We start from the raw sequence: 115,343 nt of genomic DNA on the forward strand, positions 1-115,343 counted from the left end.
GAGTCAATCTGGAAAACGCCAGGCTCCTGCAGGAGTGGCAGGATCGCCAGGACTCCGGATCCTCGGCGGCGCCCACGCAGGATGGAATAATTGTTGAAGATATCAGCGAAGAAGATCTGCAGGAATTTACTCCCGTTTCGGCACAACCAATTGTGATTACCGACGAGATGCTCGAGCAGCTTGGCCGGGACCGAATCCAGGAAGTACGTGATTTTCTTTTAGAGTACCAGGATGTTTCTCCTGAAAATATCGATATCAGCGATGATGTCACCCTGGCCGATACGGCGGAAGTACCATCTGTAGACATTTCCTTGTCTCATATTAATTGATGGTCTCTAAAAGGGTCGACCTCGGTCTTTTTTTTAGCCGCACAAGAGCTTCGTTGAACTTTTCACGATATTATCGTATTGATTACTCACCAAACTCAACCGAAGTCCAGGTTTTATGACGGTAGAACGGACTCCTGCAATAGGCTTCAAGCTTCGCAGCCTGAGTTTTGCTGAGTTCACTGGTAAACTGGTATGGACTGAACCTCAAAAAACCAACGGAGACTTGATCATGAAGAACATTATCGAAAAAACCAGGACCTTCCGTAAATTTGATGCAACAGCGGTTATCGATGCCTCAACAGTGGAAAAACTGATCGAGCTGGGCCGACTCGGCGGTTCAGCCAGGAACTGTCAACCTTGGCAGTACCGTATTGTCACAGATGCAGGTGAGTGCGCCTCCGTCTTCCCACACCTTGGCTGGGCAGGCTATCTGACCGACTGGAAAGGACCGGAGGAGCGACAGCGACCCACCGCCTATATTCTCTGCTACCTCAACAGAGAATGGTTGAAGGGCTCATTGCAGGAAGCCCATTTCGATCTGGGCATTGCCTCTCAAAACATGCTGCTGGGAGCAACGGAGGCCGGCTTGGGCGGATGTCGCATCCTCGCCTTCTCCAAAAAGCTGGCAGCAGAATTCCCTCAACCGGAGCATCTGGAACTCCAGCTTGTTATCGCCCTGGGCGTACCTGCCGAAAAGGTGGTGATTGAAGAATGCAGTGATTACAATATCAAATATTGGAGAGACGGCAATCAAACCCACCATGTTCCCAAAAGACGGCTCCAGGACATTCTTCTGCAACCATAACGCCTCCAACTGCGGGGATTCGTTGCTTTAGATCCATTACTTAAATAATGAAACAGCAGATTATAGATTATCTAATGCCTTACCTTGAATTTTTGACGATCCTGTCGATCTCCACCTTCAGTCTAAGCCTTTTTTTTATCCCTTTTTTTATAGCCAGGCTTCCCCGTGAATATTTTCTGAAATACCAGACCCACCCTCATTATGAGGGTAAACGGCTCCATATTGTCCTGCTGGTGCTGAGAAATATAGCCGGGATAGTACTGGTTGCTGCGGGTATTCTGATGCTCTTCCTGCCGGGCCAGGGTCTTTTAACCATTCTCATCGGTATATTGTGCATGAGTTTCAAAGGAAAGCGCAACATGATACTCTCTCTTATATCCAAATCGACAATCCAAAAAAGTCTCAACTGGACCCGCAACAAGATGAAAAAGCCGCCTTTTCACTGGCATGAAAAGGTTTAAGCTGTTCCTTTACCACTTCGCTCTTTTAGGATGGATCAAAATAAGATTCATGCCAGCGTGATTGCCGAATACCGCAAACTCTCGTTGTGCCGTCATTCCGGACTCGACCCTGAGCTCGTATTCCATTACACCTTTTTTATGAGTAGGTTGGCGTGAGCATAGCGAACCCCAACAATCAAAAAAGCCACCAAGCAAGACGGTTTTCCCACCTCCTCTTCTCACAAAAATCCCCTGCTTCTGACTAAGCGACACCTGTGAACAGGAAATATTTTTATAGTGAAGAATCTTTTTTTCGTATTTCTGGAAAAAGCCCTCTTCATTTTTTTGCTATTTAGGCAGTTTACTCCTATACTGAAAATCATCCGGAAAAAATGATTATTTATCTGATACCCCGCTGTGTCTCAGAGTACATCAACAGTCTGTTTTTTATTTATTCATCAACAATACCGGAACCATAAGGGGAATATTATTCCTACAAAATTTTTTTGGAAAATTACAATGCGGCACTATTAGTTCGCCAGGCTCTCTTTATGGCTACGAAATTGTTCATCCAAGTCGCATGTTAAAATCCGGAAATCTGAATTATTTGCCCGGGAGAACTCCTTTTATAATGAACATTCCTGTAACCCAGACCGAAGTAGAAAGACTGATTTACAACCAGCGCGGCATGCTCGACGCCATTACCGATCCGGTGATGATTATCAATGGCACAAAGTCTATCGAATTTTCAAATAAAAGCGCAGCAGACTTTTTTGATGCCTTCGATATCGATCCCAACGGCGATTCAGAAGCCGCCGCCGATTTTTCCCGCAAACTTCTCTCTTCCCTTTCAAAATCGGCTACCGGTACATCTCGACATATTCATCGCACCCTGTTCAGGGACTGCCACCTGGAATATGTATTTGCTCCTTTCCACGGCTACAATGGAGAAACTCTCCAATGGCTGATATTACGAGATATCACCGAGCAGACAAAGCATGAGGAAGAGCTCTCACTCTTTCACAATAATATAGAGGCAATCCTCTCCCAAAAAATCAGAAAGCTCAAAGAAAGCGAAAAGATACGTGTGAAACTTTCTGAGCAGCTCATCAACTTGAAATCACAGCTGGCCAACCTCTCGGGCGACAATGCCATGATCGGATCCAGCAGACCGATGCGAGACCTGCGAGATATGGTGACACAGGTGGCCAAATCGGATGCCACCATTCTTATTACCGGCGAATCAGGCACAGGAAAAGAGCTGGTCGCCAACCTCATTCGGGAAACCAGCAACCGCAACAAAAAACCGTTTCTCAAAATCAACTGCAATGCCATTAATGATTCACTGCTGGAAAGTGACCTCTTCGGCTATGAAAAAGGTGCATTCACCGGAGCTCATGCCAAGACCAAGGGAAAGTTTGAAGTTGTCGATGACGGCACAATCTTTCTTGATGAAATCGGTGACATCTCACCGCGAATGCAGGCAGCCCTCCTCAGGGTTCTTCAGAACGGAGAAATTATCCGTGTAGGCGGAAATCGACCAATCAATATCGATGTGCGAATTATCGCGGCAACCAACAGGGATCTGGCCCTGGCCGTCCAGGACGGCAGCTTTCGTCTCGACCTCTTCTACCGTCTCAACATAATAAATATTTCGATCCCTCCATTGCGGGAGAGAAAGGAGGACATCGAGGATCTGGTCTCTCATTTTATCCGCAGATATCGTCTTGCCTTTAAAAAAGATGTGAATTTCGTACCACGGCCTATCATCGACAAACTCTGCCGTCATGATTGGCCGGGCAATATTCGCGAATTGGAAAATGTTATTCAACGTGCTGTTTTAATGTCAAAAAGCAATATCATAACCGAACAGGAAATATTCTTTGATGTTCCCCCCGGCGGACATCCACAGGAAGACCACCTCTCCATCGGCCAAAAATATTCCAATATGCCGCTAAAAAATATGCTTACAGAAGTAGAAAAAGAAATCATCACCGATACTCTGAAAAAATATCACGGCAATGTCGCCAAGGCGGCAAAGGATTTAAGAATCGGTAAGACTGCTTTTTACGATAAACTCAAGCGCTTTGGGATAACCTCAAAAAAGTATCGTTAACTCTTTCAGGAATATATTTTGCAAGGCCATTCGTAAGCCGTTCACACTATCCACTCCGTTCAATGAAGAACCGGATAAGCGATTATGATGCATTGTAAAGTTCTTGAACCCTCAGATCTTCATTCCGGTCCGGGATCAGTGTCCGGGATGACGAATCAGGAATCCATTCCCCGCATATGTCCCCAGGGAGCTAAACCTCAACTCCAGGCGGACAGTTAACGACGTCAAAAACCTCCGTTATCATGACGAAACAAAACCATTCTCTACATCGATGTCCATTTTGGTCTGAATTATCGAGAAAATGCTCCATCAGCCGAAAGGGGCTGTTTGTTCCTCTTTATGATCAGATTTCAAACTACTGTACATCGGAAAACCACAGGAATTGCAGCCAGTATAAGGAAGAGCTGCTCTCGCTGCAGGTGGAGACCGAAGCTGTGCCCATCAACCGGCGCAACCATCCCCGTACTACCTCCGAACATCCTCTTAACCTGAATTTTATCAATGAAGCAGGATGTTTGATTCAACAGACGGCGGGGATAGCCAGGACTATAAATCTTAGCGTCGGCGGTATGCAGATTAGAACCCGAGGACCACTTTTTCATGACTGCATCGTCCGTTTTTCCTATGAAAAATCGGGAATTTCACCGCCACGGCATGGTCTTGCAAAAGTTAAATGGTGCAATTATCACCTCAAAATCATGAGATATACGGCAGGGCTCAGTTTTTACAGGCTTACAGCATTGCCCGCCGACCTCTCAAACCGGTTGGATCTTACCTGAATGATATGTAGCACTCTATCCTGCATCACTTCCTTCCTTCAAAGCAATTACTGATTTTTTCCTGATAAACCAGATCAGAACCAGCACCGGTATTCCCATCAACGTAGTCAGCAGAAAAAAGTTATTGTAGCCGAAGGTGTCGACCAGGCTGCCGGAATATCCTCCAAACAGTTTGGGAAACAGCGTCATAAGCGAGGAAAAAAGTGCATACTGAACCGCGGTAAACGAGATATTGGTCAGGCTGGAGAGAAAAGCCACAAAAGCTGTGGCCGCCAGGCCGGCGCTGAGATTGTCAATGGCAATGACCACGGTGAGCATGGTCACATCGGGACCTGCAGAAGCAAGGACCATGAAGAGCAGATTTGTGATTGCCGACAGCAGCGCACCAAGAAACAGTATGGAATAGATACCGTATCGCAAGGTGAGCATACCCCCGAGGAACCCGCCAAGGATGGTCATCCCCACTCCATACAGTTTGGTTATTCCGGCGATCACGTTTTTGCTGAACCCCATATCGACATAAAATACATTGGAAACGACTCCCAGAACAATATCGGAAACGCGATAGAAACCGATAAGAGAGAGGATAAGAATGGCTGTTTTCACTCCGTATCGACCAAAAAACTCCTGTATCGGATCGATGTAGGTTTCCACAACCATTTCCCTCTCCAGGGCCCCTGCTTTTACCAGAAGCGCCACAGAACCTGCGGCTGCCAGTATCGCTAGGGCCAATCTGCAGGCTTCGACCAAAAATCCCGTGAAGGTGGTGTCATTCCAGAGAAGTGAGGAGAGGAATGACTGGACGTGCTCCGCCGTTGTCCCGGTGAGAAAAAAGGTAAGGGAAAAAACCAGGCATGCCGCCAGAAAAACAAGAAAGAGTCTGAAGTATTGCCGGGACGAATATTTATAGACGGAAGGATCCAGGTTACTTTCCGGTTCGGAGATTATCAGGGTGGTAACGATTCCGACCAACATGGTCGCCGCGGCAAAATAATAGGTGTTCTTCCAGGCTGAATATAAATAAATCTCCGTGGTCGTCCCCAGATAGGAGGCCAGAAAAAGTGAACCCGCTCCGGCAACAACCATACCGATACGATAACCTGCTATATATGTGGATGAGAGCAGCGCCTGATACGTTGCATCAATGCATTCTATGCGGTAGGCGTCTATGACGATATCCTGAGTGGCCGAGGAAAAACCGAGCAGGACCGCCGCCATTGCCATAATGGTAAGGGCTTCTTCGCCTGCTGCCGGATCGATACTGGCCATACAGACAATCGCCGTTACAATGGCGAATTGCGAGACAAGCATCCATGACCTCCTTCTGCCAAGCAGTCGGGTCAGCAGCGGAAAAGGCATTTTGTCGATAAGGGGCGCCCAGACGAATTTAAAGGAATAGCCAAGAGCCGCCCAGCTGAAGAAAGTTACGGCAGAACGGGCTACTCCGGCTTCGCGTAGCCATACGGAAAGCGTACTGAAAATAAGTAAAATCGGAATTCCTGCCGAAAAACCGAGAAACAACATGGTTAGAACCCGGGGATGGATCCATGTTTTCAATGTTTGCCGCCAGGATCGTTCTCCGGCATGGGGGCCGCTCATTCTTGTCTTTTCTCCGATTATAATTATGTTGTCAACTTCAATGGGAAAATGTTACGTTTTCAGTTCGTTGATTCAAGAATTGACGAAATTTGCATGTGCATTCCACTCTAGTATACATACAACCACGAAAAAATTTCCCATAAGGGGATAGTATCTACACCATGTCTATTACAATTTACAATACCCTGACCCGGAAAAAAGAAGTATTTTCCCCGCTGGAGCCTGGCCATGTAAAAATCTATGTCTGTGGAATAACGTCCTATGACTATTGCCACATAGGCCATGCCCGCTCAGCCCTTGTTTTCGACATGATCGTGGCATACTTTAAATACAAAGGATATGCGGTAACGTATATTCGTAATTTTACAGATATAGATGATAAAATCATCAACCGGGCTGCGGAGCAGAACACCACCCCGGAGGAATTGGCCAACCGCTTTATTGATGAGTTCTACATCGATATGGACAACCTGGGGATCGCCCGGCCCACCCTTGAACCGAAGGCTACTGAAAACATAGAGGAGATGGTGGGATTCATCTCCGAGCTGATCGAAAAGAACATGGCCTACCAGTCCGGCAATGATGTCTATTACTCGGTATCCAGCTTTGATGAATACGGCAAGCTTTCCGGAAGAAGGCTCGAAGACATGCAGGCAGGGGCACGCATCTCCGTCAACGAACAAAAAACCAACCCCATGGATTTTGTTCTCTGGAAAGGCTCAAAACCAGGAGAACCGCAATGGGACAGTCCCTGGGGCCCGGGTAGACCGGGGTGGCATATCGAATGTTCAGCCATGAGCAAGAAGTATCTCGGAGAAACTTTTGATATACACGGCGGCGGTCAGGATCTCATCTTTCCACATCATGAAAATGAACTGGCCCAAAGCGAAGGGGCCAACGAAAAACCCTTTGTCACCACCTGGATCCACCATGGCTTCGTCACCATCAAGGACGAGAAGATGTCGAAATCGCTGGGCAACTTTCTCACCATTCGCGACATTACCGCCAAATACCATCGGGAAGAACTTCGTTTCTTCGTTTTTTCCACCCACTATAGAAACCCGCTCGATTTCTCTGAAAATGCCATGCAGGATGCTATCACCGGTCTCGACAGGCTTTATGAATGCATCGCCGCCATCGAGGATCTTGAGGACGGTCCAACCGATGCTGCTGAGGTGATATCCGCAAAAGACAAGGCCAAGCTTGCCGGTCTGGAAAAGAGATTCTGCCAGGCCATGGATAACGACTTTAATACCGCTCAGGCACAGGGAGTGCTGTTCGATACGGTCAAGGTGCTCAACAAGATTCGAAGAATGCTTCCTTCTCGCCCCTCCGCTCAGGATATCTCACTATTGCGCGAAACTGTTGCAACTTTCAAAAAACTGGCGGGCATTATGGGCCTGCTCCGCGAAGATGCCGCATCTTACCTGGCAACAAAAAGAGCAAAAATGCTTGCCGATCTGGACATTGATGAAAATACTATAAACAAATTGATTGAAGAAAGATTTGCTGCCAGAACCGCCAAAGACTGGAAGAGAAGCGATGAGATCCGCGATCTACTGCTCCGCAAGAATATTGAACTCAAGGACAGCGCGGACGGCACGGCCTGGACGATAAAACGTTCTTCCTGACCGGCTGAAATTTCACTTGGGAGGTTGTCCGGGGAATATTTATTCTCAGATCAGGCAAGCGACCTTGCGAGACTCCGAGGCATATCAGAAACACAGCCATACAATTGATATCGGAATCAACCACTACAGTCATTCCGGACCTGACTGGGTATATCAGAAGTGAACCACTACCGTCATTGCGCTCTCCCGGATCAGCGTCGGGGATGACGGATCCGAAAACTACCAGGCACCCGGACTTGATTGGAAAACCAGAAGTATACTACTACCGTCATTCCGGACCCCGATCCGGAGTCTACTATCGTCCGATCTCTAGTCGGCGACCAGGTGATGAAGCTGGAATTCACTAGCATAGCGGCAGGATAAAAATATGACGGAGTAACTATTCAGCAATACCCAACCGGAGTTCGTGCAGCGATAAAAATTTCCGTTAAAATTTTCTCACTCCGGCTGACCAAGTTATCCATAGGAGGGCATATATGAGTCGATCACCCGCTGTTGCCGGCCGCTTCTATCCTGGAGAACCGGATGTGCTCAAAGATACCGCCACGGAACTGCTGGAGAATTACAATCCACCCAAAATAGAAAACTGTATCGCCGTCGTCTCTCCACATGCCGGATATGTCTATTCAGGTACAGTCTGCGCCCAAACCCTGAAAAGTATCACCATTCCCGAAACAGTTGTAATATTAGGACCAAACCACCAGGGCAGAGGCGCTTCCATTGCCCTTTCCACGCAAGATTGGGATATGCCGACAGGCAAGGTTCCGGTGAACAGCTATTTTTCGGAGCAGCTTCTTCAGGCTAATCCGGAAGTAATCGCTGATGAAAGCGCCCATCAATATGAACATTCACTGGAAGTCCAGGTTCCATTTCTCCAGGTACTGCAGGACAATCTGTCCATAGTTCCACTGGCTCTTTCCCAGCTTTCCTACCTGGAGTGTGAAAACCTGGCCAATTCACTTGCCGATACAATTTCTCAGTATGGAAAACCTGTACTGATGCTGGCCTCAAGCGATATGAGCCACTTTGAATCCAGGGAAAATACAGTTAAAAAGGACACCCTTGCACTCGAACAGTTAACAGCGCTCAACCCTAAAGGTCTTTTTCAAACCGTACGTGATAACAGGATATCCATGTGCGGCGTTATTCCCGTCACCGTTGTCCTGCTGGCCGCCCTGCGACTGGGTGCAAACAAAGCGGAAGTTATACGCTATATCGATTCAGGCGAAGTTTCCGGAGATACTGAACAAGTGGTCGGCTATGCCGGCGCGGTCATTTCCAGAGGGTAAATATTCAACCTGTTTTTTCTTGACAGCATTAAAGATTTTTTCTATATAATTGTCCTCATCTCATAACTTGCTGGGGGATGGTCTAACGGCAAGACAGCGGACTCTGACTCCGCTTATCGGGGTTCGAATCCCTGTCCCCCAGCCATTTCATTTCATTACCTTTCCATAGATCTCCGAAACACAAAAATAAAGCAAAAGCAAGTTGTTCCACTTCGCTCTATCCCACCCTCAAGAAATTCATAAAAATACAAAAAGTTATTTCAATGCTGCAGTGAAGCCTTAAACTGTTCTGATTACCCATTACTTAGCGAAAGAAACTTTTTATGGGTAAATCATCAAGAATATTGGCGGAATGTCAGTTTCGTCATTCCGGCCCCAGATAAGAGTCCTGGATGACGGTAAAAATTGGCTTTTGTAAATCTCCAAGGCAGGCAGCATGAAACCAGCTCAGTTTCATTGGTATTGATAAATTATTGTGGACAAAAAACGGAAGTGAATTAGATTCATCCGTGATGGTGAGCATGATATTTTTCACCTTTTGAAGAGCCATGTTCTGCCATAGCTTTACCCGTATCTTTTCTTCACAGACTTGAACAGTTAAGATCAACCACCGGCACACGCGCCTGCCGCTTGTTAACCGACACCTGTTCCTGAGCAGGCTTGATCAGCACATAGCGGATGCTCTTATCGTCCTGGCTCAGAGCCTTGATAGTTTCCTCCTGGTTTCCCACCCGGATTATATGATTGCACTTGACTCCCATCGTTTCAGCTTTTAAGTGCATCGTTTCAGCATTTTGCTGTGCGCGTTGACTAAAACGGTTGATTTCTCGCTCCCTGCGTGCTCCAGAGTGAAGTAAGGGTTCTTCCGAGACGTCAAGAGCGACGATTTCACAATCGAGTTTCTGCGCCATTTTTACTACATAATTAACGAGTGCAGTGGAATGCTCGCCATCCTGGACAGCAAGAATTTTTGTTGCCATATTCTGCTGTTCCAGCATACGCGCGATATCGTTGGCGGCAGCAGTCAGGTTGCCTGCCGCCATTTCACCCACGGCCACAGGTTTCTGTTTGTTGAGCTTGGCGAGCTGAAATTCTTGTGCATGTTTTTTTCTACCGAAACTAAACAGCTTTTTGATATCCATGGCAATCCTCCTTTAAGATTTGCATTCATTCTTTGCCGTAGGTATTGCACAGTCCGTACCATTCTGTAATTTGTTTATATTACAATACATTAAAAGAATATCGTGAGGATGAGGCAGACCAATTGGGACTGATTTATTGGATTATGGAAAGGAAATTATTACAGATTGCAACGATATCAAGCCCTATTCATCTCATCACCACCAGGAATAATATAAATTTTAATAAAAAAAACATTACTTTAAGGTGTTTTACAGGTGTTATGCAATACGCAACACGCGCGTTGGCCTCTATTGCATTGTGAAACCCATATAGGCTGTAAGTGGTGATCAAAAGGATGTCAGGTGGTCACTGGCAGGATGAAGTACATACTCAACGGCTTCATCTATCTGATCGATAGGCACAATCTTGACCTGTCGCTGGATTTCCTGCGGCAGGAATTCCACATCTACCTTGTTCTTTTCCGGAACGAGGAGTGTCGTCACTCCTGCACGAGCGGCAGCAAGAAGTTTCTCTCTGATACCGCCGACAGGAAGTATTTGTCCGGTGAGTGAGAGTTCTCCGGTAATAGCGACGGTTTTTCTCGCCAGCCTGCCGGTTAGAATGGAAATGAGGGCAAGACAGATTGCCGACCCTGCCGATGGACCATCTTTCGAGACAGCACCCGCAGGGAGATGGATATGAAGATCAATTTTGCCGAAAAAAGTACTCTCTATACGAAGTTTTTCAGTATTACTCCTGATATAACTCAGCGCAGTCTGGGCTGATTCCTGAAGAACTTCACCCATCAACCCGGTAAGAATTAACTGAGATGAGCCGGGCATCATTCTGGTTTCGACAAACATGATTTCGCCCCCGTACTTTGTCCACACCACCGCCGTCACCACACCAACCGTAGATGCACCTTCAGCCGCATCTTTTCTGAATCGTGGTGGTCCCAGCATACCGACAATATCCTGTTTGGCAATGGTCATCGTTTCTGATTTGGATTTACCGCTCTGCTGAAGAGCAACCCTTGCTAATTTCCGGCAAATCTTGCCTAGTTCCCTGTTCAGGCCGCGGACTCCTGCTTCCTGCGTATAATTGGTAATGACAGTATCGAGAACACCTTCCGCAAATTGCGGGTCAACATCCACTAGTCCATTTTCACTGAGTTGCTCTGGAATGAGATGATGCTTCGCTATGCTTTTTTTCTCACTCACTGAATACCCCGAAAACTCGACTATCTCCATACGGTCCAATAATGGTTGGGGGAGTATTTCCGGTTCGTTTGCGGTGGTGATAAAAATAACCTTGGACAGATCAAATGGGATTTCCAGGTAGTGATCAATAAAACCGGAATTCTGTTCCGGATCCAACACCTCAAGAAGTACCGAAGCCGGGTCTCCTCGAAAATCCTGGCCGATCTTATCTACTTCATCTAGCATGATGCAGGGATTCATGGTTCCGCATCTTTTGATTTCGGAAACGATACGACCCGGCATAGCTCCCATATATGTTCGACGATGACCGCGCAGTTCCGCTTCATCTTTCAGCCCTCCCATGGAAATCCTGACAAATTTTCTACCTAGCACCGTGGCGATATTCCGACCGATGGAGGTCTTGCCGGTACCAGGCGGACCGGTAAAACAGAGAACAGGTCCATGAGCAAGGTCCAGCCTTCTGCCCTGCTGGAGGATATTGTTTACCATGGTTTTCAATTCATTGAGATCCACCGGTTTGGCGAGGTAATGGGTTGCTCCCCGATGGATCGCATCAACAGCACTGGGAACCGTCGCATAACCCGTAATCATGATGACACTGGTATCCGGAGCTATGGTTTTGAGATGATCCAACAGCTCCAGACCATCCATTTGGTCCATCTTTAAGTCGGTGAGGATAATATCAAAAGATTTCTGAGCTGAAATGATATTGAGCGCCTCCCGACCATTATTCGCCACTTCAACCGACATTCCCTGTTTTTCGAAAAAGTAGCTAATATTGGTTAGTGCGACGATCTCATCGTCGACGATCAGCATCCTTGGTTTGGCAAGGCTGCAAAGTGTCTTAGCGGCGAGGAAGTCGAGAATTCTATTTTTTATTTCATCCAGACCAAAATGTTGCTGAGCAAAAATTGCTTCTGCCCGTTCAATATCGAGATTATCTGTGGAAAGTGTGAACCATGGCAGGGTAGTCAATAGCTGGATATAATTCAGCCCGATATTGTATTCAGCAGAAATGGTGTCAATTTTTTCAAGTTTTTTTAGCTCACTCTCAGCCTGGTTGGCCACATATTCCGGTAAATCAGTTTTGAGTACCTTTTGCCGGAGTACACTTAGCTGCCCAAGATCCTCAGTTTCCGGCGGACTCATTGGGACTGGCTCCTCCGGATTTTTCGGCTTAATGGATCGTTTCCAGAAAATCATGATATATTCCTCAATTATACGCTCCCCAACCTCATCATCCGGCGCATCTCCTTTCATCTTTTTGTAGACAATTCAGGAACAGCTGCCGCTTTTATCCAGAAACACCATAAAACACATACACCGCTGCCATCATGACAATGAGATAGAGGACGGTCATGCCTGTTCCTGCCTTGAAATAATCAATTGTCCGGTATCCGCCAGGCCGCATGACAAGTGCGTTTACCTGGTGAGTTGGGAGTATGAAAGTATTCGAGCAGGCCACCGCCACAACCAGAGCTGCTATTCGTGGATCCGCCCCGGCAGTGCCGGCCATGTTCATGGCCAGGGGGACCATGAGTACCGTGGCGCCAACGTTAGACACCACTAGCGTAAAAAAGGATGTCAGCAGACCAACAACTGTCAGCAGGATCAGCGGACTGACGCTCCCCATCATGGACATGATAGACTCGGCAATCAATTTTGCTGCCCCAGTTTTCTCAAAAGCTATGCCGAGCGGAATCAAACCGCCAAGGAGAAAAACCGTCATCCAGTCTACAGATTGATATGCCTCGTCAATGGAGAGCACCCTGGTGAGCACCATACCCAACGCCCCGGTTAACAGGGCTATGGAGAGCTGGACATGGAAAATAAGAATAAGGGTCAGCGAAAGAAGCAGGCTGCCGACTGCAAATTTGATTTTTTCCGTCCTGAGAATCTCGCCCTGCACATCCTCTGTAAAAATCAGGTCATGCTGTTGCTTGAGGAAGTGAAATTTTTCCCATCTCCCCTGCAGAAGAAGCGCGTCCCCAGTCTCCAGTATGAGCGTGGAGATGCCGGCAACATAGGTTTTATTTCCTCGAAAAAGTGCCAGCGGGTTAACACCGTATTTGCGCCTGAATTCAGAAGATCGCAGGGTTCTCTGAGTCAAATCCGATCTTGGCGAAATAATCACTTCCATTATTCCGGCATTATTGGGTGAGAGATGTTCAGCAAATATTTCAAGATCTTCTTTAATCTCCCAACCATTAGCGCCGGCAAGTTTTCTGATCATATCCGGGGCGCCGTTTACCGCAAGGACATCACCAGGTCCAATGGTATCATCGGGCATAGGGGTAAAGTTGGTGCCTCCGCCTGCTTTTGCTATGCCAACAACTGTCACGAAAAAGTGCGGACGAATCTCCAATTCAGCGAGCGTGTTGGTTTTCTTCACAGACTCAGGGACGTTTATTTCTGCCAGCGAGCCTATATCCTGATATGTCCGCATGAGACTGGAAGACATTGGCCCGCTTGCCTCCTCGCCCTGCCCGGAAGGAAGGACCAGTCGGCCCAACAGGAGAAAATAAACAAGTCCGGCAAGCACCAGAGCCAAACCGACGGGAGTAACGGCAAATAATCCAAATGGAGCCGCATCGGGATTGGAAATCCTCATAACATCGTTGAGCAGTATGAGCGGGCTTGAGCCTATGAGAGTGAGACAGCCCCCGATAATTGCAAGAAACCCCATCGGCATAAGGATACGAGATACCGGAATATTGGTTTGCCGGCATATTCGTTTTGTCGCCGGCATAAAAAGTGCTGCTGCACCGATATTCTGCATAAAGCTGGAAATAAATGAAACCGTACCGGAAATCAATAACATGATCCGGCTTTCGCTTTTCCCGGCGAAACGGAGGAGAATTCTGGCCAGCACATTCATGGCTCCGGTCTTATCGAGCCCTGCTCCGATGATGATCACCGCAATTATTGAGACCACGGCATTAGAAGACAGTCCACTGATGGCTTCCTTCGGTGTGACAAGCCCTAAAAGCGGCAGGCAGACCATCATTATTATGCCTACAACATCGACTCTTACCCATTCAAATATGAACAGTAAAATAGCCATAACTAAAACGATCATCACCAAAATCACTGGAAGATCCATGACTTTCCATCCTTTTTCAGTTTATATAAATCTCAACGTTTTCCCTCGAACAGCAGCGGTTACCATTCCGGTCACTGTCCTCTGCAGTTAATAAAGAAAACGTAATTCAGCAATGAACCAAAAATCAGCAGTTTACTGTATAGCAGTGCTTCATATGTGCGCAAGCAGCCTGGGAAACTATAGTATTACGTTTCTCGGGCTGATCGCGTGCAGATAGGGTGCTGCTGAATATTACAAAAGAAAACAATCACTCCGTATTGCAATAGCAACGATTATGCCAGCTTAGTAAATCACATCCAATGCGATGACTTTGACTATTCTGTCGGCTGAGTGCAATCGCCACCGGAGTTCGTCATCTCTGAGCGTATTGCACCTTGCAACGGAAAGAGTAAGGCGAAGCGGAATCACAATTATTCCTGTTAACATCTCCATATCTCTCATAATGGAATAATCGTGCGTCAAAGAGATTGCACTTTGCAACGTTTCACAGTGCAATGAATGTTGCGTTTTGCAACGTTATTTGTTTATCTGCGGATATGATCTTCCTTAGTTTTGTCTGCACCGGAGCAACAGTGAGACATCCTGTAGGGGAAGCTCGTGCAGAGGAGCAGGTTCATGCTCGTAATTCTTTCAAATCCTGTGGAATTTTTTCGGCCTGAAAATTGCTAGATACTAACTTGAACGGAAAAACAGCTATGAAAACCTAACAGTTGCGTTTCAGTATCTTACTGATTGTTTACTTGTTTTTTTTGCAAGAAAATAATCTGTCTGTTCTAATACCCTCAAGGGGGTGCTAGCTCAGCTGGGTTAGCTTATTCTGCCGCTATTCCTTTTTTTACCGACCAGGTATGGGCATAGGTATGTATAACGTCAACCACATTTTTAATCTTCGCACCAAGCTGATAATCGGATTTACGGCATTTTTGGTAGTTGCGACCTGGATTAATCTTATTTTTCTTAAGGATTTTGATTCGTTTCAAAAAAACGTGCGAATGTTTGAGCAAGCCAGCAACATCAGCAACCTGATTCTGGAGATTCGGCGTTATGAGAAAAATTTTATCATTGGCAATGCCCGGGATGACTATGATACCGCCGCCATTTTTGTTAATCGCGTCATCGACTACATTGAAGATATAAAACAGGACATCGATAGCGAATACCGCAAAACTCTTGGTATACTGGAGCAAAAGATTCAGCAGTACATGATCCATTTCCGCGACCTCAGAGATAATTGCACCGACCCTTCGTCCTCAGCCGACTGTATTTACAGAGAAGCACTCCAGAACCTGGGGGCGGATATGGTAACTCTTGCCGAAAGACTTGCTAAAGATTCACAGGCGGCGGTAGAAAAGTTCGCCAGGGAATCCAAGATCAAACTTACACTCTATTTCTCCTTTCTTATCGTATTCAGCTTGATCGGCATGATTGTCTTTTTCATCACCATAGCCAGGCGCTTAAAGACCCTTGAAAGTGCGGCAAATGCCATTGCCACCGGTGATTATAAAAGCTTACCTGAAAGCAAGTTAAACGATGAGGTCCAAATAGTATTTAAGGCGTTTGACCGGATGGTTGAAGTATTGGAGGAGCGGCAGGAACTCTTGTTTCAAGCTGAGAAGCTGTCCTCACTCGGCACCCTGACATCAGGCGTAGCGCATCAACTCAACAATCCCCTCAACAATATTACCACGAGCTGCCAGCTTGCCCTGGACGAAATGAAAGAACAGCAGGATACTGCCTTCGTGCTTAAGAAGTTGAATACCATCGAGGAGGAAACCCAGAGAGCTGCCGAAATTGTCAGGGGATTACTGGAGTTTTCAAGACGCGATATGTTCACCCAACGACCGGCTTCGCTGAAGAAGCTCATCGGCACCGCTGTCAGTCTCGTCATCAGCGATGTCCCAACCGGCATCAGGATTATTCAGGATATACCCGATGACCTCACAGCCAATATCGACGAGCAAAAAATGAAAGAGGTAATTATCAACCTTATCATCAACAGTATCCAGGCGATAAAAGAAGAGACGGGTACCATCGTTATTACCGCTGAACATGACAGTGATAATAATGATATCGTCATAAATATTTCCGATACAGGGATTGGCGTTGAGGAAGAATCCATACAGCAGATTTTCGATCCATTCTACACCACTAAAGAGGTCGGCAAGGGGACCGGCCTTGGTCTCGCAGTAGTTTACGGCATTATCAAAAAGCATCAGGGTACCATTTCGGTGCGCAATAATGAAGAAAAAGGTACGACATTTACCATTACGCTTCCGCATGCGTAGCCTATTGGAACGCATCAGTTATTCAGAAAGATAAGCGGTGATTTCATGACAAAAGAACAGATAAAAATACTTCTCGTTGATGACGAAATCATTAATCTTGAGAATATACGTCACTACCTCATCAAACAGGGCTATTCACTGCAAATTGCCGAAAACGGTTACACCGCGATTGAACTCATCGATAATCACCTCTTTGATCTGATAATAACCGACCTGAAAATGGAAGGCGTGGATGGCTGCCAGGTAATGGAATATTGCAAACAGAAGTTACCGGAATCAGAGGTAATCATCATGACAGGATACGCAACGGTGAACTCGGCAGTTGACGCAATGGCACGCGGTGCCTACTACTACTTACCCAAACCTATTAAGCTGCAGGAACTCAAAACACTGGTCGAAAAGGCATTGGAGAAGAAGATGCTCCGCCGTGAAGTTTCCGAACTCAAGCAGCAAATTATGGCTAAGAAAGGAGTAACCCAGTTCGTCGGCCACCATGACAAGATACTGAAGTTGAAAGATGACATTACGACATTTTCACAGCTTGACTGTAATATCTTGATCATAGGTGAAACCGGCACCGGCAAGGAGCTGGTCGCCAGGACTATCCATGAGTTGAGTACACGATCCGATAAACGGTTCATGCCGATTAATTGCGCCGCACTCAGCGAGGAACTGGTACTTAATGAACTTTTTGGTCACGAAAAAGACGCTTTTACAGGAGCATCGCAAGTCCACCATGGCCTCTTTGAAACCACGAATGGTGGAGTCATCCTGCTCGACGAGATCGGAGAAATGCCCATGATCATGCAGGCGAAGGTTTTGCGGGTCCTGCAGGAAAAAAAACTCTATCGGATTGGCGGCACCAAAGAGATACCTGTCGACTTCAGGATCCTGGCCGCTACCAACAAGAACCTTGAGAATGAGGTAGCTGAAAAGCGTTTCAGGCAGGATCTCTATTACCGCCTTAATGTCGCCACCATCCATATTCCGCCTCTGCGTGAAAGAAAAGAAGACATCCAGCTGCTTGTCTATCATTTCCTAGGTAAATATCCAACCGCGGACAACCAGGTGAAGACCATATCCGCTGAAGCATTGGAAATACTCTATAGATACGACTACCCGGGGAACGTCAGGGAACTCGAGAACACCATCGAACGAGCTCTGGCCATCTGCCGGGGACCAACGATTGAACCCTGCCATTTGCCGGCAAGATTCAACAATACCGGTGATCCCCCACGCCCTTATACACCTGAAAAGGTTGAACACGTGACCAAGAGTCTTCACGAAAATGAACGCGATTATATTCTCAGAATCTTGAAAAGTGTCAATGGCAACAAGACCCAAGCCGCGAAACTGATGGGTATCGATCGGGTGTCACTCTGGCGCAAACTCAATAAATATAAAGAAGAAGGCCTCGATATCGATTGCCTTTTCAAGGAATAACCATCTAACCCTGCTTAGCTGGACTCTTTACAGTAGTACCCCCTGGAGGGTATAAAAACCTTTAGACAGATAATAGCAAAAACCTCTTAATCTTTTCGGCCGGTGCGGCCGGCAACACCTGCCTGATCCGATGCTCCGATACGTCCACGAATCCATTTCTCCAGCTCGATGACCGGCATGATAATAATGGCTACGCCTGCGGCCAGAAGCAACTCATTGCCCTCCAGCGGACGGCTGGCGAACACGGCGTGCATGAATGGTGCGTAAATGAAGGTGGCCTGTAATGCCAGAACTATGGTGATACCTGCATATAGCACCCAGTTGGAAAAGACGCCGATGCGGAAAACAGATCCGGTAAGTGAGCGGCAGTTGAGGAGATAGAAGATCTGCGAAAAAACAACCGTGGTAACTGCCAGGGTCTGGGACTCCCGCAGCGCTGATATCGAATCTATTCCTGCGGCAAGCTGCCTGTTGTAGTGGAAGGAGAAAAGTACCAGGGCGAAAGCGCTGATAAGCCCGGCTGCGAGTATGGTTCGTATGATTAGAAATCCACTGAAAAAGTGAGAGTCCGGGTCGCGGGGCGGCCTTGCCATGAGGTTCGGTTCCTTGGCCTCGAAGGCAAGAGGCAGAGCCAGGGCCACGGCGGCCACCAGATTGATCCAGAGCAGCTGGGTGGGTTTCATCGGCAACAGCAGTTCCTGCCGACTCGCTTCGAAGGGAAAGAACAGCACGGCATATACAAGTATCAAGGCCAGGGCGAGGTTTGTGGGGATGACGAAAGCGATTGATTTCACAAGGTTATCGTAGACACGGCGGCCTTCCTCGATGGCCGCCGCAATGGTGGCGAAGTTGTCGTCCATCAGTACCAGATCGGATGCTTCCTGAGTGGCCGATGTGCCGGTGATCCCCATGGCGATGCCGATATTGGCCTGTTTCAGCGCCGGAGCATCATTGACGCCGTCGCCGGTCATCGCCACCACTTCCTTGCGACCCGATCCGTTTTCACGCTGAAGCGCCCGGACAAGCTTGAGTTTACTTTCCGGAGAAACCCGCGCAAAAACATTGCTGCGGCGGGCCGCCTGCCATATTTCCTCATCGCTCATTGCCGCCAGCTCGTTGCCTTCGATCGCGGCATCAGCACCATGATGGAGGCCGAGTTCCTGCCCTATGGCCTCCGCTGTTGCTGCATGATCGCCGGTGATCATCTTCACGGTAAGACCCGCCTGATGGCATTGCCTGATGGATTCAATGACCTCCTGGCGTGGTGGATCGATGATGCCGAACAGGGCGAGCAGGCTGAAGCCGCCCCCGTCCACATCCTCTTCGCTGATCTGATCCGGCACTGCAATTCCTTTGGCGTCGCGCCGTGCCACGGCGAGCACGCGCATGCCTTCAGCGGCCAGGCGATTCACCTGTTTGTGAATATCATTGTGGCTCACGGAATCGTCCGTGGTGCAGCGCTCCAGAACCATTTCCGGAGCGCCCTTGAGCACGATGAAACTGGTGTTTGCACCTTCCTGGTGCAGAGTGGCCATATATTTGCGATCCGAATCAAAGGGGACCGCATCCACTCTGGGATGTTCCCGATAGACTTCCGCCGGCTCAAGCCCGGCCTTCTCACCCGCCACAATGAGCGCGCCCTCGGTGGGATCACCCTGCACCTTGCGCCGGCTCTCCTCCTCGACCAGCCGCGCATCGCTGCAGAGTATGGCGCCGCGAAGCGCTGCCATGAGCTCCTCCCCCGGTGCCTCCCCGGATGAAGCAAGCACGCTGCCCGTTTTGCTGTAGCCGACTCCTTCGACCTTGTAACTGTTTTTCGTAGTCCATATACTGCGAACAGTCATTTCGTTTTTGGTAAGGGTGCCTGTCTTGTCGCTGCAGATTATCGTGGTGCTTCCCAGTGTCTCAACGGACGGAAGCTTGCGGATGATGGCATTTCGGGCCGCCATGCGGCGTACGCCGATGGCCAGCGCGATTGTAACGATGGCGGGCAGACCTTCGGGAATCGCACCCACAGCAAGGGCTATGGCAAACATCATCGAATCCCGGAAAGCGTTCATGAATGCCACCCCACTGCCCATGTCGCGCCAGACGCCGATGCCCAGGATAACCACGGCCAGCAGCAGGATGGCAACGGTAATTTGCTTGCCGAGCGTAGCGAGTGCTTTGGTAAGCGGAGTCTCGAGTTCTGTAGTCTCCTGCAGCATCTCGGATATTCGGCCCAGCTCGGTATGGCTGCCGGTTCGAACGACAATACCTTCTGCCATACCGTAGGTGGCAAGGGTGCCTTTAAAGGCAAGGCAGGTCTGGTCGCCCACCTGTGCATCCTTCGCCACCGCCTCGGTGCGCTTTTGCGCCGGTACCGATTCACCGGTGAGAATGGCCTCGTCCACCGCCAGACTCTTCACCAGCGTCAGACGCAGATCCGCAGGCACCTTATCGCCTGCCTTTATACGTACCCTGTCGCCGGGCACCAGTCCGCCGGCGTTCAAATCCGTCCATGAACCGTTTCTTTTGGCCTCGGCCTGCTGTGGAACGAGTGATGCAAGTGCCTCGATAGCCCTGCTTGCCCGATATTCCTGAATAAAGCCGATTATGGTGTTGATGATCACCACTGCAAGGACAACGGCGCCGTCGGTAAATTTTCCCAGAGCAACAGCCACCAGACCAGAGCCGATGAGCACCATGAGCAGGGGATCCTTAAGCTGCCGCCAGAGCATTTCCAGCGGAGTTGTCTGGCGGCCCCGCTCGATGACATTTTCCCCGTACCGCTCTATACGTTGCCGCACCTCCTCATCGGACAAACCTTCGGAGGGGCTGTCAAGTACTTCCACGGCATCTTCGAGAGGCTCGGCATGCCAGGCTTTCGGTTCAGTCGTTTCATTGTCAGCTGTAACGTTCGGCATATTTTCGTCGCTCATTTTCAGGTTAGGGATGATCGTTTCAATGGGCCGTATGGCGTTGCAGGCCTTTCCCGGGCAGTGCAGGATCGCGCTTGTGTTGTCGAATGTTCCTATCAACCGGATAATGCATACAGGAGAAGATAGTTATGGAGCGAGGCAAAGACAAATCTCTCGGGCGTAATAAAGAATCAAGCAAAGATAAATCCGGCACTGGAAAAAACATCCTTTTCCCGCAGGAAAAATATTGGTAAATATGAATGAAGAATTTGCGGGGATGGCCTGACGGTTATTTCTGTATTCATCGCCTCTGCTGTTCATGTGACGAATTGGCCTTCTTCCAGCAGCAGAGGCGCTTCTTTTATATCCAAGGCAAAAGACAATGACCACTGAAAAGCGGGCTGACTCCGGGAGAAGTATCGAAATAGGCGAGGAAGCGATCCTTAAGATCTCTAAAGAGGTCGCTATCAAGTTCATTGAGATGGGCAGGATAACCCCTGCGACCTTCGATGAATCGTTTAAAAACATCCATAACACTATAAGAAACACGGTCGGGAAGGAATAATCAGATGTTGAATCCTGCAAGAAACTCTATCCCTCAAAAGATTGAGACGATCCATATCATGGGGATTTGCGGTACCGGCATGGCCGCATTGGCGGGGATGCTCAAGCAATCCGGCTATACCATTACCGGTTCGGACAGCCATATCTATCCGCCAATGTCTGATTTTCTTAAACAGATTGATATACTTCCCTTCGAAGGATATCGCGCAGAAAATCTGGAGCATAAACCCGATCTGGTCATTGTCGGCAATGTCATCACCAGAAAAAATCCGGAAGCGCAGGCTTTAGCCGCATCAGATCTTGCCTATCTCTCCTTCCCCCAGGCTCTCGCTGAGTTTTTCATACAATCCCGCAAGTCCATCGTGATCAGCGGCACCCACGGCAAGACGACAACCTGCTCGATTCTGGCCTCGGCACTCTTTCATGCCGGGCTTGATCCAAGCTTTATGATCGGTGGGATAGTTGCCGGTTTTAACAGCAATAATCGAGTCGGAAACGGACCTTTCTTCGTCGCCGAAGGCGATGAGTATGACACCGCCTTCTTCGATAAGGAGTCCAAGTTTCTTCATTATCGTCCCCACATAGCCGTCATTACTTCCATAGAATTTGACCATGCTGATATTTTTGACGATATCGAACAAATCAAGGCATCTTTCAGGAAGTTTATCAAACTGTTGCCTGCCGACGGTCTGATCATTGCCCATCTTGATGATCCAAACGTAGCCGAGGTTGTGGCCGATGCTTCCTGCAAGGTTGAAGGATACGGCTTTGCCCCGCAAAATGACTGGATCCTGGATTATCCGGTAACGCTCGGGAACCGCACCGAATTTGGTTTCACCTACAATAGAGATGCATTCAACCTGGCCATACCGCTCACAGGGAGACATAACTGTCTCAACAGCATGGCGGTGACTGCGGTTCTTCATCATGCAGGGCTGCCGGTCGATACCATTCAGCAGTGTCTGGATAAATTCGGTGGGGTGAAAAGAAGGCAGGAAATACGGGGAAAGGCCCGAGGCGTAACCGTAATTGATGATTTCGCCCATCACCCGACCGCAGTTAAGCTAACGCTTGAAGGATTAAAAATGGCATATCCAGGCAACCGGCTGGTGGCCGTTTTTGAGCCTCGAACCAATTCGTCCCGTCGATCGATCTTTCAGACCAGCTACATAGAGGCATTTGCCGATGCCGATGCCGTGGTGCTGCGCGAGCCTGTCCCGCTGGAGAATATAGCGGTGGAGGATCACTTCTCGTCGAGCAGGCTTGCAGAAGATATTCGTGTGAAAAACCGCCATGTCTGGTCTTTTCAGACCACGGATGAGATACTGGAGCACCTCGCCGGGCTTCTTGAGGAGGGGGATATTGTAGCGATCCTCTCGAATGGTGGTTTTGATAATATACACGAGAGGCTATTGCAGTTACTAGGGGCGTAGCGGAGAGTACTGATGGACCAGGAAGGGGGCCGGGTGGAGACGCCCGGATGAAGATTAACGATCATTGACTATATCATCGACAATATGACGCATACGGTCTATCAGCGCTGCATAATCTACAGTGGTATCATTGTCGGCAGCTCCGTATTCTATTTTCTTTGCCAGTTCCGCGCATTCTTGCAGACCGAGGTTGAGGAAGGCGCCTTTGATAGTGTGAGCCGCTTTTTGCAAATCAATTAAACTGTCCTGCCTATAAATTCTTTCAAGGTTTTCCATATGGCTGGACAGAGTTTTTTTGAACTCCGGCAACATTAATTCGATCTGTTCTTCCGGTAGCTTGAAATGGTGAGCAAGATACGTTTTTATTCGACTGCTGAACTTGAGATAGCCCATGTCTTCTCCAGTAATACTTCTTCACTTGCCCTATAAAGTAAGGCAAAAAACAGAAGGTTAGTCTCTCTATAATGGAAAAGTGGATTCTACTCAATTAAAAACCATACTTACCGGCCAAAACCTGGTGCGGGAGAATGATACGGTTATCGTCGGCTGCTCCGCCGGACCTGATTCAACTGCCCTGCTCTCCCTTTTTTGTGAATGTGATCTGGGCATAAAAGCTATTGCCGTCTATGTCGACCATGGCCTGCGACCGCCGCAGGAGATCGGCAAAGAGGTAGAGCTCGTCCAAAATATTGCAGAGCGCTTGGGGATCCCGCATGAAATAGTTTCCGTGGATGTCAAAGGGCACAAGCGAAGAACCGCCTCCTCGCTTGAAGAAAGTGCGCGTGTTCTGAGATACGAAGCTCTGCAGCAGTGCCGTCGCCGGCATAACGCCCAGGTGATCGCTGTTGCTCATACCGCCGATGATCAGGCCGAAGAAGTTCTGCTCAGATTATTTCGTGGCACCGGGCTCAAAGGATTGTCCGGGATGCGTCCCAAAAACGAAACCATAATCAGACCGCTGCTGCAAATTTCCAAAAATGAGCTGCTGGAATATCTCAATTCCAGCGGAATTCCTTATTGTACTGACAGCTCCAACACCGACAAATCATTCCTCCGCAACCGGCTGCGTCTGGATCTTCTCCCAAGGATAAAAAAACAGTTCAATCCGGCCATCCGCTCAACGCTTTTACAGACAGCGGCAATACTCAAGGAAGATGACGATCTTCTCGAAAGTATGACAATAACCGAATTGGCGGAATGCACACGCTTCAGTTGTGCAAAAAACGCCTGCAGGTCTGCTTCTCTTGATACCGGTACTTTTCTGCAAAAACATACGGCCATCAGGAGGCGGATCATCGAAAAGGTGTGCTGGAAATTCGGCTCGAGGCCGCAATTTCACCATATTGAAAAACTGATCCATTTAGCTGAATCCGGGAGAAACGGTGCAGAACTGCACCTGCCGCAGGGGCTGCGTGTCTATAAAAGCAGAGGCCGGCTGACCTTTCAGCAGCAGGAACACGGCAAGAAATTCAGGGGACAAATCAAACCCGCATCCATCCCTCACCTGCGGATTACAGCACCGGCTGAGTATGGGATAGAGGTACTGAACAGAAGGTTAAAACTGGAGGCGCTGCAAGATCCTCCGCCGCATTTAACGACGGGAGAACTGCTGGTCGATGGGGGTAAGGTTGATTTTCCGCTTACTCTGCGGCCAGCCGAACAGGGGGAGAGGTTCACTCCGCCAGGCATGAATGGCAGAAAGAAAATTTCCAGATTTCTTGCCGATCTGAAAATACCACGGCAGCAGAGATTCAAGTTCCCCGTGTTGGCCTCTGAAGATAGGGTAGTTGCCGTTGTCGGCCTGCAGATTGACGATAAATTTGCAATCGACAGCATTACCACCAGGTTTTTAAAAATTACCTGGCGCCCTCTTGAAGAGAAAATGGATGATTCCTCAACTGCAGGGCCATGATTTCCTGAATAAAGTATTCTAATCCTGCCTTCAGGAAGCTTTCTTACGAAGAATACGTTTATCCTCGATACGATAGGTCAGTTTGATTCGATCGAAATATTCCAGGATCGGAATGGAAAACTTTCGAGTCAAACCGGACATTTCCTTAAATCGCGGGGCATCTATCTCTCCCTCTTTCTCCATAAAGGCAACGACCTTGTCCTTCAGCTCCTCCATAGCCTCTTTTTCGTAATAAAGAGATTCACTGACCTTGACCAGCTTTTCCTCGCGGAGAAGGAGACCCATGACTTCTTTCAGCAAGGGGGCGGGATAATCGCTGAACTGTTCGGAGGTTTCCTTGATAGTGGCCGGGGCCAGTCCTTTATCCCTGTACCACTTTAGCAGATCGCGCTGCAGCTTTTCTTCATCGGCCTTAAGGGCTACCTCATGTGTTGCCAGCCTGATCAGCGATTCCTCCTGAACAATGGTTCCGCTCCGGATCAGTTCATTCAAACAGTATGAAAAAACCTTCTGATCGAGACGGCGTCCTGTTTCACTGCGCAAGCCTTCTTTTGATAATCCTTCCTGGATCGGGTTGTTCTTATGAAACACTGTAAGAATATCCACTATCGAATCGCTGACGCGTTCGGCAACACTTAGGGCCAGATAACGCTGAGCCGAAGAATCGACCACGACAATCTTTTTCGAGGACAGCGGTTCATTGAGTATTTTCTTCAACTGTTTACCGAAAACGCCAAGCCGTATGGCCAATTCATCCAGGACAAGACCCTTGGTGCCGCTCTCTTCCAGAAAGAGAAGGATATGATCTTCGGGTGAACCTTCTTTCAGTATCTGAATAACTTCACTATTCCTCTTGCGGTCTTTTTCCGTCAGCCTTTTCCGCTTCCGCAGTGAAACATTGCCAAGGACTTCTCCGCCGCCGATTGTGATAACGGGAGAGTAACTGCGAATGACATACCTGTCGTGGGGCCAGACCGCAACCGGTTCTTCCAGGAGCAACTGAACTCCCGCCTCCTCCCCAGGCCGCAATTCGTCACAATCCAATAATGACACCCTGCCCATCACCTCAGCTGTGCCGAGATGCACCCGTACCCTTGCCCTATGCTTGAGGGGCTTGTTGTTGGAGGAGAGATAGGTAAGTGAGCAGTCCAGCATAAAATTAGGCTGCAGGGCGCCGGGCGTTGCCGCAACCATCCCTCTGGATATTTCCAAGGTCTCTATGCCCTGCAGATTGATGGCGGTGCGATGACCTGCTTCGACTACATCCACCGTTTGGGAATGCAGCTGTATTCCTCTTACCTTGGCGGTTTTCCCGGAGGGATAAATCCGCAGTTCCTCACCCAGAGCGACTCTGCCGGAAATAGAAGTACCGGTTATCACCGCACCGAACCCTTTCATGGCAAAGACCCGATCCACCGGTAGCCTGAAGGGCCCAAAGGCGTCTTCAAAATGATGTTTGGAGACAATGTCGTCAAGAAGATTCTTAACCTTATCGATCCCCTCGCCGGTGATGGAAGAGACGTGAACAATAGGTGCCTCCTCCAGAAAACTGCCCTGGCAGAATTCACGGACCTCTTCTTCAACCATCTCCAGCCACTCTTCCTCGACCATATCCTTTTTGGTTATGATGACGATTCCCTGTGAAACACCAAGGAGACTGCAGATTTCGAAATGTTCGCGGGTCTGCGGCATTATTCCTTCATCGGCGGCAATGATGAAGGCGAGAATATCCATGCCGGTAACCCCGGCAACCATATTTTTAACAAACTTCTCATGGCCCGGAACATCGACGATGCCAAGACGGTGGCCGCAGGGAAGATCAAGATGGGCAAAACCGAGTTCGATGGTTATGCCTCTTTTTTTCTCTTCTTTGAGCCTGTCGGTATCTATGTTGGTGAGGGCCTTGACGAAACTGGTTTTACCGTGATCAACATGGCCGGCCGTTCCTAATACTATTTCGCGCATCTTTGAAATTACCGCAAGAAGGGATTGCTGCGTTTTTCTTCGCCGATGGTGGACTGTGATCCGCCATAGCCATGACCCGGCCAGATTATGGTCTCTTCCGGCAAGGTCAGGACCTTGTTTTTCAAGGACTCCATTAAGCCGTCATAGGATCCACCGGGGAAATCGGTACGACCAACCCCGCCGACAAAAAGGGTGTCGCCGGTAAAGAGGTTTGGAGCACTATAGAGACATATGCCGCCCGGGGTGTGACCTGGTGTATGGATGACACGGAGCTTTACGTTGCCCACTTCAATCAAGTCTCCGTCTTTAACCCTTTTTTGAGCCGGCGGGGAGGGTTCCAGGCCGAGCATGCTGAAGTAGTTCTGGGTCTCGGGCTTTTCAAAATAATCAGCATCCGCCTCATGCATGACGATGATGCCACCGGTTGCCTCCATGATAATCCTGTTGCCGCAGACATGATCGGGATGACCATGAGTGGCAATGATATATTCTATTTGCAGCCCCAGCTTTTCAACTTCAGCCAGGATGCGTCTTTCATCTCCGCCGGGATCAACGATCGCTCCTTTTTTGGTCTCTTCACACCCGATTAAATAGCAGCAGACACCCATACTGCCAACCAAGAGTTGCTCTAATATCATATCGCCTCAATAGTGATGTTTATCTGTAACTGAAAATTTGAACCGGCATGAAAGCCGGTTCTCTTTTTGATGCACTCTGCGAATAAGCACCCGTACGGACCTAAACTCCGATTTCGAAAGTTCAATATGCCAGGCGCAGTATCAGAAGTCGTCGCTTAAGATCTACAACAACTTTAGATCGTGAATTTACGAATCCATTAGCCTTTGCAGCCGCAGCCGCAGCCCGAATTACTCATCTTTAAGGTAACAGGCGGCGCCACAGGTGGATTTCTGGTCTCAATTGCAGTGACAACTGCCATGAAGGCCTCGGTCGCAGGACTTTTTTCATCGGAGGAGAGATATGGCTTACCATCATCTCCTGCAACTACGACGCGGGGATCCATCGGTATTCTACCGAGAAAAGGCAGGTCGAACTCCCTGGCCATCTCTTCTCCACCACCGCTTTTGAAAATATCCACTTTCTCATTGCAGTTGGGGCAGACAAAGCCGGACATATTTTCCACAACTCCGACAATATCAATTTTAACAGTTTTACAGAAGCTTATGGATTTTCGTACATCGGCCAGCGCAACCTTCTGCGGGGTGGTCACTACCACTGCCTTGACATTAGGGATGGTCTGGGCCACCGACAGCGGCTCGTCGCCTGTTCCCGGAGGAGCATCGATTATAAGATAGTCAAGCTCTCCCCAGTCCATGTCGGAGACAAACTGCCTGATTGCCTGAATTTTCAGGGGACCTCTCCAGATAATCGCTTCATCCCTGTCCTGCATCATATATTCAAGCGAGACAACCTTGAGATTCTCGTTATAGACGAGCGGCGGAATAAGATCATCCTTCTTTTCCGGTGGTTGAACCACACCTTTAAGATCCAGCATTCTTACCACATCGGGACCATGCAGATCAACATCCATAAGACCGACCTTATGCCCTTTTTTAGCAAGACCTAAGGCAAGATTGACGGAAACCGTTGATTTACCGACACCACCCTTTCCGCTCATAACCAGAATTTTGTTTTTAATTTTGCCCAGAGATCGGGTAATGGCATTTTCCTGCTGCGCCATCGCGGCCTGTTGAGCTTCGTTTGTTGCGCCGCCGCCACATGATTGAGACATACTATATCCTCCTGGATACGTGAATTATAACGTGAGAAAAAAATAAAATATCGTCCTTTCGCTTTTTCAGGCTGGAGATTTCTCCCGGCCTTGCCGGCGGAAAGAAATTTCGGGGATGACAACACCCCCTCCACAGGTTGCCATAAAGACCTCCCGTGTTATAAAAACAACATTCCCTACAGTAATTACACTGTCATCAATTGCAATCAAATTAATCCGAATCTAAAATAAAAATTATCATAAGAACGTGTTGTTATACCACATAGTATTGGCTTTTTGGAGATGTGATATTCGCTCGGATTCAAATTTTATCCTGGGCAGACTCTTTTTGTTGATTTCTTTCAGATTGATACGTACTATGGTATGTTCTTTTAATAAGGTATAAATTGGATAGCTAAAACCGCAGATTTTCCATACTTCGGGAATACTGATTTTACCCTCTGCTTCCTGGTAAAAACACGAAACCAAATACCGGAGCAGGAAAAAGCCGTTAAAATACCCTCATCTTTTTGAGATTTCTCTCCCGGCAATGAGTGCAACTGCGTGAATGCAGATTTACAGCTGATCTGTAATAGCTTTATAACAGATGTTTGCGGTTCAATTTTTTCTTTTTTCTTTCCACATGGATATTTTTTTATCCATTACTGATAGAGGACGATAATGCTAGGCTGGTTCAAGAAAAAGAAGGTAAAAACAGAAGAACTCCCGAGTCCAATCGAAGAAACCGTTAAGAAGCAAGAAGTTGAGGATGATTCTCCACCACGGGGCACCGGTATTTTCGGCGAGCCCGAAGAAATCCGGCCGGAGCCGGTTCCGGAGGTCGAAACTCATCATCCAGCTGAAATAACGGAAGATGCTGAAACAGCAGATGCGGCTACGGACACTTCTGCCGCTGAAGAAGAAGCGTCTTCACTCTTCAGGCGCATGACCGAAAAGCTCTCCCGCACCAGGGATTCCTTTGTTTTTCAAATGGATTCGCTGTTTCTCGGCAAGAAAGAAATTGACGCCGAACTGCTCGATGATCTGGAGGAGCTGCTTATAACCGCCGATATTGGTTTTGAAACTTCTTCGGAACTTCTCGATTACGCAAGAAAAAAAGTTAAACGCAAAGAGCTTTCCGATCCGGAATCTCTGAAGAAATTTATAAAAGAGAAGTTGCATAGTTATATTGTCGATTCCACCAAACCCGCCGAGCTGGTGATGCCCGAATCGGGCCCTTTCGTCATTATGGTGATAGGAGTCAATGGAGTCGGTAAAACCACCACGATCGGCAAAATCGCCCATAAATTTATCAATTCCGGTCAGTCCGTCCTGCTCGCCGCTGCGGATACCTTTCGAGCAGCAGCCGTCTCTCAGCTTAAAATCTGGGGGACAAGAAACGGCATCGAAGTGGTGGCTAAAGGGGAAAATGCCGATCCATCATCTGTTGCTTTCGATGCAGTCCATAAAGCTGTTGAAGAAAATTATGATGTTGTTATGGTTGATACCGCCGGCAGGCTGCACACCCAGACCAACCTGATGGAAGAGCTGAAGAAAATCAAGCGGGTCATAGGCAAAAAACTGGAAGGCGCGCCCCACGAAATACTTCTGGTCATCGATGCCACAACAGGGCAAAACGGCATATCCCAGGCGAAACTGTTTAACGAGGCTGTAGGCGTCACCGGACTTGCCCTGACCAAACTTGACGGCACCGCCAAAGGTGGTATTGTCGCCAATATCAGCCGTTATATGAATATCCCTATCCGTTTTATCGGCATAGGTGAAAATATCGAGGATCTGCGTGATTTCGATCCGGATGAATTTATAGAGGCCCTTTTTCAAGGAAAATCTTAGGATGATGGCGTCGTAAAAACTCTTCATCTGCGTCGTTGCTACAAAATTTTTATCATTACGACGTACCCTAGTACGCCGAAATAATAAAAATTTTGTGCGCCTAGCATATGAAGTTTTTTACTTAGCCATCCGAAAATTCAGGTTTTTACGAGTTTATCAAAATTCCAAATTTAAAAATATTCCATGCAATATCAACGGCACCAACAGCCCGGATGCGGCGGCTGTCTTCTCATTCTTCTTCTTATCGTCTTCGTCACCGGTGGTGCGCCCGCGCTTATAAATTTCCTCGGTGCTCTGATTTTCTCCGGTCTGGCAGGCATTGTTATCTTCGTGGCCATCTTTTTTGGTTTCACCTACTGGGTGCAGAAAAAAGTTGCCAATTACGAGGCCTCGCAGTCGGAGAGCCATAACCGCTTTGTCTGGCTGCTTGTCAATATTCTCGTCAATATCTCCAAAATCGACGGCCAGGTGACCAGGGAAGAAATTGCCACCATTCATAGATTTTTTCATTATAATCTAGGCTATACCCAAACAAAAATGGCCTGGGTCAAGGAGATTACCAAGGAAGCTATTTCATCGACAGCTACATTGGAATCACTTCTCGAGGAATTTCGTTCCACCTTCGCCTATGAACCGCGACTGATACTGCTGGAGTTGGTCTATCAGGTTCTCTATACCAAAAAAGATGTTCCGGAAGAAGAACTGCAGATAGCCCGGAATATCGCGGCCTTTCTTGAAATTTCAGTTTATGACCAGCGTACAATTGAGGCCAAATATAAATATCACAGGCAACAGCGCCGCGAAACCGCACAGGAATCCGCGGATCACTACTATGAGGTTCTGGGCCTGGAACCCGGTGCTTCCATGGAGGAGATCAAGAAAGCCTACAGAAAACTGAGTATGAAATATCATCCGGATAAAGTCCGTCAGCTCGGCGATGAGTTCCGCACGATAGCCGAGGAGAAAATGAAAGAATTCAATGCAGCATACGAATATTTTAAAAAAATGAATCGCTGAGTCCACATCAGCCGAATCCCTACTACTAACAGGTGAGGACAACAATGGCAGTATCTGAAAAAATGCGGCAGTTTGCGGAAAAATCATCCTGGATCAGAAAGATGTTTGAGGAAGGTGCGAAACTGAAAGCAAAGCATGGGGCCGACAATGTTTTCGACTTCAGCCTGGGCAATCCCGATCTTCCACCGCCTCCTGAATTTGACGAAATTCTGCAGAGAATAGCCGGTGAGAACATCCCGGGCGGTCATGCCTATATGCCTAATGGCGGCTATCCGTGGGTACGTGAAGCTGTCGCTGTCAGAATCTCAAGCGAGCAGGGTGTGGCCGTCAGCGGCGCGGAAATGCTGATGACATGCGGTGCTGCGGGCGCACTCAATGTTGTCTTGAAAACGCTGCTTGATCCGGGAGAGGAAGTGATTTTGCTTTCCCCGTATTTCGTGGAATATAACTTCTATGTCGACAACCATGGCGGCATTTCCCGTGTGGTGACAACAGACGATCAGTTTAATCTTGATTTCAACGCCATTGAAGCTGCCCTGAATGAGAAGACCAAGGCCATCATCGTCAATTCCCCCAATAATCCCACGGGACAGATCTATCCGCAAAAAGATCTTGATACTTTGGGAAGACTGCTGGAAGAAGCGGGAAATCGTTTCGGTACGACCATATACCTTATCGCCGACGAACCCTATCGCAAGATCGTCTTCAAAGGAAATACCGTACCCTCAATTTTTCAGGCGTACACAAACAGTATCGTCCTCTCTTCCTATTCCAAAGATCTTTCTCTCCCCGGGGAACGCATCGGTTACCTGGCGGTGCATCCCCAGATACTCGAGAAGCAACCGTTGCTCAACGCCATGACCCTGGCCAACAGGATACTGGGTTTTGTCAATGCGCCGGCACTGATGCAGAAAGTCGTGGCGGAATTACAAGATGTTACTATTGATTGCACCATCTATGAAAAGAGAAGAGACATATTCTGCGACATTCTCGAAAAAGCCGGTTATGACTTTCTTCATCCCAAGGGAGCGCTCTACCTCTTCCCCCGCTCTCCCATTGCCGATGATGTGGCATTTTGTGCTATCCTGCAGGAAAATATGATCCTTGCCGTTCCCGGTCGCGGCTTTGGTGCACCGGGATATTTTCGTCTGGCCTTCTGTACGGAGACCAAGGTGATAGAGGGTTCCGCGCCCGGTTTTGCAAAAGCAATAGCCCAGGCGCGTGCATGATTATTTCTGGCGCTGTTCTCTTTTGTCCTTGAAAAAGAGCTTCACAGGGACCTTATCCAAACCCAGCCCCTCACGAAATCGGTTGGTGAGATAGCGCTGGTAGGAAAAATGCACTCCCTTATAGCTGTTGGTCATCACGACAAACCGCGGTGGGCGTGTGCCGATCTGCGAAGTATAGTAAAACTTCAGCCGCTTGTTTTTATATATCGGCGGGGAGTGGTCGGCAACGGCATCCTGCAGCAGCCGGTTAAGGGCCGCTGTCGGAAATTTCTGGCTGAACTGACGATAGACCGAACCGATGGCGGGAAACAATCGCTTAATGCCGTAACCGCTGAGCGCCGAGACCTTGAGCAGGGGAGCAAAGCCGACGAAGGGCACACTGCGGCCGATCTCTTCCAGAATCTGTTTCTGTTTTTTGGGATCATCCTGGACCAGATCCCATTTATTGACGAGCAGAATCAGCCCCCTGCCCTGTTCCTGCGTATAGCCTATAATCTTGGTGTCCTGTTCCGTCAGCCCATCCTCCGCATCGAGGAGAACCATGGCGATATCACATCTCTCAAGGGCATGCAGTGCCTTGAGAATACTAAACTTCTCAAGCTTCTCCTTGGTCTTTCCCTTGCGCCTGATTCCTGCGGTATCAATGAGAAGATAGGTGTATTTGCCGTGCTCCAGCAGGGTATCGACCGAGTCCCGGGTCGTTCCCGATATCTCGGATACCACCATCCTCTCTTCACCCATAATTCTATTAATCATCGACGATTTTCCGACATTGGGCCTGCCGAAAAAGGCTACCTTGACGGTGTCTTCCGGAAGGTTCTGATCAACCGTGCTTTCCTTGAGGGAATCGACAAGATCATCCATCAGGGTATAAAAACCGTAGGTATGTTCGGCTGAGAGCGCCCAGAGCTTCTCAACTCCCAATTCGTAAAATTGGGAAAGTATTTCGATCTCCTGTTCCGGTCCATCGATTTTATTAACGACGTGAAACACGTTTTTCTCGGAGCGGCGCAATATTTCCGCCACTTCCATATCGGCTGGGGTTAAACCCTCACGACCATCCATAAGGAAGAGTATGGTATCCGCCTCTTCGATGGCGAGGAAAGCCTGTTGACGGATATGGTTCACCATGACGTCATCGACGCTGTCGTCAATGCCCCCGGTATCAACCAGGATAAAGGACTTTTCATTCCAGATCACTCTGTCGTAGTGCCTGTCGCGGGTCACTCCCGGGGTAGGATCGACAATGGCCTTTCTGGATTTGGTAATTCTGTTGAAAAGTGTCGACTTGCCGACATTCGGTCTGCCGACCAGCGCAATAATTGAATGTGTTTCTGAAACCATAGTGTATCCGGAGTGAAAATATGGGTCTGGAAATAAATTAAATGTAAATGTAACTGTTTTGCAGAAAACTAAAAACCACCAGTTTAACCGCAATAAACGGAAGCATCTACTTACAAGAGTTTACCCGCTTTTACAAGCATTGATGGCATCGCGATAAACACCCGTGCGGTATTAACTCCAACTTCGAGGTTGTTTCACGCATTGGCTTGTCATGCTACTATTGCGATGCTGCTCAAAAAGTGTTTGCGGTTAAAGCGATTGAAATAAATCTTGAGCTTTGTGCACTATCCCTCGAAGCTGACTGTAAGGGCGCAGCTCTTTCTCTTCCAGGAGCCGGCAAAGATTGCCTAAAGCCGGTTGAATATACTCCTTGAAAAATGGCTTCCCCCGTTTTTGGGAGAGAAAAGAAAAGGCTCCCAGTATCTGCAGGTTGCGCTGCAGCGCAAGATAGGCATACTGTCTGAGGAAAACTTTTTCATCATATCCGAAGAATGAACGAAGTTCAGAGAGATAAGCTGACATCAGTTCAAACTGCATCTCTTCAGGCATTTCACTATAAGGATCAATCAACAGTGAGGCAAGATCGTAGGCCGGAGGACCGAGCCGGCCACCCTGAAAATCAATTATTTTCAGCTGAGAATTGATCAGCATGACATTCCTGGATTGAAAATCACGGTGCAGAAAAAATCCGCTCAATCCTGTACCGGCTTGGATGGCAATGTCGGCAAATTCTTCTTCAATGCCCGGACAAGGCTCCCCCTGAAGCAGATTATGCCAGAATTCATTTAAAAAATAGTGTGATTCCCTGCCAACCATGACCGAGGTGTCATATTCCGGCGTGTCATAGCACCACTGACGATTGAAACTCTCGGCGCCCCTAACCTGCATACGGGCCAGTATGGCAACAAGCCGCCGGTAGATCTCCAGCATGCTGCTATGGTCTACGGATACTTCCGTATTTTCCTGTCGCAGTACATCGTGCAGGCGGAGATCGCCGCAATCCTCAAAGAGAATTACGCCCGTCAATTCATCGCTGCCGAGTATTTCCGGAATGGGAATATTTTTTGACAGGAGGTGTCGGCCGATTGCCATGACCGAATGAGCCTCTGCCATATTTTGTGTTGAAGTATCCTGGGGCGCAACCCCGACACAGAGACTCTCTCCAGAGCGTTCCACTCTGAAAAACCGTCGTGCAGAGCCATCCGCGGAAATGGGAGTCAGAGCATATCTGCTGAAAAATTCACTCCTTTCCCGATTATTTAATACTCCGGTATCGTAGAGCATTTGCCTGACATTCTCTGCCAAACCTGCATTTTTCATTTTTCTCTCTCACTCCTTGGGAGATCGGGCTTTCTCGAATTCGGAGTTTATGCCCGTAAGGGTGCTTATCGGCGCCAATGGTTTGTTTTTGCACATCAAATCCTGATTACCCCTAATCCTCAGCTCAAGGCCAGAAAATGTTGAGTTTCACGGGTAGTCAGAAATCAAATTACTATGGCGTCGCTGATAGAACTGCCGTCTGCCACCACGGCATCATCCCAGATTACCGAACGGCTGATTGTGACATTATCACCGATTTGCGCCCTGCCGATGCAGCACCACTCCTTCATCGTCACTTTCTTACCGATCACGGCCTTATCGTCTATGCAAAAAGGTGTGGTAATGCGGGACTGCAATTCCATCCAGCAGGGTATCTTATTACCAAGCAGAGCTCCATGCAGATCGAGGTAATCTTGCTCCGTTCCCATATCGGTCCAATGATTATGATCGACACGGAGTGCAGCGATCTCGCCCTTTTCCGCCAATATCCGCCTGTATCTTTCTATGATGCAGCTCTGCGCATTAAGGGGAATAGGCTCCAGTATCTTTGGATCGATTACCTGAATGCCGGTGAAAGCGAGAGCGGAGGGATTGCCGGCACCTTCAAAACTACACAATTGGCCGTTGTTTACGAGCAGGCTGTTAAATCGGGGACAGTCATGCACGGCGAGTGTCAACGGAAAATCACCGTCTACATGCCGGTGATAGAGATTTTTCAAGTCAACGGTATGATAGATATCGCCATTGGTCACCAGCAGCGGTTCATCATCAATGACATCAAGCGCGCGACGAAGTCCGCCACCGGTTCCCAGGATGACTTCTTCCTCCTGGAGGGTGACACCTGAACATTTCCCAAGCACCTCCTTAACCTGCTCGCATAAGTGATGGCAGTTCACAACTATATGATTGAAACCGGCGGCCTGCATCCGGTCAATGGTGAGCAGCAGGAGGGGGGAATTAAGAAGGGGAAAAAGCGGCTTCGGCCTGTAGGTTGAATATGGCAGGAGCCGGGTGCCGAAACCGGCGGCCAGAATCATCGCTTGCATAAATCTTATCCCGGGTATCCTCAGCCCTCTGCGGGAAGAGGATACCCTCATTCAAAAACAGCAGGGTCTCTTTACAATAAATAAGCTATCATTCAGCGGTGCGGCGCACAACTCCCCGTTCTGATTCCTCAAAGAATTTGACCATATCATCGACTTCACTGCAGTCGGTAATTTCCCTTTTGGCAATTTCAAGTGCATCTTTCAACAATAAGTCGGGTGATCTGAAAATGATGCGAAAAGCGGTATCGATTTTTGCTATGGTTTCCCTGCTGAATCCCCGCCTCTTCAGACCGACTTTGTTGATGCCTGAAATTCGCGAACGGTTACGGGTTCCGGTAATAATCACAAAGGGTGGAATATCAAGATTTATGCCGGAGAGGCCGCCGATATAGGAATATTTACCTACCCTGGCAAACTGGTGAATGGCGACAAGGCCGCCGATCGTGGCACAATCGCCCACCTCGACATGACCGGCAATTGTGGCGACATTCGACATAATCACCCCATTGCCGACCTTACAGTCATGGGCAATATGAATGTAGGACATCAGCAGATTATCGTTGCCTACTACTGTTTTTCCTCCACCGGTAACGGTGCCTCTATGCAGTGAGGCATATTCACGTATTCTATTGTTATCCCCTATTATCAGTTCGGTGGGCTCGCCGGCATATTTTAGATCCTGTGGATCACCGCCGACGGTTGCAAATGACGAGATCGAATTATTTTTGCCGATATATGTAGGACCGGTTATTACAGCATGGCCTGCTATGCGACTGCCGGCATCAATGCGGACCTTGCCTTCAATAATGGCATATGGCCCGACGCTCACTGATGAATCAAGTTCTGCTTTTTTATCAATTACTGCGGTTGGGTGAATAGTCATAATCCTTACTTTTCATCTTTTTATTGCTGTTTTGCCGGCTTTCGGAATTCTCCTCGGCCTGTAATTTTCGTTTATGCAGAATGACGTCGTAAAAACTCCCATCTTCGATCAGCACCCTTGCGGGCATAACTCCGATTACGAGAAAGTTCGATATACTCAGGCGCATCAACTCATACTTCCCCATTACACTCTTTCTCAAGTTCGGTGCCGTGAAGTTAAGATTGCATTAGCCGAATGAAGCCATTAATTCGGCCTCGGCGACAAGGCGGCCGTCGACATGGGCGGTGCCCTCCATGACCATGATCCCACGCTTGATTTTCAACAGGTTCAAATCAAATACAAGCTGATCGCCAGGCATCACCGGCTTGCGAAACCTGGCATTGTCGATGCCGGCGAAATAAAGCAGTTTATTACCCATCATCTCCGGCAGCGTATGGTATCCAAGAACACCACCGACCTGTGCCATTCCCTCCAAAATCATCACGCCCGGCATGACCGGATGTTCGGGGAAATGCCCCTGAAAAAAGGGTTCGTTTATGGTGACATTCTTGATACCGCTGATTTTTTCTCCCGGCACGATTTGGGTGATCCTGTCCACCATGACAAATGGATACCTATGAGGCAGCATTCTTAAAATCGCTAAAATATCCATATTTTCCGGTATTTTTTCCGTCATCACTTCTCTCCTCACAAATCATTCTCTTTACTGGTAAGCAATTGCTGTAGTTCATCCATTTCTTTGCGGAGTCGTCGAACTTCCGTACGCATCTCCGGGAGTTTCTCATAAATTTTTGCCGCTTTTATCCATTTTTGTATGGGAATTGCGGGAACGCCCCCTAATATCGCACCGGCCGGCTGATTTTTGTTTACCGCACCTTTACCCGCCACCATAACACCGTCACCAAGATGAACATGTCCTTTGGTGGATGCCTTACCGCCCAGAACGACATTCCTGCCCAGGGTCGTGGAACCGGCTAAAGCAGAGTGAGCGACCAGCAGACAATTCTCTCCAACAACAACATTGTGGGCTATCTGTACCATATTATCGATTTTTGTACCTGATTTAATCCATGTCAGTCCATAAGCTGCTCTATCCACGCAGCAGTTTGCCCCTATTTCGACATCGTCGTCAATACGTACAGTACCGATCTGAGGGCGCTTTATGTGACAGCCCCGCTCATCTGCTGCATATCCATAGCCGTCACTGCCGATCACGGTTCCCGGATGAATGACGACCCGGCAGCCAATCCTGGTAGCATATTCTATGGAAACATTGGGCCGGATTACAGTATCTTCTCCAATCTCCGCGTCATCACCGATATATACTCCAGAACCGATATATACCCGTTCACCAATTTTGACATTGTCGCCCAGGACCGTAAAAGGTTCAATGGTTACCTCGGCTGGTATTTCACAGCCATCGCCGATATGAACGGAGGGGTGAACTCCCTTGGCCTTAAAAGGTTTTTTGAGCAGATGATTATGAATTATGGCGGAGGCAAGATAGGGATCCCTGACACGGATAATGGTTTTCGAACTCTGTTCTATCTCCAAAGGAACCAGAACGGCGGAGGCGCTTGTCTTGTCAAGCAGTTCGGTTTTGGTGGCTTTTGCCAGAAAGGTTATCTGTCCCTGTTTGGCCGCCTCAATTGAGTCCAGGCCTCCTATGGTGATAGAGCCATCGCCGACCACTTCTCCATTTACCAGTTCCGCCAGAGTATCAACTCGCTCCTGTTTGCTTTTCACGTCCACTTTTTCTCCTGCTTTTTTTGGTATTCGCCGAAAATATGCCGCATTGTACCTTTCTCGGAAGTAAATTCATGCTCATTGAGCATAAAGAAAATATTCTCTGCGCAGTTGATCAAATTCCTGCAGTTCTTGATGCCAGCGCTCCTCCATGCTCTCTACAGCCATTCCCTGTTCGAGCTGCTCCCGAACTTCCCTGGAGCCCAGGATAAGATCCATAGGCAATTTGGAATATTCATATTCATATGGTGGATCCTTATACACAAAGTGTTGCGGATAAAGGTGCAGAAGGGCCTGCAGCAGGGCCAGACTGGTCCTGTAAGGCAGATAGGCATGCGGGTCCGTGACATGAAGCTGAAAACCGGTGCATACCATCTCCGCCCATTTCCCGGAGGTCGGCTGGAAAAGCAGCGGTCGCAGATAACAACCCGGGAGTTCAGTCTTTTCTAAAAATGACATTACCTCGGTGTGGTCGAGGAACGGACTGCCGAAGAGCTCAAAGGGCAGCGTGGTTCCCCGTCCTTCGGAAATATTGGTGCCTTCCCAGATAACCTGACCGGGATAGACAAGAGCCGTTTCCGGAGTGGGCATGTTGGGAGAAGGAAAGACCCAGGGAAGGCCTGTTTCCCTGAAGAGCATCTCTCTGCGCCAGCCCTGCATGGGGATTACTTCAAGGTCGGCACCGATTTTATATTCGTTGTTGATCAGCAGTGCCAGCTCACCGAAGGTGAGGCCATGACGCATGGGAAGAGAATAGAGCCCGACGAAGGAGCGCCATTCTTCTTTTAATAGATTGCCTTCCACTGCTACGCCGCCGACAGGGTTAGGGCGGTCGAGAACGACAACCTGTTTACCGTATTCCCTGGCTGCCTCCAGACAGTAGGCCATGGTATAGAGAAAGGTGTACACCCGGGTGCCGACATCCATGAGATCGATGAGAAGGACATCGACGTTCTCCAGCATTTCCCGGCTCGGTTTGCGTAATTCACCGTAAAGACTATAGATCGGCAGACCGGTGAACATATCTGTACTGTGTCCCGATTCTATCATGTTGTCTTGTTTCTCCGAGTAAAAACCATGCTGCGGAGAGAAGAGGGTGGTGAGTCTTTCGCCGAACCTGCGCTGCAGCAGGATCCTGTTGTGGATGAGATGACTATTGACCGAGGCTTGATTCGTCAATAGCCCAAGACGCTTTCCTGAAAATGACCGTGGTTGCGATTCAAGGACATCAAGACCAACTGCTATCATGTGTTTCTTCTCCAGCTTTGCCGTTATCCCTGACTATTCAACCGTAACGCTTTTGGCAAGATTTCTCGGCTGGTCGACATCGCAGCCGCGACGTGCTGCTATTTCATAGGCCAGCAACTGTGCTGGAATTGTATAGAGGATCGGGTTCATCTCTTCGTGTATTTCGGGGAGATATATAACATCATCGGTCAGTGTTCTCAACTGCGTATCTCCCCTGCTGCCCAGCAGGACGAGTCTGCCCTGGCGGGCCTTTATCTCTTCCACATTGGAGATTACCTTGCTGTATACTCCGTCCCGGGGCACGATGGCAAGAATAGGCATCTCTTTATCAATAAGAGCGATTGGACCATGCTTGAGTTCACCTGCGGCATAGCCTTCCGCATGAATGTAGGAAATTTCCTTGAGTTTCAGGGCACCTTCAAGGGCGATGGGAAAATTCATGCCGCGTCCGATAAAAAGAAAATCCCTGCAATCATAGAAACTGTCGATCAGGGTACCAATCTGTTCCTGAATCAGGGGAAGCTCTTTTTCTACAACAGGTCCGATACCTACCAGCGCCTTGGCAAGTTCCTGTCTTTTTTCCAGGTCGATAGTCCCTTTTTTCTCGGCGAGAAAAAGTGCCAGGAGAAAAAGAGCGGCAAGCTGTGCGGTAAATGCCTTGGTTGAGGCTACACCTATTTCAGGTCCCGCATGTGTATAAATGGTGCCGTCGGCCTCCCTGGTCATTGTGGAGCCGACCACATTGCAGATAGTCACCACCCGTGAGCCGAGTTTTCCTGCCAGCCTTATACCGGCCAGGGTATCCGCTGTTTCCCCCGACTGGGAAATGGCAACGGTGAGTACGCTTTCATCAACAATCAAGGTGCGATAGCGATATTCCGAGGCGATATCAACCTCCACGGGAATTCTGGCCCATTTCTCTATCCAGTATTTAGCCACCAGGGCGGCATGCCAGGATGTACCGCAGGCAACCAGAAAAATTCGTTTGATTTTGCCTAAAGCCTGATCATCAAGGCCGATCTCCGGCAATGTCACCTCTCCGGTTTCCAGGTTGACCCTGCCGCTGATAGTATTGGCTATGGCCTGCGGCTGCTCGAAAATTTCTTTGAGCATAAAGTGTCGGAACCCTGCTTTTTCGGCCATCGAGGCACTCCAGTCGATGACGACCTCGCCCCGTTCTTTCTTTTCTCCGGTGGCAATGGAGAACAGAGTGTGACCTTTTTCCGTGAGTACTGCCAGTTCACCATCTTCCAGAAAAACCACGCGATTGGTATATGGCAAGAGCGCCGGAATATCGGAGGCCATAAACGATCCAGCCTCATCATGCACTCCGAGGACAAGAGGACTGTGGTTTCTGGCAGCGATCAGGGTATGCGGCTCTTCCGTCCAGATTACGCCAAGGGCATACGATCCCTCAACCCGGTCAAGCGCCAGGCGGACAGCCTTTACCAGATCATCCTCGAGGTATTCTTCAATGAGATGGGCCAGTACCTCCGTATCCGTCTCCGAGGTAAATTTATGTCCCCTTTCCCTGAGTTCCTCGCGCAGCGAATGATAGTTTTCGATTATTCCGTTATGAACGATCGCAAGCTTTCCACTGCAATCGCTGTGAGGGTGAGCATTATCGGTGGTCGGAGCACCGTGAGTAGCCCAGCGTGTATGCCCGATGCCGACGCACGAAGAACTCAGATAAGCTTCGCCTACATGGTTTTCCAGATTGATCAGTTTGCCCTCGCAGCGAAACTTGACCAGCGCCTCATTTTCGAGATAAACTATTCCGGCTGAATCGTACCCTCTGTACTCCAACCGCTTCAGTCCTTCGAATATCACCGGCACGACACGTTTTGAGCCTACATAACCAACAATGCCACACATATTCTTATCCTTTTTTCAATTTTGAATTATGATCAGAGATGATGGAAATATCTTTTGGTTCTCCGGGTTTTCATAAGATTCTGTCGGCTAAACACCAAAGATTTTTTAAGAATGTGATCTCAAAGAGTAACATTTCTTTTTTCATGAAAGCGAGTTTTTTCTTTGCACCGATTAAAAAAGAAGGTACGATCTGCGGCGATAATAACCAACCAACTCATACCCTCAGAGAGCTTATTTATGAACGACCGACAACGATTGAAAGCAATCCTTCTCGAAAAATCATACAGAAAAGGTACTTTTCAACTTACCTCGGGAAAGACTTCCGACTTCTATATAGATGGTAAACAAACCACCCTTTCAGCCGAAGGTGCATTTTTGTGCGGCAAGCTGATTTTTGATCTTATCAAAAAAGAAGGGAAAGGTATAGGGGCCGTGGGCGGCATGACCCTCGGCGCCGATCCCATAGTCACAGCGGTATCCATCGCCAGTTTTCTCGATCACAATCCAATTCCCGCCTTTATTGTCAGAAAAGAAGCAAAAGGCCATGGCACCGGTAATTATATTGAAGGACTCGGCAATATGGAGAAGGGTTGCAGTGTCGCCCTGGTCGAAGACGTAGTCACCACCGGCGGCACCCTTATCAAGGTTATCGAGCGCGTTGAAGCTGCCGGATTCACCGTAGGTCTTGTTATCACCATCGTTGAGAGACAGGAAGGAGGTACGGCTGCGCTCGAAGAGGCGGGCTACCCCTTGAAATCGCTCTATACCAGAGAAGAACTGCTGGGTGAGGACTCATGAAGTGTAGAAAATGCTCAGCAAAACTTGAAGTGCACAGAGCCTGCAAAAAGGTGCGGATGAAGTGCACCGGCTGTCGTCATGAATATCACATCCATGAAGTTGCTGCAGATATGGATTATGAGACCGAAAAAATACTGGAAAAGTACACCGCTATCATCTATGACTGAAAATCGTATCTCAGCGATACGGACTGGCAAGCTCAGCCTCTGAGAACCCTCAGAGGCGACTTGGATTCGGGAATTCCTCCCGGGTCGTTTTTTCTCCGCCAAAACCCCTTCTTCTCCATCAACCTCCGCGAACATCTTCCTGACAATTTTTTACCATTGAAAATACCCGGAAAAAGATGTAATAATGCTGTCTAAGTTTTCGTATATGGATCATAAACCTGATTCTTCGATGAATATCCATCTTCGAAGTTACAGGTTATAAATACACAGGTCCTCTCCTAAATGGCAGCGACATTCTCTTAATAAAGGCTTACCTTGGCGAGTCTGTCGTAAATTTTAAAAATACGGAAATACATACCTACCAATAGCTTAAATATACCACCAGGGCACTTATCCGGCTCCGCCGGATTGGGGGATTACAGTAATGAAATCTTTCGTCACTTCCGAAAACACGGCAACCATCACCTGTCCCAAATGTAATAAATCGAGAAACCTCCAGGCAGATGAATACCGCAATAAGAAACATACCTTAAAGGTTCGCTGCAGCTGCAACCATGGTTTTGCAGTCATGCTGGACTTCCGTAAGCACTTCAGGAAAGAGACCAATCTCGAGGGCACTTATGTGATGCAACCGCCTGCCGTTGGCAAAGGAAAACTCAATATCCACAATATTTCCCAAAACGGCATCGGCTTCACCATTGGATTCTCGTTATACGGCTCACATGCCCCGAAGCCGGGTCAGAAGGCACAAGTCGTCTTTCAGCTGGACAACAAGAAGAGAACCAGAATTGAAAAATTAGTGCTCATTCGAAATGTCAGCGACAATTCCGTGGGTGGCGAATTCGATCTTTCCGGGGGCTTTGACAAGGATCTTGGTTTTTATCTGCGCTCGTGAGAAAGTTTACAGATCAGTATCCCAACCCATGGATTTACCCATGATGCGCTGGGCTTCTTCAAGAAACGGTTTCAGAGAGGAGCGATCGAGGGCACTTATGATGACGCCTTCCTTTTCCAGATCTTTGACTAAATGTTCCGGATTGTCTACACGATCGATTTTATTAAATACCTTCAGACAGGGAATATCATCGAGTCCCAGGTCTCGAAGAAGTGATTCGACCACCTTTATATGGTCGCGATAGGAAGGATTTGAAACATCTATGACGTGGACCAGCAGATCGGCTTCCTCCAGCTCTTCCAGGGTCGCCTTAAAAGCCTGAAGCAATTCTTCCGGAAGATGACTGATGAAGCCAACCGTATCGGTTATGATTACCTCTAAATCCTCAGGAAAACGCAGCCGCCTGCTGGTGGGATCCAGGGTTGCAAACAGTTTGTTCTCGGCAACGATATCGCTGCCTGTCAGGGTATTGAGCAGAGTCGATTTACCGGCGTTGGTATACCCCACCAGCGAGAGTACCGGAAGATCGTTCTTGCGCCGCTGCGAACGTCTTCTATACCTCTCTCTGCCCACGCCCTTCAGCTCTTTAGCCAGACGCGCCAACCGATCGTTAATTCTTCTTCTATCTATCTCAAGCTTGGTTTCGCCGGGTCCTCTCGCTCCTATCCCACCAGTGAGGCGGGATAGGGCATCGTCCCGCGAGGAAAGCCTGGGCAGCATGTATTTGAGCTGGGCCATCTCTATCTGCAGCTTTCCTTCCCGGCTCATGGCCCGATTTGCGAAGATATCAAGAATCAGCTGAGTTCTGTCGATTACCCGCAGATCGGTGAAATCGGTGATCGAGCGAATCTGCGAAGGGTTCAGCTCCTGATTGAAAATCAACAGGTTGGCATCGAGCTGCAGTGCCCTGATCATGATTTCAGCAAGTTTTCCTTTACCCAGGATCAAACGTGGATTAATTTTTCTGCGCCGCTGCAGGACCGTTTCCAGTACCCGGATATTATCAGATCTCGCCAGTTCGACCAGTTCGGCCATTTCTTCCTCAGCCGTCATTTTGGTCTCGGTGCTGACACTGATGAGAATGGCGCGATCCTCCCCCTCTTTTACTTCTTCAGCACTGCTGATCCGCGAAAATTCATTCTCTATCGAAGTGATCAAATCTTCAAAAGATTCCTTCTGCCTGGCAGGATGAACAGGTTCCAGAAAGGCCCAGTTGCTTTCTTCCTGCCTGCCGGGAAGCAGGTGCACGCTGTGCAGGTTCCCCGGCAAGCCCTCCCTGTCGACATGAAGAACGGCCAGCAAATCCAGGCGCAGGAAAAGAAGATCCATCAGGTCTTCTTCTGTGATTTTCTCACCTGCAAGATGAGTATGAACGAGACGGAGTCCGCGCAGTCTGCCGCCTGAGGTGATATGACCTATGGGAGGGATGAGTATTCCGGAATGTGTGCCTACTATCAGTGTCTCGATTTTACCTGATCGATGAATAAGCAGGCCAATCTGGCGATTCAGCTCAAATGAGAGCCTGCACAAGGTGCGGGCGACCTCCGGGCTGATTATCTCTCCTCGGGGAATGCGTTTTCCGGCGAGCCGGTTGAGGAGCTTGAGCTGGTTTTTCTTTAATCCTTCGGTGTTTCCGCTGAGTATACTTATGGTTTTCTCCTTAGATGGACTCGTAAAAAACTCGATCTAGGTCGTTGTAGATCTTAAACGGCGATTGCCGTACCACATGTACTGTCAAATCGTTGTTTCAGATACTACGCCTAGTATAACGAGCCTTGTCCAGAGTCCATCTCATTAACTTCAATGATTTTGAATTAATTTTCTTCCTGAAAATTTTGCACATTAGGATATCTCCTGCCATATCCGAAGGCCTTGCTGGTTACCTTCAGACCAAGAGGCGCCTGTTTCCTTTTGTATTCGTTGATTCGAACCCGGCGTAAAATATCGCGGACCAGCTGTTTTTCAAAACCCTCGGCAACAATCTGCATGGCATCAAGCCCTTTCTCTAGATGAAGCTCCAGAACCTGATCGAGAATCTCATAAGGAGGCAGGTCGTCCTGATCGCGCTGATCCGGTTTAAGTTCGGCCGTCGGAGGCCTGGTAATGGTGCGCTCTGGAATTATCTCCTGCTCCCGGTTGACATAGCGCGAGAGTTCATAGACAAGATGCTTGGGAACGTCGGCAATAACCGCCAGGCCGCCGCTCATGTCACCATAAAGCGTGCAGTAGCCCACCGACATTTCACTTTTGTTACCTGTTGCCAACAGCAGCGAACCGAATTTATTTGACAGCGCCATCAGGAGATTGCCGCGGATTCTTGCCTGGATATTCTGTTCCGTCAAATCTTCCTCTAATCCTGTAAACAGCGGCGAGAGAGATTTCCGATAGGAGGTGAATAATCCACTGATCGGGAGAACCTCGAAGCGGCAGCCGAGGGCTCCGGCTAAATGCATTGCGTCTTCCTTTGACTCGGGTGCGCTGTATTCGGAAGGAAGGGCCACAGTCAGCACGTTCTCCGGCCCCAGAGCATCCACGGCAATTGCCGCGGTGAGGGCCGAATCGATCCCGCCCGAGACCCCGATGACCACGGCGGCAAAACCGCTTTTGCGCACATAATCGCGTACACCCATGACCAGGCTTTGATATACGGCGCCGACTTCATCGCCGATCTTGTCGTCGTGCATTTCCCCATGCCAGTCGCCGCTATCCACCACCACCATGTCTTCCTTAAATCCGACAGCTCTGGTGGTAATTTCACCGTTACTCTTCATGACCAGACTCCTGCCGTCAAAAAGCAGGGAATCCTGCCCTCCCACCTGGTTTACATAGATCAACGGAATATTCTGTCGTCGGCAAAGCTCGGTAAACATCGCCTTTTTCTGAGCCTCCTTATTTTTCTGAAAGGGTGATGCCGATATGTTAATGATGCCGTCCAGCACGATATTCTGTGACGCTGCCGACTGTTGCAGCAGAGCTACCGGATCGCGCTGATAATCTGCAATAACGCCGTGCCAGATATCCTCACACACGGTAACTCCGAAATGAAGACCATCTATGACATATGGTGCCGGGATACCTCCCGGTTCGAAATACCGGGTCTCATCGAAGACATCGTAGGTTGGCAAAAGCTGCTTATGAGCTCTGAAAACAATCTCGTTGTGGCGCACAACCACAGCTGAATTGTAGAGTTTTTTCCCTCTGTCACCATTCCGTTCTTCAAAACATCCGAAAAGAACATCGATATCAGGGAGCTGTGCCTGTAAAAATTTAATCGCTTCCCGCTGTTGAGCTATGAACGCCGAACGCTCCAGAAGATCCTGCGGTGGATAGCCGGAAACGGCCATTTCAGGGAAGATTGCCAGACCGCAGCCCTCCTGCTCGGCCCTTTTGGCCCAGCTGAGTATCTTATCGCAGTTATACCTGAAATCACCAATGATTGGGTTAATCTGAACAAGTGCTATTTTCACAGCCGAATCCACCTTATTTTACTTGCCTTGATCATGAAGGCCATGGATTGATAAATTTGTTTTCTTCCTGCTCTTTAGCCTATCACCATTCAGAAATCAATCAGTTTTCGGGAGCTTCCATCACTCTCGGAAACCCGCGAGCATGCTCTCACTCTGCTGGAATTGACGAGAACTTTATAGGAGTGTTTGTATTCTTGCAAAAAAAAGGAAAACACGGCGCCAGATACTAAAGAAATATATGCATCACGAGAGAATGAGGCTGTATGGCTATTTTTTCTTTTTTCTCTGATATTCAAAGACAGCTCGATTATGCTCTTTAAGGGTCTTGGAAAAAAAGTGAGTGCCGTCATTTTTAGAGACGAAATAAAAATAGTTCTCTTGCGCAGGATGCAATACCGCTTGCAGTGCAGCTTTTCCCGGACTGCAGATTGGTCCAGCCGGCAGACCGGAGATTACATAGGTATTGTAAGGAGTCGGGCTTCTCAGATCTTTTTTGGTTATATCGCCGGAAAAATTTTCGATGCCGTAGATAACGGTTGGATCGGACTGCAGCCTCATCCCTTCGCTCAGTCTGTTTTTGAATACCGAGGCTATCTTTGCCCTTTCTCCGGAACTGCCCGTCTCTTTTTCGACAATAGAGGCGAGAATCACAACTTCATGGCGTCCGGCCTCGTCGGCCCCCAGTTCCTCCCAGACCTGGAAGAATCTGTTGACCATCATTCTCACGATCTTTTCGGCGTCGAAGGCGGGGTAGCGCGTCAGATAATAAGTATCGGGGTAGAGATATCCTTCCAGACTTGATTGTTCCAATCCTAAAGAGGAAATAAAATCGGCATCATGAACGAGTTCGAGGATTTTCTCCCGGGTACTCCAGTTTCCTTCCTCAAAAATCGCGGCTATTTCCCTGGCCCGCAGGCCTTCGGGGATGGTGACGGGATGTTGCCTTGCCTTAGCTCTGGTGAGCTCTTCCAGAAGCTCCATAGGCAATCTGCCGGTCGGCAAAACGAACTCGCCTGCATGTATTTTACCGGCCAGTTTTTTCCATCTGGCGAGAATCCGGAAACGAACATCTGCGGTGATTAGGCCTGATTCAGCCAATATCTGTGAGATTTGATCAAAGGAGGATCCCTTCGGGATGATGACGACCACCTCCTGCGCTCCAGGCGGTCCGGGAGTGTTGCTGTATCGTGCAAGCCAGGTGATGAAAATCACGCTCAGGACAACCATCAGCAAGACCGCCGCCAGGGCGATCTTGCTAAGTTGTCGATATATAAAACTTTTTACCATATCTGCACGTAAGCCACAGTACGGATTTAACTGGTTTGTGGCTGTGCTTTAGCCGGCGTCTTCCGGGGTGTTTTAACCGGTGTTTTTTTCACAGGTTGGGGGAATACCAGCTTGACGATCTCATCCATGCTCTTGACTGGGAAAAACTGCATCTTCTTCCTGATCACCTCCGGTATTTCCGCCAGATCTTTCTTATTCTGTTCCGGAATAATCACCTTATGAAGATCGGCGCGAAGCGCGGCAAGAGCTTTCTCCTTGAGACCGCCGATGGGCAACACCCTGCCTCTCAGGGTAATCTCTCCGGTCATGGCCAGTTTTTTGTTAACTTTCTTGCCGAGAATCGCAGAATAGAGTGCGGTTGCCAGGGTAATACCGGCGGATGGTCCATCCTTGGGTATAGCGCCTGCCGGTACATGAATATGGATGTCTATAGTATCGAAATAGGCAGGTTCGACCTTGAGCTCCTTGAACCGGCTACGGCAATAGGTCAAGGCAGCCTGCGCGGATTCCTTCATAACATCGCCAAGCTGGCCGGTAAGGATCAGCTTGCCCTTGCCGGGCATTATGTTGGCCTCGATCTGGAGAATTTCTCCGCCCACCTCTGTCCAGGCCAACCCCGTGGCCAGGCCCGGTTGATCCAGTGAATCCAGATCGGTTTCGGGGATCGTTTTCGGAGGTCCCAGGTATTTATCTATGGTGCGAACCGAAATCCGGTATGGACCTTTACCGCCTTCGGCGATCTTCCGGGCAATCTTTCTGCAGACCTTCCCTATCTCCCTCTCCAGATTCCGCAGGCCGGCCTCATAGGTGTAATGGGAAATCATATGCTTGAGTGTCTCATCATCAATGAGGATATGCTTCGGCTTGATTCCGTTTTCGGTGATCTGCCGCGGCAGCAGGTAGCGATTGGCAATGACAAGCTTTTCCTCAAGCGTATAGCCGGAGAGCCGGATCACCTCCATGCGGTCATAGAGCGGTCCGGGAATGGTATCGCTCATATTGGCCGTGGTAATAAACATCACCTTGGACAAATCAAAGGGCAGGTTGAGATAATGATCGGAAAACTCAAAATTCTGCTCCGGATCAAGCACCTCGAGCAGCGCCGAGGAGGGATCGCCCCGGTAATCGGAGCCGATCTTATCAATCTCATCCATCATGAAAATAGGATTGTTGGTGTTTGTGGTTTTCAATCCCTGGATGATTCTACCGGGCATTGCGCCTATATACGTGCGTCGATGCCCGCGGATTTCAGCCTCATCGCGCATGCCGCCCAATGAAATTCGATGAAATTTTCTTCCCATCGCCCTGGCGATTGACTGCCCCAGAGAGGTCTTACCTACACCAGGAGGTCCGACAAAACAGAGGATCGGCCCCTTGGTGGATTTGTTCAGTTTTCTCACGGCCAGATATTCGAGAATCCTCTCTTTGACGCGCTCCAGGCCATAATGATCTTCATCGAGAATCTCCTTGGCGGCTTTGAGGTCAAGGACGTCCTTGGATGATTTCTTCCAGGGAACATCAAGAATCCAGTCGATGTATGTGCGGATAATGGTGGCTTCGGACGAATCGGGATGCATCATTTCCATCCTGGAGATCTGCTTCTTCGCCTCCTTCCTGACCGACTTGGGCATCTTGGTCTTTTTCAACTTGCGTTCCAGTTCTTCGATCTCCTGCAGCCTTTCATCGGTGTCGCCGAGTTCTTTCTGCAGGGCGTGGAGCTGTTCGCGGAGGAAATATTCCCGCTGGGATTTGCTCATCTCCTCCTTGGCACTGTTTTGGATCTTGGCCTGAACGGTAGAGACTTCCAGTTCTTTACCGAGAAGTTCACTGACCAGCTTGAGCCTTTTGATCGGATCAATTTCCTCGAGAATGGACTGCGACTCAACCACTTTCAGGCGCAGATTGGAACCCACCAGATCGGCCAGACGACCCGGGTCCTCGATATTGTTGATGATCATCATCAAATCGGCGGAGAGAATGCCCCTTAAAGACATTATCTTTTCCGTCTGTTCCCTGACGGTCCGCATAAGCGCCTCGATTTCGATGGTGACAGGACCCGCTTCAGGTTCCTCAATTTCTTCGATTTTTACCTGATAGGAGGGTTCCGTCCGCACAAACTCGGTAATACGGGCCTTGGACATGGCCTGCACCAGAACCTTGAGCCTGCCGTCAGGCAGTTTAAGGGTTCTCATGACCATGCAGACCATACCGACGTCGTAGATGTCCTCGATTTCAGGATCGTCTTTGGTGGCATCCTTCTGAGTAACCAGCATCAGGAGTTTATTCGCACCGAGGGCCTCGTTGACAGCTTCCACGGAACCGGGACGACCAACGAATAACGGTATTATCATATAGTTGAAGATGACAACATCGCGTACCGCCATCATGGGGAGAACTTCAGGAATCTGCACATCCTCGTTACTGGAGAAATCGTCCATTCCTATGCTTAAAGAATCATTAAATTCCACTAAAACCTCCAAAAAGGTATTCTATCTTCAGGCTGCCTGCCATTCAGTTTTTCACTTTTCTTATCAGGACCAGGGGTTTCCGTTCCCGATAAATATAATTCGTTTTTGATAATCCAATTCATGTCTGCGCCAAGTTCGATTGGCTCATTTAATATAATGCCCTTTGAGTCCTTCGCGGCAACTTTTTACGAGATTATCTTAATATTATTCATTCTTATAACATTAATCAAAAAGTTGGCTTAACCTAAACACTGAAACGATGTTCGTCAAGATGACATAGTCCGGCCGATTACCGAAAATATTCTTTTTTCTTGATCTCTTGCTGCTTTTCCTCCATATTTAATGCAAATTCATACTGTGTGAAGAATGACACCATCCTCGGGAGATCCGCCATGCTCAGCAACAAATCCTTTTTCGATCTAACTGAATATCCACATCCACAGCTTATAGCCGGGGATAAGCCTGTATGGGAAGGGCTCAATAACCTCAAGGAATACCTGCTCGACTATTCCTTTCAACCCCTCTTCTCCCCGGTTTTCAAAAACAATATACCGCTGGACCGCACCCTCATTCTCCACAACGGCGATATCATTGACGGCGAGGAGGCTTCTCTGGTTTTCGGCAATACCACCGCCGGAGAACTGAAGGTGTACCTCAAGGAGGAACTGCTTGACGGAGCTTCCGTACTTATGGCAGGCTCGTGTTTCTGCGGCGACAAGATCGAGATCGGCAAAGGCGTACTTATTGAACCCGGAGCCATGCTCAAATCACCGATCATCATCGGCGACTGCAACGAAGTAAGACAGGGTGCTTATCTCCGTGGCCATATCATTTCCGGAAACGGATGTGTTTTAGGCCACGCCACCGAAGTCAAGCATGCCATTTTTCTCAACGATGCCAAGGCCGGTCACTTCAATTATATTGGGGATTCCATACTAGGCAACAATACCAACCTGGGAGCCGGCACCAAACTTGCCAATCTCAGGTTTTTAAAGGGCAACATCTTCCTGGATCACAATGGAGAGTTTGTCGACACCGGCAGAAAGAAGTTTGGGGCCGTGCTCGGTGACAACTCCCAGACAGGCTGCAATTCGGTAACCAATCCCGGAACTCTGCTGGGAAGAGAGTCCTTCATCATGCCCAACGTCACGGCTCGCTCAGGTTTTCATCCCCCGGGGAGCATGATTCGCGCTTAACGCACTGAATGTTGATGACCTCATCAATTTTCAACTTGATTCCCCCTGCAACTCAGCATTTTCCGGTTCAGGCCGGGACTGCTCTTTTCATCTGGACGCCATAAACCCCATCCATGGTGGCTTCGCTGCAGCCGTCCGGGCTGCAGAGACCCGAGAAAAGAGCAGCCCCGACTGGGGATTCGGGTTGTCAGAGCTTTTTAAAGCGGACCGTTCCCCCTGCCCTGCTCCGGTTTTTTTCTGCGCAAGATGCCATGCACTTCACACTCCGATAATGGTGGCACAGTAGTAAGATAAACACTATTGCCCGGGTTGGCGGCAGCAATGGATTCTCTTCCTTCTGTCTCCATGGCCTGGATGGTCACGGCCTGCAGCGCCATGCCCCTCCCCATATATTCGAGATGCTCACCGGTTTCCACACGATTCCTGATTTCCACCAGGGTCTTCTCCCCCGCCTTGCGGACCACGGCCACCGGCTCGACGAGCTGTTCCGCCCGTGAAGTTTCATAGAGCATATCCTCCATGTTCGGTTTATGTTTGAAGAAATTTTCACTTATTCCCCGTGTTCCTGTTTTGCGGATCTCTTCAGCAAATATATCGGGCAGCTTAATTTCAGCGAGATTCTGCCAGGCAGAATCCGGCAGAGCGGCCAGATAATCAAGAGCGGCGCGGTAAATACGGACAACACCGCCCACATAAAAAATAGATTTCATCCGACCTTCAATCTTTAAAGAATCAACTCCTGCGGCAACAAGCTCGGGCAGTCGCAGAAGCAGGCAGAGATCCTTGGAATTGAATATATAGGTGCCCCGCTCATCCTCCTCCACGGGAAAGTATTGACCCGGTCTTTTTTCCTCGCTGAGGCTGTAACTGAATCTGCAGGGATGGGAGCACTTGCCTTGATTGGCATCTCGCGAAGTCAGATAACTGGAGAGCATACATCTGCCGGAATAAGAAATACAGAGGGCGCCATGGACGAAGACCTCGAGCTCGCCATGCACCTTTTGCCGTATCTCCTTTATTTCGTTCAGAGAAAGCTCCCTGGCCAGATTCAGTCTGTCCGCACCCTGATTCAGCCAGAACTGGGCAGCGGCATGATTAGTGACATTGGCCTGGGTTGATAGATGAATGGGGAGTTCCGGAACACAGTTGCGGGCAATGCCGAGGATGCCCGGATCAGCAATGATAATTCCATCCACTTGATATTGCCGGAGAGAACGGAGATAGTCATCAAGCCCTTCAAGATCGCTATTGTGAGCCAGGACGTTAACGGTTACATAGACTTTTCTGTCGCGGTCATGGGCGAATTCGATTCCCTTGACCATATCTTCGGATGAAAAGTTACCTGCTTTGGCGCGAAGGCTTAATTCTTTTCCGCCGAGATACACGGCATCGGCACCATAATGGATTGCCGTTATCAGTTTTTCCAGATTCCCGGCAGGTGCCAGCAATTCCGGGATATACGGGCCGGTCCCATTGTGCCTTTTATTTTTCGTCATACTTGAGTAGAATATAAACTTTGAGTTTGTGACAATCGTTAATCAATAACAGTACAGCAAGGAGTTATGTGAATAGAAAAAAGGTTGGAGTTGCTTTGAGTGGAGGTGTTGATTCGACCTCTACCGCCCTCTTGCTGAAGGACCACTATAATGTGACCGGCTTCTTTATGCAATTGGCACAACCCGACATCGAAAAACAAATCGAACGTGTTACTGAAGTTGCCGAGCGAATAGCTGTCCCGCTGCATATAATAAACCTCTCAGAGCCATTTGAAAAAAGAGTCCTTGACTACTTCTGCTCAAGTTATCTCAGAGGTTTAACTCCGAATCCCTGTGTTATCTGCAATGAAGGGATCAAATTCGGACTCTTTCTGGAGACGGTACTGGGAACGGGCATGGATATGATGGCGACGGGCCATTATGCCAGAATAATGGAGACAGATGGAGTATTTCATCTGTATAAGGGCGTGGATAAGCGCAAAGATCAGTCCTACTTTCTCTCGCGCCTCAACCAGGTGCAGCTTTCCAGGATTCTTTTTCCCTTGGGAGAGAAGACCAAGGATGACATTTATGACTTTGTCGAGGGACACGGCTTTCACAGCTTTCGCGGCAGGGAAAGCCAGGATGTCTGCTTCCTGGAACACACCAGTGTCGCCGACTTCCTGCAACAAAAATCGGCGGCAGTGCAGCCTGGTTACATTCAGGATGAAGCTGGTACTATTTTAGGAAGACACCAGGGAATCTCCTGCTATACAGTGGGCCAGCGCAGAGGACTCGGTATCTCCGATTCCCGCCCTTTCTACGTCACCAGGATCGATGCCGCCTCGAATACAGTGGTGGTCGGCAAAAGCGAAGACCTGCTCCAAAAAGACATAACCCTCCACAACCTTCACTGGATAGCGGGCAACGCTCCATCGCTGGAAAAAAAATATCAGGTCAAGATTCGCTATACACACCCCGGATGCGATGCATCGCTGACTGAATTGGCAAATGGACGACTTCAACTCCATTTTTCCCAGGCGCAGCGGGCTCTGACTCCCGGCCAGTTTGCCGTAATCTACAGCAATGACGAAGTAGTGGGGTCAGGTGAAATCACCTGATTAATTCAGCATATTCTCAACAAATGAAAAGAATTCGGATACATACTTTCGGCTGTAAAGTCAATCAATTTGAATCAGCCTCCTTCCATTCAGGATTTGAATCCCTGGGTCATGACATTGTCTCCTCAGATATGGAGACGGATGTTGTTGTCATCAATACCTGCTCGGTCACCGCCAAGGCCGGAGTGCAATCGCGCCAGGCTGTCCGCAAGGCGCTGCGGAACAATCCTCATGCGAAGATCGTGATAACAGGATGTTATTCACAGATGGCAGCCGAGGAACTCGCCGCCATGGATGAGCTGCAAAACAGGGCCGTTGCCATTATCGGCAACAGCGATAAACATCTGCTCGTCGAGACGGCCCTGCAGGACAACTCCGAACTCACTCTCCTGCACACCCCCATCGACTCGGTAAAGGAAATATCCCACCTGCCGATTCGGCATTTCAGCAACCGTACCCGTGCCTATCTGCGCATCCAGGACGGCTGCAATGCCTTCTGTACCTACTGCATCGTGCCCTTCACCAGGGGCAGAAGCCGAAGTCTGGCCGTGGCCGATGTTCTCCAACAAGCCAAAATATTTGCAGAGGAAGGCTATAAAGAGATCGTCATCACCGGAATCCATGTGGGCTATTATGGCGCAGATCTTGACGGTAATGAAGATATCAGCACAATTATGGAAAAACTCTGCCGGATGACACCTTCCATACGCTACCGCCTCAGTTCAATCGAGCCCCTGGAAATATCGGGTAAACTCCTTGAAGTTATGGCACAAAACAACAATTTTATGCCGCACTTACATATTCCTTTACAGAGCGGGGCCGATGATATACTCTTGCGCATGAACAGGCGGTATACTACCGGCCGCTTTGCAGAAATTCTTGATGCCTGCCGGAGCAAAATAGAGGACATAGCCATTGGTATAGATATACTGGCGGGCTTTCCGGGAGAAACGGAAGATCTCTTCTCCCAGACCTACTCGTTTCTCAAGGAGCTCGATTTCACCTATCTTCATGTCTTTCCCTATTCCAGACGCCCAGGTACCCCGGCAGCTGATTTCAGTAATCAGATTGCCAAGGATATCAAAGACGCACGTGTAGCAAAACTACGTCGACTGAGCGATGACAAGAAAAATAGCTATTACCGCCGCTTCCTCGGCAGCAGCCGTCCACTGCTCGTGGAGAACTCCAGGGATAACACGGGACGGCTCAAGGGTTTCACCGATAACTATATTCCGGTAGTATTTGAGGGCGAAGACATCTTGAAGAACAGTCTTCTCCAGGTAAAACTGGAAACAGCAGAACACACCGCTCTACACGGTACAATCATTCCGGATACCTATGAAAGGTGAAATTATTGCCATAGGCGATGAGTTGACCTCTGGTCGTATTTTAAACACCACCAGTGGTTTTGCCGCACGCCATCTCTTCGATGCCGGATATGAAATCTACGCCATGCATACCATTGGCGATACCCCTGTTCTGATCGGAGAAGCCCTGAAACGTGCCCTTGACAGAGTCGATTTTGTTATTGTAACCGGTGGACTTGGTATTACCGACGATGACCTCACCAACGAGGCCGTATCCATCGCCCTGAATATACCGACTATGCCGAATCTGGAAATCTTATATCAGATTCGCTCGCATCTCGACGGTATCTCGGGAAACCCGCTCAGCCCTCTGGAAAAACTGGCGTGGCTGCCAAAAGGTGCCGAAGCATTGAACCCAAAGGCACGGATGGCCGGCTACCAGCTGGTCCATGACGGCAAACCCATCTTTTTTCTTCCCGGCATACCAAGCCAGATGGAACAACTGCTGCTGGAACAGGTCCTTCCCAGGCTGACCACCTGGTATGCCGACCCCCGGAAAGGGATGCGTCAGAAAATGCTGCGGGTCTTCAATATGAATGAGGTTGAGGTCAATGGGAAAATAGCTTCGCTCAAGCTCGACAAAACCGTCAGCATCGGCTATTACCCGGTTTTTCCGGAACTGCACATTTCACTGACCATTCGAAACACCGAGTGCAGTGAATGCACCGCCGTTCTCTCACATGCCGCCGATTCCATCTGCGATTTACTGGGCTCCGTAGTTTATGGCAAGAACCAGGAGACCATGGAGGCAGTTGTCGGCAAATTGCTCAAGAAAAAGAAGCTTAAATTGGCCGTCGCCGAATCATGTACCGGAGGACTGCTCTCTCATAAAATTACCAAAGTACCCGGTAGTTCCTCATATTATCTGGGCGGCATTACCACTTACGCCAACAGCATGAAAACTAAATTTCTTCATGTGCCCAAGAAAATGCTGAATCAGCATGGTGCTGTAAGCAGGGAGGTAGCCGAAACCATGGCGGCTTCGGTACGAAAAATAACCGGAGCGGACCTTTCTCTCTCGATCACCGGCATAGCGGGCCCGGAAGGCGGTTCTGAGGAAAAACCGGTAGGGACCGTCTATATAGGCATGGCGGGGTCCTCATATTGCTCCGCCTCTCGTTTTCAGTTTGAGGGAAGCCGTGAACAGATACAGGAAATTACCGCAGTGATGGGTCTGGACCAGGTACGTCGATATTTATTGAATCAGCTTTGATGGACTCGTTGACGAAACTCCAGGTAGCTGGCTAATAAGTTCGATCTCCGACTTCCGCCCCCAAAGAGAGCCGGTGTCTTCCGTTCCCCTAGGGATAAACACTTTCACGGGATTCTTTCTCAACAGCAGAAAAGTTCAATCACTATTCAATTTTCATCCATCCTCATTTCAGGAGTAGACAATGGCAGCATCAAGCGGCGATAAAGCAGGCAGCGTTGAAAACGCGATAAACCAGATCCACCGTCAGTTCGGCAAAGGCTCAATCATGCGTTTGGGAACCTACGAACTCGAGAATATCCCCGTCATCCCCACCGGCGCCCTGAGCATGGATATCGCTCTTGGTGTCGGCGGACTTCCCAAAGGAAGGATAACGGAGATTTACGGACCGGAATCTTCCGGTAAAACAACACTGGCTCTCCATGCCGTTGCCGAGGCTCAAAAAAGAGGTGGCACGGCTGCATTTATCGATGCCGAGCACGCACTCGACACCAATTATGCCGAACGTCTTGGTGTTGATGTGGACAACCTCCTGGTTTCCCAACCCGATTTTGGCGAACAGGCTCTGGAAATTGCCGAAATCCTGATTCGTTCCGGAGGAGTTGATATAATTGTCATTGATTCCGTGGCCGCCCTGGTTCCCAAAGCCGAAATAGACGGCAATGTCGGGGATTCCCACGTCGGTCTGCAGGCGAGGCTGATGTCGCAGGCCATGCGTAAATTTACGGGCGTTCTCAACCGCAGCCACACCGTTCTTATCTTTATCAACCAGATCAGGATGAAAATCGGGGTAATGTTCGGCAATCCCGAAACGACCACCGGCGGAAACGCCTTGAAATTTTACTCTTCCCTGCGCCTCGATATCCGAAAAATCGGACAGATAAAAGATGGCCAGGAGATAGTCGGCAACAGGACCAAAGTTAAAGTCGTCAAGAATAAGGTTGCCCCTCCATTCAAGCTCGCCGAATTCGATATTATCTATGGCGAAGGTATTTCAAAGATCGGCGATACGCTGGATCTCGCCTCCGAAAATGACATCGTTGACAAGAGCGGCGCCTGGTATTCCTATAACGGTGAAAGAATCGGACAGGGCCGTGAAAACGCCAAGCGGTTCCTTGCCGATCAGCCTGAAATGATTGCTGAGATAGAAGCCAAGGTGCGCGCGGCCTATGGGCTCCCCCAGGAAGAACCATACAAGAAGGAACCGGTAGCCGCCAAGAAAGAGAAAGAGAAAGAGAAAGAGAAGTAAATTCTTGATGTTGAAGGACTAGCAAAGTTGCCGGTTGCCACGAAAGTTTCGGATGGCCGGATAAAGACAAGGCGCAGTGTTTTTTGACAGGTCTTCGACTATACAGGTCGATGGCCGGCCAAAACCTTAAAGCCTGTGATCTGGATTTCTCGAAGTCCGGGTTTCGCGACGCCATCATCCATATACATAATATCACTCAGCGAATTCAGTGCAAAATAATGCGTACTCTTCACGAACATGAACATTACGACGTGATTATTGTCGGCGGAGGCCCTGCAGGACTCTTCGCCGCCTACTATCTCGGTGAACACTCCAACCTCAAAGTCCTTCTTCTGGAAAAAGGCAAGGCTCCTTTAGAGAGGATCTGCCCTATCGGTGATAAAGGCTGCATTAAATGCCGTCCCTGCAATATACTCTGCGGCGTCGGCGGGGCCGGTCTTTTTTCCGACGGCAAACTCAACTTTATCCATAAACTCGGCAAAACCAACCTCCTCCAGTTCATGCCACTTTCCGAGGCAAAAGCGCTGATCGATGAGACGGAGGCAATTTATAATCGTTTCGGCATGGATGGCCCCGTTTTCCCAACAGATATGGGTAAAGCCGAGGATATACGGAAGGCTGCACGCAAACACGGCATTGAACTCCTGCTGATAAAGCAAAAGCATCTCGGCAGTGACAATCTGCCGGGTCATATCGCCAAGATGGCTGATTATGTCGAGCGTAGCGGCATTACCTTTCATCACTCAGAGGAAGTTATCGACATACTTGAAGAGAACCAGAGAGTAAAGGGTGTGGTAACCCGTAAGAGCACCTATTCCGCCGATAACGTCATCCTCGCTCCCGGCAGAGTTGGCGCCGAATGGATCGGCAGTATCGCACGTAAATTTGGTCTTAGCCTTTCTCAACGGGGAATTGAGGTCGGCGTACGCGTGGAAGTACATAATGAGATTATGCAGGATCTCTGTTCCGTAATTTACGATCCCACCTTTTTCATTCGTACCAATCGATATGACGACCAGACCAGGACCTTCTGCACGAATCCTGGAGGGTTTGTCGCCTTGGAGAACTATCAGGATTTTGTCTGCGTCAATGGCCATGCCTTCGGCGATAAAAAATCGGCTAACACGAATTTTGCCTTTCTCTCCAAAGTCGTCCTGACCGATCCCGTTGAGGATAATCAGGCCTACGGTGAATCAATAGGCAAACTTGCCTCCATTATCGGCGGCGGAAAACCGATTCTGCAGCGTTACGGTGATTTGAAGCGAGGACGCCGCTCAACCTGGGGGCGAGTCAAGAACAGCTACATCGAACCGACCTTGAAAAATGTAACCTGCGGTGATATCGCCATGGCACTGCCGGAACGTATTCTTACCAACCTGATGGATGGCCTCACTCAATTAAACCATATTGTCCCCGGGGTTTCTAACGATGAAACTTTACTCTATGCCCCGGAAATCAAATTCTTTGCCACTCAAGTCGAAACCGACAACAGGCTGGAGACAAAAATCAAAGGTCTCTATGTCGCCGGGGACGGACCGGGTGTTGCGGGTAATATCGTCTCAGCGACAGCAACTGCTCTGATTCCGGCTAAAGAGATTATCCGCCTGTATTCTCAAGTTGAGGTAAGTGAAAGTTGATGGACGCTTATCGCAGAGTTTATCTCTCCCTGCAGGTTTTTGGCAGGCCTTTGACCCTACTACCCGTATCGTTAGGAGCCTACCAAAAACACTGCTCTTTTGATGTTTCTATGTTCCTGTTATCCTGATTCGTTTAAATTCTTAACAAAATGTCGGCGGGATAAGGCCGCAGCCAATTCCTTGTGAACCCGCCAGAACCTTGAATTATCCATGCCGCTGGGTCAAAAAAAGATCAGCAGCGTTGACAGGCTGCTTAGCGGTATTATAATCGAATTTTGGCAATGATTATTATTGCTAAAGCGATACCAAGAATATTCCATATCAACCTACAAGAACTCGAGGTCATGATGATGGTAACCAAGGAAGCACCAGGATTCACAGCTACTGCAGTACTTGCTGATAATAGCTTTAAGGAAGATTTTTCACTTAAGGATTTTCGTGGTAAGTATGTCATTCTCTTCTTCTATCCGCTCGATTTTACCTTTGTCTGCCCTTCTGAAATTCTGGCATTCAATACAGCGTTTGAGGAATTTGAAAAACATAATTGTCAATTGATAGGCATATCCGTTGACTCACATTATTCTCATCTCGCCTGGAAAAAAACCGCTGTCAAGGACGGAGGTATCGGCAATATACAATATCCATTGGTAGCCGACCTCGACAAATCGATCTCACTCAACTACGGCGTTCTTCTTAAGGAAGGAGTAGCTCTGAGAGGACTTTTCCTCATTGATCGCGAGGGCATTATCCGCCATCAGGTCATTAACGATTTGCCGCTGGGAAGGAGTGTCAATGAAGCTCTGCGGCTGTTGCATGCACTTCAGTTCACCGAACAACATGGTGAGGTGTGCCCGGCTAACTGGCAGAAAGGTGAAGAGGCTATCACACCTTCAGCAGAAGGAATCGCCGAATATCTGACCAAACATTCCTGATTGCTTCGGCAAAGCATTTCCAATCATTGCAGGTGGTAAAGACAAAAGAAAGAGCAAATGGAGGTAACGGCTCACGGCTGTGAGCTGAATAATGGTCCCATTGCTCTTTCTGTTGACCTGAGATGGCAGATAAGATTATTTCTATTATGCTTCTTCTTCTGTGAATGTTCTTTTCGCCATTTCCATATCCAGGGCAAAAAGACCTGCGGAATCATCTCCTATCAAGGCAAGCCTGTCAACGACGTTACCTACATTGGCTTCCTCTTCCACCTGTTCGGCAATAAACCATTGCAGGAAATTGTTAGAGGCATGATCTTTCTCTTTGATGGCTAAGTCTACAAGATCATTTATCATTCCTGATATCATCTCCTCATGCTTCAAGGCTTCCCTGAAAATATGAAGAGGAGAGTCCCATTCGGATTCAGGTTTGTCAATTGCCTCAAGAATTACCCTTCCACCTCGTTCATGGACGTAGGTGTAAATTTTTTCGGCATGAAAGGTTTCCTCTTTTGCCTGTGCCCGCATCCAGATGGCAAACCCAGTAAGACCTTTCGATTCCAACCACCCGCTCATGGAAAGATAGAGATAGGAAGAAAACATTTCTGCATTGATCTGGCGATTCAATTCAACATCCATTTTTTCACTTAACATATAGTTGCGCTCCTTTAAGTTTAAGTAGCTATTCAGCAGCACTACATCTGCACAGTTCAGACTACTGCTGGTTTTAAGCTCTTTGCCGAAAGTTAATTTATTTTCCCAATGGGACTTTTTCGGTTTATTTATACTATGCTGCCAAGACAGATAATCATCATCGTAAAAAGAAGAGAAAAGTTCAGGTAGATGAACAATAATCTGTAGTTGGGGCTTTTTGCGCAGAGCATGGGATAATAAAAAATTCCCAGCAGCAGCACAGCATTGACAACTATCAGAGTTCTTGCGCCATCGTTGAATGAAGACGGTAATATCGTAAATGTAAGCATTATTGTTGCAAGTGCCGTTATCCACGGCAAAGATATACGTCTTAAGGCTTCCTCCGACAACATCTTCAGAATATTGGGTGAAATACCACCGCTGTAGTCAGATTTATGGTTGAGGACAATCAGGAAAACATGAGGCACCTGCCAGAAAAACAGAAGAAGGATCGGCAAAGCCGCATGGAAGGAAAAACCTACTCCCCCTGCTGCCAGCCAGCCGATATATGGAGGAATAGCCCCGCAGACCGCACCTGGAATAATAGCATAAAGAGACCAGGATTTCATTCTGGTATATATTCCATTATAGATAAGAATACCGGCCAGGGCTGCACTGAAAACCTTGACGTTGAAAAACAGGAGAATACTTATGAGTCCTGTGGTAATGAGCAAAAATGACTGCAAAAGAGCATGCCCATTGGACAGCTGGCTCTGAACAAGCGGGCGTTTTTCCGTTCTTGCCATCAGACGATCATGATGACGCTCCTGATAGGAGTTCAGAGATGCACCGCCGCATGCCAAGAGAAACACTGCAAAGAAAACGGACAATGCCTCAAGGGAGATTGCCTGAGATGCAAATATATACCCGAACAGCGAAGAGAAAGCGACCAACAGGCAAAGCACGACCTTAGAGATTTCAACACTCAGTATGACTTTCCGGAAAACTCCCTCACGACTAAGCACTGCCATTATTCACCTCCGTCTTCAGGCACTACAAAGACATAGATCGAGCTTTTCACGGGTCCACCATATAAAAAATCAGTGTTGCCATCATTATTGCAATAATAATCGCAGGGACAGCCAACCAGATGACTTCAAGAATCAGGTTGCAGCCGATATCTTCAGATTCGTAATCCTTGCCGCATCTTCTGGAAATTGCAAGGACAATCATTGTCGCTGTTATTCCTGCCAAAAGGAGTACCGATATTCCAAGACAACCCCAGAAGGCAATATTTTCTCCATTTAAGGAAGTCATGTTTTCTGCACACGTCTCCTGATGATATTGGAACTTGTTTCCAGTTCCATCATGTTTTAAGGAACTTTTCAGTAAAAATATGACCTATTAAGTTCACATGTAATAAAAAATTAATCATCGGCGCGGATGGCGCCCCGGTATGCTGCGGCGAGGAAATGAAAGTCCTGAGAGAGAACACCGTTGATGCGGCTTTAGAAAAGCATGTCCCTGTCGTTACCCGGTCGGAAGAAGGCATAGTCGTCACGGTCGGTTCCGTAGATCATCCGATGACGCCTGATCACTTATATTGAATGGATTGAAATCATTTCTGCAACATTGATTCTCTTTCTCAGGCCTAGTGATCAACCGAAAGCATATTTTTCTGAACTTAAGGGTGATTAATAACAGCCAGAGTCTATTGCAACCTGCACGGCGTATGGAAAGAGCAGTAGTAGACTTTCCCAAACTGGCCCAAGCAGCGCTTTCGGCACTGCTTGGAGTAAATCAGCACGTTCCTCTTCAGCTCATTCCTATTCACTGCATCTTCTGAACGGAAGAGCCCCCGCTACAGACACTTTCTACGACCTTCATTTGTAATAAGTATATCTCTTTTGTAAACTATAAAGATATCAAATCACCGTTGTCGTCACTCCTGACTTGATCCAGGACTGCAGATACGCTTGGTCAAAAAAAGAATTACCGGCTTCCCACCTTATAGGCCAAAAAACAGATCGGCGGATTTGAGGTTCCGGCAAGAATTATTTCCAGAAAATGTTGTGTGAAATCCTGAGAGTAGCTGTATAATCATTTCAGAAACAGTTTTTTATCTTTTCGGGGAGCAACGACTCCCACCTTGTATACTTTCAAATATCAAATGGAGATAGATATGGCAAAGATTAAAGACATTCACGCGCGTGAAGTAATCGACTCAAGAGGCAATCCAACAGTCGAGGTTGAGGTTACCCTTTCATCCGGAGCTATGGCAAGGGCAATCGTTCCTTCAGGTGCCTCAACAGGGGAACACGAGGCACTGGAACTGCGGGATGGAGGGGATCGATATCTGGGTAAAGGGGTCAGAAAGGCCGTTGCCAATGTGAACGACAAGCTTAAACCGGAATTGATCGGCAAGAGCTGTGATTACAAGGATATCGATAAAATCATGCTCGAGCTGGATGGGACGCCGAATAAAAACAAATACGGCGCTAATGCGATCCTGGGAATTTCACTGGCAGTCGCCAGAGCCGCCGCGAACGACAAAGGCCAATCGTTTTTTTCTTATCTCGGCGGCAATGCCGCCAACCTGCTCCCTGTTCCAATGATGAATATCGTCAATGGCGGTGAGCATGCCGACAACAATGTCGATATTCAGGAATTCATGATCATGCCTCATGCTTTTTCCTCATTTTCACGAGCACTCCAGGCAGCGTGTGAGATTTTCCATACACTCAAGGGTCTGCTCAAAGAGAATGGCATGAGCACTTCGGTTGGCGACGAGGGCGGCTTTGCACCTAATCTTGACAGTAATGAAGAGGCCCTCAAATATATTATGAAGTCTATTGCCAAAGCCGGCTACGATGGGAAAATTTCCATAGCCCTTGATGTGGCCGCAAGTTCATTCTATAACAAAGAGAATGGACTTTATACATTTGAGAATGCTGAAGTCGATACCAGTTTCCTCATTGAGTATTATGGACGGCTGGTGAAAAACTACCCCATTGTTTCCATCGAAGACGGTCTCGACGAAAATGACTGGGATGGCTGGCAACAATTGACATCAGAACTCGGCGATAAGATACAGCTGGTTGGAGATGACCTTTTCGTCACCAATGTTGCTAGATTGAGCCAAGGTATAGAAAAGTCCATTGCCAACTCAATTCTAATCAAGGTCAATCAAATAGGTACCCTCAGTGAAACTCTTTCCGCCGTCGACCTCGCCTCAAAGAACGGCTATAGTTCGGTTATTTCCCACCGTTCCGGAGAAACTGAAGATACAACCATAGCACATCTTGCTGTGGCTACGAATTGCGGGCAGATCAAGACGGGATCGCTTTCACGTTCAGACAGGATTGCAAAATATAACGAATTACTGCGGATAGAAGAAGAATTGGGAGTCAGAGCGGTGTATGCAGGAACCAAATTCGAGGAAATCCTGCCCAACTAAGATCGCCTACCTTTTTTAATGATCAGGGCGTCGAAGGCAAACAGTATAAGAAACAACGCCCTGATCCATTCTCTACGCACCCGGGGCGTTGGCACAACAACATCAGCAGAGCCCTCTATGTCAATTCTTTTCGGGTTAAAATGCGATAATGCGTTTTAAAACTTGTAGAATAATTGAAGGCAGGTGTAAAGCACCAATTGAGCAGGGAAAGAAGGCGGGTGCTGACCAAAGGAAGCCCAACGCTTTTGCTAAAACTTAAAAAACCTTTTGAACCCTCTTCCGGTCAGGGCTTTTTTCAACTCCGGAATAAGAATATCACAATTAAGTTTTACCATGGCAGTCGAGACATTCAGGCTCATGCTGATAAGAAGAAATCCACTCCCTGTTTTTATCATATAAAAGCGTCCCTCGGCAAACACAAGATCCATCTCATTAAACTCTTCCAGAGAATCGATGATCATCTTCCAGCTAAGGGTGCTTTTTTCCGGCAGGAAACGCTTATTATCCAAAGATTCGAATAGCACCTTGCCTGCTTCGGACAACAATACAAGTCCATGGACACCATCCATGTTAAGAATATCTTCAAATAATTTGTCCATTTCCCTCGAGTCGGCTGACTTTCCAAACCTGCCTGGTCTAAAATCCGGTAAAGCCGGATAAGTACCTTTAAGAAATTCTCCCTTAAAAAACAAGAAAAGAATTTCACTGATACCAGAAAAGGACAGGCAGAAATTATCCTTGTAGTGAAACCGGAGCTATTAAGACTGCAAGCTGATGAAGACCTGAAAATTACCACCGGCCATCATTGCCAACCTGACCCTGAATTTCTTACCTCATGATCAGATTCCGCGTATCCTCAGCAAGCATTACCAACAACTTTCATTCCAGCATCATGTCTTAATTCACAGTATTTCAGAAATATTTATTGATACTGCACCAAAACATTGATTATTTTGTCCTGGGGACATTTCCGGCTTAACTGGAGAACTGTGGTAGGCTTTCCCGGAAGGACAATTTTGTTAAATTCACCGCCGCTATCAATATAGCCTACCCTGAGTCTGCCGAAATTGAACATTGAGCCAAGCTCAGTTAAAAACTCAACAATATTTCCCATGCTCTCGTCATGATAAATATCTTTCAAACCGGTTTTATCTCCAACTTCCCGGTAAAGCGTTTCTCTGATTTCTCGCAGTCGAGAATTATTCGGTTTTTCGGAAACAGAAGGTTTGGCCCCTGCACGAAATATCGGAACCGAAGGAGAACTGATTTCGGTCTGCCCGGAAGGCGCTGGTATGGATTCCCCAAGTTCTTCAGAATCGAAAAACTCTTCAGGGAGATCCAGACTGCCAAGCTCATCGGCGAAGCTGACTGGTTGTTCTGACTCCGAAGCAATGGTTTCACTTGTAGAGGATGGTTGCTCTGCTATAGACTTAAAACTTTCGCCTTGATCACTTGAGGTCAGCAGATCTTCTTGTTCCTCTTCTTCATCTTTCATGCCCACTGCCTTCATTATGATAGGCTGCAGTTCACTATTGATGGTATTATTGCGGGCTGCACATTCATTCTGAATAAATAATGTGACTTCTTCCCAGGTGAATACTCTGTAGGCAGCTTCGAGGCCGAGAATGTCGCCGACCCTTGCATCCAGCAGGTTTCCTTCACTAAAATACAGAATACCGCCTTTTTCAGTTTTTTTATCCAGGATGCGAATTGTGCAGGTCTTCGCCTCCATCTCCATAAGCTGCAAAAAAACGGTCGGTGAGACGTTATGCATAATACCGCCATTCGCTTCTTTCTGCAGGGTACTCATTATGATCTTCCCCAGGTCATCAACCTGGAAGGGTTTGCTGATATAGGCAATGACACCTTTTGCCTTGGCGAGTTTGTACATCTCTGCCGTTCTATAGCCTGAAACTATTATTACAGGAATGTCAGGATATTTTTCCCGGGTATGGGAGAGCAGGCTCATGCCGTCCATTCTCGGCATTTTTAAATCCAGAACAATCAGGGAAATAGATGTTTCTTTGAGCTTCTGTACAGCCTCGAAGCCATCATTTGCCATGAGCATAGAGAAATACTCGGAATATGCGGCAAATCGTTTTTCCACGGCCAGCAGCATAATCTGATCATCATCAACAAAAAGAACCTTTCTTAACATCCCTCACTCCGCTGCTATTGCAGTTGATTATTGTTGATATGCCATGGCTGATAGTCTCGCAGGAAATTGCCACGATGTCAGATGGCTAGATAAAAAGTTCAATGTATTTTTTTGCCAGGCCTTCTTCGACAATACAGGTAGTATTCGAAGGTCCCGGAATCTGCAACGCGGGCCCGATCGGGCTTTCTCGAAGTGTGCGCTTATCGCGATGCCATCATGGCTTAAAAGGCCCGCCGTAACCTCCGCGGCAGGCCCTTAAAACACATATTCTTCACTAACCTGTTATTGCCGATACAACCAGCCGGGACTATCTCCTTTTACGGGTCAGCCTGGAGATGGAGAGGCGAATACTATCCTGCATTCGCATAATTGCAGCAGCAAGATCTCCAATCTCATCCTTGGAAGAAGTAGATATTTCGACATCGAGATCACCGATGCTAATTCTGTTTGCCGCATCGGTAAGCTTCCTGATAGGCGTTACGATTGCCCTGCTGGCAAAATAGGAAATGATCAGGATGGCAAATACTGTGCCGGCGAGCAGCGAAAAGGCAAATATACGTGCTTTTTCAAGAGGCTCAAATGCCTCCTCCTTTTCCTGTTGAATGGCTAAAGTCCATCCTAATTTTGTTCGCTCGGCAAAGCCTATGGTGTCCTTTCCGTTAGCATCAACAAATTCAACACGTCCCGCACCTCCACTACGGCCGGCGACCTTGACCAGAGGATGGCTGCTCATATTCTCCTGCTGAGTTACAAAAGCATTATTCCTATGAGCGACGGCTTTCCCTGTTTCGTCAACCAGGAAGCTACTGCCGGTTCGGCCCTGGGAAAATGTAGTAATAAGTTCTGATATTGTATCACGCGTCATTGCAGCGGCGAGAACCCCTACAATTGTGTCACCATTCTTGATGGGCACTCCTATAATAAGCGCCGGCTTTTTGGAAGTTTTACCTATCGCATTCTGCCAGGCTAATTCCGCTCCGCCGACAACGTCTTTCACATATTGCCTGTTGGAATAATCTGTAAGTGGATTGCCATCGTTACGGGCTATATTCATCCCTTGCTCATCAGTGGTAAAAACAAGATACATCCAGGGATATTCGGCCTGCAGCGCCTTGAGCAGAATTTCCTGTTCATATCCGTTCATGGATTTTATAGCGGGAATATTGGCAAAAGCCTGGAGGACCCTGACGTTCTTATCGATCCATTCATCAACCTCTGAAGCCAGAAGTCCCGAGACAAGCTCGCCTGTTTTATTGGTTTCTGCAATGATCCTGGTGCTTGTCTGGTTGAGGGATAGTGCAAAATAAATAGCTCCGGGAATCAGGCTTACCAGCAGCATCATCAAAATTACTTTTGCAGTGAGACCGAATCCAGAGCGTTTTTTCTTCTCAGCAGGAGCAGAGGTCATCGCTGCCGCCGGTTCGGCTCTTCCCACGGAAGCAGCATGCGCACCACCATCAGCTTCCATGGCAGCGTTTCCTGTCTTTCTTGAACTCTCCCTGGAAGTATCTTTATCCAGTTCGCTCATTAATAAGGCATCCTCCAGGGATGTCATATCATCGTCTTCCGTCATATACTCGGTTTTATCAACAATAATGCTGGAGGAACATCCTTTGCACTTAAACCGGGCTTTATCTCCTACAATTTTGGAAGGATCAATCTGATATTTAAGACCACATTCCTCGCATATAACTACCATTATCCTTCTCCTTGTTCACAAAAAATAAAATATTTTTCTAAATTATTGTGGTGTTTTAACTACACCTTATTCAGAGATACTCAACTCAGCTTATTGAAATCGCATATTAGTTTGACACGGCTACCCTCAGCAAGCTTAGTATCCTTTTTCCTTGATTTTTTTTAGCATAACCTGCTTAAATTGTATTCGTTTATCTTCCCTCTGGATTTCCCGGGAGAGCAGGTTGACCAGTTCCGCGGTACGATGTGTGGGAAAATTGGTTTTAAGAAACCCCAGATCCTCCAGACCATCTTCAACGACTATTCCTCCCAGAGGACCGATGGCAACCGAAAGCTGTGACACCAGATACGCCATGAACTCCTGGTCGACAGCATCCACCACCGCTTCAATTCGTTCAATCAATCTGTATTTGATGAGCCGTGCTGTAATAGGTCTGATAGCAGCGAGATCAAGACCCAGATCATCAGCAACTCGACCCAGTGTCTTATCTCCGTCAAAACTCATTAACACGCTGAGCATCTGTCCATCCAGGGATAACTTGCCCAGATCACCACGAATAGCTTGTTTAAAAACAAGGCCTGAAACACCTCCCGAAGACAATTCCATCGTAACTCCTTAAGTAAAATCGCAACTATTCAGAACAAAAGATAAAAACCCAAATCGGCTGTGCCGGCCAATGACCGGTCTGCAACTGTTTATCATCAAATTCCATCGGGTTAGCAGCGCATAGCCTATCAGATACAGGATACTGCTGAATTGTCACGAAAAATCTTCCGCTGTTTCATTACGGCACAGCTAAATGCGAACCAGTTCACAAAACAGTTCACAAAAATTTTGACAGCATCTATTGTCTGCCCCGGTTAACTGGATTCAACCCTTCAAAAGGCAAAATTCCCATTAAAAATTTTTCCAAATTCAAATATTCCTAAGGTACTAACCGGCTCAACCGGATAACCCCTCTCGAAATTTCTCTTGCAGAAACAAGATTAAAAACCCGAAAAAGGTTCTGAAGAAGGTATGGTGGGTATGGTATTCTAATGAAACTGACTACCAAAAACACAGCCGTATATTACCTTGCTTTTAAAATACAGCTCAAAAGGCACCTTTGTTCACTTCATCTCCTAACCTGTTCACATAACAAATAGTTGACGAAAACTCAAGCGGGATTTAATCTTTTTTTCTGTCTTTCCAATGGTCTCTGAACAAAAGGATCAACAAACTTAACCATTTACTTAAACTGAAAGTTTTCCATTACTTAAAAGATTTCCGTCTCCTTTCTTATCGGTATTCTACGCGCTGAATGAAAGGTATTTTTTTGATAAAAAAATAATATCGCATTTCTCATTCCGATGCTGCAATCAAGCTTTAGGCTCTTTGCTCAGCAAAGTAATCCCGATCGTCGAACAGTATCTACAAGACCGGATAGGCAGCTGCAGCATGACCAAAGATTTCTGAGGAATACTTGGCTTTTCCTTGCCTTCTTGCCCTTTTTCAACTTGTTGCATTTTTTTAATAGAACATAGTATTACTGCCATTACCTACAAAATTCATCAAATATCTGCTCGTCAATATTCTTCACACGTTCCTACACTATTCTCTATTACGCACGTTTTGCTGTATTTTTGTCTGCACTTGAGATTTTTTGATGAATTTTTAACTGGACATTCGTCATTATTCTGAATATATTTTCACGAAAGGAGAAAATAATATGCTGGACAAGAAAAGCCTTAGGATCCTGAAAATTCTTCAGGAAAAAGCGAGAATACCAAATACCGAGGTATCAAGACTTGTTGGCCTGGCACCCTCTGCCGTTCTTGAGCGCATCCGCAAGATGGAACTTCAGGGTATAATAGACGGGTATGAAGTGCGTCTCAACCCTGAGAGGTTTTTAAGAAACCAGGTGGCTTTTATCAATGTGGAATATGATGGAGGCTTTGATGGCGACGGCGCCATTGGTCAAGCACTTGCCGCAATTGAAGAGATCCAGGAAGTCCATTATATAGCAGGAAAAGATTCCTATCTTGTTAAATTGCGTGTTGCCGATACCAGAGAACTCGGGAATGTCCTGCGCGACAAGATCATCACCATTGAGGGAGTTCTTTCCACAAATACATCGACCGTACTGCAGACCTACAAAGAAACAGCCAGAATATCTATTCGATAATCTATAACATCAGGATTACACATGCCTATTTCAGAATCATTCAAATCCGCTCTCTATCCTGAACTCACCAGGATTACCGCTCATTTTGGGACTCCTTTTCATATTTACGATGAAGCGGGAATTCGCCGGACATGCCGGCAGCTCAAGGAGGCATTTGCGGGCATCGATTCTTTCCGGGAGTATTATGCCGTCAAGGCGCTTCCCAACCCCAGCATCCTCAGAATCATGCAGGACGAAGGTTTCGGTTTTGACTGCAGTTCGGTAACGGAGCTTCTGCTCAGCCGAAATATCGGAGCTACGGGCGAGGATATCATGTTCACTTCCAACAATACCAGCAAGCGGGAATTCCTTCTTGCCGAGAAAGACGGGGGCTGTATTCTCAATCTCGATGATATCTCCCTTCTTGACAAGGTCCCCAACCTTCCCGAACTCATCTCTTTCCGATACAATCCCGGAAACCTGCGCAAAGGCAACGACATCATCGGCGATCCGCTTGAGGCCAAATACGGGGTAAGCCAGGAACAGATACTTGCCGCCTATCGCCTGGCTAAACAGCGAGGAGTCAAGCGGTTCGGCATTCACTCAATGCTCGCCTCCAATGAATTAAACCATACCTATATGGTCCAAACTTCGCAAATGCTCCTGGATTTGGTCGAGGAAATCGAGAAAGAGCTGGATATCCGCTTTGAATTTATTAATATCGGAGGCGGGCTGGGCATACCCTACAGACCGGAGGAAGCTCCCTTCAACCTGGAAGCTATGGCCTCGGCTATCACCTCCCAATTCCGTCGCTTTAAAGAGAAATTTGGCTATATGCCCGCCCTCTACATGGAAAGCGGCAGGTTTATGACCGGCCCCCATGGAGTTCTGGTGGTCAAGGCCATAAACAGAAAATCGACCTATAGAACGTATATCGGCGTCGACGGCTGCATGACGGCGCTTATGCGTCCAGCCATGTACGGGGCCTACCATCATATCGATGTTCTAGGAAAAAATGAAGCGTCGCAGTCGGAAGTTGTTGACGTAGTCGGCTCTCTCTGTGAGAATAACGACAAATTCGCCATCCAGAGAGAATTGCCGCCGATCAAAGACGGCGACCTTCTCATCATTCAGGATACCGGGGCGCACGGGCATGCCATGGGTTTCAACTACAACGGCAAATTGCGGCCCAAGGAACTGCTTCTCCGCGAAAACGGAGCAGTGGACCTGATTCGCCGCGCGGAAACAGAGGAAGATTACTTCAGAACCTTACATTTTGAAGAAGACAGCATCACATTATAAGTGGCGTCGCCGATAGGAAAAAATTCCCGCGGATTACCATGACCATCAATATCAACAAATTCCTTGGTGCCGTCGGTGAAGCGGTAGCCGAGAAAAAAGTCCCGATTGTAGATCTCATTGCGGTACAAAGCAGAGATCCCTACAAGGTCCTGACGGCTACCATTCTCTCGGCGCGCACAAAGGATGAAACAACTACCCAGGCCGCGGCCAGACTCTTTAAAAAGGCTTCGTCAATTTCCGAACTGGCACTGCTTGGCGAAGAGGAAATCGAAAAACTGATTTATCCCGTCGGTTTCTACAAAAATAAAGCAAAATTTCTCAAAAAGCTTCCCGAGGCGCTGGAAAAGTTTGGAAATCGGGTGCCCGATACCATTGATGAGCTTCTCACTCTTCCGGGGGTCGGCAGGAAAACCGCCAATCTGGTTGTCTGTGCCGCCTTTCAAAAACCGGCCATCTGCGTTGACACCCATGTTCACCGGATCATGAATATCTGGCGCTATGTCGAAACTTCAACTCCGGAACAGACCGAAAATTGTTTACGGCAAAAGCTCCCCAGCGAGTACTGGATGACCGTCAACTCGCTGCTGGTTGCTTTCGGCCAGTCTATCTGTCGTCCCATGAGGCCGCATTGCGACATCTGCCCTTTGGCACAGGAGTGCCCGCGGCATGGAGTTATTCCACGGAAAGTGATACTCGGACCGGAGAAGTCCAACGGCATACAGCGATTCATTTCCTGGAACGTCAATGGTATCCGAGCCGCCGAGAAAAAAGGATTCATCAATATAGTCAATGAGCTTTCTCCCGATATATTCGCCATCCAGGAGACCAAGGCGCAGCCGCACCAGCTCTCGGAGGATCTTGTCAATATTCCGGGTTTCCATTCCTACTGGCACAGCGCACACCGCAAAGGCTATTCGGGGGTTGCCGTCTATGCAAAAGACAAGGCGGTTAATGTTATCGAAGGAATCGGCATAGAGGAATTCGACTGCGAAGGCAGGGTGCTCACTCTTGAGTATCAGCAATTCTTCTTCGTCAACATCTATTTTCCCAACAGCGGTCCCGGTTTAAAAAGACTGGACTATAAGCTTGCCTTCAACTCCGCTCTTCATGATTTCCTCGAACGGCTGGCCGAAAAAAAAGGAGTCGTCGTCTGTGGTGATTATAACGTCGCCCACAAGGAAATTGATATCAAAAACCCTAAGGCAAACGTCCAAAACGCCGGTTTCACGCCTGAAGAACGGACCTGGATGGATAGGTTTACAGCTTCAGGATTTATCGACACCTTCCGGCTCTTCAATCAGGATGGTGGAAATTACACATGGTGGAGCTATCGCTTTAATGCCAGGGCAAGAAATATCGGCTGGCGGATCGATTATTTCTGCGTTGACCAAGAGAGTAGAAAACGCGTCAAGAATGCGGTGATACTTCCTGACATCATGGGTTCTGATCATTGCCCGGTCCTGCTCCATTATGATGCCGGGGCATAAAATTTGCCCGTCGCGGCGTGCGCTTCTTTTGATAAAGTCGTGGAAAGTCACACGAAGGTTCAATTCTCCGATAAAAAAAACGAAATTCTGGAGATCTGGCTTTTACGCCGCCTTCTTTTTATACTCCCACACTTTTCAGGATCAGCAGGGCAGCTGTATAGGTCACCGCCGAAAGTAATGTCGTCAGCATTATTAAAGACCCCGCCAGTTCGGCGTCTCCCCGCATTTGCTGTGAAAAAATATAGGCTGCCGTCGCCGTCGGTGTCCCGGCAAAAATCACTCCCATCACCAGATCCCGACCATGTACTCCTAAGGCATGGAGGAGAAATGCCGCAGCCAAGGGCATCAGCACCAGCTTGAAGGCAGTGGCCACAAAAGCGACGCTGAGGTCTCCCCGCAGCTTCTTCACCGAAAAAGACGCCCCGATGGAAATAAGCGCCAGCGGCAAGGCCATGCCAGTGACGATATGCAGGGCACTGCCGATAACTCTGGGAATGGGAATCTCGAGAAAACTCCAGGCAATCCCCAGAAAAGAGGCCAAGATCAACGGATTCAGGAAAATCTGCTTAAGAAAGAATAGCGGCTTGATCCGACTTTCCTGGTGGGGCAGGAGAAGGGCTATTATGGAAAAGAAATTCAGCAGGGGCACGATGAAGCCCAGAACAATGCCGGCCGTTGCCAGACCTTCTTCCCCGTATGCATTAAAAACGATAGCAAGCCCTACATAGGCAAAATTACCGCGGAAAGAACACTGGCAAAAGGTACCGCGCGTTTCGGCCGGATAATTCCTGTATACTGCAAAGAGATAAGAGAGAAAAAAACCGACAAAGACCACCAGCGCCAGCCCCAATACCAGTCTGCCGTTGAAACTGGTGCTGAAATCCGCCGATGCAATTTTGAAAAAGAGTAGCAGCGGCAGTGCCAGATAGTACACCAGCCTGTTGAGCTGAAAAAGAAAGCCGTCGTCTACCAGAGAAGAGCGCTTAACCCCATAGCCGAGAACCACCACAATAAAAACAGGCAGTACTATGATGAGGATCTCTGAAAATATATTCAACATTGGCAACTTTATTACCCTCTTGAAAAAGAGTGTCGCGAAGTTTACCGATGGCAAAAGGAGATACAAGGCGGGGGGGAGGGGCCGGACTTCTTACAACGCCATCAGCTCTGGACCACCTTTTACCCAGTCCTGTCGTCGGAATTGGCCATCAACTCTCAGCACTCTCTTGCCAGCAGATCAGGTGAAACGATACGCATATATTCTATAAACTTCCTATGCCCGGCGGGAAATCCATAGTTTCCCAGATGATCACTGGTAACCCAATGATATTTTTGCGCAGCCTGCAAATTGGGCAACAGCGATTCCCCAGGGAGACGACAGAGATAACAGTGCAGAATGACTTTATATTTCGTATAATAATGGGTAATCTCCGTTATCTTTCTGCAGATCTCCACCTTAAAGGAGGTCTCTTCCTCATATTCCCTGAGCACGGCTTCTTCGGGAAGTTCTCCATCTTTCAATCTGCCGCCGGGAAACTCCCAGAGTCCGCCCCAGATATCATCATCAAGTCTCTGCTGGATGAAAATATGCCCATTCTTGACCAGCAATGCCGTCGCCATCTCTATGCGGATAAGCTTTTGGGGCTTCTTTTTAAGCGGCCGGTCTTCGACAAAATCACCGAGATAGGCATGGCACTGTCCAGCAACGGGACAATTGCCGCAGTCCGGATTTTTTGGAGTACAGACTATGCCGCCCAATTCCATGACAGCCTGATTGAAGTTCCGAGCATCCCCCGGCGGCAGCAGATCACGGGCCAGAGCTGTTATCTGCTCATGAACACCTCTGCTTTTCAGGGGGCTGTCTATATCGAAAATCCGGGCGAAAACCCGTTCGACATTGGCATCGACCACAACCACATCCTGATTAAAGGCAATACTGGCAATGGCAGAGGCGGTATAAGGCCCGATTCCCGGAAGATTCAAAAGCTCCCGATATTCATGCGGGATGCTGCCGTTATAGTGCAAGACCATAAGCTTGGCAGCCTTATGAAGATTGCGCGCTCTGGCGTAATACCCAAGACCCTCCCAATATTTGAGGATCTCATAGGAGGTGGCACTGGCGACAGAGACGACATCGGGAAACCGCTTCAGCCAGCGCTCGAAATAGACAACACCTCTCTCCATCTGCGTCTGCTGCAACATAATTTCCGATAACCACACCTGGTAAGGATCGTAATTTTTGCGCCAGGGCAGCTTGCGGCCATTGTTGCGAAACCAGCGCAATAGTGCACTTTGAAAGGATTGTACGTGTATATTCATTCTCTGCCGCACCACATGTACTACTAAAGATGACTAGGCCTTAGTCTTTCGGGCTTTCGTGAAGTCGGTTATATCCATACGGGTACTTATCGCAATGTCATCCAAAAACAAGGGCCTGCCTGAGACATAATCCCCCCCCAAGCAGACCCTTACAGTCACACTACGTGTCTAAACTACATCTTTTTGAACAGTTCAAGTGCTCTCTCATGGGTCATGGTGTTGCGCCAGTCAGGGCCGAAACAATTTTCCCAGAGCGGAGTAAGGCCGAGCGCCACCTTTACCATGGTATCAAAAGCCTCATCGTCAAGTCCTTTGGTGAGGTTTCTCGGCAGGTCAATCCGGTGTCTGGTCATCATCTCGCGAAATTCTCTGACTCCCTGAGGATATACCTCATCGAGATAGTCAAAGGTAATGCAGCAGCCTATGCCATGATGCGTTCCCAGCACAAAGGAGAGGCCATAGGACAAGGCATGACAGGCCCCGACCTGGGAATAGGCTATTGACATGCCTCCGAAAAGAGAAGCCATCATCAACTTGTCGTCTTTATCCTCACGATCTTCCAGAAAGACCTGCCGACAAAGTTCTATGGATTTCTCTCCGTACGACCTGCTGAACTCATTGAGAAAAGTTCCATGCAGCGATTCGACATCGTGGATATAGCAGTCCATCCCGGTATAAAACCACTGTTCCCTGGGGACATCGGCAATGAGTTCCGGATCAAGCACCATCTGATCAAACAGGGTATAGTCGGAATTGATTCCCAGTTTCTTTTCAGGACCGGTCAGTACGGTTGTTCGCGATACCTCGGCACCGGTTCCGGAGAGAGTCGGGATGCCGACATGATAGACGGCCGGGTTTTGAATGAGATCCCAGCCCTGGTAATCAGCAGCCGAGCCGGGATTGGTGAGCATCAGGGAAACGGCTTTGGCTATGTCCATGGTACTGCCGCCGCCGATGCCGATAACCCCGTCCGGCAGCACCGGAGCATAATCGTTGATGCGCTTCACCAGCTTATCTATATACTCTGTTTTCGGCTCATCGGTGACATTCACGTGCAGGAGAAAATCCTTGTCTCGCAAAGGAATTCTGCCTTCCAGGGTTTTACCCTGAAAAACATCATCAAGGATGAAAACCATATAGGAGTTTGCACTAATCCGTCGCGGTTGAAGTATCTCATCCAATTGGCCAAAACATCCCCTGCCGAACATCACCTTGGGAACTACACTGAAATTTCTATACATTTATTGCACCTTTGATAATCTTGTAAAAAGTTGCCACGAAGCTCTTAGAAGACTCGCAACTCAAATGGCTCCATATGAGTACCTTACAGATTGTTTCTTGTTTTTTTTGCAGGAAAATAATATGTCTAAAGGTTCTTATACTCCTCAAGGGGGTACTGTAAAGAGTCCAGTTGAGCTGGGTCAGTTTAACTGCCCTTCTTTTTCACCACGTTTCATTTTCTGCAATATCTGGATCAGGTCCCTGACATAGGCGCACTCGCACTGGGCACCGCACTTTTCCAGGTTCTCCTGATAGAGACAATGGGTTGGACATTCTTCTGTCAGGGTTTTCCTTTGCGGATAACAGCTGGCGGGATTGAGATCGTAGAACTCTCTGGCATTGACAACCAAGGTGGAGTAGCATCCCTCAACCTTGTGGGTAAAATAGAATAGCCCCAGTTCAAGCTTCTCAAAATTTACCTGATAACCATTCATTTCCAGTGAGATATCATGGATAAATGTTTCTCTGTCGCACCAAACGAAACCGCACATCGGGCATTTTTTAAAAATTTCCTGCTTCAATTTGAACCATAAGTTAAGATTTCTCTGGGTCTGAGCTGAAATTGTTCCCAACCCAGTATATCCATTTCAGCCCTGAACCTAAAAATTTCATTCCTTCCAACTGGTGAGCAGACTCATTAATGTATACAATGTCCCAGGCAAACCAAAAAATATGGTAACCATTCAGAGGTAAGCGCAGACTCCGGCAGCCCATAGGTAAACTATAGTTTTCCAGGCTGCTTGCGCACATCTGGAGTCTACGCTTACCTGGAGGGCTGTTGAACAGTTACAGTTCAGGCTAAACTGCTCGTTTTTTAGATCTTTGCTGAATAGTTACAAAATATATTTAATATGAGGCCCATCCAATGTCAAACCAGATGAACATAATAGACCCTTTACAGACGCCGGTCAATATTCCTCTGGCAGAAAAGGCTCGTCCCGATACACTTGATAAACTCTTCGGTCAGGACAAACTCCTCGGCCGGGGTTCTGTTTTGAGAAGCATGATAGACAATGACGACTTCAACTCTTTCATCCTCTGGGGCCCGCCGGGCACCGGTAAAACAACGATCGCCCGCCTGATCAAGAAAAATACCGCGCTCAACTTCTGCTCTTTCAGTGCGGTCTTGTCAAAAATAGCCAAGGTAAAGGAGATTATGGAAAGAGCGGATTATCTCCTGCGCGCAGAGAACCGGAAGACGTTGGTGTTTGTCGACGAAATTCACAGATTCAACAAATCCCAGCAGGATGCCTTTCTCCCCTACGTTGAGTCAGGTGCCATCGTGCTTTTCGGGGCCACCACCGAGAACCCTTCCTTTGAAGTTATTCCGGCGCTGCTGTCGCGTTGTCATGTTTTCGTCCTCGAGCCGCTCACGGATAAAGAAATTTTACCCATTTTAAAACATGCCGCCACCCTTCTTCCCTATGACATCTCCATCGATCCTGAAGTTTTTACTGCCATTTCCGAGCGCTGCGGTGGGGATGCCAGGCGCGCACTCAATACATTGGAGATGATATGCCGCAGAGCCGACAGAAACATTCCCATATCTCTGGATTTTGCCCTGGAGGCCCTTTCGACCCGATCACTTTTCTACGACAAGGGCGGTGAGGAGCACTACAATCTCATTTCCGCACTGCAGAAATCAATCCGGGGCAGCGACCCCCAGGCGGCACTGTACTGGATGGCACGAATGCTCGAATCCGGCGAGGACCCGCTCTATCTTGTCAGACGGCTGGTCCGCATTGCCAGTGAAGACGTGGGATTGGCCGACCCCAACGCACTCATCCAGGCTATGGCGGTCAAGGAGGCCGTCCATTTCCTGGGAATGCCCGAGGCCAATACGGCAATGACCCAACTGGTGGTATATCTGGCGACAGCACCGAAAAGCAACGCCTGCGAAACCGCCTACTTAGCTGCCCGGCAGGATGCCCTCGAAACCGGTTATCTCAAAGTCCCCCTGCATATCTGCAACGCCCCTACCTCTCTTATGAAGGATATGGGCTACGGCAAAGGCTATAAATACTCTCACGACTGCAAAGACAGTTATGGATATCAGAAATATTTTCCAGATGATATGCAGGAAAAGGTTTACTATAGACCCTCCCGATTCGGTTTTGAAAAAGATATCGCCAAGCGCCTGCAGTGGTGGGAAAATCTCAAAAAAGACCAGTTAAAGAAAGGGAAAGGATAATATTCTTCCTGGTTTGAACCGGAGACTGCAGTAGCCTCGCTTACTGCTGCAGTTTTGGCCGTTCAAGCAAATCAAGCAGATCGCAGGCAATCTTTTTATTAGCGGCGACAATTCCCCGGACGGGATACTCGTTTCCTCCCGACATGTCGGTAACGATCCCTCCGGCTTCCTCGACAAGAAGGACGCCCGCGGCAATATCATATATGTTGAGATCCATCTCCCAGAAACCCTCGAGCTTGCCTGCGGCTACATAGGCAAGATCGATGGCTGCGGAACCACACCGCCGGATATCGCGGATGTGAGGAAGAACTTTGGTCAGATAGTGAATATTGTTCGGTTCCCTGCCTGCCCGAAGGCAGGCGAAGCCGGTGGCCAGAACCGCATTGATCATCTCGGTTGCCGGCGATACGCTCAGCCGGGTGGCACCATTGAGCCAGGCGCCTTCCCCACGCACAGCAGTAAAGAGCTGCCCTAAGGCAGGAGCGTAGACGACACCCGCCTGGGTAATCTTCTTGTGCTGAAAAGCGATGCTCACGGAATAGAAAGGCTGACCGTGAAAATAGGAAGTAGTGCCGTCGATCGGATCAATAATCCAGCGATGATCGCTGCCATGATCGGTGATTCCCGTTTCCTCGCCTATTATATCATGATCTGGAAATTTTTCCTGTATGGCTGCGATGACAAAGTCTTCGACCTTGGCATCGACTACGGTGACAAGATCCCTTAGGCCTTTAAAATCAAGATCGTCCGCGGAAAGCTGTGCCGACTCCTTCAAGCAGATCTCACCGGCATCCCAGGCCAGCTTTTTCATAAATTCAATCATTCCTAACCCCCGGGAAATAGTCAATTTCAGATAAGATAATCCCGTAAAAAGTCATCGGCATTGCCGGGATGAACTCTGCGATAACCCTTACGGGCATAAACGCCGACTTCGAGCTTTTACGAGTCCATCAGATATCATATACCTCACCGAACTTCGGCACAACCACGGAATACCCCTCTTTTCCCAGGAAATCCTGGAAAGAGAGGGCTTGATCTTCCTCACCATGGACAAGGGCAATCTTTTTAATATTGAGGTTTGAGCTTTTCAGAAAACGCAGCATTTCATGGCGGTCCGCATGGGCACTGAAACCGCCGATTTTCTCAACCCGAGCCAGCAAAGGATAATCCTTGCCGTAAAACCGCATCATAGGAGGATCCCCTTTTCGGCCTCCCTCTTCAAAACGCCCGCCTTCCTCCTCGATCCTTCTCCCCAGGGTATTCTGCGCCATATACCCAACTATAAGAATGGTATTTTTGGGATTATGTATTTTGTAGCGCAGATGATGGAGTATTCTTCCAGCCTCACACATTCCCGAAGCGGAGATGACGATGTGCGACCTGGTATCCCTGGTTATGGCAATCGAATCCTCAACCGAGGTTGTGAAGTTGACCTCCTTGAAGTGAAAGGGATTCAAGCCGTTCTGCAGGAAAGTGTGATGCGTTTCCCGGTCATACATCTCGGGATGTTCTCCAAACACCTTGGTGATATTGGTGGCAAGCGGGCTGTCGACCCAGACCGGAACCTTGGGTACGCTGCCTTCATTATATAATTCATGTATATAATAGAGCAATTCCTGTGTTCTGCCGAAGGCAAAAGAGGGAATTATTACAGAGCCGCCTCCGCTAATGGTCCTATTGAGAACATCGCGTAATCGTGGTTTCAGATCGTTTATCGATTCGTGATCCCTGTCGCCGTAGGTGCTCTCCATTACCAGGAGATCTATGTCCCTGTCTTCCTCCTCGAACTCCAAAGTGGGGTTGCGTAAAATCGGTTTATCGAACCTGCCGATATCGCCGGTATAGCAAATTGTCCTGGTGGTGCCTTCACTTTTTACCTTGATGATACTCACGGCCGAACCAAGGATATGACCGGCCTCATAGAGCTTGCAGGTGATTCCTTTGCCGATGGTCACTTCTTCCTTATAAGGCAGTCCCTCAAACATGGAAAGAGCGATGTCTGCATCCTGCATTGAATAGATCGGTTCTATATGCTCGAGACCATATTTACGGATAAAATCCGAAATAGCACTGTCATTAATCCTGTGGGAATTATTTTCTTTGAGCAGCCCTTTAATTTCCCTGGCATCCCTGCCCTGGATCTTTCCATCCCGGCCCTGCATTTCGGCTAAGGCGCGTTTGACAATTTTATAGTTAAGATATTTGGCATCCGATTCCTGTATCTTGGCGGAATCCGGCAGAAGGTAGCGGCAGGTATCGTGTGTTGCCCGCGTACAGAATATTCTTCCCTGGAAGTCCTTGCGAGTCAGCAGCGGCAATCTTCCGGAATGATCAATATGTGCGTGGGACAGAACTATGTTTGTGATAATCGATGGGTCGAAAGGCATCACTTTGTTTTTTTCAGCTGCTTCCTTCCTGCGCCCCTGGAACATTCCGCAATCGAGCAGGATATGATCATTCTGCGTCGTGATCATATGCATGGAACCGGTAACTTCTCTCACTGCGCCTAAAAAAGTAATATGCATGAAATCCACTCCTTCCTCTCAAATAACAGGATCTTCTTCAGGTGACGGTTTTTACATACGGAGGAAAGCGTACGTGGAAACCGAACCCTATTCTCACTTCTTGCGTGTCGCCAGGAACAAACGAACGACCTGTTCCGCTGCTTCTTCGAGAAGGTGTTCTCCATCGGCAATAGCTTTTTCAAGACTCACAGGTTCACGGCACAAAGAGAAAACGGCATCTATGCCCAGATCATAGAGATCCTCTATATTTTTTCCGATTGCCCCGCATATGGCCACACAGGGAACACCAGCCTCACGAGCCGCCGCGGCAACACCCGCCGGAGCTTTGTCAAACTGGGTCTGAAAGTCAATCCTGCCCTCCCCTGTGATCACCAGATCCGCACCTTTGAGCTTTTCCCGCAGGCCAAGTATTTCTATAACCAGTTCTATACCTTTTTTGAGCTCGCCATGAAAAAAGGCATGGACTGCAGCTCCCAGGCCGCCGGCGGCTCCGGCTCCGGGGAGCATCTCAACGTCAAGCCCCAGATCTTTTCTGATTACTTCAGCAAGATTGCTCAGACCCTGATCCAGAATCCGCACCTGCTCCGCATCCGCGCCCTTCTGCGGGGAATAAACATATGATGCCCCATTCGATCCTGTCAGAGGATTTCCAACATCACACAGTGCCTCTATAGCGACATCAAATATTCGGGCATCAACCTGTTCAACATCGATGGTCTGTATATGGATGAGGCTTTCGCCAATCGGTTCGAGCGCATCTCCCCTGCCATCCAGAAATCTATAGCCCAGCGCCGCGGCTGCTCCAATTCCTCCATCGCAGGTGGCGCTGCCACCCAGACCCAGAATTATCCGTTCTGCATGTAAATCAAGGCATTGGCGTATAAGCTGTCCTGTTCCCAAGGTTGTTGTCTTTGCCGGATTTCTCCTGTTTGGGGGGACAAGGGCAAGTCCGCTGGCCTTGGCCATTTCAACAATACCGGTATGGGATTTGCGGATGTATCCGTAAGGAGCAGTGATGGAGTGCCTTAGCGGGCCAGCCACGGCAGCTGTGAGAATTTCACCATCCAAGGATCTGCTCAATATGTCGACCAGCCCGTCTCCTCCATCGGTGACGGGCAGGCATTCAACATCTATAAGCGGAGAGAAGCGGTGTATACCCCGCCGTATTGCCTCCGCGGCTTGATATCCATCAAGGCATCCCTTGAAGCTGTTCGGCGCGGCGATAATTTTCATATACCCCTGCTGTAGGCGGAAATTTATCTTCCCTGTCTGGGAAAGATCACGCTTGTTTCACAATTTATCCGGCAACTATCTGATTAAGGCTTCAGCTATTGCATCACACACATAGTCGATGTTTTTTGAGGTCAACCCCGCAAGATTAATTCTGCCGCCTCCCACCACATAAATCCCCTTTTTCTCTTTAAGCCAGGAAACGGTCGCGTCATCGAGCCCGCTGAAGGAAAACATGCCCCGCTGATTCTTGATATAGGAAAAATCGGTATCGATCCCCCGTTGAGCCAACCCATCCACCAGGGCCTTGCGCATATCGATAATGCGTGTGCGCATAGCAGCAAGTTCGCGCAACCACAGGCTGTGCAGTTCTTTGTCACTAAGAATGGTTGCCACGGTAAGCCCGCCGTGCGCAGGCGGGTTGGAGTAAATAACCCTCACCGTTGCTTTAAGGTGGCTCATGGCTACGGCTGTCTCCTCGGCCGATGGACTGACGATGGTCAGCGCTCCGGTTCTTTCGTTGTAGAGCCCGAAATTCTTGGAAAAGGAGCTGGCTACCAGAAAATCCATGCCGGTCCCGGCCATCAGTTCAACCGCAAAACGATCCTCTTTCAGGCCTTCTCCGAAACCCTGGTAAGCAAAATCGAGAAAAGGTATCCACCTCTTTTCTTCCGCAACAGCGGCGACCTGTCGCCATTGCTCTTCATTGAGGTCGACACCGCTGGGGTTATGACAACAGGCATGAAGAAGCACGATATCACCCTCGGGAACACGCTGCAGGCACTGCAGCAACTCATCAAAATCGAGTCCTTTGGTTTCGCTGTTATAATAAGGATATTTGCGGATTTCAAAATCCAAATCCGAGAATATGCCGATATGGTTGGCCCAGGTGGGAGTGCTGACCCAGACGGCGGCGCCGGGCCGAAACCGCTTCAGCAGCTGGCCGCCGACCCGAAGCGCACCGGTTCCTCCCGGAGCGTGCACGGTTGCCGCCCTGACGGAGCTGATTACTTCACTGGAATCGGCGAAGAGCAGTTTCTGCACACATTCAGCATATACAGGGTCTCCTGAGATGGGCAGGTAGCTTTTGGAAGTCTCCCGCTCCAGCAATAATTTCTCGGCCTTCTTTACACATTCAAGAATAGGAGTGTTACCATCATCATCTTTATACACGCCCACACCCAGATTAACCTTGCGGGGATTGACCTCTTTTTTAAACGCCTCGGTCAAACCGAGAATAGAATCAGCCGGAGCTGCCTCAATGCCTTTCCACATATATTTTCTCCTTCTGGATAAAGATTTCTGTGTTGTAAGTCTCAATCCGGCATACTCCAAAAATAAATCTCGGATTGATCATTGGCTTTTTAGCAAACAATCACGTTATAATATCTTTACAATCAAGACGTCAACAAAATCGGGATCGAATGGTGATGGAAAAGACGTTCCCTTTTTCTGAACTTTCTTCAGTTTTTTGATAAAATGATCATTGTGAATGATAATAGCGTCATAAAGAGCCCGACTTGCCACGTTGCAGTGATTTGTCCGGCCTGCCGCAACATTGCTCCTTGGATATAGATCTTTTTATACAGCCATCTGACATCATGGCAACTTTTTTACAAGATTATCAGTGATTATTTAACTAAAGCTGCTTATCGTACTATAAAGTTGTATGACACTGTGGTATTTAACCTTGGCTTTTTTTGCCGCATTGTGATATGAATGCTCATTCAGAGCAATCCCTTAGATCTTATATTTCTCAGGTAAAAATGAAGTCAATACTAAAAAACTATTAATTAAAAGAGACCGAAAAGATGGACGAAACCTTAATCTTACAGAAACTGGACGATCTCTCCAATGAAGTACGTACTTTAAAGTCAGAAGTACTGGAGGAATTACGACAAGAGCTGAAGCCCGCCAGGCCTTCCGGTACGCTCTTTGAAGAGTGTCTTGCCGAAGTGGAAGATGGTCACACCAAAGAGGATCTCGCCCATCTCATCAGAAGCCTCTTAATGAATGTAGATATGCTCAACTCTCTGCTGAGCACGGTCAAAGGCACCATGGAACTCAAGGAAGAATTTGAGCCGATTGCCAAGCAAGCTTACCCCATGGCCGTTGAGACCATTGCCGAAGTCAGTGAGAATCTCGATATGGCACAGATCAAGCCTCTCATCAGAAACACGCTGAGCAACCTGGAAAATTTCAATACCGCTCTGAACATGATGAAAGCCGGCATGGAACTCAAAGATGAAATTGAGCCGATTGCCAAGCAGGCCTATCCTATGGCCATCGAGACTATTGCCGAAATCAGCGAAAACCTCGACATGGCCCAGGTCAGGCCGCTTATAAGAAACACCCTGAGTAACCTGGAAAATTTTAATTCCGCCCTGACTATGATGAAAGCCGGCATGGAGCTCAAAGAAGATATTGAGCCGTTGGCTAAACTCTCGCTTCCGGTCGTCATCGATTTTTTCACCGGCATCAGCGGGTTGATGCGGGTATCCGGTACTGCGCTGGGAACGGTGAAGGATATGCAGATCACCCCGGAACAGGCGGAAGCCATGGAAAAAGTCATCAAGGACATCGACCTTACCAAAGCCAACAGATTAAATATCATCGGTATGGTCAAAAAATTGAACGATCCGAAGGTTCAAGAGGCTCTCGGTGCCATATTCGCAATGCTTGAAACCTTCGGTTCCCTGCTTCAGGCCTACAAGGATCCTGAAAAGCAACAATAATAAAAGCAATTTTCACTTACTGACTGACTGTATCAAGCTCTTCGAGACCGTGCAGCTAACAAAAACATAAGGATAGGAGGCGTAAACAGATATGAAGAAACTCGTCATTCTCGGTGCCGGTTGCGGTGGTACGATGATGGCCAACAAGATGAGAAAGCATCTTGATCGAAACGAGTGGAACATCACCATTATCGATCGGGATAATAATCATGACTACCAGCCCGGATATCTCTTTGTTCCCTTTGGCATCAACACCCCAAAGGAAATCCGAAAAACCAAGAGAGAATTCATTAAGCCTGGTATCGATTTCGTAATCTCTGAGTTGGTAAACGTCGATTGGGATAAACAGACTATTACAACCGAAACGGCCGGTAAATTCAGCTATGATATTCTCATCATGTCCACCGGCTGCGAAACCCTGCCGGAGGAAGTTGAGGGTCTTGGAGAAACCTGGAACAAAACCGCATTCGGCTATTATACCTATGACGACTGCATACAACTGAAGAAATCACTGGCTCAGTTTGAAGGCGGTAAGCTGGTTGTCAATATAGCTGAAATGCCCATTAAATGTCCGGTTGCACCTCTTGAGTTTGCCTTTCTTGTCGACTGGCATCTTCAACAGCGCGGCATTCGTGAGAAGGTGGACCTTCAGTTCGTCACGCCTCTCACCGGTGCATTTACAAAACCTGTTGCCACTCAGGTGTTAAACCAGGCCTGCGTTGAGAAAAACATCACGATCGTTCCCAACTTCGCTCTCGGCGCTGTTGATGGAGAGCGCAAGGTTATCCAGGCTTTTGACGGTCAGGAAGTTGATTATGATCTGCTGGTCTCCATTCCGCCCAACTTCGGCTCCCAGGTCATGATCGACTCCGGCGTCGCCGATCCCATGGGATATATTCCCGTGGACAAAGGCACCCTGCAGCCCGAAGGGCGCGACAACGTATGGGTCCTGGGAGACGGAACCAACGTCCCCACCTCGAAAGCAGGCGCCGTAGCCCACTTCCAGGCGGATATCCTGGAAGAGAATATCATGGCATATATCGATGGCGAAGCCCAACACGCCCGGTCCGACGGGCACGCGCTCTGATTCATCGAATCAGGCTTCGGGAAAGCCTACGTCATCGACTTTAGCTACGACATTGAACCGGTAATCGGAGAGTATCCCTTCCCAGCAATCGGCCCCATGGGCCTGCTGAAGGATACCAAGTTTAACCATATTTCCAAGCTCCTGTTTAAATGGGCATACTACAACCTGTTACTCGCCGGCACCTGGCTTGGTCCACCAAGTCTGCAGCTCGCCGGAAAAAGGATGGAGATGATCAAGAAATAAGACCTTTATCTCTTGAAAACAAAAAAACCGCATCGGTCATAAAGACCAATGCGGTTTTTTTATGAAAACAATTTACGGCCTTCCTTGTTGATAATCGCGCAAAAAAATCAAAGAAGAAGCACCCGTACGGGCATAAACTCCGACTTCGAGAAAGCTCGGCACCCCAGGGTAGAACGAGCTTTTTACAAGTCCATCCTTATTCGATTTTCGCGTCTAGGCAGATCCGATACTTCCCGGGGCTGACATGGCCGCATTTGTGAATTTTCCAACCGAGCAGAACTCTTCCTTTTACTTTACATATTTGGGAAAGCGTATCCACCGCCAGGTCGAATTGACCCTTATCCTGAAAATCATAATAATGCAACCGTCCACCTGCACCGAGTGCATCTATTGCACAAGACAGGAACTTGTCGGCGGTTAGCGGCAGCGGCATGGCAATCCGATCAAATTGACCCTGCAGCCGCGGCACTATCTCTCCGGCGTCACCACACAGTAAACGAACATTTTTTATGCGACGGTTGAGTTTCAGATTTTTAACGGCCAGGTAATGCGCCTCCGGATTCTTCTCAACACCGATGACTTCGGCAGCTTCACTGTGCCGACCTATCATTAACGGCAATGGAGCGATTCCGGAAAACATGACCAGAACCCGTTCTCCGCACTCAACCAGTGAGGCAATACGATGGCGTTCATTTTTGCTGCGTGGAGAAAAATAGACAACTTGAGGATCGACATGAAGCCTGATGCCGAATTCCGTAAGCAGGGTTGTCAACCCTCCCGTTCCGGCAATCTTCCTCAGGAGGATCGTGCGGAATTCGCCTGAGTGGATGCCGTCTCGTCCGGCGACTACCCGAAGATGCGGAGAGGTGCGGAGTACGGCCTCGGCAATCTCCTTTTCGCGGTGTCGAAGCGTCTCTGGAATGATAATAATGGCCACATCACCGAGGACGTCATACCCTCTCACCATGCAGTCGATTTCCTCCTGCGGGAGGATATCTTGCAACGCCTCCTTCAGATTTATAGCGGGCATACCATAAAGCTTCTTCTCTCAATAAATTGGAGGGTCTTCAAGTTAAGGTCACTTTAAAATCCGGAGGATCCAATATGTGCTTTTTGACGGCACACTGATCCATTGCCCGAATGATGGCTTCTTTATATTTCTCAGGAAAACCTTCCGGCAGTTTAAGCTGAATCTCCATCTCAGGGTATCTCTTAGTCTCCCCGTCAAAACTGTATTTCATAAGCAGGGTCATGCCTTCGGTTTCGATATTTCTGGCTCTGCAGAACTTCATGGCAAAAAATCCTGCACAGGTTGCAACAGAGGCCGTAAACAGCGCAAAAGGTGAAGGTGCGGAGCCGTCGCCTCCCGACTCTTTCGACTGATCTGTTTCAATTGTGAACTCATTTATCTGCGCCTGGACTTTCAGATTCCCTGGAAAAGTTACCTTCATTTCCTCTGCCATTTTATCTCCTTCTTCGGTTTCATTAAATTCCTGATACGCTCATCAGTTCCGCCCAATGTGCCCGTATCTTTCCGTTCACTGACCGGCTGTTTAGCAGCAGCTTCCCGAAGGAAGATTTTTGCCCTTCAACCAGCGATTTATGATCAGTGAGGCACATCCCACTCCGGGATCTACTCTTATGGCATCAACAGGGCAGTTTACTGCGCATGCCCCGCACTCCATGCAGCCATTTTTATCCACCATCACCGCCTTACTCTCTTGCAGCTGGAAGACCCGATGCGGGCATACCGTTACACATGTTGAGCACCCCACACAGCGATCCTTATCCAAGGTCAGCGAAGCAACATTTTCAATATACCGTAAGCCTTTCATTATCTACCTCCACATCCGACATAGCTATTGTTGATGATCTGGTAAAAAGTCATCGAAGTTGCCGAAGGATTCTGCGATAAGCACCCGTACGGGCACAAACTCCGACTTCGAGAAAATTCCAATATAAAGATGCAGCATCTGAAATGACGATTCGGCAGTACCAGGTGGTATGGCCACTCGTGGTTTCAGGTCTGCAACTAAGTAAATCGAGCTTTTTGTCCATCTTTTTTAAATATTCACAAAAGGCGCAGCCAGCCACATCACTATTCCTGCCGCCAGTGCCAGTCCCTGCAGCGGCAAGGCCCGTTTCATCTCTTTTTCTACACCACTGGGCGAAGTATATGGAGTTGAGCCGGTGAAATTCATAGCGAGATGAGAGCTTATCGAAGTGAACACCAGCACCAGAGCTGTCGTTTCGAGTACCTGCAGATCGGCAACCAGCACAAATGCCGGGGTCGTTGCCATTGCCAGCAAAGCGCCCTTCAGAGAAAAAGCGCGCCCCGGTATCCAGGGCAGAAGAAGAGGCACTATCAGCATCCCGCATACTCCTCCCCAGAGGGCGGCAGAAGAGACAAGTATTCCCCGCTGCCAGCCCTGCAGGGGAGAAAAAATGTCGGGAGAGAATCCTGATATTATGAAGAGTAAGGGAAAAATCCACCAGACTTTTCTGCCGAACAGATAAAACTCAACGGGAATAAGTTCGAACCTCTCTCCGAAGGTGAAGGTCACGGTTCTCATCTTTTCGGTAGCCTGCATGTCATTTTCCAGAAAAGCTTTCAGAGCAACCGCTTTGACGGGACCGTAAACAACTCTAAAACCGCATCTTTTCCTGACCTCATGAGCAGCAATCCCGGAGGCGCCTAACTGGGGGACGATAACGCGCCTGTGATTGACCCTTTCGGACAGGCCGGTTTCCTTGATCCTATAGACGATCTCTTCCGTAGAAAAAGTCCGTTTACCTGCGGCACACCAGACGTTAATGCCGCATGTATCAAGAACGAGAATCCAGCAGTCCAATCCGGCCAGTTCCCGGCGGACGAAATCAAAGGTGAGCTTGTAATTGGCGGTAACGATAACAGGAGAACCCTGCCCAGGATAGCCAACTCCATACAGTCCCGGAGCAATTCTATACTCATCCCTGTTTATGCCGAGTCTGGCCAGCAAGGCACCAATATGGTCAGAGAAATCGAGCTCGGTTTTTACAAGAGCCACATCACTGCGGCTATCCTTGATGAAGGCCCGCACAAAGGGCTTCAAAGTATATCCCGGCCTTTCCAGAGGATTGGTCTTTGGCGGTGGTGCACCTCCGCAGCAAACTTCCTGCGGCGCTGCTGCGGTTTGTACTTCCGCCAGCTCGATTACACTCCCCTCGGAAAAATCTTTTTCTTCGCGACCGGATTTTGTGCCAGCCATTGGTAAAAACTGCAAAACACACCTCATGCTAAAATGTTTTTTCGGGTAACTATTGAGCAGCATCCCGTCTGCACACGATCAGCCAGAAAAACACAGGCACACTATAGTCTCCCGGACTGCTTGTGTATACATCCAGAGTCGGAGTTTTTGAATCTGCCCCTATAGCCAAGACACTTATCGTTTTCCAACTCAGCTGGCTTGGCTTCTTGCTGAATAGTTACGCTTCAGGAACAGAAGTCCTGCTGTTCCACAAATATATTCAAATATAAACTATACAACATTTAAACATACAAACAATTTGTAAGCGAAAAGAGGATTTGGAGGAGAGTCTCACTCAGCTTAAAAACATTTTTCCCTTTTCTGGTTTTTTATACCATTCAAGGGGGTACTTGGACTGAGTGGCGGTTTTTCAGGAAAAGTGATCCGAACAGCAGGAAGACAACATTGCCAGGAGCCCAATTGGCAAGCTCCTGGCGCAACAATTATATGGTTATATAGGGTCGCATCTTATCCAGTGTTTTCGGTCCTATTCCCTTTACCGAGGTAAGATCCTCAAGACGCTGAAAATTTCCATTTTTTTCTCTGTATACCTGAATACTTTGCGCCGTCTTTGGGCCGATACCCGGCACCTGGCAGAGGGCTTGCTCATTTGCCGTGTTGATATTGATTTTTTCCAGCTGAACCTGCGACTGATTGCTTGAAGCATCTGAAGCGGCAAAGGTAAAAGAAGTGGGCGTAACGAATGAGAGGGCCAGCAAAAGCATAACAAAAATCATCTTTTTCATTTCTGTCTCCTTGATGGGATGGTGAGGGAAAGCTATCCAGATCATCTGGGCCAACAGGCTTTCCGGGTTTGTTTGCGACCCACCTTAACAGCCGAATCCCACAATTTTCTCACACAACTATACGTACAAAAGAAAAAATTAAAAAAATTCCCTTCAGCACCTCTCTAATTTAACCAAATCAGAATTCTATAAATCCAGCCTCACCCATCGGGAACAGTATCTATTAGCCGCTTCAAGCAGCTTTTTGGCAGGCAATCCTTCATGAACACAGGCACGGAAGCTGCCCGAATTATCACGGTATACAACCATTGCTTCACTGTGTTTCTCCTGGTGGTCTCCGAATTCGACCCGAATTACCCCTTTGACGACATCAATGTGCAGTTCATCGTCCTGGAATTGATAGTATGCGGTCTGAGCCAGCGCATGAAACTCATGTTTGGAGGATGCGTCATTCTTTCGTGTCAGCGTCTGAATGTATCCTGCCTCGTCGATGGCCTTTTCCGGAACAATAATGACGGCGGAACAATCTTCGATCCTGGTGTCTTCAAAGTATATATTGAGCATAACGGGACAGAGTGTTGAATTATTAATAGAAGAAGGTGCATCAGAAACCCCAACCCCCCGCACCTTCGATGACTTTATGGCAGGATTATCAGTTCTTTCTTCTCACCATTACGCTAGTTTTCTGAAATATCCAGTTAAGTTAATTTAATCATAATGAGTCTATCTCACCACAATTCCTCAGTGAATATTACAACATAACAATTTACTGTGTCTTGACATCATACCCCAAAAAGGAACGAAGCTAACATATCGGAGTTCCATCAAGAAACCACTCCTTAACACTTTTGCGGCCTCACCACATGCCGCATCACCTTGTTTATCCGCTTTAATTAAAAATCAACAGGGTTCCATCGCGATCATCAGACAGTTTCTAGGCAACGACTACATATTATTTTATACTTGAGTTTTATTTATCGTTTTGTTAAATTTTAGTGATCTTAATAATTAAGTAGATACAGGGTGATTCGAAGATGCGACCCTCGAAGCATTGAAAAAATGTCCCCTGCATCATCTCCAGTTCTCTTACAAGACCGATCCACAATCATCATGGAGGAGTTTGCATGGAAAGCACTACTGGCGTCACTCCCCAAAAGCCAAACCATCTCATTGCAGAGATTGACCCGCCTAAAGGGGTAAATCTGGAAAGATTTCTCAACACCGCCCTGAGCATTCGCGGAAGAATAGATGGTGTAAGGGTGACGGATGGAGAACATGCTATCATGCGCATGTCCCCATTGGCTCCCTGTCTGGCCTTAAAAGAAAAAAAATTCAACCCCACCATGATCATCAACGGGCGGGACCGCAACAGAATCTCCTTTCAGGCGGACCTCCTCACTGCTGCAGCCCTGGGCATCGACAGCATCGTGATCAAGGAGGGACACGATCCCACGGAAGGTGACCAGCCGGTGGCAAAAACCAGCGGCGACCTTGATCTTTTTTCCATGCTCACCTGTGCCCGCAACCTCAACAATGGGACGGATCTTGCGGGTGAAAAACTGGACGGCGCCACCAATTTTACCATCGGTGTATCGCTTGATCTCTCCGATGATGTCAACTCCAACAGAGAGAACGCCGAGCTGTTTCTGAAACTTGAAGAGTTCGGAGTGGACTCCGTCACTCTCGGCCCCACCTACGACCTCAACCTGATTGAACAGTTCCTGCCCTTTGCCGAGCAGACCGGTATCAAACTCTACACATCCCTCATGTATCTCAAATCGGTGACCATGGTGAGATACCTCAATAACCTCCCGGGAGTACCTTCTATTCCTCAGGAGTTCCTCAAGAAGATGATGCAGGCACCGGTTAAAAGTGAAGCGGGAATGAAGGTCGCTGCCGAATTTCTGCAGGAACTGGTCCCGATGGGAGATGGTGTCGTCCTGCTTGCTATCGGCTGGAGAGAGAGACTGCCGGAATTCCTCGACCTGATAGAGAGATAGCGAACTGGTGAACAGATCTGTGAACGATACGCCTTTCAATAAAAACCTGGCAACGATAACCAAAGAGCTTGGTTCCAACCTCTATCTTTACCAGATCCTGGAGGGGACACCAAATGGAGTCCTGGTAGTCAATCTGCGGCATCAGGTAATTTATGCCAATCCCTCTGCATCTTTGTTTTTAGGTGCTGTTCAGAGAAAACTTAGCGGCAGCGACCTCAAGACGGCACTAGGGGAGAAAAACAGTGAATTCTATACGCTGATTGAAACGTTTTTCCAAGATCCTCAGAAACGAGAAGAATTACGGATGCGTCATGAGATTCAGATTGAAATGCCGGAAAATGAAACACAGCTCCTTGATGCAGTGCTGGTTTATCCGCCATCTTCTCCAACATATTATTTAATATATCTTATTGATATTACGACACGAAAAAAACTTGAAGGGAGGTTGCGCAGAAGAAATGCTTTTTTTCATAACCTGATAGAATCTTCCGTCGACGGCATAATCGCCTCCGACATGAACGGCAATCTTATCATTTTCAATCAGAGCGCTCAGGGCTTGCTGGGCTACAACGATGAGGAGAAATTCAAACTGCACGTATCAGGATTGTACCAGCAAGGTGTTGCCAAGACCATATTGAGAAGGATGCGCAGTGAAGACTATGGAGGAAAAGGCAAGTTGAGACACCAGGAGCTGATAGTCAAACACAAAACAGGCTACGATATTCCGGTCAATTTTTCAGGCGGCATTATCTACGACAATGATAAGGAAATCGCCACGTTTGGAATCTTCACCGATCTGCGGGCAATGCTGCAGATAGAAGAAGACCTGGAACAGACTCACAATATGTTGATGCAGTCTGAAAAAATGGCCGGTCTCGGCCGACTTGCCGCCGGCGTTGCCCATGAGATAAACAATCCCATGTCGGGCATAATGCTTTATTCCAATCTGATCAAGGAGGAACTGGGCGACGATCACCCGGCCAACAGTGATCTGCAGACAATAGTCAATGAGGCGGAGCGCTGCAAAGTCATCGTCGCCGATCTGTTGGAATTCTCACACCAGACCAGCTACGAGATGGCTCTCACCAAAATCAATGAAGTCATTCGCAAGACCTTGACGGTGGTCCGCAATCAACCCCTGTTTCAGAATATAACCATCAACTTGAATCTGGAGGATGATCTGCCTCCGATCTACGGCAACTCCATCCGCCTCAATCAGGTTATCCTCAATATTGTCGTTAATGCCGCCCAGGCCATGGAAGGTCGCGGTCAGCTCAAGATCACCAGCCGTGCCCGGGCCAATCACGATATAATCGAAGTAATCATCAGCGACGATGGACCGGGCATCCCCAATGAGTATATCGATCAGGTATTCGAACCGTTTTTCACCACCAAGATTACCGGTGAAGGCACCGGCCTGGGTCTCTCTGTCTCGTATGCCATCGTCAAAGAACACAAAGGGAGCGTCCGGGTCCTGTCACCTCCGGATGAGGGCGCCACCTTTACCCTGAGATTTCCTGCAGTACTGGACAACTTAATTGGAGAAAACCATGAACAATGATTTTCTGACTGCTGAAAGCGGAAATACCAAATTCTTAAGCAAACTCGAGACCATGGGAATCCACGTCAATAGTTGCTTCCAGTGCGGCCGTTGCTCTTCGGGCTGCCCGGTCTCCGATTTTTTCGATTTGAACGTCATGGAGGTGGTCCGTCTTGCCTCCTACGGCATGGAGGACAGACTGCTGAACAGTAAAACCATCTGGCTTTGCGCCGCCTGTGAAACCTGCGCCAGCAGGTGTCCCAACGATATCGAAATTGCAGGACTGATGGATACCTTGCGGGAACTGGCACTGCGCAAGGGCATACGGCCGGCAGAGGAGCGCGTTCCTGTTTTCCACCAGTGTTTTCTCGACTCCATAAAACATTGGGGCAGGGCCTACGAAATCGGCATGATCGGGGCCTACAAAGTTCGCTCCAAAGATTTTATGGGTGATATGAAACTGGGCTTGAACATGTTCATGAAAGGCAAGTTGTCGATGATGCCGCACTCCATTCAAGGAAAAACCGAGATCCGCCGGATATTCTCGGGCAAGGGCAAGGAGTACGACCGATGAAATTATCATACTATCCCGGATGTTCACTGCAGGGAACCGCTCTGGACTATGACCGCTCCGTCAGAGAAGTATGCGCCGCACTTGATGTTGAACTCGTCGACATCCCCGACTGGAACTGCTGCGGCGCTTCATCGGCGCATATGACCAGTCATGAAATCGGCATGCGCCTGCCGATGCGCAACCTTCTTCTTAACCAGCAAGGCCTGGATATCCTGATACCTTGTGCAGCCTGCTATCAGAGACTCAGAGCCGCGGATATCGCCCTGCGGAAAAACCCCGAATACTGGGATGTGGAGGATTATGATCCGGATTTCCGCATTCTCCACATAAGTTCCTTTCTGGCGTCGGAGGAGATAAACGGACGGATCAGGGAAAAGGTACAAAAAGATCTCGCCGGGTTACCCGTTGCCTGCTATTACGGCTGTCTCTCCCTGCGTCACCCCAAAATAACAGGAGTCGAAGCTTATGAAATGCCGGAGACCCTGGAGACCATTGTCGGCAACCTTGGTGCTCATCCAGTCAGATGGTCGCACCGCACCGAATGCTGCTCCGGAAGTCTCACCATGGCCCGTCCGGATATCGCGCGAAAGCTCGTCGGCGACATAAACCAGGCGGCAAAAAGAGGAGGTGCCGGCGCTTTTGTAACGGATTGCCCCATGTGCCAGGCCAACCTCGAAAGCCGTCAGCTCGATAATGATCCGTCGGATAGTCTACCTGTCTTTTTTGCAACGGAATTGATTGCTGCTGCTCTGAGCGGCACCTACCCGCAGAAGCAGCGCAAAGTGCATCTGGTAGCCCCCCATATTTTAGCCGATCTATTCACAGCCCCGGAGACCGTCAGGGAGGAGACATCATGAATCAGAACGTTCAACCTGTTAAAGACACTCCTGCGGTCCCGATAGGTGCCGTGCTGGTTATCGGCGGCGGCATCAGCGGTATGCAGTCGGCTCTCGATCTTGCAAATTCCGGACTCAAGGTCTATCTGGTGGAAAGCTCCCCGGCCATCGGCGGCAAAATGGCACAGCTCGACAAAACCTTTCCCACCAATGACTGCTCGATGTGCATTGTCTCACCAAAACTTGTCGAAGTCGGCCGGCACCGCAATATCGAACTGCTGACACACAGTGAGCTCAAGGAACTTCATGGTGATGCCGGCAATTTCCGGGCCACGATCACCCAGCACGCCCGCTATGTCGATGTCGCCAAATGTACCGGCTGCGGACTCTGTGAGCTGGTCTGTCCGGTTACTCACATTTCCGCCTTTCCTTTCCGCAAAGAGGATGATGACAAAAACAAGAAACTGCGGGCCAAAGAGAAGAAAATATTGCCGACCCAAAAGGCAGTTGAACCTACAGCGCTGCACTCCTGGAACTTTACCGTGGATGAAAAAAAATGCTCGCAGTGCGGCAGCTGCCACAGAGTTTGTCTGCAAAACGCTATAGCCTGGCAGAAAAAGGAATACGCCAGGATCGATCAGGAGAAATGCAGCGGCTGCGGCGCCTGCCTGGCAGCCTGTCCTGACAAATATCGCGCCATCACCGTTAGCGCTGCTCCCGAGATGGAGAAAAGCATCGGAGCGGCCATTCATGAGCGATCCTCCAAGCTGAAGCAGGCATTTGCAATCCGGGAAACCAACGATTGCATACGCTGTGGCTTATGCGTCCTTACCTGTAAAAAGGTGATGAATATCGGGGCATTGAAAATGGTCGAAAACGGTATTCAGGCGGGCCTCGATATCTGCCAGGTCTGTGGCGCCTGTGTCTCCAACTGTCCTGTTGATTTTCTGCAGATCGAGCAGGTAACCAATAAAATACCCCATCCTCTCTATGACAGCTTCAATGAAAATCTGTCGTTGCGCAAGCCCATCAACATCCACTACCCCCAGGCGGTGCCCCGTGTGCCGGTGATAGATGAGAAGAGCTGTATACAACTCAATAGCGGCGCCTGCGGTACCTGCGCCACCATTTGCGGTGTTGGTGCTATTGAATACACACACCGCGAGACAGACAGGGAAATCGAAGCGGGTTCGGTTATTTTTTCACCAGGCATAGAAGTCTTCGATGCCCGGAAGCGTGGTGAATATGGTTATGGCACCTATAAAAACGTGGTGACCTCCATTGAATTCGAGCGCCTTCTCTCGGCCTCCGGCCCGACCTCCGGCACAGTTGCCAGACCAGGCGACGGCGCCCACCCTAAAAAGATCGCCTGGATACAATGTGTCGGCTCCCGCGACCACAGCTGTAACAGGGATTATTGTTCCTCGGTGTGCTGTATGTATGCCACCAAGGAAGCTTTTATCGCCAGGGAACATGACTCCTCCATCGAACCGACGATTTTCTATATCGACATGCGCTCTTTCGGTAAGAACTTCGACGACTATGTCAGCCGGGCCAAGGACCACAACGTCCGCTTCATCAGGGCTATGGTCAGCCGCGTCTTCGAAGACCCACAGACCGGCAACCTCGAACTCCGCTATATTGATGAAGCCGGAAAAAAAATTGCGGAAGAGTTCGATATGGTCGTGCTCTCCGTGGGAGTACAGGTGCCGGAAAAAACCAAAGAACTGGCAGAAAAGATCAATATCGATCTCGACCGCTTCGGCTTTGCAGTTACAGGAACATTCAGTCCTCTGGCAACTTCGCGTCCCGGTGTCTTTGTCAGCGGCGCGGTCAACGGCCCCAAAGACATTCCCGAGACAGTGAGTGAGGCCTCCGGTGCCGCCCAGGCCGCCGCCGCAAATCTCTCCAGTGTCCGGGGTTCACTGATTACCAGAGAAATTCTTCCTGAAGAACGGATTATCTCCCCTGAGGATGAGTTGCGCATCGGGGTTTTTATCTGCCATTGCGGCGCCAATATCGCTTCGGTGGTCGATGTAGAGGAAGTAACCGAATATGCTAAAACGCTTCCCGGAGTCGTCTATGCCGAACATCCGCTGTATACCTGTTCACAGGATACCCAGGAGCGTGTCCGCGATATCATCAAAGACCACGATCTCAACAGAGTGGTAATCTGTGCCTGTTCGCCGACCACGCATGAACCGCTGTTTATGTCCACACTGCGGCAGGCCGGCATTAACAAATATTTCTTTGATATGGCCAATATCAGGGATCAGTGCTCATGGGTCCATCCCACGGAGCCGAAGCTGGCCACGGAAAAATCGAAGAGGCTGACTCGCATGGCCGTTGCCAATGCCGCCATGGGTGAAGCTCTGGAAGAACTTGAGTTCGATGTTAACTCCGGCCTGCTCGTTATCGGCGGCGGACTTGCCGGTATGACAGCCGCTGAAGAGGCCGCAAAGCAGGGCTTTACCGTCTATCTGGTGGAGCAGCAGGCCCAGTTGGGAGGTCAGCTTCTCAGACTGCAGCGCTCCTGGGACGGCAGTTCCTTCGCCCGCTACATGGAGCAGCTACGCGACAGACTTCTGGAGAATGATAAAATCAAAATCTTCACCAGCTCCATGGTGGTGGAACAGACCGGTTTTGTCGGTTCCTTCGAAACTGATATCATGACGCCTTCAGGGGCCACCCGCACGATAAAGCACGGTGCAATCCTGGTGGCAACCGGCGGCGAGGAAAACCGGCCCGGGCTTCACCAACTCGGCCAAAATGATACCGTTATGACGCAGACCGATTTTGAAGCGCTGCTGGAACAGGCGGACAACGAAGCGCTGCCCTCCGGCAGTATGGTCATGCTGCAATGCGCCGGCTCCCGGGACGAGGATCATCTGCCCTACTGCTCCAGGGTCTGCTGCAATCAGGCCGTGAAAAATGCACTGGCGCTCAAAGAGAGATCTCCCCAAACAAGAATTGATATTCTTTATCGGGACATGCGCTGCTACGGCCTGGGAGAGCTCAATTATCGCCGGGCCCGCCTGGCCGGGGTAAACTTCATACGCTATGACCCCCAAAACAACAATCCGCAGATCGAGGTCGCCGAAAACGGTATTACCATATCTCTGACCGATCCCTCCATACAGCTTCCAGTGAAGCTTTTTCCGGATATGTTGGTGCTCTCAACCGGGATCAAGCCGCGGGATACCGAGGATCTTGCCTCCATGCTCAGGGTACCCAGAAACAGTTCCGGTTTTTTCATTGAGGCTCATGCCAAGCTGCGGCCTGTCGATCTTCCCAGCGAGGGTCTGTTCATGGCCGGAACGGCTCATGCTCCGAAAGATGCCGGAGAAACCATCTCCCAGGCTCAGGCGGCAGTGGCCAGGGCTACCACCATCCTGGCAAAGAAGAAACTGCAGATGTCCGGCGTGGTATCCACTGTAGACCCGACCAATTGCGCGGTTTGTCTCACCTGCGTCAGGGCCTGTCCCTATGGAGTCCCCTTTATCAATGATCAACATTCCGCCGAAATCAATGCGGCACTGTGTCAGGGCTGCGGCATCTGCGTGGCCGAGTGCCCGGCCAAAACCATTTCCATCGGGCGCTATCAGGATCGAAATATTTCCGCAAAACTAGGTGCGTACACCAATATGGAAACAGCCGAAGCCAAAGGAGTAGAATGATGAATGACTTTAATCCAAGTGTCATCGTTTTTGCCTGCCGCCACTGAGCATACACCGCCGCGGACCTGGCAGGTTCGGAACGACGCTCCTATCCACCATCGATCAGCATAGTAATGCTGCCGTGTACCGGCAGAATTGATGAATCACTTCTGCTCAAGGCCTTTGAAAACGGCGCAGACGGAGTCATGGTCATCGGCTGTCTCGAAGGAGACTGCCATTACGTCTCCGGCAATATCCGGGCCAAAGCGCGCGTCAAGCGTGTCTATTCCATCCTGGAGAAAATACATATAGGTGCCGAGCGCATACGAATGTACAACCTCAGTGCGGGTGAAGGAGCCAGGTTTGCCGCCTTCGCCAATGAATTTGTCGACAAGATCAAAGAACTTGGTCCAAGTCCGATCAATCAAATACGCGATAAGGAAACCAGGAAGGCTCCACAGGAGGAGACGATATGATCACAGGTACCCCAAAACCCATCGAGGAAATTCTGGAGATGGTTGAACCATATGACAACATCATTGTAGCCGGGTGTCATGGTTGTGTTACCGTCTGCCGCGTCGGTGGCCACAAGGAAGTCGAGGTGCTTTCTTCCACCCTGCGCCTGGCCAGGGAGGCAGCCGGAAAGAATCTCAACATCAGAGAAATTAGTCTTGAGCGACAATGCGACCCGGAATATGTCGAAACCATGCGTCCCTATGTCGCGGATTACCAGGCCGTTCTTTCCATCGCCTGCGGAGCGGGCATTCAGTTTCTTGCCGAAAAATTCAGCAAGACCCCACTTCTTCCCGGGATCAATACCGGCTTTCTGGGGGTGACCGAGAGACAGGGAGAATGGTCGGAGAGATGCCAGGGCTGCGGCGACTGCGTCCTCCATCTGACCGGAGGAATCTGTCCTGTCACCCGCTGTGCCAAACAACTTTTTCACGGCCCCTGCGGCGGCTCGACCGCCGGAGTATGCGAGATCGACAAGGATGTACCCTGCGGCTGGCAGCTCATCATCGACCGCCTCAAATCTCTGGACCAGATGGACAACTACACCAAGCTGAAGCCCTATAAAGGATGGAATTCTTCAAGAGACGGCGGCCCTCGCCGAATTATCAGGGAGGACATGATCTAATGAAATCAGGAAGCAATCTTGAAAAAGTTCTGGCAGCCGGTCATTTCTCCGTCACCGCCGAGTGCGGGCCTCCCCGCGGAGCGGACGGTGATCATGTCAGAAAAAAAGCCGCCTTCGTCAAAGGCAATGTCGATGCCTGCAACGTCACCGACAACCAGACCTCGGTGGTGCGCATGAGTTCGCTGGCCGGCTGTCTGCTCGTGAAGGAGTGCGGGGTAGAGCCGCTGATCCAGATGGTTGTCCGGGATCGCAACAGAATTGCCCTGCAGTCCGACCTGCTGGGGGCATCAGCCATGGGGGTGCACAATCTTCTGTGTCTCTCGGGCGATCATCAGAAATTCGGAGACGATCCTCAGGCCAAAAATGTCTTCGATATCGACTCCATGCAGCTGATTCATCTTGCCAAAACCATGCGCGACGACGGTGTTTTTCCGTCAGGAGACAAACTGCAGGGGGCGCCAAAATTTTTTATAGGATGTGCGGTCAACCCCTTCGCCGACCCTTACGAGATAAGGGTTCCGAGACTGCGGCTCAAGATGGAGGCCGGTGCCGATTTTGTGCAGACTCAATGCATATATAACATGGAAACCTTCAATAGATATATGGAAGAGGCCAAAAAAGAAGGGCTGCATGAGAAAATTAAAATCCTTGCCGGTGTTACCCCGTTGAAATCCGCGGGCATGGCCAAATTCATGAATAAGTTTGTCGCCGGTATCGATATCCCCGAGGCTGTGATCAAGCGCATTGCCGACGAACCCAAGGAAAAGCAGGCTGCCAAGGGAATCGAGATGTGCATTGAACAGATTCAGGAACTCAAGGAAATGGAAGGGATAGCCGGAGTGCATGTCATGGCAATTGAATGGGAGGAAAAACTCAATGAAATTATCGGGGGAGCGGACCTGCTGCCCCGTCCAGTTGTCGATTGAAAGGCTGTTTAACCATAGAGCACTACTAATGGAGGATGTATATGTCAGAGAAGAAAAAGATTCTGTTGGTCGATGATGATCCGGATTTTGTAGAAGCTGTCAAGGTCATTGTAGAAAAAGGCGGATACGACGTGCGTGTCGCCTATGACGGTCAGGAAGGCCTGGAAGCCGTCGCCGAAGAAAAACCGGATCTCATAGTTCTCGATGTCATGATGCCGGTGATGAACGGCCATGAGGCCTGCGCCAAACTCAAGAGCGACAAGGAAACAGCCGATATTCCGATTATTCTGTTGACAGCCGTCGCTGACAGAGTCACCACCAGCACCTACACCCATAGGGATATGCTTGAGAGTGAGGCGGATGACTATATTCCCAAACCCGTTGAGCCCAAGGATCTTCTGGAACTTATCAGGAACTGGGCGAAGTAGGTTGGGAACTGGAAAATTCACTGGCAGTCCGCAGATCCTGCATTACCTGAGCTTGGCGGCGGGCACTGTTGTTCCGTGCGCCTGGCCTGCTGTGCTTTTAAGACACCCTAAAAACACTCCCCCACCCTTTCCCGCTCCTGGAGAGGGTGCCGGAGGCTTGGTCTGCTTCTCCTTCATTAGCTGGAAAGAGATATGGATGCTATCAAGATTTTAATTATTGACGACGAAAAGGTAATCCGCGAAGGCGTGGAGAGAGCTCTGTCAGGCAGAGGGTCTACAGTCTCAAAAGCTGAAAACGGTGAACGGGGCATTGAAATGATGAGCGAAGAAACATTTCACATCGTCCTCCTCGATCTGATGATGCCCGGCATTGACGGCTTTGGCGTACTCAAATGGATAAAGGAGAACGAACCTCACATCCAGGTCATTGTCATCACCGGATTCGCCACGGTTTCCAAGGCTGTCACGGCAATGAAGCAGGGAGCCTTTGATTTTGTCGGCAAACCCTTCACCCCTGACTACATCCGCATTGTGGTTGACAGGGCAGTAGAGAAGATATCTCTTCGGGCTGAAACCAGAAAATTACGCGCCGAGAGAACACTCAGCCTGGAAGCGATACAAAATGAGCAGAGCCGGTTGAAGACCGTGTTCAGCTGTATGGTCGAAGCGGTCATCATAACCGATGTGAATGGTATTATTGTCCACCACAACCCCGCTGCCATCAAACTTCTTGAAATCCAGACCGATCCGGTGATCGGCAAACCTCTGTCCGATTCCATTCAAGATGCAAACGCCGTAAAAATGGTTGAAGAAGCAATTGCCAAATCTATCGTGGTCACCCGGGAATTCACTCCGGGAACCATTTCCAGGAAATATTTAAGGGCTAACTGTTCACCGGTTAAAGACAGAAGCGGCAATGTCCTTGGTTCCGTCACTGCCTTCGAGGACATCTCCACCCACAAAGAAATAGATAGGATGAAGTCCGATTTCGTAGCCATGGTGGCTCATGAACTGAAATCACCGCTGGCCTCGATAGAACAGATGATATACGCCCTGCAGACCGACTGCGAGTACGAGTCATTGAACTCCTGCCGTTCCCTGCATACGCGAATGACAGTGCGCACCAAGGATCTGCTCCGCCTTATCGACAATCTCCTCAATCTCTCCAAGCTGGAAAGCGGTACCGTCGTCTTCAATCTCGAACCGATAAAAGGAAACGACATTATAAAAGATATAGTTGAGATAGCCACCCCACAGGCGGAAGGGAAAAATATAACAATTAAATATACTCCCTGCGCTCAGGACTGGTGGTTCAATGTCGATTACGACCATATCCGCACGGCCTTCATGAACATTGTCTCCAATGCCGTCAAATATACTCCGGACGGCGGCACCCTAGAAATTACCACCTTCCTCAACGGGGGGCTTGCCAATCTCTCCGTCAAAGATTCAGGCATAGGCATCGACGCCAAAGATCTGCAGCATATCTTCGACAGATTTTTCCGGGTCAAGGGAAAAGCCACACGGCATATCACCGGATCCGGCCTTGGTCTGTCCCTGGTCAAGGAGGTTGTTGAGGCCCACCAGGGCTATATTGAAGTGAGTTCAACACCAAATGTGGGGACAACCTTCATCCTCAGCTTTCCACTGACGGCTCCGGCCGAAACACAGGAAGAGCTGCAGCAGTAGATTAAATTCATCACTGCCGGGGCCGAACCTGTCGAACCCGAACCTATCGCAGGCGTACATACTCGCGGCACAGTTGGGCTAATCCCGAATTGGATGCACTACTAGATGTCGTTGCGGTTCACAGCCGATACTCGTTGACTCCAAACCGCGGTCGGTGATCAGCCGGTGCTGAATCTTGCGCAATGCCGATCTCCTTGGCGGCAGAGCGACCTCAACGCCTTCTTCCATTACCTGCTCGATAGCCAATGTGGTTTCCTGCAGTGTTTTCTGGATTTCATTATCTTCAACACCCGGCACAATATTAAAGACGCGCTGCAGCATACGACGAATCTCGGAAGTGGTGTTTCTTTTAATCCGGTGAACCGGAGCATCGCTGATTCTTGAGATCTCTTCCAGACCCTGGTTTTTGCCGCGGGAGCGCAGGGCAATGATGATATCGGCCTTTTGCGGTTTGACGACAGTACGAAGAGACAGCCCCAGTTCCCGGGCCGCACGTTCGATCAGGTCTTTTTTCACGCCGTGAAGATAGAGTCGGGCAGGATGAGCAGGCGGCAGCGCCGAAGAAAGCGAAAGCTCAGGCGATGCAACCGTCTTCTCCCTTTGCATATTCCGTCTCGGCTGGTGATCCTTGACCTCGATTTGACCGTCCGCTGCCAGTATTCGCCTTTCACAGTGTGGCAGAAGACCACGCAGGATGGTATCGACTGCTCTGGCTGTATCCCTGTGGATGCTGACTTCGTCGCGACTGGCCATTTCGATCAGTATTTCAAATGTGGGTGGCGCTTTCCGTTCGCTAACGGTTTTGGTGGTACCGCGTCTGCGTGCTTCCTCGTCTCCCAGGGTGACGGTCTGCACCCCGCCGACAAGATCGGACAGGGTCGGATTCATGATCAGATTTTCCAAAGAATTACCATGGGCCGTACCAATGAGCTGCACACCCCGCTCGGCGATGGTTCGAGCGGCAGCCGCCTCCGCTTCCGTCCCGATCTCATCGACGATTATCACCTCCGGCATGTGATTTTCCACGGCCTCTATCATGACAGCATGCTGCCTGTCGGGCCGCGGCACCTGCATGCGCCGCGCCGATCCGATTCCGGGATGCGGAATATCACCATCTCCGGCTATCTCGTTGGATGTGTCTATGACAATGACGCGTTTATGCATCTCATCGGCAAGCACCCGCGCCACTTCCCTAAGCTTGGTGGTCTTGCCTACTCCGGGGCGGCCGACAAAGAGAAGGTTATCCCCGGTTTCAATCAGATCCCGTAATATCTCTATGGTCCCATAAATAGCCCGCCCTACCCGAATGGTCATACCGATGATCTTTCCCTTGCGGTTTCTGATGGCCGAGATGCGATGCAGGGTTCTCTCGATACCAGCCCTGTTGTCCGCGGTAAAGTCCCCCACCAGCGCCAGGGTATGGGCGATATCATCATGATTGACCGGATGAGTGCTGAGAGGAACGACACTCCCCGGGAACCGCGCTTCAGCCGGACGTCCGAGATCCATCACCACTTCCACAAGTTCCTCCAGCCCCATACCGTTCAGAGCGGTCTGGAGCGTGACAGGCAGAGTGGCAACCAGCAGGTTGGCATCATCCATGGCCATTGATGTTGTTTTCTCATTGTCAGTCATCATTATCTCTATTTTTAATTTCAGAACCTGGGCTGACGACCACCACGGTTGATGGTGCAATGTTCATATTATTAAAACTATAATACATTTGCTCTAATGTTCTTTGCCGAATGGATCATTAGTTTGCACCCTAAATTCTCCAGAGCACCCCTCCAACTTCACCCTTTTTCTCTGTCCCGATCTTAAAAATTTCAGAAAGGAAAAGTATGCCGATATCTGTAATTGACATCAGCTTTTGTGGTAATATTGAATTGATCGCAAGTACCGACAAAGAAATTCTCTCCGACCCGGAGTTTTGCCCAGTCTGTTTGCCTGCAATTCCGCAAAAAACAAAGTCTCTACTATTTACGGAGACGATAATATTTATGAATGGAATTCTACAGGAAACCAAATCCTTTATCCTGGTGTTGATTTCCGGCTTATTGCTCATGTATATCAGTGGCTGTGCCACTTTCCCCAAGGTCCCAATGCTGGTAGACAGTTATCGGGCCGACGGGCATTCCCCTCGAATCACTGGTCCGGAAGGACCTCTTTCAGAGGCAGAAGCCAAGGCCTTGCTCAACCGGCTGAAACCAGACAATGAACGAGCAGACATATTGGAGCACCACATTGCTTTGATGGAAGCTGTCACGGGCAAACCACTTATTGCAGGAAATAAGGTCACTCTGCTCTGCAATGGTCCGCAGACGTTCTCTGCCATGAAAAATGCTATACGAAGCGCCACAGAGAACATCAACCTCGAAACCTTCATTTGGCGGGCTGACCGGGTAGGACGTTCTTTTGCCGATTTGCTGTTGCAAAAGCAGCAGGAGGGCGTTGATGTTCATGCAATTTATGATGGTTTCGGTGTGTTTAACACTGCTTCGGGTTTCTTTGAACAGATGCGGGAAGGTGGAATCCGGACTCTTGAATTCAATCCGGTAGGACTTTTTTCCATCCTGGGAGAATGGGACATCAACAACAGGGACCATCGTAAGATTCTGATTGTCGACGGAAAGATAGCCTTTACGGGGGGCACAAATATCCACTACCCCTCCATTGAAAAAACATCCGCTGTGATCTCAGATAAAGCGGAGCAGCAGACGGAATACTACTGGAGGGACACTCATATACAAATTGAAGGGCCGGCCGTGGCCGAATTCCAAAGGCTTTTTATTACCATGTGGAATAAACACAGCCGCCTGCCGCTCTCATCCGGCCGATATTTTCCGTCCCTTCAGGAAAGGGGAAATTCACTGGTGCGGGTTCTTACCAATACCCCCTATCAGCCTGTCCCGCATATCTATACAGCCTATATCTCAGCCATCAAGAATGCGCGGAAATCCATCCACCTGACCCATGCTTATTTCATACCCGACAGGAATCTGCTGAATGCGCTTATTCAGGCCGCACAGGCAGGTGTCGATGTCAAAATTATCTTACCCGGTGTCAGTGATTTCCGGCTGCCCTTTTATGCGGGTCAGTCTAATTATACAGCATTGCTTGAAGCGGGAGTAAAAGTGTATGAGCGAAGCGATGTACTGCTGCACTCGAAAACAGCCGTGGTTGATGGAGTGTGGGCCACAATCGGTTCAAGCAATATGGACCACCGCAGCTTTCTTCATGATGCCGAAGTGAATGCGGTCATTTTGGATCGGGATTTCGGCAAGCAGATGGAGGACATGTTCGCACAAGATCTCGCCCTCGCCAAAGAGGTTCATCTGGAGCAATGGAGAGAACGTCCTTTTACGGATCGCCTTAAAGAATGGACGGCGCGTCTGTTCAAATACTGGCTGTAACGCATCTCCGCAACTCGTTTCCGGAAAAGAGAGGGGTCGGCATTTTAAGGCTTCAGCAACACCTTGACCACTCCGTCCTGTTTCTTCTGAAATATTTCATAACCCTGCGGTCCTTCTTCCAGCGGCATCACATGAGTGGCAAGGTCCCTCACCCCCAGCGGATCATTTTCATCCGTAACCAGAGGCATGATATAATCAATCCAGCGCTTGACATTGGCTTGACCCATGCGTAACTGAATCTGCTTGTCGAAAAGCTTCAGCATGGGCAGAGGATCGGCCATGCCTCCATAGACTCCGATAACGGATACTGTTCCGCCGCGGCGTACGCTATCAATACTGGCAGCCAGCGCACTCAGTCTGTCAACGCCCACTTTTTTCATCATTGTCGCCGAAAGAGAATCCGGCAGCAGAGAGGATATCTGGTGCGCCAGTTTTCCCATTGGTGCCCCATGTGCTTCCATGCCGACGGCGTCAATCACTGCATCGGTGCCGCGGCCTGCTGTCATATCTCGGATAGATTCGGCTATATCATCATGATCACTTAGATCCAGGGCCTCAACACCATACCGTCGAGCCATCTCTAACCTTTCAGGGATCAGGTCTACACCGATCACCCGAAGACCACGATGTCGGGCGACACGTGCGCTCATCTGTCCGATCGGCCCCAATCCGAATACCGTCAGGGTGCCCCCGTCCGGGGCTTCGGCATATTCGACTGCCTGCCAGGCCGTCGGCAGCACGTCCGAGAGGTAGATAAAGTTTTCATCCGGCAATCCCTCGGGCACCTTGATCGGCCCAAAATGCGCTTGAGGAACACGCAGATATTCGGCCTGCCCTCCGGCAACCTGTCCATAAAGTCTGGAATATCCGAAGATTGCAGCACCGGAGTCCTGCGACCGCACCTGAGTGGTTTCACATTGAGAGAATAAACCCTCCAGGCACATAAAACAGCCTCCACAGCTAATATTGAAAGGAATGACCACCCGGTCTCCCGGTTGTATATGGGTGACGCCGCTGCCCACTTCTTCGACAATTCCCATCGGTTCGTGACCCAGGATATCACCAGGCTCCATAAATGCCCCCAGAACCTCGTACAAATGCAGATCGGAGCCGCAGATTGCCGTAGTGGTAACCCGAATGATAGCATCTGTATTGTCGAGAATAGTGGGATCAGCTACGGTGTCATAGCGAACATCTCTTTTGCCGTGCCATACCAGAGCATGCATACCATCCTCCTCTATTAATTTTTTATCACTAGTTCAATGACAAAAATCTAAGACGGGTCTCAGTCCACGGCAAGTCTGAACTTCATTTGCCACCGACGGAAAGAGAAGCAGCTCCCGGTCAGGCATGATCGACAGGGGAAACACTCGATTTACGGCGATCTTATCCAACGAATGCGGCGGGCGCAGACGGCACCGCCGCATTCGTCAATTCACAATTCACGTATCGTATATTGCAATACGGAATCATGAAGGTAATCGTTGCACAGAATCAGTAGCTCTTCAGATAGTCTTCAAAAACAGGAAGGGCCGGTTCACCATCTGCAGTTGTGACTCCTTCCAGCCAGCCGCGATAGACTTCAGGATTCTCCTTGAGGTATGCCATGCCAGCCTCACCGTGTTTGAGATCCTTGTTGGTCTGCAGCATCAGCGAAATCTCATTTATCATCGAGATCGGAAAAATCAGGTTCTTGAGGAAATGAGCGACGTTTGGCTGCTCCTTATCAAAGCCTTGACGGATATTTGTATATATAGTCGCAGTTCCGTCGTTTTCTCCGAATGTTTCTGCTGTGCTGCCGGTGAGATACTTCATGTCGATAATCTGGTTCATATAGTGCGGAGACCATCCCAGAAAGACCACCCATTCACCTTCTTTGCTCTTTGCCTTAACCTCGGAAAGCATAATCGGTTCACTGGTAGTAACGATTTCAAAATCACCGAGACCGAACATATTCTGTTCAATCATGGAGCGGATAACGAGGTTGCCGTCATTGCCGGGCTCAAGACCATAGATCTTATAGTCAAGTTTATCGGCGTACTCGGCGATATCGGAGAAATCCTTGAGCCCGGCCTCATATACGAAGGTTGGCACGGCTAAGGTATATTTCGCGCCGGTCATATTGGCTACATACTGAACAATAGTGCCTTTATCTAAAAATTTATTGGCTATGGTGGCCATGGTTGGCATCCAGTTGCCGAGAAAGACATCAACATCACCCATGTCCAGAGCCTTATAGACAATCGGTACGGATAGAACCTTATTATCGGCTTCATAACCAATGCTGTTGAGGATATTCTTAGCCAGTTCCGTCTTCACGGTAACACCTGTCCAGCTCACACTGGCGAAGCGTATCTCCTTTGAGCCATAGGCAGGTCCGGTAAAGAGCAGCGCCGCCGCTAACAAAATTAAGGCGATATTACGTTTTCTTTGCGTGTGCATACATTCTCCTTTTGTATTATTTAGGACTTCAGAAAGAACTATTCTGCATATTGCTGGAATTTTTGTTTCGTGAAGTTCCTTATCCCCCCTTGATTAAAGTGAAACGATAGCGAAGGGGGCCCCAAAAAAAATCTGTTTATTTGTAAATTTCTGACATCGATCGGGCAACTCTCGGGTAGTTTCCCAAGAGTGATAGACTTTCTATCAGACACCAAACCAGGCAAGGGGTTCAGGCTTATAATTCTGGAAAATATGTTTGACCTCTGTATATTCTTCCAGACCAAGCCGACCCAGTTCTCTTCCCAGCCCGGACTGCTTATAGCCGCCCCAAGGGGCCTGGGTAAAATAGACATTGAAATCGTTAACCCAGACGGTGCCAAAGCGCAGCTGCTTTGCTACTCTGTGAATGCGCCCGGCATTGCTGGTCCAGAAACCGGCGGCCAGACCGTAAATCGTCCCGTTTGCCAGCCGCACAGCTTCTTCTTCACTACTAAACTTTTCAACCGTGATGACCGGTCCAAAGACCTCTTCCTGAACTATGCGCATGTCTCCATGACATTCGGTAAAAAGTGTCGGCAGCAGAAAAAATCCGTTCTGCAGCTCGGCGGCCAGCGGACGCGTACCGCCCAACTCAAGCCGGGCTCCTTCGGCCTTGGCAACATTGATATATTTCTCTACCTTGCTCAGATGTTCCTGCGAAATCAATGGGCCCATCTGGGTTCCCTGCCGCAGGCCGTCACCGAGACGGATTTGAGCCATCCTGGCCTTGAGCTGTTCGACAAAACCGTCATGGATGGAGTCCTCAAGCATCAACCGGGCCCCCGCTGAACAAATTTGGCCGGCGTGAAAAAAAACACCGTTTAGGGCATAATCCACGGCAGTATCAATATCGGCATCGGCAAAAACGATATTGGGATTTTTGCCGCCCAGCTCCAGGGCAATCTTTTTGACATTGCCGCTGGCAGCCCGCATGATCGTCTTGCCGGTCTCAATGCCGCCGGTGAAGGAAATAAGATCCACCAGATGGCTTTCGGCAAGCTCCGCACCTACATCCGCCCCAGGACCCAGCACGGTGTTGATGACACCAGGAGGAAAATCAAGTTTTGCTGCCAGCTCGGTGATCATCAGAGTCGTCAGCGGCGTAATTTCACTGGGCTTGACAACCACGGTACACCCTGCCGCCAATGCGGGCGCCAGTTTCCAGGCCGCCTGCAGTAACGGATAATTCCACGGAGATATCTGACCGCAGACGCCTACAGGCTCACGCACCACCCTGCTGTCACTATTGGGAATAGGGGACTCGATGACTTCTCCGCCATCTTTATCGGCAAGCCCTGCATAAAAACGGAAGATACCGGCAATGTCTGCCATATCCCAGCGACTTTCCTCAAGCGTCTTTCCGGTATCAAGGCTCTCCAGTTCGGCCAGTGCTTCGCTTTCTTCAGCGATGCGACCAGCCAACTGATAAAGAAGCTCGCCGCGCTCGGCAGCAGGAAGATTCGACCATACCCCACTGTCGAATGCCTCCCGGGCGGCCGCGATCGCGCGCTGTGCATCTTCACGACCCCCTTCGGCTACCTCGGATATCACCTTCTGGTTGAAAGGGTTGATAATCTGCCGGCTCCTACCGGAGACGGCGGCTTCCCAGCACCCATTGATAAACATTTTTTTTTCTATCATTTTTCATCAGCCTCCCGGTCGTATCTGTAATAACCGGCTGCGGAGGGAGCCTCGGGCGTGTTACCGAGGATGAGATCCGCTGCCTTTTCGGCAACCATCATAACCGGGGCATAAATGTTGCCGTTGGTTATGGAGGGAAAGACGGAAGCATCGACCACCCGCAGATTCTCAACTCCGTGAACCTTGAGTTCAGCGTCAACTACAGCCATATTATCATACCCCATTTTACAGGTACAGGAGGGATGATAGGCGCTCTCTCCTTCCCTGGCCACAAAATCGAGGATCTCTTCATCGGTTTGCACATTAGCACCCGGAGCCAACTCCTCGCCGCGTAAGTCGTCAAAAGCGGGCTGACCGATAATCTCACGCGAGCACTTGATAGCCTCCAGCCATTCCCGGCGCTCCTGTTCGGTGGAGAGATAATTGAAAAATATTTCAGGATACCTGGTCGAGTCGGCCGAGGTAATTTTTACATGACCGCGTACATCGGTGTTCATCGGTCCAACATGCAGTTGAAACCCATGCCCCTGAGCAGGAGCCGAACCATCATAGCGGATGGCAATGGGCAGAAAATGAAACTGCAGATTAGGATAATCGACCCTGTCGTTTCCACGGATAAACCCCCCTGCCTCAAAATGATTCGTGGCTGCGGCGCCTTTACGGCGGAAAAGCCAGTCAAAACCGATTTTGGGTTGATTCTGCCACTGCAGCGCAGGATACATACTGACCGGCTGCTTGCAGGAATACTGAACATACAACTCCAGATGATCCTGCAGATTTTCACCGACGCCCGGCAGGTTGTGGACCACATCTATCCCTAAGCTCCTCAACTCCCCGGCATTGCCGATACCTGAAAGCTGAAGGAGAGAGGGTGAATTAATTGCTCCCCCGCAGGATATAATCTCTCCGGCATAAACCTTCTGTTTTTCATTGCCTCTGGTAAATTCGACACCGACTGCCTTTTTCCCTTCAAAAAGGATACGGTTGACCATGGCCTTGCATTTTACCGTGAGATTCCCTCGATTTTTTACCGGGTGGACGTAGGCTCTGGCTGCATTATGCCGCCGCGCTCTATAGATATTCTGGTCAAATTTGCCGAATCCTTCCTGCTGATAACCGTTGACATCGCTGGTAAGCGGATGACCGGCCTGCTCGGCCGCCTTGAAGAACGCACGGAACAGCGGATTGTCGCATTTCGCCGTGTCCAGATAAAGCGGACCATTTGAACCATGGTATTCATCTGCACCATGGAGGCGGGTTTCAGCCTTTTTAAAATACGGAAGACAGTGCGCATAATCCCAATTTTCCAGTCCCTGGTTAGCTGCCCATTTTTCATAATCAAGGGCATTGCCACGAATATAAATCATACCGTTAATGCTGCTGGAACCGCCGAGCACCTTGCCACGTGGCTGCGCTATACGTCTATTATGCATCTGCGGTTCCGGCTCTGACTCGTACAGCCAATTGTAGGTATTGTCGGTGAGCAGATAGGTCAGTGCCGCCGGCATATGAATGCGAAAATCCCATCTGTAATCCGGCTTGCCTGCTTCCAGGACCAGGACATTGTGCTCCGGATTGGCGCTCAGACGATTGGCCAGTACACTTCCTGCGGAACCGCCGCCTATAATGATATAATCGTAAGCCTTGTCTTTCATATACTTTTACTCCGTATTTCTATTTTTGAATAAGCCGGCGATTACCCCAAACAGCAGGAGAACGCCGAATTCCCTTTTATAAACTTTCCACAATACGCCGGTTAACCCTTCCCTGTTACTGTGGTAGCCCGACATTCTTTATCGACAATACAGCGTTGCAGCAGGGCATAATGAGCCGCTACCGAAGACAGCGCCTTCAGCGGATCATTGTCGGCTATACGCTGGGCAGTTTCATGCCAGTTTTCCGCCGTTTTCCGGCGGTAATAGGGCTCTTCGTACAAGGCATAATCGTGTGAACTGAAACCTTGCTGAATGGCCTCCATAACCCACTCGAAGACCGGATTTTTACTCATTTTTGCCAGACGAATATTGAGAACCCTGTCCTGCTTTGCCAGGCATTCCTTATCCGGTGTTGGCTGCTCCAGCAGTTCCAGAAGCTTCCCTGCTTCGGCTACCAGTTCCTCTTTTTCGGAAGCATCGGCGCGCGCAATCGCCAGAACAGTGATCACCCGATCGATACTCTCCCGAAACTCAGCTATATATCCGAGACCGATATGCTGCTGCTTCAGGAAGAGGGCCAATGATTCACTGACACTGGCTACCTCGATGTTTTTAACATACGTTCCGCCTCTGGCCCCTTTACGAATCTCCACCAGACCTTTTTGCTTAAGGGCACGAACGGCCTCTCTGATGACACCTCGGCCACTTTTAAACTGGGCCTGCAACTCCCTTTCACTGGGAAGGCGTTCACCGGGCAATATCTTTTCCTCTAGAATGGCCGCTTCGATTTGTAAGGCGATGTCTTCACCGGCCCGACCGATCTGCACTGGAATAAATAGTGATTTCTTGTTCATGTGTTGTTCTATTATTCGATAATGGTACTACCAAATGAGCTTGGAGTATTGAAACAATATTGTCGCCAAAAAGCCTATTAATCATATTTAATTGCCTTTTCACAACAGACTAGCTACAATTTGAAAAATAAAGAAGCGACACTTTTTCTTTAATGGTAGGACCAAACTAACCTGTACGATTATTTTGTCAAGCGCTGCTTTGATATTTTTCGCATAAACACCGGCATGTGCGACGGGGGTGGTGGAGGCATGTGAAAGTGGAACAGATTATTTAATAATCTGGAAATATATCCTTCCCGTGCAAGCACGGGAACAACGAAAAGTGGATATCAACGACCAACTATTGGTGAACAATGAAAATATTTGTGATAATAAGGAACCTGATGATCTTTATCTTCGGGGTTTGGTTTTTTGAATTCTACCTTGATTACAAGCTTCCGGAAGAGAACAACCTACTACTCTTTTTTGTTGCTATTCCTGTTATATGGGCAACCATA

At 48.8% G+C, this 115,343-nt stretch carries 95 protein-coding genes, 1 tRNA gene and 1 pseudogene (2 of these 97 running past the window's edge); 46 read left to right on the forward strand and 51 right to left on the reverse strand.

Features of this window, described 5'->3' with window-relative positions; all coding sequences use genetic code 11:
- The 5 genes from JWG88_RS02965 to JWG88_RS02985 form a co-directional block, all read left to right on the forward strand.
- Positions 1–329: the end of a DUF748 domain-containing protein gene (locus JWG88_RS02965; RefSeq protein ID WP_205232202.1), read on the forward strand. The gene continues 3,808 nt to the left of window position 1, outside the view; the window shows 329 of its 4,137 coding nt (coding positions 3,809–4,137); its start codon lies beyond the left edge, outside the window; its stop codon occupies positions 327–329.
- Between the two features lie 229 nt (positions 330–558).
- Positions 559–1,134 carry a nitroreductase family protein gene (locus JWG88_RS02970; RefSeq protein ID WP_240194231.1) on the forward strand — a complete coding sequence of 192 codons (576 nt, stop codon included), beginning with the start codon at positions 559–561 and terminating at the stop codon, positions 1,132–1,134.
- A 74-nt stretch (positions 1,135–1,208) separates the two neighbouring features.
- The gene (locus JWG88_RS02975) at positions 1,209–1,595 is read left to right on the forward strand and encodes a PGPGW domain-containing protein (RefSeq protein WP_205232203.1); all 387 of its coding nucleotides are present in this window, start codon (positions 1,209–1,211) and stop codon (positions 1,593–1,595) included.
- A 610-nt stretch (positions 1,596–2,205) separates the two neighbouring features.
- A complete protein-coding gene (locus tag JWG88_RS02980) occupies positions 2,206–3,690 on the forward strand; it encodes a sigma-54 interaction domain-containing protein (protein WP_205232204.1) in 1,485 nt (494 codons plus the stop codon).
- Between the two features lie 242 nt (positions 3,691–3,932).
- Positions 3,933–4,469 (forward strand): PilZ domain-containing protein, encoded by a 537-nt coding sequence (locus tag JWG88_RS02985; protein ID WP_205232205.1) that lies wholly within the window; start codon positions 3,933–3,935, stop codon positions 4,467–4,469.
- Positions 4,470–4,484: 15 nt separating this feature from the next.
- Here JWG88_RS02985 and JWG88_RS02990 read toward each other — a convergent pair whose 3' ends face one another.
- The gene (locus tag JWG88_RS02990) at positions 4,485–6,068 is read right to left on the reverse strand and encodes an AmpG family muropeptide MFS transporter (RefSeq protein WP_205232206.1); all 1,584 of its coding nucleotides are present in this window, start codon (positions 6,066–6,068) and stop codon (positions 4,485–4,487) included.
- 161 nt (positions 6,069–6,229) lie between these two features.
- On the opposite strand from JWG88_RS02990, the gene cysS reads away from it, so the two are divergent.
- The 3 genes from cysS (at position 6,230) to JWG88_RS03005 (ending at position 9,133) form a co-directional block, all read left to right on the forward strand.
- Positions 6,230–7,699 carry a cysteine--tRNA ligase gene (gene cysS / locus JWG88_RS02995; RefSeq protein ID WP_205232207.1) on the forward strand — a complete coding sequence of 490 codons (1,470 nt, stop codon included), beginning with the start codon at positions 6,230–6,232 and terminating at the stop codon, positions 7,697–7,699.
- Positions 7,700–8,175: 476 nt separating this feature from the next.
- Entirely contained in the window at positions 8,176–8,988 is an 813-nt protein-coding gene (amrB, locus tag JWG88_RS03000; RefSeq protein WP_205232208.1) for an AmmeMemoRadiSam system protein B, read from the forward strand.
- A gap of 71 nt (positions 8,989–9,059) precedes the next feature.
- A tRNA-Gln gene (locus tag JWG88_RS03005) sits at positions 9,060–9,133 on the forward strand.
- Positions 9,134–9,352: 219 nt separating this feature from the next.
- Here the strand turns inward: JWG88_RS03005 and JWG88_RS03010 are convergent.
- From JWG88_RS03010 to JWG88_RS03025, 4 genes are all read right to left on the reverse strand, one after another.
- Positions 9,353–9,538 (reverse strand): hypothetical protein, encoded by a 186-nt coding sequence (locus tag JWG88_RS03010; protein ID WP_205232209.1) that lies wholly within the window; start codon positions 9,536–9,538, stop codon positions 9,353–9,355.
- 31 nt (positions 9,539–9,569) lie between these two features.
- On the reverse strand, positions 9,570–10,130 hold the full coding sequence (locus JWG88_RS03015; RefSeq protein WP_205232210.1) for a putative universal stress family protein: 561 nt from the start codon (positions 10,128–10,130) through the stop codon (positions 9,570–9,572).
- 327 nt (positions 10,131–10,457) lie between these two features.
- The gene (locus JWG88_RS03020; RefSeq protein ID WP_205232211.1) at positions 10,458–12,479 is read right to left on the reverse strand and encodes a S16 family serine protease; all 2,022 of its coding nucleotides are present in this window, start codon (positions 12,477–12,479) and stop codon (positions 10,458–10,460) included.
- A 145-nt stretch (positions 12,480–12,624) separates the two neighbouring features.
- Positions 12,625–14,433, reverse strand: a complete 1,809-nt coding sequence (locus JWG88_RS03025) for an SLC13 family permease (RefSeq protein ID WP_205232212.1) — start codon at positions 14,431–14,433, stop codon at positions 12,625–12,627.
- 860 nt (positions 14,434–15,293) lie between these two features.
- Between JWG88_RS03025 and JWG88_RS03030 the strand changes: the two genes are divergently transcribed.
- Positions 15,294–16,718, forward strand: coding sequence for a sensor histidine kinase (locus tag JWG88_RS03030; protein WP_205232213.1), 1,425 nt, complete (start codon positions 15,294–15,296; stop codon positions 16,716–16,718).
- Between the two features lie 45 nt (positions 16,719–16,763).
- Positions 16,764–18,161, forward strand: a complete 1,398-nt coding sequence (locus JWG88_RS03035) for a sigma-54-dependent transcriptional regulator (RefSeq protein ID WP_205232214.1) — start codon at positions 16,764–16,766, stop codon at positions 18,159–18,161.
- An 86-nt stretch (positions 18,162–18,247) separates the two neighbouring features.
- Here JWG88_RS03035 and JWG88_RS03040 read toward each other — a convergent pair whose 3' ends face one another.
- Positions 18,248–21,181, reverse strand: coding sequence for a cation-translocating P-type ATPase (locus tag JWG88_RS03040; RefSeq protein WP_205232215.1), 2,934 nt, complete (start codon positions 21,179–21,181; stop codon positions 18,248–18,250).
- A gap of 262 nt (positions 21,182–21,443) precedes the next feature.
- Here JWG88_RS03040 and JWG88_RS03045 point away from each other — a divergent pair, with 262 nt between their 5' ends.
- Together JWG88_RS03045 and murC are read left to right on the forward strand one after the other, a co-directional pair.
- Positions 21,444–21,626, forward strand: coding sequence for a hypothetical protein (locus JWG88_RS03045; protein WP_205232216.1), 183 nt, complete (start codon positions 21,444–21,446; stop codon positions 21,624–21,626).
- Positions 21,627–21,630: 4 nt separating this feature from the next.
- The gene (gene murC / locus JWG88_RS03050) at positions 21,631–23,058 is read left to right on the forward strand and encodes a UDP-N-acetylmuramate--L-alanine ligase (RefSeq protein WP_205232217.1); all 1,428 of its coding nucleotides are present in this window, start codon (positions 21,631–21,633) and stop codon (positions 23,056–23,058) included.
- A 54-nt stretch (positions 23,059–23,112) separates the two neighbouring features.
- Here the strand turns inward: murC and JWG88_RS03055 are convergent, their stop codons facing one another.
- Complete coding sequence (locus JWG88_RS03055; protein ID WP_205232218.1) at positions 23,113–23,451, reverse strand: Hpt domain-containing protein; 339 nt, start codon at positions 23,449–23,451, stop codon at positions 23,113–23,115.
- Positions 23,452–23,530: 79 nt separating this feature from the next.
- On the opposite strand from JWG88_RS03055, the gene tilS reads away from it, so the two are divergent.
- Positions 23,531–24,970, forward strand: a complete 1,440-nt coding sequence (tilS, locus tag JWG88_RS03060) for a tRNA lysidine(34) synthetase TilS (RefSeq protein ID WP_205232219.1) — start codon at positions 23,531–23,533, stop codon at positions 24,968–24,970.
- A 30-nt stretch (positions 24,971–25,000) separates the two neighbouring features.
- On the opposite strand, the gene selB is transcribed toward tilS, so the two are convergent.
- The 3 genes from selB to JWG88_RS03075 all read right to left on the reverse strand — a co-directional run bounded on the left by selB (position 25,001) and on the right by JWG88_RS03075 (position 28,685).
- Positions 25,001–26,935 (reverse strand): selenocysteine-specific translation elongation factor, encoded by a 1,935-nt coding sequence (gene selB / locus JWG88_RS03065; RefSeq protein ID WP_205232220.1) that lies wholly within the window; start codon positions 26,933–26,935, stop codon positions 25,001–25,003.
- 8 nt (positions 26,936–26,943) lie between these two features.
- A complete protein-coding gene (locus tag JWG88_RS03070; RefSeq protein WP_205232221.1) occupies positions 26,944–27,573 on the reverse strand; it encodes an MBL fold metallo-hydrolase in 630 nt (209 codons plus the stop codon).
- A 197-nt stretch (positions 27,574–27,770) separates the two neighbouring features.
- Positions 27,771–28,685 carry an Mrp/NBP35 family ATP-binding protein gene (locus JWG88_RS03075; protein ID WP_205232222.1) on the reverse strand — a complete coding sequence of 305 codons (915 nt, stop codon included), beginning with the start codon at positions 28,683–28,685 and terminating at the stop codon, positions 27,771–27,773.
- Positions 28,686–29,345: 660 nt separating this feature from the next.
- Between JWG88_RS03075 and ftsY the strand changes: the two genes are divergently transcribed.
- From ftsY to JWG88_RS03090, 3 genes are all read left to right on the forward strand, one after another.
- Positions 29,346–30,518, forward strand: a complete 1,173-nt coding sequence (gene ftsY / locus JWG88_RS03080; protein WP_205232223.1) for a signal recognition particle-docking protein FtsY — start codon at positions 29,346–29,348, stop codon at positions 30,516–30,518.
- A 183-nt stretch (positions 30,519–30,701) separates the two neighbouring features.
- The gene (locus tag JWG88_RS21580; RefSeq protein WP_205232224.1) at positions 30,702–31,535 is read left to right on the forward strand and encodes a DnaJ domain-containing protein; all 834 of its coding nucleotides are present in this window, start codon (positions 30,702–30,704) and stop codon (positions 31,533–31,535) included.
- 44 nt (positions 31,536–31,579) lie between these two features.
- Positions 31,580–32,764 (forward strand): pyridoxal phosphate-dependent aminotransferase, encoded by a 1,185-nt coding sequence (locus JWG88_RS03090; RefSeq protein WP_205232225.1) that lies wholly within the window; start codon positions 31,580–31,582, stop codon positions 32,762–32,764.
- Here the strand turns inward: JWG88_RS03090 and der are convergent, their stop codons facing one another.
- From der to glmS, 9 genes are all read right to left on the reverse strand, one after another.
- Complete coding sequence (der, locus tag JWG88_RS03095; protein ID WP_205232226.1) at positions 32,765–34,108, reverse strand: ribosome biogenesis GTPase Der; 1,344 nt, start codon at positions 34,106–34,108, stop codon at positions 32,765–32,767.
- A gap of 249 nt (positions 34,109–34,357) precedes the next feature.
- Entirely contained in the window at positions 34,358–35,428 is a 1,071-nt protein-coding gene (locus JWG88_RS03100) for an aminoglycoside phosphotransferase family protein (protein WP_205232227.1), read from the reverse strand.
- A 164-nt stretch (positions 35,429–35,592) separates the two neighbouring features.
- Positions 35,593–36,474, reverse strand: coding sequence for a nucleotidyltransferase family protein (locus JWG88_RS03105; protein ID WP_205232228.1), 882 nt, complete (start codon positions 36,472–36,474; stop codon positions 35,593–35,595).
- A gap of 88 nt (positions 36,475–36,562) precedes the next feature.
- Complete coding sequence (gene lpxA / locus JWG88_RS03110; RefSeq protein WP_205232229.1) at positions 36,563–37,357, reverse strand: acyl-ACP--UDP-N-acetylglucosamine O-acyltransferase; 795 nt, start codon at positions 37,355–37,357, stop codon at positions 36,563–36,565.
- Complete coding sequence (locus tag JWG88_RS03115; protein WP_205232230.1) at positions 37,329–37,541, reverse strand: hypothetical protein; 213 nt, start codon at positions 37,539–37,541, stop codon at positions 37,329–37,331. Before JWG88_RS03115 ends, lpxA begins: the two co-directional genes overlap by 29 nt.
- A 42-nt stretch (positions 37,542–37,583) precedes the next feature.
- Complete coding sequence (gene fabZ / locus JWG88_RS03120; RefSeq protein WP_205232231.1) at positions 37,584–38,033, reverse strand: 3-hydroxyacyl-ACP dehydratase FabZ; 450 nt, start codon at positions 38,031–38,033, stop codon at positions 37,584–37,586.
- Between the two features lie 11 nt (positions 38,034–38,044).
- A complete protein-coding gene (lpxD, locus tag JWG88_RS03125) occupies positions 38,045–39,109 on the reverse strand; it encodes a UDP-3-O-(3-hydroxymyristoyl)glucosamine N-acyltransferase (protein WP_337833098.1) in 1,065 nt (354 codons plus the stop codon).
- A gap of 72 nt (positions 39,110–39,181) precedes the next feature.
- On the reverse strand, positions 39,182–40,351 hold the full coding sequence (locus JWG88_RS03130) for an exo-beta-N-acetylmuramidase NamZ family protein (RefSeq protein ID WP_205232232.1): 1,170 nt from the start codon (positions 40,349–40,351) through the stop codon (positions 39,182–39,184).
- Between the two features lie 33 nt (positions 40,352–40,384).
- Positions 40,385–42,226, reverse strand: a complete 1,842-nt coding sequence (glmS, locus tag JWG88_RS03135) for a glutamine--fructose-6-phosphate transaminase (isomerizing) (protein ID WP_205232233.1) — start codon at positions 42,224–42,226, stop codon at positions 40,385–40,387.
- 237 nt (positions 42,227–42,463) lie between these two features.
- Between glmS and pyrE the strand changes: the two genes are divergently transcribed.
- From pyrE to JWG88_RS03150, 3 genes are all read left to right on the forward strand, one after another.
- A complete protein-coding gene (pyrE, locus tag JWG88_RS03140) occupies positions 42,464–43,024 on the forward strand; it encodes an orotate phosphoribosyltransferase (RefSeq protein WP_205232234.1) in 561 nt (186 codons plus the stop codon).
- Entirely contained in the window at positions 43,021–43,191 is a 171-nt protein-coding gene (locus tag JWG88_RS03145) for a dual CXXC motif small (seleno)protein (protein ID WP_205232235.1), read from the forward strand. Before pyrE ends, JWG88_RS03145 begins: the two co-directional genes overlap by 4 nt.
- A 424-nt stretch (positions 43,192–43,615) precedes the next feature.
- Positions 43,616–44,086, forward strand: a complete 471-nt coding sequence (locus tag JWG88_RS03150) for a zinc ribbon domain-containing protein (RefSeq protein ID WP_205232236.1) — start codon at positions 43,616–43,618, stop codon at positions 44,084–44,086.
- A gap of 6 nt (positions 44,087–44,092) precedes the next feature.
- Here JWG88_RS03150 and hflX read toward each other — a convergent pair whose 3' ends face one another.
- From hflX to lon, 4 genes are all read right to left on the reverse strand, one after another.
- Entirely contained in the window at positions 44,093–45,616 is a 1,524-nt protein-coding gene (gene hflX, locus JWG88_RS03155; RefSeq protein ID WP_240194232.1) for a GTPase HflX, read from the reverse strand.
- 284 nt (positions 45,617–45,900) lie between these two features.
- The gene (locus JWG88_RS03160; RefSeq protein WP_205232237.1) at positions 45,901–47,553 is read right to left on the reverse strand and encodes an NAD+ synthase; all 1,653 of its coding nucleotides are present in this window, start codon (positions 47,551–47,553) and stop codon (positions 45,901–45,903) included.
- 267 nt (positions 47,554–47,820) lie between these two features.
- Positions 47,821–48,840, reverse strand: a complete 1,020-nt coding sequence (gene mltG, locus JWG88_RS03165) for an endolytic transglycosylase MltG (protein ID WP_205232238.1) — start codon at positions 48,838–48,840, stop codon at positions 47,821–47,823.
- A gap of 26 nt (positions 48,841–48,866) precedes the next feature.
- Positions 48,867–51,278, reverse strand: a complete 2,412-nt coding sequence (gene lon / locus JWG88_RS03170; protein ID WP_205232432.1) for an endopeptidase La — start codon at positions 51,276–51,278, stop codon at positions 48,867–48,869.
- A gap of 422 nt (positions 51,279–51,700) precedes the next feature.
- Here lon and JWG88_RS03175 point away from each other — a divergent pair, with 422 nt between their 5' ends.
- Positions 51,701–52,504 (forward strand): LbetaH domain-containing protein, encoded by an 804-nt coding sequence (locus tag JWG88_RS03175; RefSeq protein ID WP_205232239.1) that lies wholly within the window; start codon positions 51,701–51,703, stop codon positions 52,502–52,504.
- Between the two features lie 197 nt (positions 52,505–52,701).
- Here the strand turns inward: JWG88_RS03175 and JWG88_RS03180 are convergent, their stop codons facing one another.
- Complete coding sequence (locus JWG88_RS03180; protein WP_205232240.1) at positions 52,702–54,000, reverse strand: peptidase U32 family protein; 1,299 nt, start codon at positions 53,998–54,000, stop codon at positions 52,702–52,704.
- Positions 54,001–54,041: 41 nt separating this feature from the next.
- Here JWG88_RS03180 and mnmA point away from each other — a divergent pair, with 41 nt between their 5' ends.
- The 6 genes from mnmA to JWG88_RS03210 all read left to right on the forward strand — a co-directional run bounded on the left by mnmA (position 54,042) and on the right by JWG88_RS03210 (position 61,495).
- Positions 54,042–55,100, forward strand: coding sequence for a tRNA 2-thiouridine(34) synthase MnmA (gene mnmA, locus JWG88_RS03185; protein WP_205232433.1), 1,059 nt, complete (start codon positions 54,042–54,044; stop codon positions 55,098–55,100).
- 23 nt (positions 55,101–55,123) lie between these two features.
- Complete coding sequence (mtaB, locus tag JWG88_RS03190; protein WP_205232241.1) at positions 55,124–56,449, forward strand: tRNA (N(6)-L-threonylcarbamoyladenosine(37)-C(2))-methylthiotransferase MtaB; 1,326 nt, start codon at positions 55,124–55,126, stop codon at positions 56,447–56,449.
- A complete protein-coding gene (locus JWG88_RS03195) occupies positions 56,439–57,680 on the forward strand; it encodes a CinA family nicotinamide mononucleotide deamidase-related protein (protein WP_205232242.1) in 1,242 nt (413 codons plus the stop codon). The genes mtaB and JWG88_RS03195 overlap by 11 nt, the downstream gene beginning before the upstream one ends.
- A 181-nt stretch (positions 57,681–57,861) precedes the next feature.
- On the forward strand, positions 57,862–58,926 hold the full coding sequence (gene recA, locus JWG88_RS03200) for a recombinase RecA (protein WP_205232243.1): 1,065 nt from the start codon (positions 57,862–57,864) through the stop codon (positions 58,924–58,926).
- A gap of 218 nt (positions 58,927–59,144) precedes the next feature.
- Positions 59,145–60,563: an NAD(P)/FAD-dependent oxidoreductase gene (locus tag JWG88_RS03205; RefSeq protein WP_205232244.1), complete on the forward strand. Its 1,419-nt coding sequence runs from the start codon at positions 59,145–59,147 to the stop codon at positions 60,561–60,563.
- Between the two features lie 344 nt (positions 60,564–60,907).
- Complete coding sequence (locus tag JWG88_RS03210) at positions 60,908–61,495, forward strand: peroxiredoxin (RefSeq protein WP_371927032.1); 588 nt, start codon at positions 60,908–60,910, stop codon at positions 61,493–61,495.
- A gap of 144 nt (positions 61,496–61,639) precedes the next feature.
- Here the strand turns inward: JWG88_RS03210 and JWG88_RS03215 are convergent, their stop codons facing one another.
- The 3 genes from JWG88_RS03215 to JWG88_RS03225 form a co-directional block, all read right to left on the reverse strand.
- A complete protein-coding gene (locus JWG88_RS03215; RefSeq protein ID WP_205232246.1) occupies positions 61,640–62,146 on the reverse strand; it encodes a ferritin in 507 nt (168 codons plus the stop codon).
- Between the two features lie 128 nt (positions 62,147–62,274).
- Positions 62,275–63,156, reverse strand: a complete 882-nt coding sequence (locus tag JWG88_RS03220) for a UbiA family prenyltransferase (protein ID WP_205232247.1) — start codon at positions 63,154–63,156, stop codon at positions 62,275–62,277.
- Positions 63,157–63,202: 46 nt separating this feature from the next.
- Positions 63,203–63,442: a cytochrome c oxidase subunit II gene (locus JWG88_RS03225; protein WP_205232248.1), complete on the reverse strand. Its 240-nt coding sequence runs from the start codon at positions 63,440–63,442 to the stop codon at positions 63,203–63,205.
- A gap of 155 nt (positions 63,443–63,597) precedes the next feature.
- On the opposite strand from JWG88_RS03225, the pseudogene JWG88_RS22055 reads away from it, so the two are divergent.
- Both JWG88_RS22055 and eno read left to right on the forward strand, forming a co-directional pair.
- Positions 63,598–63,873: pseudogene (locus tag JWG88_RS22055) on the forward strand (desulfoferrodoxin family protein).
- 434 nt (positions 63,874–64,307) lie between these two features.
- Positions 64,308–65,582 carry a phosphopyruvate hydratase gene (gene eno, locus JWG88_RS03235; protein WP_205232249.1) on the forward strand — a complete coding sequence of 425 codons (1,275 nt, stop codon included), beginning with the start codon at positions 64,308–64,310 and terminating at the stop codon, positions 65,580–65,582.
- 248 nt (positions 65,583–65,830) lie between these two features.
- Here the strand turns inward: eno and JWG88_RS03240 are convergent, their stop codons facing one another.
- The 4 genes from JWG88_RS03240 to JWG88_RS03255 form a co-directional block, all read right to left on the reverse strand.
- A complete protein-coding gene (locus tag JWG88_RS03240) occupies positions 65,831–66,181 on the reverse strand; it encodes a hypothetical protein (protein WP_205232250.1) in 351 nt (116 codons plus the stop codon).
- 323 nt (positions 66,182–66,504) lie between these two features.
- Positions 66,505–67,740, reverse strand: a complete 1,236-nt coding sequence (locus tag JWG88_RS03245; protein WP_205232251.1) for a response regulator — start codon at positions 67,738–67,740, stop codon at positions 66,505–66,507.
- 307 nt (positions 67,741–68,047) lie between these two features.
- The gene (locus tag JWG88_RS03250; RefSeq protein ID WP_205232252.1) at positions 68,048–69,439 is read right to left on the reverse strand and encodes a HAMP domain-containing protein; all 1,392 of its coding nucleotides are present in this window, start codon (positions 69,437–69,439) and stop codon (positions 68,048–68,050) included.
- Positions 69,440–69,574: 135 nt separating this feature from the next.
- The gene (locus tag JWG88_RS03255; RefSeq protein ID WP_205232253.1) at positions 69,575–70,045 is read right to left on the reverse strand and encodes a DUF8082 domain-containing protein; all 471 of its coding nucleotides are present in this window, start codon (positions 70,043–70,045) and stop codon (positions 69,575–69,577) included.
- A 1,102-nt stretch (positions 70,046–71,147) separates the two neighbouring features.
- Between JWG88_RS03255 and JWG88_RS03260 the strand changes: the two genes are divergently transcribed.
- Genes JWG88_RS03260 through JWG88_RS03270 form a run of 3 tightly spaced genes read left to right on the forward strand, consistent with a single transcriptional unit; the run spans position 71,148 to position 74,371 of the window.
- Positions 71,148–71,603, forward strand: a complete 456-nt coding sequence (locus JWG88_RS03260; protein WP_205232254.1) for an Lrp/AsnC family transcriptional regulator — start codon at positions 71,148–71,150, stop codon at positions 71,601–71,603.
- Positions 71,604–71,624: 21 nt separating this feature from the next.
- Entirely contained in the window at positions 71,625–72,884 is a 1,260-nt protein-coding gene (lysA, locus tag JWG88_RS03265) for a diaminopimelate decarboxylase (protein ID WP_205232255.1), read from the forward strand.
- 38 nt (positions 72,885–72,922) lie between these two features.
- On the forward strand, positions 72,923–74,371 hold the full coding sequence (locus JWG88_RS03270) for an exodeoxyribonuclease III (protein ID WP_205232256.1): 1,449 nt from the start codon (positions 72,923–72,925) through the stop codon (positions 74,369–74,371).
- Positions 74,372–74,489: 118 nt separating this feature from the next.
- On the opposite strand, the gene JWG88_RS03275 is transcribed toward JWG88_RS03270, so the two are convergent.
- The 4 genes from JWG88_RS03275 to JWG88_RS03290 form a co-directional block, all read right to left on the reverse strand.
- Positions 74,490–75,431: an AEC family transporter gene (locus JWG88_RS03275; RefSeq protein WP_205232257.1), complete on the reverse strand. Its 942-nt coding sequence runs from the start codon at positions 75,429–75,431 to the stop codon at positions 74,490–74,492.
- Between the two features lie 155 nt (positions 75,432–75,586).
- The gene (gene mutY, locus JWG88_RS03280) at positions 75,587–76,690 is read right to left on the reverse strand and encodes an A/G-specific adenine glycosylase (protein WP_205232258.1); all 1,104 of its coding nucleotides are present in this window, start codon (positions 76,688–76,690) and stop codon (positions 75,587–75,589) included.
- Between the two features lie 173 nt (positions 76,691–76,863).
- Positions 76,864–77,931 carry an iron-containing alcohol dehydrogenase family protein gene (locus JWG88_RS03285; RefSeq protein WP_205232259.1) on the reverse strand — a complete coding sequence of 356 codons (1,068 nt, stop codon included), beginning with the start codon at positions 77,929–77,931 and terminating at the stop codon, positions 76,864–76,866.
- Between the two features lie 180 nt (positions 77,932–78,111).
- On the reverse strand, positions 78,112–78,462 hold the full coding sequence (locus JWG88_RS03290; RefSeq protein WP_205232260.1) for a hypothetical protein: 351 nt from the start codon (positions 78,460–78,462) through the stop codon (positions 78,112–78,114).
- Positions 78,463–78,836: 374 nt separating this feature from the next.
- Between JWG88_RS03290 and JWG88_RS03295 the strand changes: the two genes are divergently transcribed.
- On the forward strand, positions 78,837–80,162 hold the full coding sequence (locus JWG88_RS03295; protein ID WP_205232261.1) for a replication-associated recombination protein A: 1,326 nt from the start codon (positions 78,837–78,839) through the stop codon (positions 80,160–80,162).
- A 40-nt stretch (positions 80,163–80,202) separates the two neighbouring features.
- Here the strand turns inward: JWG88_RS03295 and JWG88_RS03300 are convergent, their stop codons facing one another.
- From JWG88_RS03300 to JWG88_RS03315, 4 genes are all read right to left on the reverse strand, one after another.
- Positions 80,203–80,985, reverse strand: a complete 783-nt coding sequence (locus JWG88_RS03300; protein ID WP_205232262.1) for an inositol monophosphatase family protein — start codon at positions 80,983–80,985, stop codon at positions 80,203–80,205.
- Positions 80,986–81,112: 127 nt separating this feature from the next.
- Positions 81,113–82,687 carry an MBL fold metallo-hydrolase RNA specificity domain-containing protein gene (locus JWG88_RS03305; protein WP_205232263.1) on the reverse strand — a complete coding sequence of 525 codons (1,575 nt, stop codon included), beginning with the start codon at positions 82,685–82,687 and terminating at the stop codon, positions 81,113–81,115.
- Positions 82,688–82,780: 93 nt separating this feature from the next.
- Positions 82,781–83,920: a glycerate kinase family protein gene (locus JWG88_RS03310; RefSeq protein ID WP_205232264.1), complete on the reverse strand. Its 1,140-nt coding sequence runs from the start codon at positions 83,918–83,920 to the stop codon at positions 82,781–82,783.
- A 75-nt stretch (positions 83,921–83,995) separates the two neighbouring features.
- Positions 83,996–85,192 (reverse strand): amino acid aminotransferase, encoded by a 1,197-nt coding sequence (locus JWG88_RS03315; RefSeq protein ID WP_205232265.1) that lies wholly within the window; start codon positions 85,190–85,192, stop codon positions 83,996–83,998.
- Positions 85,193–85,728: 536 nt separating this feature from the next.
- Here JWG88_RS03315 and JWG88_RS03320 point away from each other — a divergent pair.
- Positions 85,729–86,652, forward strand: coding sequence for a helical membrane plugin domain-containing protein (locus JWG88_RS03320; RefSeq protein WP_205232266.1), 924 nt, complete (start codon positions 85,729–85,731; stop codon positions 86,650–86,652).
- A gap of 91 nt (positions 86,653–86,743) precedes the next feature.
- Positions 86,744–87,982 carry a type III sulfide quinone reductase, selenoprotein subtype gene (gene sqr / locus JWG88_RS03325; RefSeq protein ID WP_419724096.1) on the forward strand — a complete coding sequence of 413 codons (1,239 nt, stop codon included), beginning with the start codon at positions 86,744–86,746 and terminating at the stop codon, positions 87,980–87,982.
- A gap of 196 nt (positions 87,983–88,178) precedes the next feature.
- On the opposite strand, the gene JWG88_RS03330 is transcribed toward sqr, so the two are convergent.
- The 6 genes from JWG88_RS03330 to JWG88_RS03355 form a co-directional block, all read right to left on the reverse strand.
- A complete protein-coding gene (locus JWG88_RS03330) occupies positions 88,179–89,012 on the reverse strand; it encodes a class I SAM-dependent methyltransferase (protein ID WP_205232268.1) in 834 nt (277 codons plus the stop codon).
- Positions 89,013–89,049: 37 nt separating this feature from the next.
- The gene (locus tag JWG88_RS03335; protein WP_205232269.1) at positions 89,050–89,445 is read right to left on the reverse strand and encodes an OsmC family protein; all 396 of its coding nucleotides are present in this window, start codon (positions 89,443–89,445) and stop codon (positions 89,050–89,052) included.
- A 90-nt stretch (positions 89,446–89,535) separates the two neighbouring features.
- Complete coding sequence (gene hgcB, locus JWG88_RS03340) at positions 89,536–89,817, reverse strand: mercury methylation ferredoxin HgcB (RefSeq protein WP_205232270.1); 282 nt, start codon at positions 89,815–89,817, stop codon at positions 89,536–89,538.
- Positions 89,818–90,045: 228 nt separating this feature from the next.
- Positions 90,046–91,230, reverse strand: coding sequence for a mercury methylation corrinoid protein HgcA (hgcA, locus tag JWG88_RS03345; RefSeq protein ID WP_205232271.1), 1,185 nt, complete (start codon positions 91,228–91,230; stop codon positions 90,046–90,048).
- A gap of 482 nt (positions 91,231–91,712) precedes the next feature.
- The gene (locus tag JWG88_RS03350; protein ID WP_205232272.1) at positions 91,713–92,015 is read right to left on the reverse strand and encodes a ComEA family DNA-binding protein; all 303 of its coding nucleotides are present in this window, start codon (positions 92,013–92,015) and stop codon (positions 91,713–91,715) included.
- Positions 92,016–92,201: 186 nt separating this feature from the next.
- Positions 92,202–92,579, reverse strand: coding sequence for a hypothetical protein (locus JWG88_RS03355; protein WP_205232273.1), 378 nt, complete (start codon positions 92,577–92,579; stop codon positions 92,202–92,204).
- A 560-nt stretch (positions 92,580–93,139) separates the two neighbouring features.
- Here JWG88_RS03355 and JWG88_RS03360 point away from each other — a divergent pair.
- The 10 genes from JWG88_RS03360 (at position 93,140) to JWG88_RS03405 (ending at position 104,802) form a co-directional block, all read left to right on the forward strand.
- Positions 93,140–94,015, forward strand: coding sequence for a methylenetetrahydrofolate reductase (locus JWG88_RS03360; RefSeq protein WP_205232274.1), 876 nt, complete (start codon positions 93,140–93,142; stop codon positions 94,013–94,015).
- A 19-nt stretch (positions 94,016–94,034) separates the two neighbouring features.
- The gene (locus JWG88_RS03365; RefSeq protein ID WP_205232275.1) at positions 94,035–95,576 is read left to right on the forward strand and encodes an ATP-binding protein; all 1,542 of its coding nucleotides are present in this window, start codon (positions 94,035–94,037) and stop codon (positions 95,574–95,576) included.
- Positions 95,566–96,129, forward strand: a complete 564-nt coding sequence (locus JWG88_RS03370) for a 4Fe-4S dicluster domain-containing protein (protein ID WP_205232276.1) — start codon at positions 95,566–95,568, stop codon at positions 96,127–96,129. The genes JWG88_RS03365 and JWG88_RS03370 overlap by 11 nt, the downstream gene beginning before the upstream one ends.
- Positions 96,126–96,986 carry a CoB--CoM heterodisulfide reductase iron-sulfur subunit B family protein gene (locus tag JWG88_RS03375; RefSeq protein ID WP_205232277.1) on the forward strand — a complete coding sequence of 287 codons (861 nt, stop codon included), beginning with the start codon at positions 96,126–96,128 and terminating at the stop codon, positions 96,984–96,986. The genes JWG88_RS03370 and JWG88_RS03375 overlap by 4 nt, the downstream gene beginning before the upstream one ends.
- Entirely contained in the window at positions 96,983–100,642 is a 3,660-nt protein-coding gene (locus tag JWG88_RS03380; protein ID WP_205232278.1) for a 4Fe-4S binding protein, read from the forward strand. The genes JWG88_RS03375 and JWG88_RS03380 overlap by 4 nt, the downstream gene beginning before the upstream one ends.
- Positions 100,642–101,097 (forward strand): hydrogenase iron-sulfur subunit, encoded by a 456-nt coding sequence (locus JWG88_RS03385; protein WP_205232434.1) that lies wholly within the window; start codon positions 100,642–100,644, stop codon positions 101,095–101,097. Before JWG88_RS03380 ends, JWG88_RS03385 begins: the two co-directional genes overlap by 1 nt.
- Complete coding sequence (locus JWG88_RS03390; protein WP_205232279.1) at positions 101,094–101,759, forward strand: methylenetetrahydrofolate reductase C-terminal domain-containing protein; 666 nt, start codon at positions 101,094–101,096, stop codon at positions 101,757–101,759. The genes JWG88_RS03385 and JWG88_RS03390 overlap by 4 nt, the downstream gene beginning before the upstream one ends.
- The gene (locus JWG88_RS03395) at positions 101,759–102,685 is read left to right on the forward strand and encodes a methylenetetrahydrofolate reductase (protein ID WP_205232280.1); all 927 of its coding nucleotides are present in this window, start codon (positions 101,759–101,761) and stop codon (positions 102,683–102,685) included. The genes JWG88_RS03390 and JWG88_RS03395 overlap by 1 nt, the downstream gene beginning before the upstream one ends.
- 41 nt (positions 102,686–102,726) lie before the next feature.
- Positions 102,727–103,113, forward strand: a complete 387-nt coding sequence (locus JWG88_RS03400) for a response regulator (protein WP_205232281.1) — start codon at positions 102,727–102,729, stop codon at positions 103,111–103,113.
- Between the two features lie 192 nt (positions 103,114–103,305).
- On the forward strand, positions 103,306–104,802 hold the full coding sequence (locus JWG88_RS03405; protein WP_205232282.1) for a sensor histidine kinase: 1,497 nt from the start codon (positions 103,306–103,308) through the stop codon (positions 104,800–104,802).
- A 78-nt stretch (positions 104,803–104,880) separates the two neighbouring features.
- Here JWG88_RS03405 and JWG88_RS03410 read toward each other — a convergent pair whose 3' ends face one another.
- Positions 104,881–106,440, reverse strand: a complete 1,560-nt coding sequence (locus tag JWG88_RS03410; protein WP_205232283.1) for a R3H domain-containing nucleic acid-binding protein — start codon at positions 106,438–106,440, stop codon at positions 104,881–104,883.
- Between the two features lie 362 nt (positions 106,441–106,802).
- On the opposite strand from JWG88_RS03410, the gene cls reads away from it, so the two are divergent.
- Positions 106,803–108,215 (forward strand): cardiolipin synthase, encoded by a 1,413-nt coding sequence (cls, locus tag JWG88_RS03415; protein ID WP_205232284.1) that lies wholly within the window; start codon positions 106,803–106,805, stop codon positions 108,213–108,215.
- Positions 108,216–108,259: 44 nt separating this feature from the next.
- On the opposite strand, the gene JWG88_RS03420 is transcribed toward cls, so the two are convergent.
- The 5 genes from JWG88_RS03420 to JWG88_RS03440 all read right to left on the reverse strand — a co-directional run bounded on the left by JWG88_RS03420 (position 108,260) and on the right by JWG88_RS03440 (position 114,846).
- The gene (locus JWG88_RS03420; protein WP_205232285.1) at positions 108,260–109,441 is read right to left on the reverse strand and encodes a zinc-dependent alcohol dehydrogenase; all 1,182 of its coding nucleotides are present in this window, start codon (positions 109,439–109,441) and stop codon (positions 108,260–108,262) included.
- A 268-nt stretch (positions 109,442–109,709) separates the two neighbouring features.
- Positions 109,710–110,657, reverse strand: coding sequence for an ABC transporter substrate-binding protein (locus JWG88_RS03425; protein WP_205232286.1), 948 nt, complete (start codon positions 110,655–110,657; stop codon positions 109,710–109,712).
- Positions 110,658–110,861: 204 nt separating this feature from the next.
- Positions 110,862–112,337, reverse strand: coding sequence for a betaine-aldehyde dehydrogenase (gene betB, locus JWG88_RS03430; RefSeq protein ID WP_205232287.1), 1,476 nt, complete (start codon positions 112,335–112,337; stop codon positions 110,862–110,864).
- A complete protein-coding gene (betA, locus tag JWG88_RS03435) occupies positions 112,334–113,992 on the reverse strand; it encodes a choline dehydrogenase (RefSeq protein WP_205232288.1) in 1,659 nt (552 codons plus the stop codon). The genes betB and betA overlap by 4 nt, the downstream gene beginning before the upstream one ends.
- Positions 113,993–114,093: 101 nt before the next feature.
- Positions 114,094–114,846, reverse strand: a complete 753-nt coding sequence (locus tag JWG88_RS03440; RefSeq protein WP_205232289.1) for a FadR/GntR family transcriptional regulator — start codon at positions 114,844–114,846, stop codon at positions 114,094–114,096.
- Positions 114,847–115,199: 353 nt separating this feature from the next.
- Between JWG88_RS03440 and JWG88_RS03445 the strand changes: the two genes are divergently transcribed.
- Positions 115,200–115,343, forward strand: the 5' end (the start) of a protein-coding gene (locus JWG88_RS03445; RefSeq protein WP_205232290.1) for a hypothetical protein. Its footprint extends 231 nt past the window's final position; the window shows 144 of its 375 coding nt (coding positions 1–144); it begins with the start codon at positions 115,200–115,202; the stop codon falls past the right edge of the window.

The organism is Desulfopila inferna, from assembly GCF_016919005.1.
Classification (GTDB): domain Bacteria; phylum Desulfobacterota; class Desulfobulbia; order Desulfobulbales; family Desulfocapsaceae; genus Desulfopila_A; species Desulfopila_A inferna.

Bases quoted from the DNA above. Each gene is read 5' to 3' on its own strand.
- JWG88_RS02970 (WP_240194231.1), top strand. From the start codon at position 559: ATGAAGAACATTATCGAAAAAACCAGGACCTTCCGTAAATTTGATGCA.
- JWG88_RS02975 (WP_205232203.1), top strand. From the start codon at position 1,209: ATGCCTTACCTTGAATTTTTGACGATCCTGTCGATCTCCACCTTCAGT.
- JWG88_RS02980 (WP_205232204.1), top strand. From the start codon at position 2,206: ATGAACATTCCTGTAACCCAGACCGAAGTAGAAAGACTGATTTACAAC.
- JWG88_RS02985 (WP_205232205.1), top strand. From the start codon at position 3,933: ATGACGAAACAAAACCATTCTCTACATCGATGTCCATTTTGGTCTGAA.
- JWG88_RS02990 (WP_205232206.1), bottom strand. From the start codon at position 6,068: ATGAGCGGCCCCCATGCCGGAGAACGATCCTGGCGGCAAACATTGAAA.
- cysS (WP_205232207.1), top strand. From the start codon at position 6,230: ATGTCTATTACAATTTACAATACCCTGACCCGGAAAAAAGAAGTATTT.
- amrB (WP_205232208.1), top strand. From the start codon at position 8,176: ATGAGTCGATCACCCGCTGTTGCCGGCCGCTTCTATCCTGGAGAACCG.
- JWG88_RS03010 (WP_205232209.1), bottom strand. From the start codon at position 9,538: ATGGCTCTTCAAAAGGTGAAAAATATCATGCTCACCATCACGGATGAA.
- JWG88_RS03015 (WP_205232210.1), bottom strand. From the start codon at position 10,130: ATGGATATCAAAAAGCTGTTTAGTTTCGGTAGAAAAAAACATGCACAA.
- JWG88_RS03020 (WP_205232211.1), bottom strand. From the start codon at position 12,479: ATGAGTCCGCCGGAAACTGAGGATCTTGGGCAGCTAAGTGTACTCCGG.
- JWG88_RS03025 (WP_205232212.1), bottom strand. From the start codon at position 14,433: ATGGATCTTCCAGTGATTTTGGTGATGATCGTTTTAGTTATGGCTATT.
- JWG88_RS03030 (WP_205232213.1), top strand. From the start codon at position 15,294: ATGTATAACGTCAACCACATTTTTAATCTTCGCACCAAGCTGATAATC.
- JWG88_RS03035 (WP_205232214.1), top strand. From the start codon at position 16,764: ATGACAAAAGAACAGATAAAAATACTTCTCGTTGATGACGAAATCATT.
- JWG88_RS03045 (WP_205232216.1), top strand. From the start codon at position 21,444: ATGACCACTGAAAAGCGGGCTGACTCCGGGAGAAGTATCGAAATAGGC.
- murC (WP_205232217.1), top strand. From the start codon at position 21,631: ATGTTGAATCCTGCAAGAAACTCTATCCCTCAAAAGATTGAGACGATC.
- JWG88_RS03055 (WP_205232218.1), bottom strand. From the start codon at position 23,451: ATGGGCTATCTCAAGTTCAGCAGTCGAATAAAAACGTATCTTGCTCAC.
- selB (WP_205232220.1), bottom strand. From the start codon at position 26,935: ATGCGCGAAATAGTATTAGGAACGGCCGGCCATGTTGATCACGGTAAA.
- JWG88_RS03070 (WP_205232221.1), bottom strand. From the start codon at position 27,573: ATGATATTAGAGCAACTCTTGGTTGGCAGTATGGGTGTCTGCTGCTAT.
- JWG88_RS03075 (WP_205232222.1), bottom strand. From the start codon at position 28,685: ATGTCTCAATCATGTGGCGGCGGCGCAACAAACGAAGCTCAACAGGCC.
- ftsY (WP_205232223.1), top strand. From the start codon at position 29,346: ATGCTAGGCTGGTTCAAGAAAAAGAAGGTAAAAACAGAAGAACTCCCG.
- JWG88_RS21580 (WP_205232224.1), top strand. From the start codon at position 30,702: ATGCAATATCAACGGCACCAACAGCCCGGATGCGGCGGCTGTCTTCTC.
- JWG88_RS03090 (WP_205232225.1), top strand. From the start codon at position 31,580: ATGGCAGTATCTGAAAAAATGCGGCAGTTTGCGGAAAAATCATCCTGG.
- der (WP_205232226.1), bottom strand. From the start codon at position 34,108: ATGGTTTCAGAAACACATTCAATTATTGCGCTGGTCGGCAGACCGAAT.
- JWG88_RS03100 (WP_205232227.1), bottom strand. From the start codon at position 35,428: ATGAAAAATGCAGGTTTGGCAGAGAATGTCAGGCAAATGCTCTACGAT.
- JWG88_RS03105 (WP_205232228.1), bottom strand. From the start codon at position 36,474: ATGCAAGCGATGATTCTGGCCGCCGGTTTCGGCACCCGGCTCCTGCCA.
- lpxA (WP_205232229.1), bottom strand. From the start codon at position 37,357: ATGACTATTCACCCAACCGCAGTAATTGATAAAAAAGCAGAACTTGAT.
- JWG88_RS03115 (WP_205232230.1), bottom strand. From the start codon at position 37,541: ATGGGGAAGTATGAGTTGATGCGCCTGAGTATATCGAACTTTCTCGTA.
- fabZ (WP_205232231.1), bottom strand. From the start codon at position 38,033: ATGACGGAAAAAATACCGGAAAATATGGATATTTTAGCGATTTTAAGA.
- JWG88_RS03130 (WP_205232232.1), bottom strand. From the start codon at position 40,351: ATGATAGCAGTTGGTCTTGATGTCCTTGAATCGCAACCACGGTCATTT.
- glmS (WP_205232233.1), bottom strand. From the start codon at position 42,226: ATGTGTGGCATTGTTGGTTATGTAGGCTCAAAACGTGTCGTGCCGGTG.
- pyrE (WP_205232234.1), top strand. From the start codon at position 42,464: ATGAACGACCGACAACGATTGAAAGCAATCCTTCTCGAAAAATCATAC.
- JWG88_RS03145 (WP_205232235.1), top strand. From the start codon at position 43,021: ATGAAGTGTAGAAAATGCTCAGCAAAACTTGAAGTGCACAGAGCCTGC.
- JWG88_RS03150 (WP_205232236.1), top strand. From the start codon at position 43,616: ATGAAATCTTTCGTCACTTCCGAAAACACGGCAACCATCACCTGTCCC.
- mltG (WP_205232238.1), bottom strand. From the start codon at position 48,840: ATGGTAAAAAGTTTTATATATCGACAACTTAGCAAGATCGCCCTGGCG.
- lon (WP_205232432.1), bottom strand. From the start codon at position 51,278: ATGGACGATTTCTCCAGTAACGAGGATGTGCAGATTCCTGAAGTTCTC.
- JWG88_RS03175 (WP_205232239.1), top strand. From the start codon at position 51,701: ATGCTCAGCAACAAATCCTTTTTCGATCTAACTGAATATCCACATCCA.
- JWG88_RS03180 (WP_205232240.1), bottom strand. From the start codon at position 54,000: ATGACGAAAAATAAAAGGCACAATGGGACCGGCCCGTATATCCCGGAA.
- mtaB (WP_205232241.1), top strand. From the start codon at position 55,124: ATGAAAAGAATTCGGATACATACTTTCGGCTGTAAAGTCAATCAATTT.
- JWG88_RS03195 (WP_205232242.1), top strand. From the start codon at position 56,439: ATGAAAGGTGAAATTATTGCCATAGGCGATGAGTTGACCTCTGGTCGT.
- recA (WP_205232243.1), top strand. From the start codon at position 57,862: ATGGCAGCATCAAGCGGCGATAAAGCAGGCAGCGTTGAAAACGCGATA.
- JWG88_RS03205 (WP_205232244.1), top strand. From the start codon at position 59,145: ATGCGTACTCTTCACGAACATGAACATTACGACGTGATTATTGTCGGC.
- JWG88_RS03210 (WP_371927032.1), top strand. From the start codon at position 60,908: ATGATGATGGTAACCAAGGAAGCACCAGGATTCACAGCTACTGCAGTA.
- JWG88_RS03215 (WP_205232246.1), bottom strand. From the start codon at position 62,146: ATGTTAAGTGAAAAAATGGATGTTGAATTGAATCGCCAGATCAATGCA.
- JWG88_RS03220 (WP_205232247.1), bottom strand. From the start codon at position 63,156: ATGGCAGTGCTTAGTCGTGAGGGAGTTTTCCGGAAAGTCATACTGAGT.
- JWG88_RS03225 (WP_205232248.1), bottom strand. From the start codon at position 63,442: ATGACTTCCTTAAATGGAGAAAATATTGCCTTCTGGGGTTGTCTTGGA.
- eno (WP_205232249.1), top strand. From the start codon at position 64,308: ATGGCAAAGATTAAAGACATTCACGCGCGTGAAGTAATCGACTCAAGA.
- JWG88_RS03240 (WP_205232250.1), bottom strand. From the start codon at position 66,181: ATGGACAAATTATTTGAAGATATTCTTAACATGGATGGTGTCCATGGA.
- JWG88_RS03245 (WP_205232251.1), bottom strand. From the start codon at position 67,740: ATGTTAAGAAAGGTTCTTTTTGTTGATGATGATCAGATTATGCTGCTG.
- JWG88_RS03250 (WP_205232252.1), bottom strand. From the start codon at position 69,439: ATGGTAGTTATATGCGAGGAATGTGGTCTTAAATATCAGATTGATCCT.
- JWG88_RS03255 (WP_205232253.1), bottom strand. From the start codon at position 70,045: ATGGAATTGTCTTCGGGAGGTGTTTCAGGCCTTGTTTTTAAACAAGCT.
- JWG88_RS03260 (WP_205232254.1), top strand. From the start codon at position 71,148: ATGCTGGACAAGAAAAGCCTTAGGATCCTGAAAATTCTTCAGGAAAAA.
- lysA (WP_205232255.1), top strand. From the start codon at position 71,625: ATGCCTATTTCAGAATCATTCAAATCCGCTCTCTATCCTGAACTCACC.
- JWG88_RS03270 (WP_205232256.1), top strand. From the start codon at position 72,923: ATGACCATCAATATCAACAAATTCCTTGGTGCCGTCGGTGAAGCGGTA.
- JWG88_RS03275 (WP_205232257.1), bottom strand. From the start codon at position 75,431: ATGTTGAATATATTTTCAGAGATCCTCATCATAGTACTGCCTGTTTTT.
- mutY (WP_205232258.1), bottom strand. From the start codon at position 76,690: ATGAATATACACGTACAATCCTTTCAAAGTGCACTATTGCGCTGGTTT.
- JWG88_RS03285 (WP_205232259.1), bottom strand. From the start codon at position 77,931: ATGTATAGAAATTTCAGTGTAGTTCCCAAGGTGATGTTCGGCAGGGGA.
- JWG88_RS03290 (WP_205232260.1), bottom strand. From the start codon at position 78,462: ATGTGCGGTTTCGTTTGGTGCGACAGAGAAACATTTATCCATGATATC.
- JWG88_RS03295 (WP_205232261.1), top strand. From the start codon at position 78,837: ATGTCAAACCAGATGAACATAATAGACCCTTTACAGACGCCGGTCAAT.
- JWG88_RS03300 (WP_205232262.1), bottom strand. From the start codon at position 80,985: ATGATTGAATTTATGAAAAAGCTGGCCTGGGATGCCGGTGAGATCTGC.
- JWG88_RS03305 (WP_205232263.1), bottom strand. From the start codon at position 82,687: ATGCATATTACTTTTTTAGGCGCAGTGAGAGAAGTTACCGGTTCCATG.
- JWG88_RS03310 (WP_205232264.1), bottom strand. From the start codon at position 83,920: ATGAAAATTATCGCCGCGCCGAACAGCTTCAAGGGATGCCTTGATGGA.
- JWG88_RS03315 (WP_205232265.1), bottom strand. From the start codon at position 85,192: ATGTGGAAAGGCATTGAGGCAGCTCCGGCTGATTCTATTCTCGGTTTG.
- JWG88_RS03320 (WP_205232266.1), top strand. From the start codon at position 85,729: ATGGACGAAACCTTAATCTTACAGAAACTGGACGATCTCTCCAATGAA.
- JWG88_RS03330 (WP_205232268.1), bottom strand. From the start codon at position 89,012: ATGCCCGCTATAAATCTGAAGGAGGCGTTGCAAGATATCCTCCCGCAG.
- JWG88_RS03335 (WP_205232269.1), bottom strand. From the start codon at position 89,445: ATGGCAGAGGAAATGAAGGTAACTTTTCCAGGGAATCTGAAAGTCCAG.
- hgcB (WP_205232270.1), bottom strand. From the start codon at position 89,817: ATGAAAGGCTTACGGTATATTGAAAATGTTGCTTCGCTGACCTTGGAT.
- hgcA (WP_205232271.1), bottom strand. From the start codon at position 91,230: ATGGCTGGCACAAAATCCGGTCGCGAAGAAAAAGATTTTTCCGAGGGG.
- JWG88_RS03350 (WP_205232272.1), bottom strand. From the start codon at position 92,015: ATGAAAAAGATGATTTTTGTTATGCTTTTGCTGGCCCTCTCATTCGTT.
- JWG88_RS03355 (WP_205232273.1), bottom strand. From the start codon at position 92,579: ATGCTCAATATATACTTTGAAGACACCAGGATCGAAGATTGTTCCGCC.
- JWG88_RS03360 (WP_205232274.1), top strand. From the start codon at position 93,140: ATGGAAAGCACTACTGGCGTCACTCCCCAAAAGCCAAACCATCTCATT.
- JWG88_RS03370 (WP_205232276.1), top strand. From the start codon at position 95,566: ATGAACAATGATTTTCTGACTGCTGAAAGCGGAAATACCAAATTCTTA.
- JWG88_RS03375 (WP_205232277.1), top strand. From the start codon at position 96,126: ATGAAATTATCATACTATCCCGGATGTTCACTGCAGGGAACCGCTCTG.
- JWG88_RS03380 (WP_205232278.1), top strand. From the start codon at position 96,983: ATGAATCAGAACGTTCAACCTGTTAAAGACACTCCTGCGGTCCCGATA.
- JWG88_RS03390 (WP_205232279.1), top strand. From the start codon at position 101,094: ATGATCACAGGTACCCCAAAACCCATCGAGGAAATTCTGGAGATGGTT.
- JWG88_RS03395 (WP_205232280.1), top strand. From the start codon at position 101,759: ATGAAATCAGGAAGCAATCTTGAAAAAGTTCTGGCAGCCGGTCATTTC.
- JWG88_RS03400 (WP_205232281.1), top strand. From the start codon at position 102,727: ATGTCAGAGAAGAAAAAGATTCTGTTGGTCGATGATGATCCGGATTTT.
- JWG88_RS03405 (WP_205232282.1), top strand. From the start codon at position 103,306: ATGGATGCTATCAAGATTTTAATTATTGACGACGAAAAGGTAATCCGC.
- JWG88_RS03410 (WP_205232283.1), bottom strand. From the start codon at position 106,440: ATGATGACTGACAATGAGAAAACAACATCAATGGCCATGGATGATGCC.
- cls (WP_205232284.1), top strand. From the start codon at position 106,803: ATGAATGGAATTCTACAGGAAACCAAATCCTTTATCCTGGTGTTGATT.
- JWG88_RS03420 (WP_205232285.1), bottom strand. From the start codon at position 109,441: ATGCATGCTCTGGTATGGCACGGCAAAAGAGATGTTCGCTATGACACC.
- JWG88_RS03425 (WP_205232286.1), bottom strand. From the start codon at position 110,657: ATGCACACGCAAAGAAAACGTAATATCGCCTTAATTTTGTTAGCGGCG.
- betB (WP_205232287.1), bottom strand. From the start codon at position 112,337: ATGATAGAAAAAAAAATGTTTATCAATGGGTGCTGGGAAGCCGCCGTC.
- betA (WP_205232288.1), bottom strand. From the start codon at position 113,992: ATGAAAGACAAGGCTTACGATTATATCATTATAGGCGGCGGTTCCGCA.
- JWG88_RS03440 (WP_205232289.1), bottom strand. From the start codon at position 114,846: ATGAACAAGAAATCACTATTTATTCCAGTGCAGATCGGTCGGGCCGGT.